Below are 81,772 nucleotides of genomic sequence, written 5' to 3'. Positions count from 1 at the left end.
CCAGGGCGACCTCCCCCCTCCCCCCGCCCACACCCCAAAAAAAGAACACAACCCCCCCCCCCCCCCCCCCCCCCCCCCCCCCCCCCTTTCCCCCCCCCCCCCCCCCCCCCCCCCCGCCGCCCGACCACCCAGGAGAGACGAGGGAGACATGCAGCAGTTCCGGACCCCGACACCCGCCACGCCCGGCGCCGGTGCCGGCCGCGGCCTCCTGATCACCGGCGCGCACGGCTTCATCGGCCACCGCGTGGCCGAGGCGGCCCTGTCCGTGCCCGGCCTGCGTGTACGGCTGCTCACGAGACGCCCGTCCGGTACCCGCGACGGGGCGGAGCACTGGCGCGCCGACCTCGCGGATCCGGCCACTCTGCGCGGGGCCTGCGAGGGCGTCGACACCGTCATTCACTGCGCCTCGCGGATCGGCGCCGGTGCGGCGGAGAGCCAACAGGTCAACGCCCGGGGCACGGAGGCGCTGGTGGGGGAGGCGGTCCGGGCGGGCGTGGGACGCATCGTCTGCCTGAGTACGGCCGCGGTGCACGGCCGCGGCCCGTTCTCACGAGCGGACACCACGCGGCTGCCCATCGCCCCGGCCTCGGCCACCAGCCGCAGCCGTGCCGACGCCGAACGCGCCGTCCTCGCCGCGGGCGGCACCGTACTCCGCCCGCACCTCGTGTACGGCGCGGGGGACCGCTGGGTCGTCCCCGCCCTGCTGAGCGTGTACACCGCGCTGCGCGCCCGGGTGGCGGGGGGCCGCGTACAGCAGTCCGCCATCCACGCCGACGCCCTGGCCGGTGCCATCCTCGCCACCGCCCTGGCCCCCCGCCCGATACCGGGCGCCTTCGCGGTCAACCACCCCGACCCGGTCTCCGGCGCGGAACTGACCGACGCCCTCGCCACACACCTGGGCCTGCCGGCCGCGCGTACGGACCTCGACTACGAGCAGGCGCGGGAACGCCTGGCCGACTCCCCGAAGGACCTCCACGCCCTGTCCCTCTTCGGCGTCGACCACTGGTTCGACAGCTCCCGCATCTGGCGGGAGCTCGGCCTCGCCCCGGGCCCGGGCTTCGCCGCGTCCTTCGCGTCCTCGTCCCCCTGGTACCGCGCCCACCTCGACCTGCCGGGAACCCCGCCGACCGCCCCGACCGCCCCGACCGGCCGAAGCCGGGCGACGACGGCGTAGGGCGGAGGCGGAGGAGCGGGATCGACGGCGGAATTCTCCGCCTCAACCAGTCACCAGGGGCACCACGACGGCCGCGATGGCAGACGCGAGCCCGCCTACCGTGATGAACGCGCCGAACTTCTCCTTGGCTGTGGGGAAGACCGCCCTGGAGAAATCCCCGGCCTTGCTGCGCAGGACGATCATCTTCATCTTCTGCCAACGGTGTTGACGAAGGCCGCACCCCATCAAGATCCCCATGGCGTTGCGCCGGCAGTACGTGCCGTTGCGATTCACCGCTCCGCACCACACAGGAAACTGGAAGCCGGCGTATGCCACGACCGCCAGAGACAGAAACACGATGACCGCGGGCGCGGCTCCGCTTCCCCAGGCCGCGATCAGGAAAGCCGCCGCCAAATAGCCCCAGTACGTCCAAATCCCCCTCATAGCAGGGACGCTACCGTTGGTCAGCTTTGATGTACAGAGCGTGAAGGGGGCGGGTGGGTGCGCGGTATCGGCTTATGGCGGCGCTTGCCCTGTATCTCTCGCGCTCCTATGCGGCACTGCCGGACGGGCGACGGGCGACGGGCGACGGGCGACGGGCGACGGGCCGAGGGGGCGAGGGGGCGTCAAGGCGCTGCGGAAGTGGCCCGCTCGCGCCGAGCCGTCGCTCGCGTTCGGACATCCGCGCGCCGGTGGCCGGGGCGAGGGGGCGCGGCGAGGGCTGCCGCCGAGGTCGTCCTCGGTGACGTGCCCCCTCGCGCCCCGCTCGCCCGGCCTGGCAGCGCCCGCGCGGATCGGTTCAGGTGATCAGCGGTAGTTCACGAACTGGATCGCGAAGTCCAGGTCCGTGCCCTTGAGCAGCTGCTGGACGGTCTGGAGGTCGTCCCGGCTCTTCGAGGTCACCCGCAGTTCGTCGCCCTGCACCTGCGCCTTGACGCCCTTGGGGCCCTCGTCGCGGATGATCTTGGCGACCTTCTTCGCGTTCTCCTGCGTGATCCCCTCCTCGACCGAGGCGGAGATCCGGTACTCCTTGCCGGACGCCTGCGGCTCGCCCGCGTCCAGCGTCTTCAGCGAAATGCCCCGCTTGACCAGCTTGGTCTCGAAGATATCGAGGACCGCCTTCACCCGCTCCTCGGAGTTGGCGCGCATCTCGATCTTCTCGCCGGACCAGTCGATCGAAGCGCCGACGCCCTTGAAGTCGTAGCGCTGCGAGATCTCCTTCGCCGCCTGGTTGAGGGCGTTGTCGACCTCCTGCCGCTCGACCTTCGAGACGATGTCGAAACTGGAGTCGGCCATATTGAGTTGGCTCCTCGTACGTAGATCCATCAGGGGTTACGGCCCACGGGCCGCTCTGCCAGCCTAGTCACCCGCACCCGATCCGGCGGCGTCGAATCGAGTGGCGGACCACCCCTGGTCATCGGGTATGGTTTACGTCGTTGCCACAGAGCGCCGCCAAGCGGCGGTCACGGGCAGCAATCCTTGGCGGTGTGCCCGAGTGGCCAAAGGGAGCAGACTGTAAATCTGCCGGCTCAGCCTACCCAGGTTCGAACCCTGGCGCCGCCACAGGCAAAGAAGCGGTCTCTGTTCTGCGTTTTCGCAGGGCAGGGGCCGTTTTTGCGTTGTGTTCCAGTGGCGCGACGAGCCTGGACGGCGTGGCGTGGCGTGGCGTGGCATGGCGTGACGCGGGCAACGGGCCTGTTTTCCATCGCCGCCGCCCCCTGCGAAATATTGCCGCGCGGATATCGACCGGCCCTGTTAACTTTTCTGCCATGAAGCGCGCTGCGATGAGCATGACGACGACGCCGGAGAGTGTCCCGGCGCGCTGATATCTGTCTTACGACCGAAGCCCCGGGGCGAGTGCCCCGGGGCTTCGCCGTGTGGTCACCCGCCTCGCGACCCGCACTGTCCGCGAGGAGACCGCCATGCACGACCACCGCAAGCTCGGCCGCGAGCTCGGGCTGTTCGATACCGACCCGCTGATCGGCTCGGGGCTGCCCTACTGGCTGCCGGACGGGGCGGCCGTACGGCACGCCCTGGAGGAGTACGTACGCGGCGCCGAGCGCCGGGCGGGGTACCGGCACGTGTACTCGCCCGTACTCGGCAAACGGGACCTCTACGAGATCTCCGGGCACTGGTCGCACTACAGCGAGGACATGTTCCCGCCCATGGACCTCGGCGGCGAGCAGGTCGTCCTGCGGCCCAGCCTCTGCCCGCACCACGCGCTGATCTTCCGCTCCCGGCCCCACAGCTACCGCGAGCTGCCCCTGCGGATGGCCGAGCTGGGCGGCATGTACCGCTCCGAGCCGTCCGGGGTGCTCGGCGGGCTGACCCGGGTACGGGCCATCCAGCTCAATGACGCGCACATCTTCTGCACCCTGGACCAGGCCGCCGACGAGGCGCGCGCCGCCCTGGAGCTGATTCGGCGCGCGTACGGGGCCCTCGGCATCCGCCCCGCCCGCTACCGGCTCTCCCTGCCGGGGCCGGGCGGGAAGTACGTCGCCGACCCCGCCATGTGGGAGCGCGCCACCGCCCTGCTGACCGAGGTCCTCGACGGTTCCGGTGCGGCGTACGAGGCGGAGGAAGGTGAGGCGGCGTTCTACGGGCCGAAGATCGACGTACAGGTCACCGACGCCGCCGGCCGCGAGGCCACCTTGTCCACCGTCCAGATCGACTTCCACCAGCCGGAGCGGTTCGATCTCCACTACATCGGCCCGGACGGTGCCAGGCACCGGCCCGTCATGGTCCACCGGAGCGTCATCGGCAGCGTGGAACGGGCCGTGGCCCAGCTCATCGAGGTGCACGGCGGCGCGTTCCCCGGCTGGCTCGCCCCCACCCAGCTCGTGGCCCTTCCCGTCGGCGAAGCCGAACTGCCGCACGCCGAACGGCTCGTACGGCGCTGCGTCGAGCAAGGGCTGCGGGCCGAGGTCTCCGGGCCGGAGCACGGAACCCTGGGCGCCCGTATCCGGGCCGCCCGCCTCGTGCCGTACCAGGCGGTGATCGGCGCGCGGGAAGCCGCCGACGACCGGGTCGCGCTGCGGCTGCGGGACGGCCGCCGGCTGGACCCGCTGCCCGCCACCGAAGCCCTGGCCCGTATCGGCGCGCTCCTCGGCTCGTACAGCACCGACCTGTGGGACGCGCCACCCCTCTCGTGAACCGCGCCGGGCGCTGGGAGCCGCCGCCGGGTGTCCGCCGTGGGTCCCGCCCACGGCGGACACCGCCCCCGACAGCTCACGCCCGCTGTTGACTTCGCCGTACCGCCGCCCCGGACCGCGGCGCGGCGAAGCCGCCCGGTGGAGAGGAGGGCGCGACCGGGCGGATCGAGCACCGCGCGGAGGGCAGGGCCGTGGCGGGGCGGCGTGCGGGCCGGGCGGAGAGGCCCGGTACGCCCCGGCCCCCGCCCGGTCAGCCCCCGGCCACCGCCTCGACCGCCTCCGCCACCGGGGTGTCGCCCCCGATCAGCTCCAGCGTGCGCCCCGCCGTGGCCGGGGCGTACAGCAGCGCGGCCAGGGTCGCCGCCACGTCGTCGCGGGTGACGTCGGAGCGGCCGGTGGATTCGGCGAGGGTCACCAGGCCGGTGCCCGCGTCGTCCGTCAGCCGGCCCGGCCGCAGGACGGTCCAGTCGAGGCCGAAGCGGGCCCGTACGTCGTCGTCCGCGGCGCCCTTGGCGCGGAGGTAGGAGGCGAAGACGGGGTCGGTGCCGGGCGGCGGGCTGTCGGAGGCGCCCATGGAGGAGACGATCAGGAAGCGGCGTACGCCCGCGCGCTCGGCGGCGTCGGCGAAGAGGGTGGCCGCGCCGCGGTCCACGGTGTCCTTGCGGTCCGCGCCGCTGCCCGGGCCCGCGCCCGCCGCGAAGACGGCGGCGTCCGCGCCCTCCAGATGCCGGGTGACGTCCTCGACGGACGCCGACTCCAGGTCGCAGACGACCGGCTCCGCGCCCGCGGCGAGCAGGTCCCCCGCCTGTTCGGGTCTGCGGATGATGCCCGCGACCTCGTCCCCTCGCTCGGCGAGCAGCCGCTCAAGCCGGAGTGCGATCTGACCATGTCCACCAGCGATGACAATGCGCATAATTCCGACCGTACGCCGTGCAACCTTCTCCGCCACTCAAGAGTCACCTCTGGTGATCATCAACGTGGGGTCGAAAACCGCCCCGCGGCAGATACGAGGGAGTTCGTCATCACCGGCATACGCAAGACCATGTCCGCCGTCGGCTGCGTCGCAGCCCTTACCGCCGGCGCCGTCGCCTGCGGTACGGAGCAGAACCTGTCCCCCGAGAAGCAGCTGTCGAACGCCTTCGACTCGCTGGGCAAGCAGCACTCGCTCTCGGTGGAGATGGGCCTCGACGCCGCCCCGGACCAGCTGGTCGCGATGTCCAAGGGCAGCGACGAACCGATTCCGCCGGCCATGGCCAAGGCGATGTCGAAACTGAAGGTCACCTTCTCCGCGGAGTCGAAGAAGGCCCTGGAGGACACGGAGCAGGAGGATGTCACCGGTTCCCTGATGAAGATCTCGGGCGCCGAGGGCGATCTGGTGGAAGGCCGCTTCATCGGCGACACGGTGTACTACCGCGTCGATGTGAAGGCCATGGCGAAGATGACGGGTTCGCCGGCGCCGACCAAGGAGGAGATGCACGCGACGCTCCCCAAAGGTCTCGAATTCGCCGACAAGATCCTCGACGGCGAGTGGGTCAAGGTCGACACCAAGGCGATGAAGAAGGCCGCCGAGAAGCAGTCGAAGGCCAAGGGCGGCAAGAAGCCCTCCGCCGAGCCCACGCTCAGCGAGAAGACGCAGAAGAAGATCCTTGACGAGATCAAGGGCGTCGTGAACCACGAGGTCGCGGTCAAGGACGGCGGCAAGCGCGACGGCGCCGACCACGTGATCGCCACCGCGCCGTTCCGTACGCTCATCAAGAGCGTCTTCGACAAGCTGCGGCCGTTCGCCGACGAGATCTCGCCCGGCACCGGAATGCCCAAGGAAGAGGACTTCAAGGAGATCCCGGACGCCAAGGTCTCCGTCGATTTCGCCCTCAAGAACGGCAAGCTCTCCGCCGCCTCCATGGACCTCGCGCCCCTCGCGGAGAAGACGAAGGTCAAGGGCGAGGTGCCGCTGAAGATGACGTTCGGCGACGGCGGTGAGAAGGTCACCGCTCCCGAGAACGCCACGGCGGTCGACGCCGAGAAGATGATCGCCGGAATCGCTTCCGCGGCAGCGGGAGCCCGCGGCGCCACGGGCCACGGCGGGGTCAACGGGGCCAACAGCTCCCTGTACGGGGGCTGACAGCCCTGAGCGAGGGGCCGGCTTCTCCGGGGAGGCCGGCCCCTTTTCGTAGCAGCGTTTCAGCTTTCGTAAAAGGGTCCGGCTTCCGCGGAAGAGCTCAGCTTTCGCGGAAGAGTTCAGCTTTCGTCCAAGGGCCCGGCCGCCCCGCCCTCCGTCACGACATCCGGCCTCCGCCCCCGCCCCCGCCTCCGCCCCCGCGCGCCGACTGACGCGGCAGGTCGAGGGCGATCACCGCGGCCGAGTCGCAGTACTCCCGCACCGCGCTCGTACGGGCCACCACCCGCCCCCGGTGCACCACTGTGCGGCTGTACGCGAGGGAGAGGACCTCCGCGACGCTCTCGCCGCGTACGGCCAGCAGCTCCGCAGGGAACCCCGCCTCCACCCGCACCTGCGGGAGCCCCAGCACGGCCCGCGCCGCCGTGCTGACCGCCTCGTACGCCTCCCGCGGCCGCAGCTCACCGCGCGACGCCAGCAGATAGGCGGCCTCCAGCGGATCGCCGCGCCCCACGGGGTTGGCCGCGTCCCGCAGCGCGCCGCTCCCGGCGGCCACCGCGACGCCGGCCGCGCGCAGCAGCCGCACCGGTGCGCACCGCGAGACGCGCGCCTCGCGCTGCTCCAGCGCGCAGCAGTCGCCCTGGGGCAGGCAGACGACGCTGACGCCCGCCGCCGCCAGCTGCTCGGCGGCCCGTACGGCCAGGTCGTGCGGCAGCCGGGCGAGGCCGCCGCACGGGCCCAGGGTGACGCCGGGCCGGAGCCGGCCGGCCATCGCCGCGAGCCGGGCCAGCCGCGCCGGGTCGTCACCGTCCGTGTGCAGATCCACGGCGCAGCCGTGCTCGGCGGCGATCTCCAGGACGGCCTCGGTGTAGCCGGTCGGGTCGGGGTCGAGGTCCGGGCAGCCGCCGATCACGGACGCGCCCATCTTCACGGCGTCCCGCAGTATGGCGAGGCCGTCCGCCCCGGCGGCGCCGGTCAGCAGCCGGGGGACGGCGACGGCGGTGAGGTCGGTGAGCCCGCGCAGCGCCCGGCGGGCCTGGAGCACGGCTTCGAGCGAACGCAGCCCCTGTACGTCGCCGATCCGCACATGGCTGCGGAGCGCCGTGGCACCGTGGCCGAGGTGCAGGAGGGCGGCCTCGGTGGTGCGGCGCTGGACGTCTTCGAGGGTGTGCGGGGCGGGGCCCTCGGCGTCCGCTTCGGCCGTGAGGGCGGTGTCGGTGTGCGCGTGCGGCTCGGCGGGGGCGGGCAGCAGCAGGTAGCCGTTGAGGTCGACGCGGGTGCCGGGGGCGAGGCTGCCGGGGGTGCCGACGGCCTCGATGGTCCCGCCGCTCAGCCGTACGTCCACGGTGCGGCCGTCGGCGAGCCGGGCGCCGCACAGGACGAGGGCCGTCCAGTCGGGGGCGGTGGGCCCGGCGGGGGCGTCGGCGCCTCCGGCAGCCTCGCCGTCGGGGTTCGTGGGGGGCTGCGACTGGCTGTCGGGCATCGCGCTCCTCGAAGGGCCGGGGCGTGCAAGATCACGCAGCGTGGTCCGAGCCTAGGGCGCGGCGGGGGCCGCTTCGAGCAGGCGACGAATAGTCGTACCGGTGTGGTTCGAGGGGTGGTTGGGGCAAGTGACGACAGGGGACAGATACGGATTTCACGTTCGGCGGCCGAGCGTGTAATGTCTTCATCGCTCGCCCCAATAGCTCAGTCGGCAGAGCGTCTCCATGGTAAGGAGAAGGTCTACGGTTCGATTCCGTATTGGGGCTCTGGTGTGAGAAGTACCTCGCCTTCGGGCGGGGATACCTCTCGCATCTCAGCGGTGTAGCTCAGTCGGTAGAGCAAGCGGCTCATAATCGCTGTGTCACCGGTTCAAGTCCGGTCACCGCTACACACAGTAGCCGATTGTGGGGTCGGTCCTCCGGTCGGCTACTCTTTTATGCGTTAACCCTTCCATCCGTCAAGGAGCACTCACGTGGCTGCCACCGACGTCCGCCCGAAGATCACGCTGGCCTGCGTGGAGTGCAAGGAGCGGAACTACATCACCAAGAAGAACCGGCGCAACAACCCGGACCGTCTTGAAATGAAGAAGCACTGCCCGCGTTGCAACGCGCACACCGCGCACCGCGAAACGCGGTAAAAAAGGCTCGTTTGCGAGGCCGTCCCCATTTTTTGGGGGCGGCCTCGCGGCGTTGGTATGTGCCCGGGACGCCTGCCCGAGCTATCCGTGCCTGTCCGAGATACCTGTACGCGCCTGTGGTACCTGTACCCATCCGCACGCAAACAACAGGAGGTACCGAGCCGATGGCGCTCGACCAGTCCTTCGTCGGACGGACCTACCCGCCCACCGCGCCGTACGAGGTCGGCCGGGAGAAGATCCGCGAGTTCGCCGAGGCGGTCGGCGACGCCAACCCGGCGTACGTCGACGCCGAGGCCGCGCGGGCCCTCGGCCACCCCGATGTGATCGCCCCGCCGACCTTTGTCTTCGCGATCACCTTCAAGGCCGCCGGGCAGGTCATCGAGGACCCTCAGCTGGGCCTGGACTACAGCCGGGTGGTGCACGGCGACCAGAAGTTCGCCTACACCCGGCCGGTACGGGCGGGCGACCTGCTCACCGTCGTCTCGACCATCGAGTCGGTCAAGTCGCTGGCCGGCAACGACGTCCTGTCCGTGCGCGGCGAGGTGCGCGACGCGGACGGCGAGCACGTGGTGACCGCGCACACGATGCTGGTGGCGCGCGCCGCCGAGGGGGAGTGACGCAGATGACAGCGAAGGTCTCGTACGACGCCGTCGAGGTCGGCGCCGAACTCCCGGCGCAGTCCTTCCCGGTGACCCGCGCCACACTCGTGCGGTACGCGGGCGCCTCCGGCGACTTCAACCCGATCCACTGGAACGAGAAGTTCGCCAAGGAGGTCGGGCTGCCGGACGTCATCGCGCACGGCATGTTCACCATGGCCGAGGCGGTCCGCGTGGTCACCGACTGGACCGGCGACCCGGCGGCGGTCGTCGAGTACGGCGTGCGGTTCACCAAGCCCGTCGTGGTCGCCGACGACGGCGAGGGGGCGGTCATCGAGGTCGCCGCCAAGGTCGCGGCCAAGCTCGACGACGAGGCCCGTACGGTCCGGGTCGACCTCACCGCGATGAGCGCGGGTCAGAAGGTGCTGGGCATGGCCCGCGCGGTGGTCCGGCTCGCCTGAGCGGTACGAGCGGCAGCGGAGGTAAGGGGCGCCCGCCCACTGCGGGCGCCCCTTACCTCTTGACCTGGTTAGTGATTGGACACTAACTTACTCGCATGGTCAGGATGAGTGCGGAGGAGCGGCGCGAGAGCGTCATCCGCGCGGCGATGACCGAATTCGCGCGCGGCGGCTACAAGGGCACCTCCACCGAGGTCATCGCCAAGCGCGTCGGCGTCTCGCAGCCGTATCTCTTCCGCCTCTTCCCGAACAAGCAGGCCATCTTCCTGGCCGCCGCCGACCGCTGCCTCCAGGAGAACATCGAGGTCTTCAGGGCGGCGTCCGAGGGGCTGGAGGGGGACGAGGCGCTGCGCTCCATGGGGGCGGCGTACCAGGACCTCATCGCCAGCGACCCGGACAAGCTGCTCCTGCAGATGCAGATGTACGTGGCGGTGGCGTCGGCCGAGGCCGCCGGCGACCGCGAGTTCGGCGACTCGCTGCGGGCCGGCTGGCAGGAGCTGTGGGACACGATCCATCTGGCCATCGGGGCGGATGCGAACGCGACGACGTCGTTCCTGGCGCAGGGGATGCTCATCAACGTCCTCGTGTCGCTGGGCTTCCCGCCCGGGCACCGCCTGTGGGCGGGCGTCAACGACACGTCCCCCTGCGGGCCATGACGCCGGCCGGCGTCATGGGATGGCGCGCTTTTCTGTGTCCACGAAAATTAGTAATCAATAACTAACCAACTGGGGGAGAAATGAACCGTCCACCGGACCCGACCCGGAGCAGCCGCTCCACCGTCGTCTGGGCCCTGATCATCACCAGCGCCGCCGGCTTCATGGCGGCCCTCGACAACCTCGTCGTCACCACCGCCCTGCCCTCCATCCGCGAGGACCTCGGCGGCGAGCTGGCCGACCTCGAATGGACCGTCAGCGCCTACACCCTCACCTTCGCCGTCCTGCTGATGTCCGGCGCCGCGCTCGGCGACCGCTTCGGCCGCCGCCGGCTCTTCATCGCCGGAACCGCCCTGTTCACCGCCGCCTCCGCCGCCGCGGCCCTCGCCCCCGGCATCGACGGCCTGATCGCCGCCCGCGCCGTGCAGGGCGTCGGCGCCGCGGTCATGATGCCGCTCACGCTGACCCTGCTCACCGCTGCCGTGCCCGCCGCCCGCCGCGGCATGGCGTACGGCATCTGGGGCGCGGTCAACGGGCTCGCCGTCGCCTCCGGCCCGCTCATCGGCGGCGCCCTGACCGAACACATCTCCTGGCAGTGGATCTTCTGGCTGAACGTCCCGATCGGCCTCGCCCTGCTCCCCCTCGCCCGGCTGCGCCTGAAGGAGAGCCACCGCCCGGACGCCCGGCTCGACCTCCCCGGCACCGCGCTCGCCAGCTTCGGCCTGTTCGGCGTCGTCTACGCCCTGGTCCGCGCCAACCCGGACGGCTGGACCAGCGGCCCCGTCCTCACCGGGCTGATAGCGGGCGCGGCGCTGCTCGTCGCCTTCGTCGCGTACGAACTGCGCGCCGCCCACCCCATGCTCCCCATGCGGCTCTTCCGCAGCCGGGGCTTCTCGGCGATCAACGCGGCCAGCCTGCTGATGTTCGTGGGGATGTTCGGCTCGATCTTCCTGCTCAGCCAGTTCCTCCAGAACGTCCTCGGCTACTCGCCCACCGAGGCCGGGCTGCGCATGCTCCCGTGGACCGGCATGCCGATGATCGTCGCGCCCATCGCCGGCTACCTCTCCGACCGCATCGGCGGACGCCCCGTCGTCGCGGTGGGCCTCGCGTTCCAGGCGCTGGGCCTCGCCCTGTTCGCCCTGGTGCTCAGCCCCGACATCTCGTACGCGCAGCAGCTCCCGAGCCTCATCGTCAGCGGCATCGGCATGGGGATGTACTTCGCCCCCGCCGCCAACCTGGCGATGTCCACCGTCCGTCCCAGCGAGCAGGGCATCGCCTCGGGGGCCAACAACGCGATGCGCGAGGTGGGAGGCGCGCTCGGCGTGGCCGTGCTCGCCACGGTCTTCTCCTCCCAGGGCGGCTACGAGAGCGCCACACGGTTCGTGGACGGGCTGGCCCCAGCCCTGTGGGTGGGCGCCGCGGCCGTCGCGCTGGCGGCCGGGGCGGCGGCCCTGATACCCGCCCGCCGCCGCATGGACCAGGAGCCGGACGGACCGGACGGACAGGCCCCGGCTGAGCGGAAGTCCCCGGTCGCCGTCTGAGCCCGCTCGTACCGCTCGTACGGCTCGTACCGCCGCGGGCCCGGCCGGCCACCACCGATCGGGGCCCGCGGCGGCGCCCCCGTACCCTTGGGCGCGTGCAGGAACTCCACGACGCCCCCCTCGCCCCACTGACCACCTTCCGGCTCGGCGGCCCCGCGACCCGCCTGATCACCGCCGTCACCGACGACGAGGTCGTCGCCGCCGTACGGGAGGCCGACGCCGCCGGCACCCCGCTGCTCGTCATCGGCGGCGGCAGCAACCTGGTCATCTCGGACAAGGGGTTCGAGGGCACCGCCCTGCGCGTCGCCACGGCCGGCCGCACGCTGGACGGCGCCCGCCTGGAGCTGGCCGCGGGCGAGAACTGGTCCGACGCCGTGGCCCACGCCGTCGAGGCCGGGCTGGCCGGCGTCGAGTGCCTGGCGGGCATCCCCGGCTCCGCCGGCGCGACCCCGATCCAGAACGTCGGCGCGTACGGCCAGGACGTCTCCGCCACCATCACCGAGGTCGTCGCCTACGACCGGCGTGCGGGTGAGGTCGTGACCGTCCCCAACGCCGAGTGCGGCTTCTCCTACCGCCACAGCCGCTTCAAGGAGGACCCCACGCGCTATGTGGTGCTGCGCGTGCGGTTCGAACTGGAGGACGCGGGCGGGCTGTCCGCGCCCATCAAGTACGCGGAGACGGCCCGGGCCCTCGGCGTCGAACCCGGCGACCGGGTACCCGCCGCCACCGCCCGTACGGCCGTGCTCGCCCTGCGCGCGGGCAAGGGCATGGTGCTGGACCCCGACGACCACGACACCTGGTCGGCCGGGTCCTTCTTCACCAACCCGGTCCTCACCGAGGCCGAGCACGCCGCCTTCCTCACCCGCGTCGCCGAGCGCCTCGGCCCGGACGTCGCCGCGCCGGCCTTCCCGGGGGAGGACGGACGGGTGAAGACGTCCGCCGCCTGGCTCATCGACCGGGCGGGCTTCACCAAGGGCTACGGGACGGGCCCGGCCCGCATCTCCACCAAGCACACGTTGGCGCTCACCAATCGGGGGGCGGCCCGTACGGAGGACCTGCTGGCGCTGGCCCGTGAGGTGCGGGACGGGGTGCGGGAGGCGTTCGGGGTGACGCTGGTCAATGAGCCGGTGACGGTAGGCGTTCGCCTCTGACCGGCCACCGGGCTCAGCTTTGTCTACAGGGCTCTGCCCCGGGCCCCGGTCCTCAAGCGCCGGACGGGCTGGTTGGGCTGGGGCTTGTGTTGTCCTCAAGCGCCGGACGGGCTGGTTGGGCTGGGGCTTGTGTTGTCCTCAAGCGCCGGACGGGCTGGTTGGGCTCGGGCCTCGTGTTGTCCTCAAGCGCCGGACGGGCTGATCGGCCCGGTCCCGTGTTGTTCTCAGGTGCCGGACGGGCTGGATGGGCTCGGCCCTGTGTCGTCCTCAAGCGCCGGACCGGCTTGATCGGCCCGGCCCCGCGTTGTTCTCAGGCGCTGGATGGGCTCGATGGGCTGGGCCCTGTGGTGTTCTCAGGCGCCGGACGGGCTTGATCGGCCCGGACCCGTGTTGTCCTCAGACGCCGGACGGGCTGGATGTCGTCAGGAGGCGGACAGGCCCGGTCTCACGTCGTCGTCAGCCACTCGTCGATTTCCTTCAAGAGGTCCGTCCGGAGGGGTTCCGGGGCGGCTGAGGCGCGTACCGACTGGCGGGCCAGTTCTGCCAGTTCGGGGTCGGTGAAGGCGTGGTACTCGCGGGCCAGTTCGTACTGGGCGGCCAGGCGGGCGCCGAAGAGGAGGGGGTCGTCGGCGCCCAGGGCCATCGGGACGCCGGCCTCGAACAGGGTCCGCAGGGGGACGTCCTCCTGCTTCTCGTAGACGCCCAGGGCCACGTTGGAGGCCGGGCACACCTCGCACGTCACCCCGCGGTCGGCGAGCCGGCGCAGCAGGCGGGGGTCCTCGGCCGCTCGTACGCCGTGGCCGACCCGGGCCGCGTGCAGGTCGTCCAGGCAGTCGCGGACGCTGCTCGGCCCCGACAGCTCGCCGCCGTGCGGCGCGGCGAGCAGGCCGCCGTCGCGGGCGATGGCGAAGGCGCGGTCGAAGTCGCGCGCGAGACCGCGGCGTTCGTCGTTGGAGAGGCCGAAGCCGACCACGCCCCGGTCGGCGTAGCGCACCGCGAGCCGGGCGAGGGTACGGGCGTCCAGCGGGTGCTTCATCCGGTTCGCGGCGACCAGGACGCGGATCCCGACGCCGGTCTCCCGCGACGCGGTCTCCGCCGCGTCGAGGATGATCTCCAGCGCGGGGATGAGGCCGCCCAGCCGGGGCGCGTACGAGGTGGGGTCGACCTGGATCTCCAGCCACCGGGAGCCGTCGCGCACGTCCTCCTCGGCGGCCTCGCGCACCAGCCGGCGGATGTCGTCGGGGGAGCGCAGGCAGGACCGCGCGATGTCGTACAGCCGCTGGAAGCGGAACCAGCCGCGCTCGTCCGTCGCCCGCAGGCTCGGGGGCTCGCCGCCGCGCAGCGCCTCGGGCAGGTGCACGCCGTACTTGTCGGCCAGTTCGAGCAGGGTCGACGGGCGCATCGACCCCGTGAAGTGCAGATGCAGATGGGCCTTCGGCAGCAGGCGCAGATCACGGCGGGCGGCTTCGCCACGGGCTCGAACACTCTCCATTTGAAGATCTTGCCGCACCTGCCCGCCCGCCGGTAGGGGCTTTGCGCGAATAAGACCCTGAACGAGCGGCGGCCCGAAAGCGAATACGGGTCCCCGGCCGGTGGCCGGGGACCCGTACGGAGGGGTGCGCGGGGCCGTCAGGCCACGGCCTCCGCCAGCAGCTTCTGGAGCCGCGAGACGCCCTCGACGAGGTCGTCGTCGCCGAGCGCGTACGACAGGCGCAGATAGCCGGGCGTGCCGAACGCCTCGCCCGGCACCACCGCGACCTCCGCCTCGTCCAGGATCAGCGCCGCCAGCTCCACCGAGGTGGCCGGGCGCTTGCCGCGGATCTCCTTGCCGAGCAGCGACTTCACCGAGGGGTACGCGTAGAACGCGCCCTCCGGCTCCGGGCACTCGACGCCGTCGATCTCGTTGAGCATCCGCACGATGGTGCGCCGGCGGCGGTCGAACGCCTCGCGCATCTTCGCGACGGCCTCCAGGTCACCGGAGACGGCGGCCAGCGCCGCGACCTGCGCCACGTTGGAGACGTTGGAGGTGGCGTGCGACTGGAGGTTGGTCGCGGCCTTCACCACGTCCTTCGGGCCGATGACCCAGCCCACCCGCCAGCCGGTCATCGCGTACGTCTTGGCGACACCGTTGACGACGATGCACTTGTCCGCCAGCTCCGGGACGACCACGGGCAGGGAGGAGAACTCCGCGTCGCCGTAGACCAGGTGCTCGTAGATCTCGTCGGTGAGCACCCACAGGCCGTGCTCGGCGGCCCAGCGGCCGACCTCCTCGACCTGCGCCCGGGTGTAGACCGCGCCGGTGGGGTTCGAGGGGGAGACGAAGAGCAGCACCTTGGTGCGCTCCGTACGGGCCGCCTCCAACTGCTCCACGGAGACGCGGTAACCGGTCGTCTCGTCGGCGACGACCGGCACCGGGACGCCGCCCGCGAGCCGGATCGACTCCGGGTAGGTGGTCCAGTACGGGGCCGGCACGACGACCTCGTCGCCCGGGTCGAGGATGGCGGCGAACGCCTGGTAGATGGCCTGCTTCCCGCCGTTGGTCACCAGTACCTGGTCCGCCCCGACCTCGTAGCCGGAGTCGCGCAGCGTCTTCGCGGCGATCGCGGCCTTGAGCTCGGGGAGGCCGCCGGCGGGGGTGTAGCGGTGGTACTTCGGGTTGCGGCAGGCTTCCACGGCGGCCTCGACGATGTAGTCGGGCGTGGGGAAGTCCGGCTCGCCGGCGCCGAAGCCGATCACCGGGCGCCCGGCGGCCTTGAGGGCCTTCGCCTTGGCGTCGACGGCGAGCGTCGCGGACTCGGAGATCGACCCGACGCGGGCCGACACCCGACGGTCGGTGGGGGACTGTGCGGGAGGAGTAGCAGCGGTCATGCATGCATCGTCCCAGACCCGCCATGGGCCGGGCACGTGAGTTCCGTAACGGCCGCGGGCCCCGCGATCACGCGCCGCGGGGCCGGTCCGGGTACGGAACCCGGGAGCGCTTCGGAGGGCGGACCGGACGTTCCTGTTCGACGTCAGTCCCTCCAGCACGTACACTCAGGCGTCGTTGGCCCCTCATCGGCGGCCCGTCTGCGCGCACTTAGTGCGTTCGGCCGGATGCGGTACGTTGGGGGAACCACAAAGGGTCGTAGCTCAATTGGTAGAGCACTGGTCTCCAAAACCAGCGGTTGGGGGTTCAAGTCCCTCCGGCCCTGCTACACGCATCTTCACCATGATGCGTGCATGCGTACGTAGTGAATTGCACCGCCGTGCGGCTCAACCGGGCGCGGCACGGACACGACCCGGATTCAGGTGAGGACGTAGTGACGGAAGCCCTTGGCTCCACCGCGACGCCTGAGAGCGGTCGTCCCGAGGACGAGGTGGCGGCCAAGAAGGCACGCCGCGGCGGCAAGCGCGGGAAGAAGGGCCCCTTCGGCCGCCTCGCGCTCTTCTACCGCCAGATCGTCGCTGAGCTCCGCAAGGTCGTCTGGCCCAGTCGGAACCAGCTCTCTACTTACACCTCTGTGGTGATCGTCTTCGTTGTCATCGTCATCGGCCTGGTGACCGTGATTGACTATGGGTTCAACAACGCCGTCAAGTACGTCTTCGGCTGAGCCCGCGTCGGGTGATGGCATATCGAAGCGTCACCCTTCGCATGTTCCACCCCTTGAAGCCAGGAAGAAGCAGCCACAGTGTCTGACCCGAACCTGAACGACGCCGCCGAGCCGGTCGAGGCGGCGGCGGCCGACGTGGACGCGCCGGCTGCCGCGGACGAGGTCGGCGACGACACCGAGCTGCAGATCGTCGAGAACGCCGACGGCGCCGACGAGCTGGACGCCGAGGAAGCCGCGGCCGGTGAGCCCGCCGAGGAGGCCGCCCTCCACATCGAGGGCGACGCCGAGGCCGTGGCCGAGGTCGCCGAGGACGAGGCCGCCGACGCCGAGGTCGCCGCGGAGCAGGAGGACGTCGACCCGATCGAGGCCCTGCGCCAGGAGCTGCGCACCCTGCCCGGCGAGTGGTACGTCATCCACACCTACGCGGGCTACGAGAACCGCGTGAAGACCAACCTCGAACAGCGCGCCGTCTCGCTGAACGTCGAGGACTACATCTTCCAGGCCGAGGTGCCGCAGGAAGAGGTCGTCCAGATCAAGAACGGCGACCGCCGCACCGTCCGCCAGAACAAGCTCCCCGGCTACGTGCTGGTGCGCATGGACCTGACGAACGAGTCCTGGGGCGTCGTCCGCAACACGCCGGGCGTCACCGGCTTCGTCGGCAACGCCTACGACCCGTACCCGCTGACCCTCGACGAGATCGTCAAGATGCTCGCCCCGGAGGCCGAGGAGAAGGCCGCCCGCGAGGCCGCCGAGGCCGAGGGCAAGCCCGCGCCGTCCCGCAAGGTCGAGGTCCAGGTGCTGGACTTCGAGGTGGGCGACTCGGTCACCGTCACCGACGGTCCGTTCGCGACGCTCCAGGCGACCATCAACGAGATCAACGCCGACTCGAAGAAGGTCAAGGGCCTCGTCGAGATCTTCGGCCGCGAGACCCCGGTCGAGCTCAGCTTCGACCAGATCCAGAAGAACTGACGCTCTTCCGGACCACCGGCTTCCGAACAGGTCAGATCAGCTCTCGCGGGGGGTTTCTCCCGCTGATGGGAGAGGGTCTGACCTGCTCGGTTTTTAGCCGCACGGCTATACCCGTTATCGTTGTGCGGTATGCCTCCATCCGGATGACCGGAATCGGAGGCGAAACACCTCTCACTAGGACCCGGAGAGAGCATGCCTCCCAAGAAGAAGAAGGTCACGGGGCTGATCAAGCTCCAGATCTCGGCCGGTGCGGCCAACCCGGCTCCGCCGGTCGGCCCCGCGCTGGGCCAGCACGGCGTCAACATCATGGAGTTCTGCAAGGCCTACAACGCCGCGACCGAGTCGCAGCGTGGCATGGTCGTGCCGGTGGAGATCACGGTCTACGAAGACCGCTCCTTCACCTTCATCACCAAGACTCCGCCGGCCGCCAAGCTGATCCTCAAGGCCGCGGGTGTGGACAAGGGCTCCGGCGAGCCGCACAAGACCAAGGTCGCCAAGATCTCCCGCGACCAGGTCCGCGACATCGCCACCGCCAAGATGCCCGACCTGAACGCCAACGACCTGGACGCCGCCGAGAAGATCATCGCCGGCACCGCCCGTTCCATGGGCATCACGGTCGAGGGCTGATCACCCCCGTAGCACCCCGTGGAAGGGCCACGCGCTGGTCCGTACCACGACTCCACACTCAGCACTGAGGAGAAGCAGTGAAGCGCAGCAAGACTCTCCGCGGCGCGGACGCCAAGGTCGACGCGGAGCGCCTGTACGCCCCGCTCGAAGCCGTCCGTCTCGCCAAGGACACCTCTGCGACCAAGTTCGACGCGACCGTCGAGGTCGCCATGCGTCTGGGCGTCGACCCGCGCAAGGCCGACCAGATGGTCCGCGGCACCGTGAACCTGCCGCACGGCACCGGTAAGACCGCCCGGGTCCTGGTCTTCGCGACCGGCGACCGTGCTGCGGCCGCGGAAGCCGCCGGAGCCGACATCGTCGGCTCCGACGAACTGATCGACGAGGTCGCGAAGGGCCGTCTGGACTTCGACGCCGTCGTCGCCACCCCGGACCTCATGGGCAAGGTCGGCCGCCTCGGCCGCGTGCTCGGTCCGCGTGGTCTGATGCCGAACCCGAAGACCGGCACGGTCACCCCGGACGTGGTGAAGGCTGTCACGGACATCAAGGGCGGCAAGATCGAGTTCCGCGTCGACAAGCACTCGAACCTGCACTTCATCATCGGCAAGGTGTCGTTCGACGAGACCAAGCTGGTCGAGAACTACGCCGCCGCGCTTGAGGAGATCAACCGCCTCAAGCCGTCCGCCGCGAAGGGCCGCTACATCAAGAAGGCGGTCCTGACCACCACGATGGGCCCCGGCATCCCGCTGGACGGCAACCGCACCCGCAACCTCCTCGTCGAGGAGGACCCGGCCGCGGTCTGAGCCCTGACGGTGCTCTGAGCAGCTGAAAAGGCCCTCCGTCTCCTCTTCGTGAGGAGGCGGAGGGCCTTTTCGCATATCCGCTCGATGCTCGCCCTGTACTCACAGTAAGGTCACGTGGACCACACAGAAATGACACAGGGATTCACGTACATGAGCGAGAGCAAGGCGAGCAAGGCTGTCCGGATGCGGGTCGGTGCCGCCGCGGTGGGCACCGTACTGCTCGTGGGGGGCCTCACGGCCTGCGGCGGGGACGACTCCAAGGACGCCAAGGGGGCGTCTTCGGGCAAGGGCGCGGAGAGCAAGCCGTCCCAGGCCCCGAGCCCGGCGGAGGTCCTCAAGGCCGCCTACCGCAAGACCGCGGGCGCGAAGTTCGCGAAGGTCGCGGTGAAGAGCACCGACGCGGACGGCAAGGCGAGCGGCATGACGGGCGTCCAGGGGTGGTACCCGGCCAGCCACGACGTGACGCTGAAGGGCGCCGACGGGCCGACGCACTCCGTGATGATCGGCCCCATCTACTACGCCGACGGGGGCGCGAAGGGGGTCGGCGTGGCCAAGAAGCGCTGGACGAAGATGGACGTCGGCGCGGGCAAACTCAACGAGGACCCCGCCGAGTCCCTCGCTACGCTGCTGGACGCGGAGAACATCAAACACGTGGGCGCGGAGCAGCTGGACGGCGCCGCCGCCGAGCACTACAAGGCCACCCTCACCAACGAGCAGGCGCTCAAGGCCGACCAGAAGAGCAAGGTCCTCACCGACGCGCAGCGCCAGGAGCTCGTCAAGATGCTGAAGAAGGTGGCCTTCAAGACCTCCGTCTTCGACGTGTGGATCGGCAAGGACGGCTATCCGGTCCGGATCGACGCGGTGCGGACGGGTAGCAAGGGCACGGAGAAGACCTCCGCCCGCTTCTCCGATTTCGGCACCGCCCCGGCCGTGAAGGCGCCGCCCGCCGACCAGGTCGCCGACCTCGACGATGTGCTGAACGGCAAGGGCTGAGCCGCCCACCGGGCCGATTTGCTTGCGGGCCGCCCGTTCGCGTACCTTTGCGAAGAAGCCAAAGACCGCTGGTCGTCGCTGTGCCTCCGTAGGGGGCGTGGTGGCCGAAGGATTCCGCTAGCTGCGGGCGACCTGCGCAGGTGTTGAGGTCGAACTCCCGCTGTGACCGCGAGGTCAGTGCGGTCGAGTCACGCCCCGCGCGCCTGCGCCGGGGCGTTTCGTTTTGCCCAGGTCCCTTCTCGCGTCTATGCGGTCCGAATCACCCGGAAGGAGGCCGAGGCTCATGGCGAGGCCCGACAAGGCTGCCGCGGTTGCAGAGCTGACGGACCAGTTCCGCAGCTCCAGCGCCGCAGTGCTGACCGAGTACCGCGGTCTCACCGTGGCACAGCTCAAGGAGCTGCGCCGTTCGCTCGGTGAGAACGCCCAGTACGCCGTGGTGAAGAACACGCTGACCAAGATCGCGGCCAACGAGGCCGGGATCACCTCGCTCGACGACCTGTTCACCGGTCCGACGGCGGTCGCCTTCGTCTCCGGTGACCCGGTGACGTCGGCGAAGGGTCTCCGTGACTTCGCCAAGGAGAACCCCAACCTCATCATCAAGGGCGGTGTCCTCGACGGTGAGGCACTGTCCGCCGATGAGTTCAAGAAGCTCGCGGACCTTGAGTCCCGCGAGGTGCTGCTCGCCAAGCTGGCCGGTGGCATGAAGGCGTCCATGGCCAAGGCCGCGGCGACCTTCCAGGCCCCGCTCACGAAGTTCGTCCGCACCACGGACGCCCTTCGCAGCAAGGTCGAGCAGGGCGGTGCCGGTACGCCGGCTCCCGCCGAGGCCGAGGCCGCCGAGTAGTCGAGCCCCGCGCTCGTACCACTCGCGTCCGTCACGGTCGCAGCGGGCCCGTACGCCCGCCGAAATGTACATCCGGCACCCGCCGATTAGTGGAAGGACGCCATCATGGCGAAGCTCACCCAGGAAGAGCTGCTGGCGCAGTTCGAAGACATGACTCTCCTTGAGCTCTCCGGCTTTGTGAAGCTCTTCGAGGAGAAGTTCGACGTCGAGGCCGCCGCCCCGGTCGCCGTCGCCGCCGCCGGCGGTGCCGCCGGCGCCGTCGAGGCCGTCGAGGAGCAGGACGAGTTCGACGTCGTCCTCACCGGCGCCGGCGAGAAGAAGATCCAGGTCATCAAGGTCGTGCGTGAGCTGACCTCGCTGGGTCTGAAGGAGGCCAAGGACCTCGTCGACGGCACTCCGAAGCCGGTCCTGGAGAAGGTCGCGAAGGACGTCGCCGAGAAGGCTGCCGACTCCCTCAAGGCCGCCGGCGCCTCCGTCGAGGTCAAGTGACCCGCGGAGTCTGCTGACTCCTGTCTGAATCTCAAGGGCGATCACCCATGTGGGTGGTCGCCCTTGGGCGTTCCCGCCCGGGCTGCGTTGCCTGCGCGGCCAGGGCGAGTATGGTGATCTTCGTGTTGACCCGCAGGGCGCCTCGTGACGATCGCAACGGGACGGGGGGCCTTGACGAACGGCACACAGCGCGCAATTCTCAGGACGCATCGCTACATCGGTCCGAGGTCCGAGGCATGGATCGAAGGCGAAGCGGGAAGCCTTGCGGCAGGCGTTGAAGAACGCACAGCAGAACAACGAGGGGGAGACCCCTCCCGGAGGGAGAGGGTGGCGCTGCCGGTCTCCGGAAACCTGGGCTGGACATCAGTGTGGCTAGTGGCTACACTGACCCTTTGCGCTGCCTGTTAGCTGCTCCCTGCCCGTCACCAGGGGCATACCCACTGTCGAGCACCGCTGATCGAACATCCCTGATCTGGGATTTCCCTCAGCATGCACAGAGTGGGACCGGTACGCGCGTAGTGAGTCCGAGCCCTCGGAAGGACCCCCTCTTGGCCGCCTCGCGCAACGCCTCGACTGCCAATACGAACAACGGCGCCAGCACCGCCCCGCTGCGCATCTCATTTGCAAAGATCAAAGAGCCCCTTGAGGTTCCGAACCTCCTTGCGCTGCAGACCGAGAGCTTCGATTGGCTGCTCGGCAACGCCGCATGGAAGGGTCGTGTCGAGGCTGCGCTGGACAGTGGTCAGGATGTCCCCACGAAGTCCGGTCTGGAGGAGATCTTCGAGGAGATCTCTCCGATCGAGGACTTCTCCGGGTCGATGTCGCTGACCTTCCGCGACCACCGCTTCGAGCCTCCCAAGAACTCCATCGACGAGTGCAAGGACCGCGACTTCACGTACGCGGCCCCGCTCTTCGTCACCGCCGAGTTCACCAACAACGAGACCGGCGAGATCAAGTCCCAGACGGTCTTCATGGGCGACTTCCCGCTCATGACCAACAAGGGCACCTTCTGCATCAACGGCACCGAGCGTGTCGTCGTGTCGCAGCTGGTCCGCTCGCCGGGCGTCTACTTCGACTCCTCCATCGACAAGACGTCCGACAAGGACATCTTCTCGGCCAAGGTCATTCCGTCCCGCGGTGCCTGGCTGGAGCTGGAGATCGACAAGCGCGACATGGTCGGTGTCCGCATCGACCGCAAGCGCAAGCAGTCCGTCACCGTTCTCCTGAAGGCTCTCGGTTGGACGACCGAGCAGATCCTGGAGGAGTTCGGCGAGTACGAGTCGATGCGCGCCACCCTGGAGAAGGACCACACCCAGGGCCAGGACGACGCGCTGCTCGACATCTACCGCAAGCTGCGTCCGGGCGAGCCGCCGACGCGCGAGGCCGCGCAGACGCTGCTGGAGAACCTCTACTTCAACCCGAAGCGCTACGACCTCGCGAAGGTCGGCCGCTACAAGGTGAACAAGAAGCTCGGCGCGGACCAGCCGCTGGACGCCGGCGTGCTCACCACCGACGACGTCATCGCGACCATCAAGTACCTGGTCAAGCTGCACGCCGGCGAGGTCGAGACGCTCGGTGAGAACGGCACCTCGATCGTCGTCGAGACCGACGACATCGACCACTTCGGCAACCGTCGTCTGCGCAACGTCGGCGAGCTCATCCAGAACCAGGTCCGCACGGGTCTGGCTCGTATGGAGCGCGTCGTCCGCGAGCGGATGACCACGCAGGACGTCGAGGCGATCACGCCGCAGACCCTGATCAACATCCGGCCGGTCGTCGCCTCCATCAAGGAGTTCTTCGGCACCAGCCAGCTGTCCCAGTTCATGGACCAGACCAACCCGCTGTCGGGTCTGACCCACAAGCGCCGCCTGTCGGCGCTGGGCCCGGGTGGTCTGAGCCGTGAGCGCGCGGGCTTCGAGGTTCGTGACGTGCACCCCTCGCACTACGGCCGCATGTGCCCGATCGAGACGCCCGAAGGCCCGAACATCGGTCTGATCGGCTCCCTCGCCTCGTACGGCCGGGTCAACGCGTTCGGCTTCGTCGAGACCCCGTACCGCAAGGTCACCGAGGGTGTCGTCACCGACCAGGTGGACTTCCTCACCGCCGACGAGGAGGACCGCTTCGTCATCGCGCAGGCGAACGCCCCGCTGACGGAGGAGAACACCTACGCCGAGGACCGCGTCCTCGTCCGCCGTCGTGGCGGCGAGATCGACTACGTCCCCGGCAACGACATCGACTACATGGACGTCTCGCCGCGCCAGATGGTGTCGGTCGCGACGGCCATGATCCCCTTCCTTGAGCACGACGACGCCAACCGCGCGCTCATGGGATCGAACATGATGCGCCAGGCCGTGCCGCTCATCAAGGCGGAGGCCCCGCTGGTCGGCACCGGCATGGAGTACCGCTGCGCGGTCGACGCCGGCGACGTCATCAAGGCCGAGAAGGACGGTGTGGTCCAGGAGGTCTCCGCGGACTACGTCACCGTCGCCAACGACGACGGCACGTACAACACGTACCGGGTCGCGAAGTTCTCCCGCTCGAACCAGGGCACGTCCTTCAACCAGAAGGTCGTCGTGGACGAGGGCGCCCGAGTGGTCACCGGTCAGGTGCTCGCCGACGGCCCGTCCACGGACGAGGGCGAGATGGCGCTCGGCAAGAACCTCCTCGTGGCGTTCATGCCCTGGGAGGGCCACAACTACGAGGACGCGATCATCCTGTCGCAGCGCCTCGTCCAGGACGACGTCCTCTCCTCGATCCACATCGAGGAGCACGAGGTCGACGCCCGTGACACCAAGCTCGGCCCGGAGGAGATCACCCGGGACATCCCGAACGTCTCCGAGGAGGTCCTGGCGGACCTCGACGAGCGCGGCATCATCCGCATCGGCGCCGAGGTCGTGGCGGGCGACATCCTGGTCGGCAAGGTCACGCCCAAGGGCGAGACGGAGCTGACCCCGGAGGAGCGCCTGCTCCGCGCGATCTTCGGCGAGAAGGCGCGCGAGGTGCGCGACACCTCGCTGAAGGTGCCGCACGGCGAGATCGGCAAGGTCATCGGCGTCCGCGTCTTCGACCGCGAGGAGGGCGACGAGCTGCCCCCCGGCGTGAACCAGCTGGTCCGCGTCTACGTCGCCCAGAAGCGCAAGATCACCGACGGTGACAAGCTCGCCGGCCGCCACGGCAACAAGGGCGTCATCTCCAAGATCCTGCCGGTCGAGGACATGCCGTTCCTGGAGGACGGCACCGCGGTCGACATCATCCTGAACCCCCTCGGCGTGCCGTCCCGAATGAACCCGGGACAGGTCCTCGAAATCCACCTGGGCTGGCTCGCCAGCCGGGGCTGGAAGGTCGAGGGCAGCGAGGAGTGGATGCAGCGCCTCCAGACCATCGGCGCCGACGAGGTCGCGCCCGGCACCAACGTCGCGACCCCGGTCTTCGACGGTGCCCGCGAGGACGAGATCGCCGGTCTCTTCGAGGCCACGATCCCCAACCGCGACGGCGAGCGCATGGTGCTCCCGTCCGGCAAGGCCCGGATGTTCGACGGCCGCTCCGGCGAGCCGTTCCCGGACCCGATCTCGGTCGGGTACATGTACATCCTCAAGCTGCACCACCTGGTCGACGACAAGCTGCACGCCCGGTCGACCGGCCCGTACTCGATGATCACCCAGCAGCCGCTGGGTGGTAAGGCCCAGTTCGGTGGCCAGCGCTTCGGTGAGATGGAGGTGTGGGCGCTGGAGGCATACGGCGCCGCGTACGCCCTCCAGGAACTGCTGACCATCAAGTCCGACGACGTGACCGGCCGCGTGAAGGTCTACGAGGCCATCGTCAAGGGCGAGAACATCCCTGAGCCCGGCATCCCCGAGTCCTTCAAGGTGCTCATCAAGGAGATGCAGTCCCTCTGCCTCAACGTGGAGGTGCTGTCCTCGGACGGCATGTCCATCGAGATGCGCGACACCGACGAGGACGTCTTCCGCGCGGCGGAGGAGCTCGGCATCGACCTGTCCCGGCGCGAGCCGAGCAGCGTCGAAGAGGTCTGACGGGTCTGGCCGGGGCTCCCCTCCAGGAGCCCCGGCCGTCCCAGGACCCCCAGACCACGATGAAGACACGACCCTGAAAGAGGGATTGACGACCAGTGCTCGACGTCAACTTCTTCGACGAGCTGCGGATCGGCCTGGCCACCGCGGACGACATTCGGACCTGGTCCCACGGCGAGGTCAAGAAGCCGGAGACCATCAACTACCGCACCCTCAAGCCCGAGAAGGACGGACTCTTCTGCGAGAAGATCTTCGGTCCGACCCGGGACTGGGAGTGCTACTGCGGCAAGTACAAGCGTGTCCGCTTCAAGGGCATCATCTGCGAGCGCTGCGGCGTCGAGGTCACTCGTGCCAAGGTGCGACGTGAGCGGATGGGCCACATTGAGCTGGCCGCCCCCGTCACCCACATCTGGTACTTCAAGGGCGTCCCGTCGCGGCTGGGCTACCTGCTCGACCTCGCCCCGAAGGACCTTGAGAAGGTCATCTACTTCGCCGCCTACATGATCACGTGGGTGGACGAGGAGCGCCGTACGCGCGACCTGCCCTCGCTGGAGGCGCACGTCTCCGTCGAGCGCCAGCAGATCGAGCAGCGCCGCGACGCCGACCTGGAGGCCCGTGCCAAGAAGCTCGAAGCCGACCTGGCCGAGCTGGAGGCCGAGGGCGCCAAGGCCGACGTGCGCCGCAAGGTGCGCGAGGGCGCCGAGCGCGAGATGAAGCAGCTGCGCGACCGTGCGCAGCGCGAGATCGACCGCCTCGACGAGGTGTGGAGCCGCTTCAAGGGTCTCAAGGTCCAGGACCTTGAGGGCGACGAGCTGCTCTACCGCGAGCTGCGTGACCGCTTCGGCACGTACTTCGACGGCTCGATGGGCGCCGCCGCGCTGCAGAGGCGGCTGGAGACCTTCGACCTCGACGAGGAGGCCGAGCGCCTCCGCGAGATCATCCGGACCGGCAAGGGCCAGAAGAAGACCCGTGCGCTCAAGCGCCTCAAGGTCGTCTCCGCCTTCCTGCAGACCAGCAACAGCCCCAAGGGCATGGTGCTGGACTGCATCCCGGTGATCCCGCCGGACCTGCGTCCGATGGTGCAGCTGGACGGTGGCCGCTTCGCGACCTCCGACCTGAACGACCTGTACCGCCGTGTGATCAACCGCAACAACCGCCTGAAGCGGCTTCTCGACCTCGGCGCCCCCGAGATCATCGTGAACAACGAGAAGCGCATGCTCCAGGAGGCCGTGGACGCCCTCTTCGACAACGGTCGTCGCGGTCGCCCGGTCACCGGTCCCGGCAACCGCCCGCTGAAGTCCCTGAGCGACATGCTCAAGGGCAAGCAGGGCCGTTTCCGTCAGAACCTGCTCGGCAAGCGAGTCGACTACTCGGCGCGTTCCGTCATCGTCGTCGGCCCGCAGCTCAAGCTGCACCAGTGCGGTCTGCCGAAGGCCATGGCGCTGGAGCTCTTCAAGCCGTTCGTGATGAAGCGCCTGGTGGACCTGAACCACGCGCAGAACATCAAGTCGGCGAAGCGCATGGTCGAGCGCGGCCGCACGGTCGTGTACGACGTGCTGGAAGAGGTCATCGCCGAGCACCCGGTGCTGCTGAACCGTGCGCCGACGCTGCACCGCCTCGGCATCCAGGCCTTCGAGCCGCAGCTGGTCGAGGGCAAGGCCATCCAGATCCACCCGCTCGTGTGCACCGCGTTCAACGCGGACTTCGACGGTGACCAGATGGCCGTGCACCTGCCGCTCTCCGCGGAGGCGCAGGCCGAGGCCCGCATCCTGATGCTGTCCTCGAACAACATCCTCAAGCCGGCCGACGGCCGTCCGGTCACCATGCCCACCCAGGACATGGTGCTGGGGCTCTTCTTCCTCACGACCGATGAGAAGGAGCGCAAGGTCATCGGCGAGGGCCGCGCGTTCGGCTCGTCCGCCGAGGCCACCATGGCCTTCGACGCCCGGGAGCTCTCGCTCCAGGCGAAGGTCGACATCCGCTTCCCGATCGGCACCGTCCCGCCGCGTGGCTGGACCCCGCCGACCCCGGAAGAGGCCGACGAGCACGGCGGCGAGTGGCAGCAGGGCGACAGCTTCCGGCTGCGTACGACCCTGGGCCGCGCGCTCTTCAACGAGCTGCTGCCCGAGGACTACCCGTTCGTCGACTACTCGGTGGGCAAGAAGCAGCTCTCCGAGATCGTCAACGACCTGGCCGAGCGCTACCCCAAGGTCATCGTGGCGGCGACGCTCGACAACCTGAAGGCGGCCGGCTTCCACTGGGCGACCCGTTCCGGCGTCACCGTCGCCGTCTCGGACATCGTCGTCCCGGAGGCCAAGAAGGCCATCGTCAAGGGCTACGAGGCCCAGGACGAGAAGGTCCAGAAGCAGTACGAGCGCGGTCTGATCACCAAGGACGAGCGCACGCAGGAGCTCATCGCGATCTGGACCAAGGCGACCAACGAGGTCGCCGAGGCGATGAACGCGAACTTCCCCAAGACGAACCCCATCTTCATGATGGTTGACTCGGGCGCCCGAGGAAACATGATGCAGATGCGTCAGATCGCCGGTATGCGTGGTCTGGTGTCCAACGCGAAGAACGAGACCATCCCGCGACCCATTAAGGCGTCGTTCCGTGAGGGTCTCACCGTGCTGGAGTACTTCATCTCCACGCACGGCGCCCGTAAGGGTCTCGCGGACACCGCCCTGCGTACCGCCGACTCGGGTTACCTGACCCGTCGTCTGGTGGACGTCTCGCAGGACGTGATCATCCGCGAGGAGGACTGCGGCACCGAGCGCGGCCTCAAGCTGGACATCGCGACCAAGGGCGCCGACGGCGTGCTCCGCAAGACGGAGGACGTCGAGACCAGCGTGTACGCACGCATGCTCGCCGAGGACGTGGTTGTCGACGGCAAGGTCATCGCGCCCGCCAACGTCGACCTCGGTGACGTGCTCATCGAGCAGCTCGTCGCGCACGGCGTCCAGATGGTCAAGACCCGCTCGGTCCTCACCTGCGAGTCCGCGGTCGGCACCTGTGCCTTCTGCTACGGCCGCTCGCTGGCGACCGGCAAGCTCGTGGACATCGGCGAGGCGGTCGGCATCATCGCCGCCCAGTCGATCGGTGAGCCCGGCACCCAGCTGACGATGCGTACCTTCCACACCGGTGGTGTGGCCGGTGACGACATCACCCAGGGTCTGCCGCGTGTCGTCGAGCTCTTCGAGGCCCGTACGCCCAAGGGCGTCGCCCCGATCTCGGAGGCGGCCGGCCGCGTCCGGATCGAGGAGACCGAGAAGACCAAGAAGCTCGTCGTCACGCCGGACGACGGCAGCGAAGAGACGCCCTTCCCGATCTCGAAGCGCGCTCGTCTGCTGGTGGGCGAGGGTGACCGCGTCGAGGTGGGCCAGAAGCTCACCGTGGGTGCCACCAACCCGCACGACGTGCTGCGCATCCTCGGCCAGCGCGCCGTCCAGGTGCACCTGGTCGGCGAGGTCCAGAAGGTCTACAACTCGCAGGGTGTGTCGATCCACGACAAGCACATCGAGATCATCATCCGGCAGATGCTGCGCCGTGTGACGATCATCGAGTCCGGCGACGCGGAGCTGCTGCCGGGCGAGCTCGTGGAGCGCACGCGCTTCGAGGGTGAGAACCGTCGGGTCGTGACGGAAGGCGGCCACCCGGCCTCCGGCCGTCCGCAGCTGATGGGTATCACCAAGGCTTCGCTGGCCACCGAGTCCTGGCTGTCGGCGGCGTCCTTCCAGGAGACGACCCGGGTGCTCACCGACGCGGCGATCAACGCCAAGTCGGACTCCCTGATCGGCCTCAAGGAGAACGTCATCATCGGTAAGCTCATCCCGGCCGGTACGGGCCTGTCCCGCTACCGCAACATCCGGGTGGAGCCCACCGAGGAGGCCAAGGCCGCGATGTACTCGGCCGTCGGTTACGACGACATCGACTACTCGCCCTTCGGCACCGGCTCCGGCCAGGCGGTCCCGCTGGAGGACTACGACTACGGTCCGTACAACCAGTAAATCGGTAGAACACGCTCGCAGGGCGGTCACCTCGAAAAGGGGTGGCCGCCCTGCGGCGTACCCGGCCGGTGGGGCCGGGGTATGACACAGGCTCTACCGGGCGGTCAGCCCCCACGCGGAGAGCACCAGGCCCGCGAGGGCCGTGAGCGCGGCGATGCTGGCCAACGGCCAGCGGGCCCGCTCCAGGGCGTAGAGCCGTGTCTCGTGGTCGGCGATCTGCTTGTCGGTCTGGTCACTGCGCTGGACGAGCAGCGCGAGCGCGCCGTCGACCCGGGCGAACCCGGCCTCCATCGTGCCGCGGAGCCGTTCCAGCTCCAGGGCGACGGTGGCGGTGGTGCCGGACGCTTCCGTGTCGGGGTCGTTCATACGCGGCCCCGGTCGTCCTCGGAGGCGAGGGCGCGAAGGGCGGCGTCGCCGTTCGCGGGTGTGCCCTCGGTGCGGAGCCAGACGGGGAGCAGGGCCTGCACGGCCGGCAGCGCCATGACGCGGGCGAGACCGCCCGCGGCGGCCAGCGCCCCCGCGGCCCAGGGGAGGGTGGCGGGGATGCCGGAGGCGTCGATGATCGTGGGCAGGACGACCGCGAGACCGACGGCGGTCTGGAGAACGGTGCGGAGAGCCCGTTTGGTGGCGTCGGACAAGGGACGGCCTTTCCGTGTGGGGCTGGTTGATCAGGAGGAGTGCGGGACCTTGAGCGCGTCCCAGGAGCTCTGGCCCGGCCAGCCGTCGGCGTCGGAGCCGCTGAAACCGAGCTTGCGCTGCCACTTCGTGTAGGAGTTCCGGTCGGCGTCGGTCCACCGGGAGCCCGGGCCCTCGGCGTACGCCGAGCAGCCCTCCGCGACGAGGCGGCGGCCCATGGCGGTGACGATGGAGGAGTTGGGCTCGCCCTTGAAGAAGGCGGCGCCGGGGAAGGGCTCGCAGGCCGGCTTGGGCGGCTTGCTCGGGGCGGAGCCGAGCCGGCTCGCGACCTTTCCGCGCATGCCGTCCATGGAGAAGCCGACCGGGTCGATCTTGGTGTTGGTCCACTCCTTGTGCCCGATGACGGACCCGGAACCCCAGCCGTGCGCGCGGCAGATGGCGGCGGAGACCCGCTCGATGGCCTCCAACTGTGCGGCGGGCCACGGGTCGTCGCCGTCTCCGAGGTTGATGCACTCGAAGCCGTAGAAGCGCACGTTGCCGTCGGTGTCGTTCTTGGTGGGGCGCGGCAGGCCGGACTCGCGGACGACGGCGTTCAGGACGCCGCTGTCACCGCTGCCGGCGTGGTTGGCGCGGCCGTTGCCGACCAGGTGGACGGTGCCCTCCTTGTCGATGACGCCGTGGCACAGCGGGCCGGGGAGCTCGTCGTACCCGTCGTAGCAGAGGTTGACGCTGCTCTGGGTGCCGCTGGTGACGGTGTGGTGGATGATCACACCGTTGACCGGGCCCCAGGCACCCTTGTGGTTGCGGTTGTGGTTGCGCCAGTTGCCGACCTCGACGACGTTGACGCCTTCGGCGCGCAGGGCGGCGACGAACTGGTCTGCGGACAGGGGAGTTGCCATCGTGATGTGCTCCTTGTACAGAAAGGGCGGACGAAAGCCCCGCGCCGGTGGCGAGGGCGGCGCGGGGCTTTCGCCTCGGGGAAGGGACGGCGGTTGCCTCAGGCGACGGCCGCCCACGTGGCGTTGGTGTCGGTGACGATGGTCTTCGGGGCGAAGGACGCCGGGAGGGAGCCCTGACCGGTCGTGGGGAGACGGCCGTAGCGGACGAAGGCGTTGCCCATACGGGCCGCGCCGGACGGCTTGTCGCCGGCGCCCGCGGCGAGGGCGAAGGCGGGGCCCTTGTTCGCATCACTGGGGCCGTTGATGAGCAGCGCGACCCAGTAGCTGCCGGGCTGCGCCTCGTACGCCTTGGTCAGTGGGCAGGCCACGGTCGAGCCGTCCTTGATGACGTCCTTGAGGGAGTCGGTCACGCCGACCCGGGTGCCCGCGGCGTCGTACAGGCCCGCGTAGGTGGCCGCGCTGAGCGTGCCGCCGACGTAGCCCGTGCAGTAGAAGACCACGTGGCTGATGGTCGTGGGGTTGTTGAGGCGGATGCCTATCAGATAGACGGACCCCGGGCCGCAGTACTGCGAGCGGTTGCCCGAGGTGGCGGCCGGGTCGAAGGTCCAGGCCTTGAAGCCGAGGTCGCCGGGGGACCAGGTGCCCGGGGTGGAGACCGCGTCGACGTACTCCTTGCGCGTGAGGTGGTGCGCGTTGGTCGGGGCGGCGGTCGAGAAGGGCGGGGAGGTGAAGATCTTCGCGTTGTCGATCGTCTGCGGACCGGTCAGCAGCACGGCCGTGCCTTCCGGCACCGCGCCGACGGCCGTGGCGTCCAGGACGACCTTGCCGGTCCTGTCGTTCACCGACTGGACCGGGACGTCGGCCGGCTTCACGTACCGCAGGTCGCCGGCCGCCTGGTCCAGGGCGTTCACGTCCATGGCGGTCAGCACGACCGCGCCCTTCTTGCCGTTGACGGACGACACTGGGGCGACCGCGCCCGGCGGCAGCTGCGCGGCCGGGACCTTGCCGGTCTCGTCGAGGCCCGCGACACCGCCCGCCGCCCCGACCGACGCGGCCGGGACCGCCCGGACGTCGGCGGCCGCGAGGGTGATCTCCGCGGTGTTCTTGCCGTTGACGGACTGGACGAGCCCCGGCGCGCCCGCCGGACCCGCGGGGCCGGGGGCGCCGGCCGGGCCGGGCGGGCCCGGGACGGCGACGTACTCGGGGGCCTCGGGGTTGACCGGGGCGATGTCGGCGAGGTCGACGGTCCGCTGGGAGGCCGGCAGCACGATGTTGTACGTGCGGTTCACCGACAGCCCGGACAGCTGCTCGGTGACGGTGTACTGCCACTTCACCGGGTTCATGCCCGGGGCGTCCGTGGCGGGCAGGACGGCCTTGATCCGGCCGTCCGCGTCGAGCTGGGCGACGATCGGGCCGCCGAGGATGAGGTCGCTGTCGGGATGCGTCAGCAGTGTCGGCGCCTGGAAGGTGACGTTCCCGGTGAGGGGGAGGCCGTCCGGGGTGAGGTAGTGGGCGGTGACGGTCACCGTGGGGATGTTGTCGGGCAGCATGTGAGCAACTCCAAGGGCATGGCGGACAAGGTCAGGACTGGACTCCGTACAGCGCGCGCGGCGTGCAGGAGACGGAACTGCCCGCAGCGGTCGCGCGGGCCTGGATCTGGAAGGTCACTCGGCTGTCGAACGCGGCCCCGATGGGTGCGGTGAACTCCAGCGGTCCCGGGCCGGCCGGTCCGACCGGTGCGTTGTTGACCAGCAGCCGGACCTCGCCGCCCGCCGTGGCGGCGATCAGGCAGTAGAGGTTCGGGTGCTGGGCGATGGCTTCGCCGGTGTAGAGCGTCGTCCACTCGGCGGAGTCGGTGGTCTCCCAGCGGGCGGAGTCCGTCGGCGTCGGCAGCGGATAGGGGAGGTACGGCCGGGCGAGGCCCTCGCCGGTGGCGTCGTCCGCGAGGAGGGCGTTGCCCTTGCGGTCGAAGACCCGCACCGCCTGGCTCGGCTGGAGGTCGGGGGCGTCGGCGTGCACGGTGAGCGCCTTCGAGCCGTCGTCGCGGCGGACGAAGAAGCCCTGCTGCTCCCCGTCGGGCCGGGCGGGGGAGACCTGGCCGATGTAGAGGAGCTCCGCGCCCTTCTGCTCGTCGCGGTTGCGGACGGCCAACTGCCCGCCGTCGCTGATGACGACGTTGCCGCCGCTGACCCGGTCCATGGCGGGGCGGGTGTTCGCGCTGCCCATGAGCGCCCGTACCTGTCGCTCCAGCGAGCGGATGCGGTCGAGGAGATCGGTGGGGATCGCGGCCATCTATGCCTCCTCCAGATAGAGCTTCGCGGTCTCGCTCCTGCCGCGCGCGGGCGGGGAGACGGTCAGGCCCACGACGCGGTAGCGCAGGTCCGGGCCGTCCATGTGCCAGCCGTCGCGGATGCGCAGCCGGACGGGCGCGCCGATGAGGGCGGGGGTGATGCGCCCGTCCACGCGGATGGTCACCTCGGGGATGATCTGCGGCCTGCGGGCGCGGGCCAGTTCGGCTCGCGCCGCGCTGTTCAGAACCGCCTGATCCGAGACACCGCTGTGGTCCGAGGAGTTCTCCAGGCGTGGCCAGCCCGCGTCGAGGTCCTCGGTCGAGACGGCGGGCCGGGACACCTCCGGGAGCGAGTCGGCGGCCTGGTTGCGGTTGGCGGACTCGCCCCGGGCGACCCATACGTTGGCCTGCACGGTCGAGTCGGCCGGCAGGCTGTAGGTGAGGACCTGGCCGGGCCGGTCGAGGACGATGTCCGCGTCACTGGTCGCGATCTTCGGATGGCCGAGCTGGAGCCTCTTGACCCGGGCGCCCGTCTCGGGGTCCCGGAAGCACTGGACGCGCCACTCGAAACCGTCCTGCATCGCGGCCAGTTGGTCGATCAACTCACGCACCCGCGCCAGGTCCGTATAGCCGTAGCCGCGGTTCCACACCACGCCGGAGAGGTCGTCCGCGTAGGTGATGCCGAGGTCGCCGCCCGGCTGTGACTGGACGTGCCGGACGAGGGCACGGACGATCTCGAACTGGTCGACGGCCGAGAACGCCTGGTCCTCGGCCAGGACGCGGTGGTCGAGGTAGGAGTCGAAGGTGCCCGCCTGGATCTGTACGGTCAGCCGGCCCCGCTCGTCGCCCGCCGGGGTGCACGTCCACAGGATGCCGCCCCACCAGATGTCGGAGCCGCGTTCCAGCCAGACCGCGGTGCGGCCGGGCAGGAGCGCGGTACGGGCCCGCTGCGCGAGGGCCGTGTCGGGGAGCGGCACCGTGGCGCGCAACTGCCCGGGCTTGCCGATGAAGTCGTCGAACTCGACCTCGGTGAGGGGCAGCGAGTCGATGACCCGGTCGGTGAGCAGATCGCAGAAGAGGGCGCGGTAGGTGACGTCCGCCATCGGCGTCATCCGCATCATGCGTTGACCTCGTAGGTGCCCCAGACCTCGTACCAGTTGTCGGGGGTCGGTGTGATCGGGTGGTCGGCGTCCGCCCACGCAGCGGACGGGCGGCCGTTCGAGTCGTTGCAGCACCAGCCGCGGACTATGCCCGTCCCGTCCGCGACGCCGTTGATCCGGTTGTTCGGGCCCGTCCGGTAGACCTGGCAGCCGCCGAAGTAGTAGGCGCCGTTGTTGGTGGGACCGATGCGGCCGCGGAAGTGCGCGCTGATGGCGACGGTCGGGGGGACGGGCAGGGTCACGTACCAGTTGCCGTTGCGGTTGGGCCCGCCCCAGTCGCTGGTGGTGCCGATGTGGAGCGAGGCGTAGAAGCGGACCTCGGTGCCGACCTTGATGTACCGGCCGGCCAGTGAGCCGTTGCCGATCTTGGGCTGCGGGCCGTTCTCCGCGCCCCACTTCGGCGTGTAGTTCTGCCATGTCGGGATCGGGTCCGGGTACGGCTTCCACACCGAGCCGTCCCAGCGCTCCAGGCCCGCCCCGGTGTCTCGGTACTGGCCGGGGTAGGCGCCGTTGAAGCCCAGGCCCCAGCCGCGTGGGATGATGCCGCCGACGGCGACGGTCACCCGGCGCCGGTCCTTGACGGCGGACTTCCAGTCGATGCCGCCGGCGCCCGTGGACGCGCCTGCCGGGATCGACACCTCGGCGAGGGCAAGCGAACCCGACGGCGTCGGCGGGGCGGCCGGGTCGGGCGACGGGGCGCCCTGGACGATCTCGATGACGGCGGACGTCTTGTCGGAGGCGTCCTGGTCGTTGTCGTAGATGCGCACGACGACGAGGTCCACGCGCGGGTTGCCGGGGTCGCCGTCGGCGAAGGTGATGCTCGTGAACTCCGGTACGTACACGGGGTAGGCGCCGGCGACCTCGGTGCTCTGGATGACCGCGCGGCCCGGGGAGACCGTCGCGCTCATGCCTGCGGCGGCACCGGAGACCTGGAGGCCGGAGACCGTCTGGTCTCCGTTCGGGGAGCCCGGGATCACGCCGTCGCGCGAGGTCAGCGCGCCGGAGGGGGTCATGGCGCCGAGGGGGGCGAGCCGGGTGTCGATGCGGGACTGGCCGCCGTCGCCGTCGGGGGTGCCGTTGAGCAGCCAAGCGCTGCGGATGTTCATACCGTTCTCCAGGGTGGTGTGCGGGTGTGGGTGGGGACGCGGCGGCCGGCGCCGTCATGCCGTCGTCGGGCGCGGCCTACCAGTGCGCGTCGCGCCAGGTGACGGACACCGAGGGCTGCGGCTTGCCGGCGTCGCCGGCGGAAGAGCCGGGCGCGCAGCGGAAAGCGAAGGACGAGGTTCCCGGGTCCAGCTGGAAGAGCAGCTCGGGCGTCGACCACGCGGTGGCGGTGTGGATGCGGGACGTGGTGCCGTTGAGGACGACCGTGCCCGTACCGGTGTCGACGGTCAGGACGTCCGAGGGAGCGAGCGCGATGTCGTACTCGATCCGCAGACCGTCACTCAGCCGGGTCAGCGACGGGCGGCGTACGGGTCCGCGGAACTCGATCACCGGGTTCGCCGGGGCGTCACCGGTGTTGACGGCGGTGACCAGGCCGGTCGCCCCGGGCGCGCCCCAGTCGAGCGGCCAGCTGAGACCGCCGGCCGTCCAGCTCAGGCCGTTCTCCGGGGTCGGCAGCCCTGTCGATACGGTCTGTTCGTCGATGGCGAAGCGGCGTGGGTCGGCGCAGACCCACTGCACGGTGGCCTTCGCCGCGCCGTGCGTCACGAACATCCGGTCCTGGGGAATGGATCGCTGGTTGACCCGGGCCCGGCAGGCGAGGGTCTCGCCGTGCAGTCGTACGGCCAGCCACTGCTCGCCGCTGTGCACGGCGGTGGCGGCCCGGAACTGCGCGGCGACGGCCGCCGCCTGGGCGGGCTGGTCGGGCAGCAGCCAGATGGGGGCGGTGACGGTACGGGCCTGGGACCACTGTGAGCCCGGCCAGGCGCCGTGCTGGTCGGGACGGAGGACGTCGCCGCTGTCGAGGCCGGGCAGATCGGCCCAGCCGGTGAGCCCGCTGTCGGCGATCTCGTAGTCGGTGCCGGGGCCGAACAGCAGTCCGGCCCACTGGATCTGCCCATCATGGGTGATCAGTGAGCCGGGGGGTGCGGTGGCCGTGTTCATTTGTGTCGGGGGCATGGGTGGGTGGCCCTCCCTTCTCGTTTACGTCGGGTGCGACGTCGTGGGCTACGCCGTGTGTGCCAGGAACAGCAGGTCCTCGGCGATGCCGTGGGAGCCTCGGTTCTCGGGCTCGTAGTAGTTCTCGATGCCCGGGGCCCGCCGGGACGTCTTCGTGGCCCGGGCTGCCTCGGCGGTGCGGGCGAGCAGCCGGTCGAGGGCGGAGAGCGGGAAAACGGCCTCGGCCTCGCCGGCTTCGGCGAGGATCACGGGCACGCCGCCGTGGCGGGGGGTGACCACGCCGCCCTGGGCGAGCATCGGGATCTTCGACAGGTGCACCCCGAACTTCTTGCCGAGGATGCTGAAGCTGAGGCTGTTGAGGCCGTCGATCACCCAGTTGGCGAAGGCGATGATCCCGTTGAGAGGCCCCTTGACGACGCCGACGATCATCTGGAACCCGCTCTGGAGGAAGTCGCCCATGCCGTGAAGGGCCTTCTCCATCGCGGAGTTGACCTTGTGGAACCCGCCGGGGAGGGACTTGGTGACCCACTTGACGACGGGTTCGACGACGCTGCGGACGGCGTTCCATTCGGCCTTGATCACCGTGAGGTAGGCGGTGACGACCGGGACGATCACGGTCAGCGCCGCGTTGATCAGTTCGCCGACGGTGGTGAAGACCGTCTCCATGAGCTGCTGACCCAGCTGGGAGTCCATCGCGAACTCGATGAGCTGGGTGGCGAACGGGGCGAGGAGCGTCGCGATGAGGACGAACGGGTTGGTCTTCATGACGAGGTTGACCGCCGTCATGATCTTGGAGGCGATGTTGAGATTGCCGCCGAGGACGCCCGTGATCCGCCCGATGATGCCCGCGCCCTTGCCCTGAAGGGCGATGGACTTGGCGGCCCCGTCGGACTGCCGCTTGATGCTCTTCAGCAGCCGCGTGGACTGCTGGGCGCCGGTCTTCGACTTGAGGAGGCCGGTGTTGGCGGTGCCGGCCTGCTTGCCGAGCGCGGTGGCGGCGCGTCCGGCGGCGGTGGCCCCGGTGCCGAACTGCTTGAGGTCCTTCCCGGTCTGACCGGTGGAGGACTTGATGCGGTCGGCGGCGCGGGAGGCGTTGGTGATGCCGGTCTGGGTGGTGCGGATCGCGCGGGTGGCCTGGCTGAGCGCGGTGCCGAAGTTACGGAAGGCTCCGGCGGAGTTGGCGAGCGGGTCGCGCGGGGCGCGGGCGATGGCCATCGCTGCCGCCATGGTGGGTTTCCCTCCCCTCTGGGGTGGGGGACATCAGGCGGCTCATCCGCGGGCCTTGGCGAGGAACATCAGCGCCATGGCGGTGTCCTTGGGATCGCTGGACGACGTGGCGTAGTAGTTCTCGATGTGGAACCCGTCCCCGCTGCCCCGGTTCCCGAGCGCTCCGGCGGAGGCGAGCCGGGACTGCACGGCGGTACGGGTCAGCAGCCGGTCGAGCTTCGACAGCGGCATGACGGCCTCGGACTCGCCGGCCTCGGCCACGATCGCGGGCACGCCGCCGCTGCGCGGCGCGACGATGCCGCCCTCGGCGAGCATCGGGATCCGGGGAATGCTGACGCCGAAGGTCTTGCCGCCGACGAGGGGCACCCAGCCGGGGATGGAGACCTTGATGCCGTTCAGCGCCCCGATGGCGAGGTTGATCAGGCTGATCACGCCGTTGAGCGGGGCCTTGACCGCCGACTTGATCCCGTCGAAGACGCTGCCCGCGAAGCGGGACAGGCCGCCCCAGGCGCTGGAGAGTGCGTTTTTGACGGTGTTGAACGCACCGGGGATGGCGGTGCCGATCCACACGGCGATGGGCAGGATCGCCTTCTGGATGCCGTTCCAGACAGTGGAGATGACCTTGCCGGCGGTCTTCATGATGGGCCCGATGGCCTTCATGACGGTCGAGACGACCTTGCCGATGACGTCGAACGCCACCTTCATGATCTTCTGCATCGCCTTCGACTTGGACGCCATGGCGACGACCTTCTCGATGAGCGGTGCGAAGAGTTCGAGCAACATCCCGATGACGTTGCCCTTCATGGACTTGTTGAGCCCCTTGAACCCACCGTCGGCCTTCTTGAGCCCGCCCTGGAACTTGCCCATGGACTTCCCGCCCTTGCCGGCCTCCTTGCCGACCTTGGCGACCGACTTGGTCACCTGGTCGGTGGCGGTCTTCATGCCCTTGAGCTCGCGGGTGGACTGCTTGGCGGAGTTCTTGATCTTGCCGACGTTGGTGTTGGCGGTGGCGGCTTGCTTGCCTAGGGCGCCGGCGGATTTGCCCGCACCGTCGAGGCCGGTTTTGAAACCTCGGAGTGAGCCGGAGGCTCTGCCGAGGGATTGCACTAGGGACATATGGAACCTTCCGAGTCAGCGCCCTATTGAGTTAGTGAGTGCATCGACAGTGCGCTGAAGTCCTCTGGCCGATCGGTTGGAAGAACCGATATTCCTTGAGATCGACCTCTGGGCCTTCTTCTTCGCTTTCTCGGCCTTTTCCGCATCGGCAGCCATCTTGGCGGCCATGTCACTCGCTTTTTTGAAAGCAGGCTTGGCCCTTCGCAGTGCGCTGCGGAATTTAGCGAGGTCCCGTTTGGCCGTCTTTATTGCTTTTAGGTCACCAGGGTTCTCCCGAGCGGATCGAACGCTTCGAGCTGTGGCACTCCGGGTAGCGTCGACTCTGTCGGATCGCTTTACAGCGGTATTTTCTGCAAGTTCCAGCTTGGCCTTGTCGTCTTTCGCCCAAGGCCATGTATAGAGCTGATTGCCAAAAAAAGATACGCCCTTCTCGTCCGCCTTGAGGCCGGTTACGTCCATCTTCATGGCCGTTATGCCGCCCGCGAATCCGCTGGCCGAAAGCTTCGCCCCTTCGAGGCTGGTGGCAAATCCCGTCAGGCTAAGGCTGATCTCGGTGATGGCGCGACTGTGCCCGGTTACTGTCCGGCTGATGTCATTTTGGGTCTCGCTTATTCGGTTTGTTGTCCGGCTGAGACCATTGATCGTCTCGGTCACGAGTGACGAATTGCGCTTGTGATCCTCGAACTTCCATGGTTCGCCTTGCGGTATGGATTCCTTGGCATCCTGTGGGAGGGAATCCAGGAGGGGGTCGGCCATGAGGCCTCCTCGCGCGCTAAAAAATATTTCCGATTCTGTCTTGTTCGGCTTGGCGAGTCAGCCGGATTGTGCTACTTTCGTTCCAATGTTAGGAATTTGGGGAAAAATGTCGAAAGGTGTTTACGTTGCACTGGTTTTCCGGTGGCGTTCTATCGGTTGTGAATGCGGCTATTTTGTTGCTTCTGGTCGGCGGATTCGTGGTGCCATTTGGCGCCTATCCTTTGCTGGTCAACCGGCGACTCAGGACGGTTGGTGTAACCGTTAAAGCCAGGTGTACCGGACTGAACTACAGCTCCGAAGGTAAATACTCCGTGCGCTTTACATTCAGGACGTTGGACGGTCGGCGTGCCACCTACTGCAGCCCCCTGGGCCGTCTCATCGCAAGCGAGGGGGAGGTCGTAGATATTGTTTACGACCCGCGATCCCCTCGGAGGGCGCGAACGGTCCGCGAGTTGAGCGGGAAATCTCCCGCTCACCTCGCCCTCTTTGGAGGTATAGCGGTGCTCATCGCGATGCAGCTCATGTTCTGGGGCATGGATGTATTGGCTGAACACTGGAAGCCCAGTTGGATGAAGTGACGGTTCCTGCAATATTCGAGCCTTCAGTGTAAATTCCCGTGGGGTGGGGATTGCGCACTGGTAATCAGGCGAAGAACCTTTCAAGCTCGCCAGGGCTGAGGGAGGCTTCGGTCGCAGACTCAAGCTCATCCGCCGCCTGTTCTGTGGCACGAGGCCGGGGCACTTGTTCCGGATAGTCCATGGGCTCGGAGTCCTCGCCGCCGTTGATGGTGGCTGTCATCCAATTAGCCACGGCCAAGTGGTCGACCGTTGCGGCGAGCAAATGTGTCGAGGCGTCCCACTCCACCGCTTCGCCGTGCAGTTCACGATTCACGGCGCTGTCGCGTGGCATGTGCTTGACCAGCACCGAGAGCCGTCGCGTCGACAGTGCCCCCCGGTGCCAGTCCAGCAAGTCCACGCCGTAATGCCGCAGCAGATCGGCTTCGAGAGCCTCGGCGTGTTCTTCTACGAACGCGTCGAGGCTCAGTCTTCCCCCAGGCCGAGCCCGGTCTCCTTGCCGTACGCCTCCAGGATCGCGGCGATGTCCTGCATCGTGACGTCGTGCTTCAGGAAGAGCTTGAACTGCTTCTCGCCCAGCAGCAGCCCCAGCAGCCCGTCGACGTCGTTGTCGTCGAGGTCGCGCAGGGCGCGGGCCGTGCGGTGGCCGATCTCGGTGGGGAGTTCGAAGGTGTCGTCGTCGAGCTGGAAGGACCACGACTTGCCGTGGGCCTCCATGCGCTGGGCGCGGGCCGCGTTGACGTCGAATCCGGACATGGTGCTGCTCCTTGAGAGAAGAGAAAGAAAGGGGCGGGCGCCGCCCCGCGTCGGGGAGGGGCGGGGGCGGGGGCGGGGCGGCGGCCCTGTTCAGGTGGTCCGCGGGAAAGGCAGGGGCTACGGCCCTACTTGGCCGCGAACGACTTGTCCTTCATCAGCCAGGTCGCCAGCGACGCGCCCGCCTTCGCGGCCATCGCCGTGAAGGTGACGCCCAGCTTGACCGCGCCCTTGCGGTTGAGGTCCATGTCATCGCTGACCGTGACCACACCGCGCGGTACGACGAACCGGTAGCGGACGTCGGCGCCATCGGTGAACTCCAGGCCCAGGGCGCGCTCGTCCTCGCCCTGGTCGCTCTGGATCTCGTACTTGTAGATGCCCGAGTTCGGGGCGGTCTCGGCGACGTCGCCGCCACCGAAGAAGAACGGCAGCGTGTCCTCGTTGAGCTGAAGCATGCCGAACTTCAGGGTCAGCTCGCGCTCGGTGTAGATCGTGCGGGCCGGGGTCAGCGACTGCCACGTGTCGATGTTGGCGGTCTTGCCCTTGCGGCCGAACTTCACACCGTCGGTGCTGGTGTAGCCCAGATCGTGCCAGGACGGGCTCCACTCGGCGGTGGTGTCGAGGGGGGCGTCGGTGCCGACCTTGGCGACGAGAATGCGGCCGGTGCCGGCAACGCGGATTTCGCTCGGGTTCATACCGGACATGAGGGTCTCCTTGATGAGAGTGATGAGTGAGGTGCTGCGGGGTACGACAAAGGCCCCGCCGGTAGGGGCGAGGCCAGGGAAGAGCGTGTGGGGTCCGTCCGGAATTACGTCGGGCGGAGTGAGAGACGCACCGTGGTGAGGTAACGATTGCCGGCGGGCCGGTTGTAGTCCGGCAGCCAGCGCACGGCCTCGGTTTCGACGACGTCGGTGACGACCGCGGTCCCGTAGACGGTGCCGCGGAGCTGGAGGAGCGCGGCGCGGACGGACAGCGACACGGTGTGTGCCGTCGTCTTGTCCGGTCCGTAGACCTCCAACTCGACGAGGGGCTGGTCGAGATGGAGATCGTCGACCCAGGCGCCGCCGGTCCGGGAGACCAGCACCACCTTCTGCGTACCGTCGAAGCCGCTGGGCGGACGGTTGTCGACAACCACCCCGGCCAGTTCCGGCCGGTACTTCAGGTTCTCGACGATGAGGCGTTCCACATCGGGGAACGAGAGCAGGGCCTCATTCACATGCGGTCTCCTTTCGAGAGGCGCTCCCGATGCCGCTCGCGGGTGGCGGGCGGCGGGTGTGCTGGGCGGCCGATGCGTGCGGCGTGGAGGCGAGCGGTGCGGTAGGGAGAGCGAGCTTGCCGTATGCGGCCCGTACGTACCGGCCGCCCAACACGAAGCGGCGGTAGCCGCCGCCCAGTTGTGGGCGCAGCTCCGCCGCTGCACTTATTGTGAACGAGATCGTGCGGACGCGCAACTAGAAGGTTCGGGCTCGCAATCACGGGTGTCGTGAGGCTGCCCGCGAGGGCGTTCGGCCGCACCTGATCGTGTTCGGCATCGCCGCCGAGCAGGCCGTGGCGCCTGCCGCCGTCACCGCCTCCCCGGCGGCGGCACCATGGGCGTCTCGTCCATCCCCTTCCTCAAGGGGCGGACGTAGTACTGGCCGGTCCTGCGGTGCCTACGACGTCGTCCGTGAGTTTGAGCCGGCGTCGTACCCCGGCTGCCACGCCCTTGCGGCAGTTCCCGGCCTGCCGGCCTCGTACCGGACGGCCCTGGTGTTCGCGGCCCGGCGACCGCGGCGGAGGGGCACGTGATCCCACCTATCGGCCGGCGGGTCCGTGCGATCGATGAGTTCGGACAGTCAGTGGACGACACGTGCGGCTGTTGGGCGGAGGGGCCCCATTCGGTCCGCGGTCACCCCGGCAGGAGCGGCTTCAGCACCAGAAACAGCGGCAGGGCCAGCGACAAGGTCATGAGTGTGCCGAAGAAGGCCAGGAGCACACCCCGCACCATGCCTCCGGCGCGTCCCGCGCCCCGGGCCCGTTGCGGCTCTTCCGGGTCGTACGTCACGTCCAGGTGCGGCGTCTTGAAGAACTGGCGTACCAGGACGGAAGACGAGGCAGTGATCTCGCGGCCGTCCACGGTCCGGAATTCGTAGATCGGGCGGTATTCCTCCTCCGAGCTGACCCATTCGTACTTGATGACGCGCCCGGGGACCGTGATGCCCCTGCGCCGGAGCATCGCGGCATCGCGAAATACGTCGCGCCATGACTTGGCGACCAGCGTGGCTCCGATGGGGCCGAGCCAGAGCACCAAGTGGACCGGCGGTACGACGTCGTCCTGGCCCGCCCGGTACAGCGCGGTGACGGCGAAGGCGAGGTAGACCGCTGCCCCAAGGCTGTATCTCAGGAAGCCGGGACGTTCCAGCCATCGAAGCCACAGGGGGCGCCGGACTTGGACGGTCACCAGGGACGGCCCGTCCGGCGCTCGCTCCACGCCGACCAGGGCCGATCGCAGGGACTGCACGAACGCGTGGGCGGCTGTGGCATTTCGGGTGTCCAAAGAGACCGCGTCGCCTGCGCTGCCGCCGGACAACCGGATTCGTACCGTGATGCCGTCATGCACGACTTCGGAGATCGCTTCCAGGGGCGCGGTCCATGTCGTACGGCCGCGTACGACGGTCACCGTGGCGTTTCCCAACATGGCGTTTCCCAGCCGGAATTCGACGCCCCGCCCCCGTAACACCACACCGCTCGATATCTGAGTCATGAGCGTGATCATAGGGTGTGGAAGCTTCTATTCCAGTGGGGTCATCGCGTTGTCAGAAGGCCGGCCGCGGGATCGAGTCGCGGATTTCCGCGATCTCCCTTTCCACGTCGCGATACTGGTCCGGTATCGAGCGAGGGAGGCCGGTTTCCACGCGTCCGGCATCGAGCTCCCGCAGGCGGTCGCCGACCGCATTGAGTCTCGCCTGCAGCGCGTAAGCGCTCTGGCCGGTCAGGCCGGCCCAAGCGGTCTCCGTGGTAGCCGCCTCCATGGCCGCGTGGGAGCGTTCACGGATCGGCGCGACCTGCTCCCGTATTACTGCCAGGGAGACTTGGAGGTCTCCGAGCTCGCCGATCAGCTCGTTCAGCCGCTCCATTAGGGGCACTCGGGAATGGATGTAATCCGCGAAGTACTCATGGTCCGGGGACAACGCGTCGAAGTCCGCGCTTTCGATGTCTTTTTCGTCTGCCCAGCGCCCGCGCCGTGCCTCGTACGCGGACATATCGGCGAGCAGGCCCTCCCACAGCCGCTCGTGCTCGGCGAACTGAGCCCGTGCCGTCGTCGTCGGCAGTCCATTGCCCCCGTCCAGCAGCTCTTCGGTCTCGCGCTGCATGTCGTCGAGCATGCCGAAGGTCCGCCCCGCGGTCTCGTGCGACTCGTCCGCCATGCGCAGCAGGTCGGCAAAGGCGGTTCGACCTTCGGCGAGCATCTCGTCGTACGTCTCTTCCGGGCGCTGCTCCGGGCGCTTCCGTCCCCACATACTCTTCTCCCCACCACGCTTCCGACCCCCGTCATGGGCCTCGAATCGAGCGCGAGCTGCTCTCGGCCCGGCTCGAAGCCGGCCACCCATCCGCGCTATCAGCTCCGCCCGCTCCCGTATTGTTCACAGCGGTAGCGGGATTCCGGTGTTCGGCGCCGGCGGATCACTCTCGCCGACACGCGCTCAGTAGGCCGGCCGCGGTACAGCGTCGCGGATCTCCGCGATCTCGGTCTCCACGTCGCGGTACCAGTCGCTGATCTTGCGGTCGGGATCGATCTCCACGTGGCCTGCGTCCAGGGCGCGCAGGCGGTCGCCGGCTGCGTTGAGCCTCGCCTCCAGAGCGAAGCGGCTCGGGGCGGCCGGTCCGGCCGAGGTGAGTTCGTCGGCGGCCGCTGCCATCGCCGCGTAGGCGCGTGTCCTGATCGGGGCCACTTTTTCGCGCAGTCCCAGGAGCTTGTCCCGTAGACCGGTGAAGGATTCGGTGACGCCCTCCAGCTGAGAGATCATAGAGGCGCAGTTCTGGCTGTACTCCGTGAAGAACTCGGCGGCGGACTTGATCGCCTCGAAGTCGGCGTCCATCTCGAAGTCGGCGTCGTGCCACGTGGTATGCATGTCCTCGAACGTGGACATCATGGAGTTCACGTTCTCCAACGTGGTCTGGCTCTGTGCCAGATGAGCGTGCACCGAATCCACCGGCAGCCCATCGCCGAAGCCGAGCATCGCCGAGATCTGGTCGAGGACGTTTTCGAACTGGGCGCGCCCGTCCTGCAGCACTCCGTGGGTCTCTTCCGCCACCCGCATCACATACGCCAGCGTGTCCCAGGCTTCCGTCAGCAGACGGGCCTCCGCGTTGCGTCGTCGTCCCCACATACCGTCCCCACCCCTCCGCCTGCGCCCTGCGCGCATGAAGGGATCTTACGTTCGACAGGGCTCGGGCGCGGATGCCGAAGGCGGCTGCCGCCCCGGCCATTCGAGGAAGCCGGCCTGCCCCGTGTACGCGGCTCGTTATTCGTGCGGGCACACCCGCGGCTGTCTTCGGCTCGCGGGAGCGGCTGCCATGTGTCGACTGCGACGGCGCTGAGACTCTCGGGTGGCAAGAGCCTTGGTCACCGAGCCACCCGAGTCCGCCGAGCGTGGGTGGGCCACCAACCGTCATCTGCTCGGCAAGTCGGCCACCTGACCGGCGAGTCACCTCGTCTGCTCGCCCCTCTGCATGCCCCCCGCACGTATGAAACGATCTCGCGTTCGGGAGAGGCTAGGCGGGGAAGTCGCAGACGCTGCCCCTGATGAGACGGAGTGTCAGACCGCCGGGTTAAATTAATGGGCGATCGTGCACAGTCCCGGGTATCTCACGACAGATGCGCTGGAGGCGTCACGGAGGGGGACATGAGTAGGTCAATAGCACCTGGGGGTGGCATGAGCGGGTCGGTCGTAGGGTGCGGAGGAAGTACACGGTGAGTGTCCACAGCGAGCGGCTCGCGGAGGTTGTGGCCGCCACCGTGGAGGTGGCCGCCGAATCCGGGTCCGCCGGAGTCTTCACCGATGAGGTCGCGCAGGCGCTGGCCGCCGTCGTCGGCAAGGTGGCGGACAGGGCCGTTGAGGCCGCTGAGCTCAGTGGGTTTGTCAGTGGGTGGCAGGAGGCCATCGAGGTTGTGGGAGAGGATGCCTCGGCGCTTGCTCAGGTGGTGCGGATGGCCTCGCGGGGCAGCGTGAGCGGCGGCGGTTCCTCTGGCGGGAACCCCAGCGGAAACGATTTTTCGCCACCCCGGGTCCGGTAGGCCGGCACCTCAAATAGCGCGAAGGAGCGCCCCGCAGCCTTCTCGGCTGCGGGGCGCTCCTTTATGCAGACGCCCTGCGTATATAGGGGACAGGGATCACGCCCGCGCGCGGCGTTCGTGCGCCCTGCGCGTCGCGCGCTCCGCCGCGAAGACGTCCTCCAGTCGGAACAGGTGCGACCGTCCCCGGCGGCCCGCCGGGGACAAGTGTTTGAGCTGGACCCACTTGCGGATGGTGCCCGGGACCACCGCCGCCTCTTCCGCCGCCATCGTCGTCGTCACCAGCGCGGAGGCCGGTACGTACGTAGGCGCTGTCGTCATCGGGAGCCCTCGGCGTTCGCGTCCGCGTCCGGTGTCTCGTCCTGAGCCGCCGTCAGCTCCGCCAGGTCGCCGTCCGTCGCCTCCGCGAGCTGCCGCCATTCCGCGCGGACCCAGGAGTGACGATGGCGGGCGTCCGTACGGCAGGTGCAGGCCGGGTCGGCGCAGCGGCAGCCGGGGTTGACGCACAGAACCGTCTCGCGGTGGGGGAAGACGCGCAGGGAGACGGAGTCGCAGTGCGGGCAGCGACCGCTGACGCGGACCGGGGTCTCGGCGTCGCCCAACGCCAGGGAGCAGCGGCGGGCCATGCGGCGGGCCTCGCCCCGCACGTGCTCGGCGAGCACCGGCTGCGCCGAGACGCGGTCCAGCAGGCCGAGCAGCCGGGTCAGCCGCTGCTCCACCGTGCCGTGCCGAGGCCGCGGGACGCGCAGCTTCTCGCAGACCGCCTCCTCCAACTCCACCACCCCGTCGGTGATGTCACGGATGGTGTCCGAGATGAACAGGCGGATGGGGGCGCCGGGGACCGTCGGCTTCCCGCCCCGGCCGCCACCGCCGGTGACGGAGGGGCGGGCGGTGCGGCTGGGGGCGAGTTCCTGGCTCAGCTCGGGGAACTGGCGGAGCAGGATGCCCAGCCATACCCCCGCCGGATCGGGGCGGCCGGGGTGGTTGGGCCGGTTGGTCCAGTCCGGCCGATCGGGTAGGGAAGCTCGGTCGGGCAGGGCAGCGCGATCAGGCAGGGCAGCGCGATCAGGCAGGGAAGCTCGGTCGGGCAAGGCCGCACGGCCGGGCAGGGCAGCGCGGGCGGAGCGGTCTGGGCTGTGGGTCATGGCTGCTCCTACGGGTGATCCGGGTAATCGACGGCGAGGTCCCGCTCCGGCTCCCGTTCCGGGTCCAGCTCCGCCGGGATCCTCACCTCCCCGCCGTTGCGCCACAGGCGCCCGCCGCTCACCCCGTCGAACCAGCTCTCCGCCGGGGCGACGGTCTCCAGGCAGCGGCGGCGTACGGGGCAGATGGCACAGGCGCGCAGGGCGGGAAGGGCGGCTTTGGGGCGGAGGGCGAAGACCGTCTCGTCCGGGAGGCCGGTGCAGGCGGCGTGGCTGCGCCAGTCGGCCGGGCGGGCGGCGGAGGGGTAGGCATCCCCGTGGAAGGTGGTGTGGACGAGCGCGGATGCGGTCATGGCAGGTGGCCCCTCTCAGGGCAGGGGAGGGGTTGCGGAGGCCCCAGTGACCCTTGTTGCGATTGCGCAATCAAAGTTACCAAGTTTGCGCGCGAGAGCGCAACAAGTGATCAGAGTGCGTTGCTCGCCACGGCCCCTGAGGGCAGTACTGGTCGAGTGGCGCGAATCATGGACTGCGGGGTAGCGGGTTGCGGACTCGCACCGCATCCTGGTTATTGCGCGCGCGATCGGACGGTAGGCTCTGTTGTTGCGGAGGGAGAGCGTGTTATGGGTGAAAAAGGCTCGGATATGGAGCGTTTCGCGAGCTGGGTCGAGGGTCTGATGCGGGAGCGCGGATACGACATCGACAGCCCGCGGGGCGGCGGCAGATCCCGGCTGGCGGAGGATGCCGGCGTGCATCGGGCCGCGGTGACGCGGCTCCTGCAGCGGCAGAGCCTGCCGGACCTGGAGACGATGCGCGCGCTGGCGCGCGTGCTCGGCGTGGGGCTGCGCGACATGCTGATCGAGTCCGGCAGGGTGACGGAGGATGACCTGCCGCTGCCCGGTGCCGGCCGGAGCGGCGCGGGGGCCTCGGGCCGCGGCATCGGGCGGGTGGCGCCCGCGGAGGCGGCCGACCTGCTCGGCATCCCCGACAGCCACCGGCGGCAGTTCGTCGAGATGACCGAATTGATCATCTCGGTGGCCGGGGTCCGCCCGGCCGATGCGCACGGTGGCGTCCAGCGGGGCGTCTGGGCCAGTCGCTGAGCGTGGCTCCGGCTGAACGGGTGAGCCATGCCTGGCCGCGTCGGCCATGTTGGCTAGTCCAGTCGGGTCGGCCATATCGGCCCTATTGGTGGCGGCGTCGGTCGGTTCAGCGTCAGTCGCGTCGGCCACGTCAGCCGTTGGGTGTAGTCGTTTGCCTGGTTGACTGATTCAGGGTGAATCACCCCGCTGCATGGTGCCGCCTTGCGTGACCATCCCCGCGCGTCACTCGTGGCGTCCTCTGTGGGCACCGGTGCCGCCCGGGCGCCGCGCGGCCCTGGAGTGGGCCCGGATCGGCCGGTATTGATCGGTCGGAACCCCTGGGGTGCCTGGGCGGCGGCGGTACGGTGGGGTGCTGTGTACCCGAGCCCCGCGGGCTCCCTGATCGGCGACATACGCCGCACGTCAGGGTGTCCTGCGCGTGTGCATTTGTTTTGACCGCAGCCCATGCGATAGGTACGCTCAGACCTTGTGCCTGGGGTGTGCCCGGGTCCTTGTGCGTGCATTCGTCCGTACGGGACATCGAGGACAAGCCGCCGATCCATGAAGCACTTTCCACCGTTCTCGCGGTGTGAGGCGCGGCATGGAGCGTGCGACACACCCGACCGCGTGGGTCGGAGAAGAGCCTCAGGTTAGTTTTATCGAGATCGGCACACAGAAACCGGAGAAACGGTGCCTACGATCCAGCAGCTGGTCCGGAAGGGCCGGCAGGACAAGGTCGAGAAGAACAAGACGCCCGCGCTTGAGGGCTCGTCCCAGCGCCGCGGCGTCTGCACGCGCGTCTTCACGACCACCCCGAAGAAGCCGAACTCGGCCCTGCGCAAGGTCGCCCGTGTGCGCCTGACCAGCGGTATCGAGGTTACGGCCTACATTCCGGGTGAGGGACACAACCTGCAGGAGCACTCCATCGTGCTCGTGCGTGGTGGCCGTGTGAAGGACCTGCCGGGTGTTCGTTACAAGATCATCCGCGGTTCGCTTGACACCCAGGGTGTCAAGAACCGCAAGCAGGCTCGCAGCAAGTACGGCGCCAAGAAGGAGAAGTAAGAATGCCTCGTAAGGGCCCCGCCCCGAAGCGCCCGGTCATCATTGACCCGGTCTACAGCTCTCCTCTGGTGACCTCCCTCATCAACAAGGTCCTGCTGAACGGCAAGCGCTCCACCGCTGAGCGCATTGTCTACGGCGCCATGGAGGGACTGCGCGAGAAGACCGGTAACGACCCGGTCATCACGCTCAAGCGCGCGCTGGAGAACATCAAGCCCGCCCTTGAGGTCAAGTCCCGCCGTGTCGGTGGCGCGACCTACCAGGTGCCGGTCGAGGTCCGTCCGGGCCGCGCCTCCACCCTCGCGCTGCGCTGGCTCGTGGGTTACTCCCGCGCCCGCCGCGAGAAGACCATGACCGAGCGCCTCATGAACGAGCTGCTGGACGCCTCCAACGGTCTCGGCGCCTCTGTGAAGAAGCGTGAGGACACCCACAAGATGGCCGAGTCCAACAAGGCCTTCGCGCACTACCGCTGGTAGTCGCTACCCACATCGAGACCGAGAGAAGACGAGCCATATGGCCACCACTTCGCTTGACCTGGCCAAGGTCCGCAATATTGGGATCATGGCCCACATCGACGCGGGCAAGACGACCACCACCGAGCGGATTCTGTTCTACACCGGTGTCTCCTACAAGATCGGTGAAGTCCACGACGGCGCTGCCACGATGGACTGGATGGAGCAGGAGCAGGAGCGCGGCATCACGATCACGTCTGCCGCGACGACCTGCCACTGGCCGCTGAACGACGTCGACCACACCATCAACATCATCGACACCCCGGGCCACGTCGACTTCACCGTCGAGGTGGAGCGTTCGCTGCGCGTGCTCGACGGTGCGGTGACGGTGTTCGACGGCGTCGCCGGTGTTGAGCCGCAGTCCGAGACGGTGTGGCGGCAGGCCGACCGCTACGGCGTGCCGCGCATCTGCTTCGTCAACAAGCTCGACCGCACCGGTGCCGAGTTCCACCGCTGCGTCGACATGATCGTCGACCGCCTCGGTGCGGTGCCGCTGGTCATGCAGCTGCCGATCGGTACCGAGGCCGACTTCAAGGGCGTCGTCGACCTCGTCTCCATGAAGGCGCTGGTCTGGTCCGCCGAGGCCGCCAAGGGCGAGATGTACGACACCGTCGACATCCCGGAGACCCACACCGAGGCTGCCGAGGAATGGCGCGGCAAGCTGCTTGAGGCCGTCGCCGAGAACGACGAGGCCATGATGGAGCTGTACCTGGAGGGCGAGGAGCCCTCCGTGGAGCAGCTGATGGAGGCTATCCGCCGCATCACCATCGCCTCGACGGGCGCCGAGGGCACCGTCACGGTCACCCCGGTGTTCTGCGGTACCGCGTTCAAGAACAAGGGCGTGCAGCCGCTGCTCGACGCCGTTGTGCGCTACCTGCCGTCGCCGCTGGACGTCGACGCCGTCGAGGGCCACTCCGTCAAGGACGAGGACGAGGTCATCAAGCGTCGTCCGTCCGAGGACGAGCCGTTCTCGGGCCTTGCCTTCAAGATCGCGAGCGACCCGCACCTCGGCAAGCTCACCTTCATCCGGGTGTACTCCGGCCGCATGGAGACCGGCGCTCAGGTGCTGAACTCCGTGAAGGGCAAGAAGGAGCGCATCGGCAAGATCTACCGGATGCACGCGAACAAGCGTGAGGAGATCGAGGGCGTGGGCGCCGGCGACATCGTCGCCGTCATGGGTCTCAAGCAGACCACCACGGGCGAGACCCTCTGCGACGCCGCTCAGCCGGTGATCCTGGAGTCCATGAACTTCCCCGCTCCGGTGATCGAGGTCGCCATCGAGCCGAAGTCCAAGGGCGACCAGGAGAAGCTGGGTGTCGCCATCCAGCGGCTGGCCGAGGAGGACCCGTCCTTCCAGGTCGTCACCGACGAGGAGACCGGCCAGACCATCATCAAGGGGATGGGCGAGCTCCACCTCGACGTGCTGGTCGACCGGATGCGCCGCGAGTTCCGGGTCGAGGCGAACGTCGGCAAGCCGCAGGTCGCGTACCGCGAGACGCTGCGCAAGGCCGTCGAGCGCATCGACTACACGCACAAGAAGCAGACTGGTGGTTCCGGCCAGTTCGCCAAGGTGCAGATGGCGATCGAGCCTCTTGAGGGCGACGGGTACGAGTTCGAGAACAAGGTCACCGGTGGCCGGATCCCGCGGGAGTACATCCCGTCCGTGGACCAGGGCTGCCAGGAGGCCATGCAGTTCGGTGTTCTCGCCGGCTACCCGCTGACCGGCGTCAAGGTGACGCTGCTCGACGGTGGCTACCACGACGTCGACTCCTCCGAGATGGCGTTCAAGATCGCCGGTTCCATGGCGTTCAAGGAAGGTGCCCGCAAGGCGTCGCCGGCTCTGCTTGAGCCGATGATGGCCGTCGAGGTCACCACCCCCGAGGACTACATGGGCGATGTCATCGGCGACATCAACTCCCGCCGCGGACAGATCCAGTCCATGGAGGACCGTAGCGGCGCCAAGCTCGTCAAGGGTCTGGTTCCGCTGTCGGAGATGTTCGGCTACGTCGGAGACCTCCGCAGCAAGACCTCGGGTCGCGCAAGCTACTCGATGCAGTTCGACTCCTACGCCGAGGTTCCGCGGAACGTCGCCGAGGAGATCATCGCCAAGGCCAAGGGCGAGTAGCTCCGTCCGCACGGACGAAGCGCACACCTTAGGCTAGAAACCGGATGCCGGGGCATTCCGCAGCAGACCGTATGGAATGCCACGGAGCCCCGGCGGACGGCACCCCAGCAAAGATCACCTGGCGCCGATGAAGTAAGGCGTACCAGAACCACTCCACAGGAGGACCCCAGTGGCGAAGGCGAAGTTCGAGCGGACTAAGCCGCACGTCAACATCGGCACCATCGGTCACATCGACCACGGTAAGACGACCCTCACGGCCGCGATTACCAAGGTGCTGCACGACGCGTACCCGAACCTGAACGAGGCCTCGGCCTTCGACCAGATCGACAAGGCTCCTGAGGAGCGCCAGCGCGGTATCACGATCTCGATCGCGCACGTCGAGTACCAGACGGAGAACCGTCACTACGCGCACGTTGACTGCCCCGGTCACGCGGACTACATCAAGAACATGATCACGGGTGCGGCGCAGATGGACGGCGCCATCCTCGTGGTCGCCGCGACCGACGGCCCGATGCCGCAGACCAAGGAGCACGTGCTCCTGGCCCGCCAGGTCGGCGTGCCGTACATCGTTGTCGCCCTGAACAAGGCCGACATGGTGGACGACGAGGAGATCCTGGAGCTCGTCGAGCTTGAGGTCCGTGAGCTCCTCTCCGAGTACGAGTTCCCGGGCGACGACCTGCCGGTCGTCAAGGTCTCGGCGCTCAAGGCGCTCGAAGGCGACAAGGACTGGGGTGACTCCGTCCTCAAGCTCATGGCCGCCGTCGACGAGGCGATCCCGCAGCCCGAGCGTGACGTCGACAAGCCGTTCCTGATGCCGATCGAGGACGTCTTCACGATCACCGGTCGCGGCACGGTCGTCACCGGCCGTATCGAGCGCGGTGTCCTGAAGGTCAACGAGACCGTCGACATCGTCGGCATCAAGCAGGACAAGACCACGACCACGGTCACGGGCATCGAGATGTTCCGGAAGCTGCTGGACGAGGGTCAGGCCGGTGAGAACGTCGGTCTGCTGCTCCGCGGCATCAAGCGCGAGGACGTCGAGCGCGGCCAGGTCATCATCAAGCCCGGCTCGGTCACCCCGCACACGGAGTTCGAGGCCCAGGCGTACATCCTGTCCAAGGACGAGGGTGGTCGTCACACGCCGTTCTTCAACAACTACCGCCCGCAGTTCTACTTCCGTACCACGGACGTGACGGGCGTTGTGACCCTCCCCGAGGGCACCGAGATGGTCATGCCGGGTGACAACACCCAGATGTCCGTCGCGCTGATCCAGCCGGTCGCCATGGAAGAGGGCCTGAAGTTCGCCATCCGTGAGGGTGGCCGGACCGTGGGCGCCGGCCAGGTCACCAAGATCGTCAAGTGACGATCCGGCTGATCTGACGCTCTTCGGAGCTTTAGGCCAGAGGCCCTGTCCACTTCGGTGGGCAGGGCCTCTGGTTTTTGGCGTGTTCGGGGGCGTACGTGCGGGGCGTCCGGGCGGCGCTTAGGTGCCCGTACGCCCGTACGCCCGTACGCCCGTACGTACGTACCGACCGTCGGCAAGCGGAAGGCCCGCACGCGCCGGAAGGGCGTACGGGCCTACGGGCCTACGGGCCTACGGGCCTACGGGCTGCGGCCTGGCCGGTCGGTCAGGTGTGCGAGGTCGGCTTCGGGCGCCAGATCCACGGCACGGCCTCCGGGCCCATGCCCACGACGCACAGCTTCTTGTCGGCGTCCGCGAGCAGCGACACGGTGCCCACCGGCACGAACTTGTCGGGGGAGCGCAGCGGCGTGGCACCGGGGGAGGTGCCGTCCTGGAGCTGCACCCCGCCGTTGGTGGCGCGGCCCAGCATCATGACGGAGTCCTTGCCGCCGCGCACGGCCAGCGTCTGGGCGCCGATCGGCCCGTAGCCGTCGAAGTGCTTGAGCATGGTGCTCGTCATCGACTTCGCGTCGACGTCGGCGGCCGTCTGCTGGGCGTCGCCACTGCCGTCCGGCGGCCTGAAGGTGTGCACGACGGGCTGTACGGCCGCGGGGGTGCGGTAGACGACGGTGATCGACCCGTCCGGGGCGAGCGTCGCGCCCGGCTGCCCGCCGGGCTGCGGCAGGCCGTCCAGCGGCTGGAAGTAGACGGCCTGGCCGGGCGCGTCCTGGGTCCAGTGGTGGACGGCGTCGCGGCCGGGGCCGAAGACGTGGACGCGCTTCTGCTTGTCCAGCATCACGGTGATGCCTTCTTGGATCTCGCTGCCGCCGAGGTCCTTCCAGCCGCTCCAGTGACCGTTCGCCTCCCGGACCCGGGTGGCGATGCCCTTGTCGGCCGTACGGGCGAAGAGATGCACCCGGCCGTCGGGGGTGGCGATCGCGGTGGGGCAGCCGACGCGTCTGCCGCGCCACGCCTTGCGCTCGGGGTTGCCGAGCCCCGTCCAGGCCCGGAACGGACCGTCGGGGGAGCGCTGCTCCAGCATGACGATCTCGCGGGTGTTCGCTCGGCCCTGGCCCTCCAGGGCCGAGAAGCGCAGCGCGAAGAGGAGCCTGCGGCCCTGGGAGTCCTTGACCGAGGAGAGCGTGGGGGCGAGCGGCCCGCCGCCGAGGTTCTGCGCGGTGGCCCAGCGGCCGCTGCCCGGGCTGGTCTCGCGCCAGCGGACGGCCTGGGTGCCCAGCACGCCGTACGCCTCCACACGGCCGGCCTTGTCGGTGTCCGTGGCGGGCAGGGCGCCGGGGTAGCGGTAGTGGGTGGAGCGGATCCACGCCTTGCGGTTGCGCATGGAGCGGTCGCCGCCCTGGCCGTAGTCGCCGCAGCCGCCGGGGTTCCCGCAGTCCCAGTGCGGGTCGCCGCCGTAGGCGTTGACGAGCTTGCGCTTCTTCTCGACGACGTCCAGCGGCAGATTGTGCGGCCAGCGCTGGTTGTAGTAGCCGCGGAAGGACGTCGTGGTGAACGGCGGGGCCTTGCGGTCGCGCTTGGTGGCGTCGGCCACCCACTGCGACATCGCCTTCCAGGTGAAGAGCGCCGTCGGGGTGTGGTCCCGGTGGTCGGAGCACGAGCCGTAGTCGTTGTCCTTGGGGTGCGTGGCGTCGTGCACCTGGAACTCGGGGTCCGGGTCCATGGTGTGGATCACGGTGGGCTTGAAGCGGTCCATGATGCCGGCCAGCACGTCGACGAGGGTGTCGTGGGTGTACTTGCTGACCGTCTGGCACGGCGAGCCGGCGGCCGCCATCGAGCGCATGACGGCGCCGGGCTTCTCCCACAGAGCCGGTATTCGCACCTCGCCGGGGGAGAGCATCGCGATGTTGAGGAAGATCAACTGAGCGTGGAGGCCACCGTGCGACAACACGTTGGCCTCGGCCTTGATGCCGCCCGGCAGGTCGATGACCGACTTCTCCCAGGGCGTGAACTTGTCCACGCCGAGCATGGTCGCGTACGCCTGGCGCAGCCCCTGGTGGCGCGAGGAGGAGTAGGCGGCCTTGTCCGGCTTGGACTTCGGCATCCCCTTGATCCAGTTCTTGCCGATCGCCTCGCCGGCCGTCACATACACCGAGACGACCGGGACGCCGGAGCGCACGATGTGCTCGGCGTCCGGGTTCATGAAGTACAGGTCGTCGTCCGGGTGGGCCATGATCTGCAACAGCAGCGACTTCTTGTCGCCGGTGAACGACTCGGTGGCGTTCGGGTTGACGGCGCGCACGGGCTTGGCGGAGGTCGACGACTCTCCGTCACTACCGCCGCTGCAGCCCGCTGCCGCCACAGCGGTGGCCGCCGCGATCCCGGCCAGCGCGGACCGACGCGATATGCCCGAGCGCTCTGAGATGTTCAACTCCGTGACTCCGTCCCTTTGTGCAGCACGCAAGCCCCGGCTGCCCCGTGCGTGATAAGGGACGGTGAGAGATTCGCGTAGGTTGCCCAAGACCGGGACAAAGCCGGTTACGAAATGGACAAGCACATATTCTCTCGCATCTCGGCGGGGTGGATTGACGTAGCCGCCGGTCGGAGTACCGACGGGGGCACGCGCGGGCGTCCGGAGCCTGCGTTCGCACGGCTAACGCCGTGGTCGGGCGGGGGGCTGCTCCCGGAACCGGTATGGCGCCGGCAGGTCCAATTCCGCCCAGACCTTCTTGCAGGGGGACGGGCCCGGTTCGGTCCCCCAGCGGTCGGCGTACGCCTCGACCAGGAGCAGACCGCGGCCCGCCTCCTCGTCGTCGGGGGCCGACGCGGGGGCCGCGGCGGGGGAGCGGTCGCCTCTGGCATCCGTCACCTCGATACGGAGAGTGCTCGCGTCCACCGTCATCCCGAGCCGGAAGTCTCGGCCCGGGACGCGGCCGTGCGACACGGCGTTCGCGGCCAGCTCCGCGACGACCTGCTCCCCCGCCTCGAACGGCAGCCCCCAGGAGCGGAGCTGCTCCGTCGCGAGCAATCGGGCCAACCGGGCACCCCGGGGGGTGGGGGACAACTGGACACGGAATCGACGGGTGGGGGAGGCCGGGTGGGCGGCGCTGCGCTGAGCGACAGATTCGTGATTCACATCACTTAGCGTGTCCGCGGATGCGCGTGCTGAAAAGTGATGGTGCCGGTACGTACCGCCACCGTGTACACCTCCGGCGCGAAACCTCTTGGGTCTCGCGCCGGAGAGGGGCGCTCGCCCATGCGGGCGGGCGTGGGGATTCAGCGCTCTACGAAGATCTCGTCGATCGATCCGGCGGTGAAGGCGCGGTCGAACCAGGTGTTGAGCGTTTCGGCGTTGTCGCAGGTGGTGATGCGTTGGCGCGCTTCGTCGGAGATCTCGAAGTCGCGCTTGGCGAGGAGCCGCAGGATCAACTCGGCCTTACCTTCGGCCTTACCTTCGGCCTTACCTTCGGCCTTACCTTCAGCCCGACCTTCGGCCTTGCCCTCGGCTTTGCCCTCAGCCTTGCCTTCGGCCCGGCCCTCGGCCCGTAGCCGCTGGGAGGTTTCTGAGCGGAAGAATGAGAGGTCGGCCGCCATGAGGTCCCTCCAGATCTGAGCTGCCGGGGCTTTGCCCAGGCCGAGTTCGGTGAGTTCGATGAAGATGTCGGCGGTGTTCTGGTCGACTGTCTTCAGGGCTGAGGCGAGGGCTCTCAGTATGGCATCGGCGTTGGGTTCGCGGCCGTGAGTGATGGCCGAGAGAGTCGCCAGGGGGACGTCGCGGGCCGCGACGGAGGCGTCGGTGATGACGGGGACGTTGTGCGGGCCCAGGACGAGCGGCCGGAGCGTCAGGGCGGGCCACTGCGCGGGGCCGATGGTGAAGGGGCCGGTGGCCCAGGTGGCGGTGGCCTTGTCCTGGCAGACGACGAGGAGTACGGGCGGCGTGCGGTACTTCGCGTACAAGTGGGCCAGGTAGTAGGCCCAGCTCGCCGGTTTGACCGAGTCCTTCTTGCCCTGGGCCTCCACGGCGAGGAGGAAGCCGTCGTCCTCGGCCGCGTCGAACCGCAGCAGGGTGTCCACACGGCGTTCCAGCGGGCTGGTCTCCGTGAGGTCCGTGGGCAGGAGCGACACCGCGACGGGGTCGCTGAAGGGGATGCCGAGCGCCCGGAAGGTACGGGCGAAAATCCCCGGATCCTCCTGGAAGATCCGGTGCATCGCCTCATGGGATGAGCTGACCATGAGCCGGACGTTATGGGCTGTACGGGTGGTCCAGGCGATGATCGGCCGGTTTTCACTCGAAGTGGTGAGGTAGGAGACGTTTGAGGTGACGGACGGCACGCCTGGGCGGCACGTCGGGGGAGTGAGCGCTTGGGTCGCGCCGGGGTGGGGTACGCTGCTCCGCTTCGATTGGCCAGCCTTGTGCCCCGTATGGCAGACTGTCGGGGTTGCTCGGTTGAGTGCCGATGCTGCGCGCCTCCCGCCGGGAGGACTGGAAGCGAGTCCCGCAGTACTCGTCACCCCGCTGCTCCGTATCCGGAGGAACAGGGTGGAAGTACGGGAATCTTCCGGGAAGCGTCAGCGCGGTCCCGGCCAGGCACTCGGTGGGTGCTTTCCCCCACAACCCCCTTCGCAGGGAATCCCTCTCTTGAGGGATTCAATCGGAAGGGGTGCGACACGCCCGACCGCGTGGGTCGGAGGGAAGGCGCGTACGAAACCGAGTCCCAGAGCGTTACGAGAGACAGGACTACGAAGTAGCCATGGCGGGACAGAAGATCCGCATCCGGCTCAAGGCCTACGACCACGAGGTCATCGACTCTTCGGCGAAGAAGATCGTCGAGACGGTGACCCGAACTGGTGCGTCGGTCGCAGGCCCGGTGCCGCTGCCCACAGAGAAGAACGTGTACTGCGTCATCAAGTCGCCGCACAAGTACAAGGACGCGCGCGAGCACTTCGAGATGCGTACGCACAAGCGCCTCATCGACATCCTCGACCCCACGCCGAAGACGGTTGACTCGCTCATGCGCCTCGACCTGCCGGCGGGCGTCGACATCGAGATCAAGCTCTGAGGTGACGCGCGAGATGGCTAAGCAGATTAAGGGCGTCCTGGGCGAGAAGCTCGGCATGACCCAGGTCTGGGACGAGAACAACCGGGTTGTCCCGGTGACCGTCGTCAAGGCCGGGCCCTGCGTCGTGACCCAGGTCCGTAAGAACGATGTCGATGGCTACGAGTCGGTCCAGATCGCCTTCGGCGAGATCGACCCGCGCAAGGTGAACAAGCCCCTCAAGGGCCACTTCGCCAAGGCCGATGTGACTCCGCGCCGCCACCTGGTGGAGCTGCGGACCTCCGACGCCGCCGAGTACACGCTCGGCCAGGAGGTCACCGCCGCCGTGTTCGAGTCGGGCGTCAAGGTTGACGTCACCGGCAAGAGCAAGGGCAAGGGCTTCGCCGGTGTCATGAAGCGTCACAACTTCAAGGGCTTGGGCGCCGGTCACGGCACCCAGCGCAAGCACCGCTCGCCCGGCTCCATCGGTGGCTGTGCCACCCCGGGCCGCGTGTTCAAGGGCCTGCGCATGGCGGGCCGCATGGGCAACGAGCGGGTCACCACCCAGAACCTGACCGTTCACGCCGTTGACGCGGAGAAGGGCCTGCTCCTGATCAAGGGAGCGGTTCCTGGTCCGAATGGCGGCCTCGTCCTGGTCCGTACCGCGGCCAAGGGGGCCTGAGGTAACCGATGAGCACCATTGACATCCTTTCGCCGGCAGGCGACAAGGCCGGGACCGTCGAACTCCCCGAGGGGATCTTCGGCGCGCAGGTCAGCATTCCGCTGATCCACCAGGTCGTCGTCGCCCAGCTGGCCGCTGCCCGACAGGGCACGCACAAGACCAAGACCCGTGGCGAGGTCCGCGGCGGCGGCAAGAAGCCGTACCGCCAGAAGGGCACCGGCCGCGCCCGTCAGGGTTCGACCCGCGCTCCGCAGTTCGCCGGCGGTGGCGTCGTGCACGGCCCCGTGCCGCGCGACTACTCGCAGCGGACCCCCAAGAAGATGAAGGCCGCCGCCCTGCGCGGTGCCCTCTCCGACCGGGCGCGCCACTCCCGTGTCCACGTCGTCACCGGCGTGGTCGAGGGCGAGGCTTCCACGAAGGCCGCGAAGACCCTGTTCGGCAAGATCAGCGAGCGCAAGAACCTGCTCCTGGTCGTCGACCGGTCCGACGAGGCCGCGTGGCTCTCCGCCCGCAACCTGCCCCAGGTGCACATCCTGGAGCCGGGCCAGCTGAACACGTACGACGTGCTCGTCTCCGACGACGTGGTCTTCACGCAGGCTGCCTTCGAGTCCTTCGTGGCCGGTCCGGCCGCGTCTGCCAAGGCTGTCGCTTCCGAGGCTGAGCTCGAAGGGAGCGAAGCCTGATGAGTGAGACCGCAGCGGTCATCACCAGCAAGACCTTCACGGACCCCCGTGACATCCTGGTCAAGCCGGTGGTCTCCGAGAAGAGCTACGCGCTGCTGGACGAGAACAAGTACACGTTCATCGTCGACCCGCGTGCCAACAAGACCCAGATCAAGCAGGCCGTCGAGGCGGTCTTCTCGGTCAAGGTCTCCGGGGTCAACACGATCAACCGGCAGGGTAAGCGCAAGCGCACCCGCACCGGTTTCGGCAAGCGCAAGGACACCAAGCGCGCCATCGTGACCCTCGTTGAGGGCGACCGAATCGACATCTTCGGCGGCCCGGTCTCCTAATAGGGAGTCCGAGTCGTCCGATATCGGACGAGGACTGAGAAATGGGTATCCGCAAGTACAAGCCGACGACCCCGGGCCGTCGTGGCTCCAGCGTCGCCGACTTTGTCGAGATCACGCGGTCCACGCCGGAGAAGTCGCTGGTCCGCCCCCTGCACAGCAAGGGCGGCCGTAACAACGCCGGTCGTGTGACCGTTCGCCACCAGGGCGGTGGCCACAAGCGCGCCTACCGAGTGATCGACTTCCGTCGTCACGACAAGGACGGCGTGCCGGCCAAGGTCGCGCACATCGAGTACGACCCGAACCGCACCGCGCGCATCGCGCTGCTCCACTACGTGGACGGCGAGAAGCGCTACATCCTCGCCCCGGCCAAGCTCACGCAGGGCGACCGGGTCGAGAACGGCCCCGGCGCCGACATCAAGCCGGGCAACAATCTCCCGCTGCGCAACATCCCGGTGGGTACGGTCATCCACGCCATCGAGATGCGCCCCGGCGGCGGCGCGAAGATCGCTCGCTCCGCGGGTTCTTCGGTCCAGCTGCTGGCGAAGGAGGGCACTTACGCCCACCTGCGCATGCCTTCCGGCGAGGTCCGTCTGGTCGACATCCGCTGCCGCGCCACTGTGGGCGAGGTCGGCAACGCCGAGCAGTCGAACATCAACTGGGGCAAGGCCGGCCGTATGCGCTGGAAGGGCGTTCGCCCGACCGTCCGCGGTGTCGCCATGAACCCCGTTGACCACCCGCACGGTGGTGGTGAGGGCAAGACCTCCGGTGGTCGCCACCCGGTCTCGCCGTGGGGTCAGAAGGAGGGTCGTACTCGCTCGCCGAAGAAGGCCAGCAACAAGTACATCGTCCGCCGCCGCAAGACGAACAAGAAGCGCTAGGAGCGGGTTTAGATGCCGCGTAGTCTCAAGAAGGGGCCCTTCGTCGACGACCACCTCATCAAGAAGGTGGACGTTCAGAACGAGGCCGGTACCCACAACGTCATCAAGACCTGGTCCCGTCGCTCCATGATCGTGCCGGCCATGCTCGGCCACACGCTCGCGGTGCACAACGGCAAGACCCATGTTCCGGTGTTCGTCACCGAGTCCATGGTCGGCCACAAGCTCGGCGAGTTTGCGCCGACCCGCACCTTCCGCGGCCACGTCAAGGACGACCGCAAGTCGAAGCGCCGTTAAGGCGGGGTGCGAAGACTATGACTGACACCGAAGGGACAACCATGGAAGCCAGGGCCCAGGCGCGGTACATCCGCGTCACGCCCATGAAGGCCCGCCGCGTGGTGGACCTTATCCGTGGCATGGATGCCACGGAGGCTCAGGCGGTCCTGCGTTTCGCCCCGCAGGCCGCGAGCGTGCCGGTGGGCAAGGTGCTGGACAGCGCCATTGCCAACGCCGCGCACAACTACGACCACACCGACGCCGACAGCCTCGTCATCTCCGAGGCGTACGTCGACGAGGGCCCGACCCTGAAGCGGTTCCGTCCGCGTGCCCAGGGCCGCGCCTACCGGATCCGCAAGCGGACCAGCCACATCACCGTGGTCGTCAGCAGCAAGGAAGGAACCCGGTAATGGGCCAGAAGGTTAACCCGCACGGGTTCCGGCTCGGCATTACCACCGACTTCAAGTCGCGTTGGTACGCCGACAAGCTGTACAAGGACTACGTCAAGGAAGACGTCGCCATTCGTCGCATGATGACGAAGGGCATGGAGCGCGCCGGCATCTCCAAGGTCGAGATCGAGCGCACCCGTGACCGCGTCCGCGTCGACATCCACACCGCCCGGCCGGGCATCGTCATCGGCCGTCGCGGCGCGGAGGCCGACCGTATCCGTGGCGAGCTGGAGAAGCTGACCGGCAAGCAGGTTCAGCTGAACATCCTTGAGGTCAAGAACCCCGAGGTGGACGCTCAGCTGGTGGCCCAGGCCGTCGCCGAGCAGCTCTCCTCGCGCGTCTCCTTCCGTCGTGCCATGCGTAAGAGCATGCAGTCGACGATGAAGGCCGGCGCCAAGGGCATCAAGATCCAGTGTGGCGGCCGTCTCGGCGGCGCCGAGATGTCCCGTTCGGAGTTCTACCGCGAGGGCCGCGTGCCCCTGCACACGCTCCGCGCCAACGTGGACTACGGCTTCTTCGAGGCCAAGACGACCTTCGGCCGCATCGGCGTGAAGGTCTGGATCTACAAGGGCGATGTCAAGAACATCGCCGAGGTCCGCGCCGAGAACGCGGCCGCGCGTGCGGGCAACCGCCCGTCCCGCGGTGGCGCCGGTGGCGGCAGCGACCGTCCGGCCCGTGGTGGGCGCGGCGGCGAGCGTGGCGGCCGCGGCCGCAAGCCGCAGCAGCAGTCGGCGCCGGCTGCCGAGGCCCCCAAGGCCGAGGCTCCCGCCGCTGCCGCTCCGGCCGCTGAGAGCACCGGAACGGAGGCCTGACCGACATGCTGATCCCTCGCAGGGTCAAGCACCGCAAGCAGCACCACCCGAAGCGTTCGGGCATGGCCAAGGGCGGCACCGAGATCGCGTTCGGTGAGTACGGCATCCAGGCGGTGACCCCGGCCTACGTGACGAACCGTCAGATCGAGGCCGCCCGTATCGCCATGACCCGCCACATCAAGCGTGGCGGCAAGGTCTGGATCAACATCTACCCGGACCGGCCGCTCACCAAGAAGCCTGCCGAGACCCGCATGGGTTCCGGTAAGGGTTCGCCGGAGTGGTGGATCGCGAACGTCAAGCCCGGTCGGGTGATGTTCGAGCTGTCCTACCCGAACGAGAAGGTCGCTAAGGAGGCGCTCACCCGCGCCGCCCACAAGCTTCCGATGAAGTGCCGCATCGTGCGGCGCGAGGCAGGTGAGTCGTGATGGCGGCCGGTACCAAGGCGACCGAGCTGCGTGAGCTGAACGACGAGGATCTCGTTGCGAAGCTGCGTGAGGCCAAGGAGGAGCTGTTCAACCTCCGCTTCCAGGCGGCGACCGGACAGCTCGAAAACCACGGCCGGCTGAAGGCCGTCCGCAAGGACATCGCCCGGATCTACACCCTGATGCGCGAGCGCGAGCTCGGCATCGAGACGGTGGAGAGCGCCTGATGAGCGAGATGAATGTGACTGAGACGAACGAGCGCGGCTTCCGCAAGACCCGTGAGGGTCTCGTGGTCAGCGACAAGATGGACAAGACCGTCGTCGTCGCTGTCGAGGACCGCGTCAAGCACGCGCTGTACGGCAAGGTCCTGCGCCGTACGAACAAGCTCAAGGCGCACGACGAGCAGAACGCCGCTGGTGTCGGCGACCGCGTCCTCATCATGGAGACCCGGCCGCTGTCCGCCACGAAGCGCTGGCGCATCGTCGAGATCCTCGAAAAGGCCAAGTAATTCTTGAGGGGCTTCCCTCAAGAGAGTTCCGCCAGGCTCGGTGAGGTCCGTGATTCGCTCACGGACCTCGCCGGGAACCGGCAGACGATCAGGAGATAGACGTGATCCAGCAGGAGTCGCGACTTCGGGTCGCCGACAACACTGGTGCCAAGGAAATCCTTTGCATCCGTGTTCTCGGTGGCTCGGGTCGCCGCTACGCGGGCATCGGTGACGTCATCGTCGCCACCGTCAAGGATGCGATCCCCGGTGGCAACGTGAAGAAGGGTGACGTCATCAAGGCGGTCATCGTGCGCACCGTCAAGGAGCGCCGCCGTCCCGATGGCTCGTACATCCGCTTCGACGAGAACGCCGCCGTCATTCTGAAGAACGACGGTGACCCTCGCGGCACCCGCATCTTCGGCCCGGTCGGCCGTGAGCTGCGCGAGAAGAAGTTCATGAAGATCATCTCGCTCGCGCCGGAGGTGCTGTAACCATGAAGGTCAAGAAGGGCGACCTGGTTCAGGTCATCACCGGTAAGGACAAGGGCAAGCAGGGCAAGGTCATCGTGGCCTACCCCGCCGACGACCGCGTCCTCGTCGAGGGTGTCAACCGGGTCAAGAAGCACACCAAGGCCGGCCAGACGGCTCGTGGTTCGAAGACCGGCGGCATTGTCACGACCGAGGCCCCCATCCACGTGAGCAATGTTCAGCTCGTCGTGGAGAAGGACGGCAGCAAGGTCGTCACCCGCGTCGGATACCGCTTCGACGACGAGGGCAACAAGATCCGCGTTGCCAAGCGGACGGGTGAGGACATCTGATGACTGCCACCACCAACGCGCCGCGTCTCAAGACGCGCTACCGCGAAGAGATCGTGGGCAAGCTGCGTGAGCAGTTCTCGTACGAGAACATCATGCAGGTCCCCGGTCTGACCAAGATCGTGGTCAACATGGGTGTGGGCGACGCCGCCCGCGACTCCAAGCTGATCGACGGCGCGATTCGCGACCTCACCACGATCACCGGTCAGAAGCCGGCCGTGACCAAGGCCCGCAAGTCGATCGCGCAGTTCAAGCTGCGCGAGGGGCAGCCCATCGGCTGCCACGTCACCCTCCGCGGTGACCGCATGTGGGAGTTCCTGGACCGTACGCTGTCGCTCGCGCTGCCGCGCATCCGCGACTTCCGTGGTCTGTCCCCGAAGCAGTTCGACGGCCGGGGCAACTACACCTTCGGTCTCACGGAGCAGGTCATGTTCCACGAGATCGACCAGGACAAGATCGACCGGGTCCGAGGCATGGACATCACCGTGGTCACCACGGCGACCAACGACGACGAGGGCCGGGCCCTGCTTCGTCACCTCGGCTTCCCGTTCAAGGAGAACTGACCGTGGCGAAGAAGGCTCTGATCGCTAAGGCCGCCCGCAAGCCGAAGTTCGCTGTGCGCGCGTACAACCGCTGCCAGCGCTGCGGCCGGCCCCACTCCGTCTACCGCAAGTTCGGCCTGTGCCGTGTGTGCCTTCGTGAGATGGCTCACCGCGGCGAGCTGCCGGGCGTGACCAAGAGCTCCTGGTAATTCCCTACTTGGGACACCAGGGCTCTCGGTAAGCATCCTGGACGGCGGGCCCCGCTCCGATACTCGCGTAGAGTTGAAGGGTTGGGCGCCCGCCGCCCATGACCGCACGCGGGCCCAGCCCGCTTAAAGTCGCTTACTACGCCGTAGGTCCCCGCACCGCACCCGTCCCGGCCTTGACCGGGGAGAGGGATGGCGCAGACAGGAAACCGCGGCGAGAGAGGCCGAAGGCCAATTCATGACCATGACTGATCCAATCGCAGACATGCTGACCCGTCTGCGTAACGCGAACTCGGCGTACCACGACGAGGTCGCCATGCCGCACAGCAAGATCAAGTCGCACATCGCGGAGATCCTCCAGCAGGAGGGCTACATCACCGGCTGGAAGGTCGAGGACGCCGAGGTCGGCAAGAGCCTCACCCTTGAGCTGAAGTTCGGCCCGAACCGCGAGCGCTCGATCGCCGGCATCAAGCGCATCTCCAAGCCGGGCCTGCGGGTCTACGCAAAGTCCACCAACCTGCCGAAGGTGCTCGGCGGCCTGGGCGTGGCGATCATCTCCACGTCCCACGGTCTCCTCACCGGTCAGCAGGCCAGCAAGAAGGGCGTGGGTGGGGAAGTCCTCGCCTACGTCTGGTAATCGGGAACGGAGGAATAGCCAATGTCGCGAATTGGACGGCTGCCCATCCAGGTTCCCGCTGGTGTGGACGTCACCATCGATGGCCGCACGGTTCAGGTGAAGGGCCCCAAGGGCGCCCTCTCCCACACCGTCGCCGCGCCCATCGAGGTCGCCAAGGGTGAGGACGGCGTGCTGAGCGTCTCCCGCCCGAACGACGAGCGTCAGAACAAGGCCCTGCACGGCCTGTCCCGCACGCTGGTGGCGAACATGATCACCGGCGTGACCACGGGCTACAGCAAGGCTCTTGAGATCAGCGGTGTCGGCTACCGCGTCCAGGCGAAGGGCTCCAACCTGGAGTTCTCGCTGGGCTACAGCCACCCCATCCTCGTTGAGGCCCCCGAGGGCATCTCCTTCAAGGTCGAGTCCCCGACCAAGCTCAGCGTCGAGGGCATCGACAAGCAGAAGGTCGGCGAGGTCGCCGCCAACATCCGCAAGCTTCGCAAGCCTGACCCTTACAAGGCCAAGGGCGTGAAGTACGCGGGTGAGGTCATCCGCCGCAAGGTCGGAAAGGCTGGTAAGTAAGCCATGGCATACGGTGTGAAGATCGCGAAGGGCCACGCCCGTAAGGGTGCCGCCCTCAAGCGGCGCCACATCCGCGTCCGTAAGCGGATTTCCGGCACGCCGGAGCGCCCGCGCCTCGTCGTGACGCGTTCCAACCGTCACATGGTGGCGCAGGTCATCGACGACATCGCGGGCCACACGCTCGCGTCCGCGTCGACCCTGGACGTCTCCATCCGTGGCGGCGAGGCGGACAAGAGCGCCCAGGCCCAGCAGGTCGGCGCGTTGGTCGCCGAGCGTGCCAAGGCCGCGGGCGTCGAGGCCGTCGTGTTCGACCGCGGTGGCAACCAGTACGCCGGGCGCATTGCCGCTCTGGCGGACGCCGCCCGCGAAGCCGGGCTGAAGTTCTAAGCCCCGGTTCCGGAGCTAGCGGACGTAACAGAGAGAGGTAAATCCAATGGCTGGACCCCAGCGCCGCGGGAGCGGTGCCGGTGGCGGCGAGCGGCGGGACCGGAAGGGTCGCGACGGTGGCGCTGCCGCCGAGAAGACCGCATACGTTGAGCGCGTTGTCGCGATCAACCGTGTCGCCAAGGTTGTCAAGGGTGGTCGCCGCTTCAGCTTCACCGCGCTGGTCGTGGTGGGCGACGGTGACGGCACCGTAGGTGTCGGATACGGCAAGGCCAAGGAAGTTCCCGCGGCCATCGCCAAGGGCGTCGAAGAGGCCAAGAAGAGCTTCTTCAAGGTTCCGCGTATCCAGGGCACCATTCCGCACCCCATCCAGGGAGAGAAGGCCGCGGGCGTTGTCCTGCTCAAGCCTGCTTCCCCCGGTACCGGTGTGATCGCCGGTGGCCCGGTGCGCGCCGTGCTGGAGTGCGCGGGCATTCACGACGTGCTGAGCAAGTCGCTCGGTTCGTCGAACCCGATCAACATCGTGCACGCCACGGTGACGGCACTCCGGGGACTTCAGCGTCCCGAGGAGATCGCCGCCCGTCGTGGCCTGCCGCTGGAGGATGTCGCTCCCGCCGCTCTGCTGCGGGCGCGTGCCGGGGTGGGTGCGTAATGGCTCGCCTCAAGGTCACGCAGACCAAGTCCTACATCGGCAGCAAGCAGAACCACCGCGACACTCTGCGTTCGCTCGGGCTCAAGCGCCTGAACGACGTGGTTGTCAAGGAGGACCGCCCCGAGTTCCGCGGCATGGTGCAGACCGTGCGGCACCTCGTGACGGTCGAGGAGGTCGACTGACATGGGTGAGCAGAACCCGCTGAAGGTCCACAACCTCCGTCCTGCCCCGGGCGCCAAGACCGCCAAGACCCGTGTGGGTCGTGGTGAGGCGTCCAAGGGTAAGACCGCGGGTCGTGGCACCAAGGGCACGAAGGCCCGTTACCAGGTTCCGGAGCGCTTCGAGGGCGGGCAGATGCCCCTCCACATGCGTCTTCCGAAGCTCAAGGGCTTCAAGAACCCCGCCCACAAGCAGTTCCAGGTCGTGAACCTGGAGAAGCTGGCCGCGCTCTACCCGCAGGGTGGCGAGGTCACGGTGGCCGATCTGGTCGCCAAGGGCGCGGTGCGCAAGAACGAGCTCGTCAAGGTGCTCGGCGCCGGTGAGCTCTCCGTGGCGCTGCAGGTGACGGTCGACGCCGTCTCCGGCTCCGCCAAGGAGAAGATCGCCGCCGCTGGTGGCACCGTCACCGAGCTCATCTGAGCTCGTTGATCCGGCCGACCGGGGATGTCCCAAAAGGGGCATCCCCGGTTGGTCGTTCCAAGGGGGGCATGGTCGCCGGTAAGGTGGCGTGCACTGTTGGCTTCCGTGCGGTCCGTTCGCATGGATTTTGACTGATACGTATCCCCGTCGATCCTCAAGACCGTCACCTCTCGCGCAGTCGCGTGAGGGGCGCAGGAGGCACCGTGCTCACCGCGTTCGCCCGGGCGTTCAAGACGCCCGACCTGCGCAAGAAGCTGCTGTTCACGCTGGGCATCATGGTGATCTTCCGGCTCGGGGCGCACATCCCGATTCCCGGGGTCAATTACCAGAACGTCCAGCTGTGCATGGACCAGTCCAAGAATGCGCAGGGCCTGTTCGGCCTCGTGAACATGTTCAGCGGTGGCGCGCTGCTGCAGATCACCATCTTCGCGCTCGGGATCATGCCGTACATCACGGCGAGCATCATCCTCCAACTGCTGACCGTAGTGATTCCGCGCCTCGAAGCCCTCAAGAAGGAAGGGCAGTCGGGGCAGGGCAAGATCACTCAATACACCCGCTATCTGACCGTGGCCCTCGCGGTGCTCCAGGGCGCCGGCCTGGTCACCACCGCCCGTACGGGCGCGCTCTTCGGCAACTGCACCGTCGGCAACCAGATCGTCCCGAACCACTCGATCTTCACCACGATCACGATGGTCGTCACGATGACCGCGGGCACCGCCTGCGTCATGTGGCTCGGTGAGCTGATCACCGACCGCGGCATCGGCAACGGCATGTCGATCCTGATGTTCACCTCCATCGCCGCCGGGTTCCCCAGCGGTCTGTGGGGCATCAAGATGCAGGGCAAGCTGCTCGGCGGCTGGCTGGAGTTCGGGCTCGTGATCCTCTGCGGCCTGGCGATGGTCGCGCTGGTGGTCTTCGTGGAGCAGGCGCAGCGCCGCATCCCTGTTCAGTACGCGAAGCGCATGATCGGCCGCCGTTCGTACGGCGGCACCTCGACGTACATCCCGCTCAAGGTGAACCAGGCCGGTGTCATCCCGGTCATCTTCGCCTCGTCGCTGCTCTACATTCCCGCACTGATCGTCCAGTTCACCGGCTCGAAGGCCGGCTGGGCCGTGTGGATCCAGCAGAACCTGGTCAAGGGCGACCACCCCGTCTACATCGTCACGTACTTCCTGCTGATCGTCTTCTTCGCCTTCTTCTACGTCGCAATCTCCTTCAACCCCGAAGAAGTCGCCGACAACATGAAGAAGTATGGTGGCTTCATCCCGGGTATCCGGGCTGGTCGTCCCACTGCGGAGTACCTGAGCTACGTGTTGAACCGCATCACGTGGCCTGGCTCTCTCTACCTTGGTCTGATCGCTCTGGTGCCCACCGTCGCTCTGGTGACGCTCAACGCGAACCAGAACTTCCCGTTCGGCGGGACCAGCATCCTGATCATCGTGGGTGTCGGCCTGGAGACCGTGAAGCAGATCGAGAGCCAGCTTCAGCAGCGCAACTACGAAGGGTTCCTCCGCTGATGCGAATCGTCCTCGTCGGGCCTCCTGGAGCCGGAAAGGGTACGCAGGCCGCGTACCTGGCCAAGAACCTCGCGATCCCGCACATCTCCACGGGCGACCTCTTCCGCGCCAACATGAGCCAGGGCACTCCGCTGGGCGAGCAGGCCAAGGAGTACATGAACGCCGGGCACCTGGTGCCGGACTCGGTCACCATCGGGATGGCCGAGGACCGGATGCGGCAGGAGGACGCCGCCGGCGGCTTCCTGCTGGACGGGTTCCCGCGCAACCTGGCTCAGGCCGAGGCGCTGGACGCGTTCCTGAAGGCCGACGGGCTGAGCCTGAACGCGGTCCTGGACCTGGAGGTCCCGGAGGACGAGGTCGTCAAGCGGATCGCCGGACGGCGCACCTGCCGTACGGACAGCAGCCACACCTTCCACGTGATCTACAGCCCCCCGAAGCAGGAGGGCGTGTGCGACAAGTGCGGCGGCGAGCTGTACCAGCGCGAGGACGACAGCGAGGACACGGTCCGCAAGCGCCTTGAGGTCTACCACAGCGAGACCGAGCCGATCATCGACCACTACAAGGCGCAGGGTCTGGTGGTGACGATCTCCGCGCTCGGGAAGGTGGCGGAGGTCACGGGTCGGGCCATGGAGGCCATCGCGGCGCAGGCCGCGTAGCCGACGCCCTGGGGTTTTCCGGGGCTCCGCCCCTGACCCCGGTCCTCGATCGGCGGGCGGGCCGGATTTCGGGTCCGTCCGCCGCCGAGTGCCGGACGGGCCGGATGACCGGGCTTGGTTCTGTCCGGTCGTGAGAGTCGGACCATGTACGGCCGCGGCGCCCCTCGGGGTGTCGCGGCCGTAATGTTGTGCTGGACGTACGGAATGCGACAGGAAGGCGTTAGCGGCGATGGTGGAGATCAAGACCCCCGAGCAGATCGCGAAAATGCGCGAGGCGGGGCTGGTCGTCGCCGCGGTGCACGCGGCCACGAGGGCGGCCGCCGTACCGGGGGCCACCACCAAGGACCTGGACGACGCCTCCCGCAAGGTGCTCGCCGAGCACGGTGCGAAGTCGAACTTCCTCGGGTACGGCGGCTTCCCCGCCACCATCTGCACGTCGGTGAACGACGTCGTGGTGCACGGCATCCCGGACACCGACACGGTGCTCAAGGACGGCGACATCATCTCCATCGACGCGGGCGCGATCGTGGACGGCTGGCACGGTGACGCCGCCTTCACCGCGTTCGTCGGCGAGGGCCACGCGCCGGAGCTGCGCGAGCTGAGCCGGGTCACGGAGGAGTCGATGTGGGCGGGGATCGCGGCGGTCCGCAAGGGCCACCGGCTGGTCGACGTCTCCCGGGCCATCGAGGGCTACATCCGCCGCCAGCCGCGGCCGGCCTCCGGCAAGTACGGGATCGTCGAGGACTACGGCGGGCACGGCATCGGCTCCGAGATGCACATGGACCCGCATCTGCTGAACTACGTCTCGCGCAAGCGGGGCAAGGGCCCGAAGCTGGTGCCGGGGTTCTGCCTGGCGATCGAGCCGATGGTCAACCTGGGCACGGCCCGTACGCACGTACTGGCCGATGACTGGACGGTCAAGACGGACGATGGCACCTGGTCCTCGCACTGGGAGCACTCGGTGGCGCTGACCGAGGAGGGCCCGCTGGTCCTCACGGCGGTCGACGGCGGCAAGGCCAAGCTGGCGGAGTACGGCGTCGAGACGGCCCCGGATCCGCTGGCTTAAGGATCTCCACGGCTGGGCAATAATCCAGGATTCGTCTTTCCGGGTGCCCTGACGTAGACTGACACGTCGGCTCTCGCCTGCCTTCGCGCATGCCGCGAGCCGATCAAGGTAGCCGATTCGAAAGGCGAAGCGTGGCCAAGAAGCAAGGTGCCATCGAGATCGAGGGCACCGTGATCGAGTCTCTGCCGAACGCGATGTTCAAGGTAGAGCTCCAGAACGGTCACAAGGTCCTCGCGCACATCAGCGGCAAGATGCGGATGCACTACATCCGGATCCTCCCGGATGACCGGGTCGTGGTGGAGCTGTCTCCGTACGACCTGACGCGTGGCCGGATCGTCTACCGATACAAGTAGATCTTGCTCGCGTCCCGTTTCACCGCGGGGCGCTGGCACTGACCCGGAGAACCTCACATCCCATGAAGGTCAAGCCGAGCGTCAAGAAGATCTGCGACAAGTGCAAGGTGATCCGCCGTCACGGCCGGGTCATGGTCATCTGCGACAACCTGCGCCACAAGCAGCGCCAGGGCTGACGCACGACCTGCACTCCGCAGTTACTTCGCGCGACGCATAGCGAAACGTACATACGCAGACACCCGACCCCTCGCGGTACGAACGCGAGGGGACGATACCCCCGGCGGAGGCCGGGGACCCGGCTCGTAACTCTTGCGGAGTCTTACGGGAACGGTGCTGCGGAAGACCTCCGAATCTCTCAGGAGCCACATCAATGGCACGCCTCGCAGGCGTTGACCTCCCGCGTGAAAAGCGCGTGGAGGTCGCCCTCACCTACGTCTTCGGCATTGGTCGCACCCGTGCCAAGGAGACCCTGGAAAGCACCGGTGTGAACCCCGACACCCGCGTTCGCGACCTGGCCGAAGAGGACCTGGTCAAGATCCGCGAGTACGTGGACGCCAACCTCAAGACCGAGGGTGACCTCCGTCGCGAGATCCAGGCCGACATCCGCCGCAAGGTCGAGATCGGCTGCTACCAGGGTCTGCGTCACCGCCGTGGCCTGCCCGTCCACGGTCAGCGCACCAGCACCAACGCCCGCACCCGCAAGGGCCCGCGTCGCGCGATCGCCGGCAAGAAGAAGCCGGGCAAGAAGTAGTCCTCAGCGGACGCTCATCAGCGGTCTTCGCTGTAGGACCGACCACCTCCACGGGAGTAATACATGCCTCCGAAGGGCCGACAGGGCGCAGCCAAGAAGGTGCGCCGCAAGGAAAAGAAGAACGTCGCTCACGGGCACGCCCACATCAAGAGCACGTTCAACAACACGATCGTCTCGATCACCGACCCCACGGGCAACGTGATCTCCTGGGCCTCCGCCGGCCACGTCGGCTTCAAGGGCTCGCGCAAGTCGACTCCGTTCGCCGCGCAGATGGCCGCCGAGTCGGCTGCCCGTCGCGCGCAGGAGCACGGCATGCGCAAGGTCGACGTGTTCGTCAAGGGTCCGGGCTCCGGCCGTGAGACCGCGATCCGCTCGCTGCAGGCCACCGGCCTTGAGGTGGGTTCGATCCAGGACGTCACGCCGACTCCGCACAACGGCTGCCGCCCGCCGAAGCGCCGCCGCGTCTGACCAGCTGAAGTAGGAGAAAATATAATATGGCGCGTTACACCGGGGCCGACTGCAAGCGTTGCCGTCGGGAGAAGCAGAAGCTCTTCCTCAAGGGGAGCAAGTGCGAGAGCGCGAAGTGCCCGATCGAGATCCGTCCTTACCCCCCGGGTGAGCACGGTCGCGGGCGCACCAAGGACAGCGAGTACCTGCTCCAGCTTCGTGAGAAGCAGAAGTGCAGCCGTATCTACGGTGTCCTTGAGAAGCAGTTCGTGAACTACTACAAGGAAGCGAACCAGAAGTCCGGCAAGACCGGTGAGAACCTTCTGCGCATCCTTGAGACCCGCCTCGACAACGTGGTCTACCGGGCCGGCTTCGCCAAGTCCCGCGACCACGCCCGTCAGCTGGTGCGTCACGGACACATCGTTGTGAACGGCCGCAAGACCGACATCCCGTCGGCCCGCGTCGCCGCGAACGACATCATCGAGGTCCGCGAGGCTTCGCGCGAGATGACCCCCTTCGTGGTCGCCCGCGCCGAGGCCGGCGACAAGACCGTGCCCGCGTGGCTGGAGTCGAACCCGTCGAACCTGCGGATTCTGGTGCACTCCCTGCCCGAGCGCCCGGTCATCGACACCCAGGTGCAGGAGCAGTTGATCGTCGAGCTCTACTCCAAGTAGGCACAGCTCGCGGTCGTGGGCGGTATGGCCCCGATTACTGGTAATCGGGGCCATACCGCCCGTACCCTTGTAGTACGGCGGGCGTCAAATAGCGGGCGTCCACGAATGAAGGAACACACACATGCTTATCGCTCAGCGTCCGTCGCTGACCGAAGAGGTCGTCGACGAATACCGCTCGCGGTTCGTGATCGAGCCGCTGGAGCCGGGCTTCGGTTACACCCTCGGCAACTCCCTGCGCCGTACGCTCCTCTCCTCGATCCCGGGTGCGGCGGTCACGTCCATCCGCATCGACGGCGTCCTGCACGAGTTCACCACCGTGCCGGGTGTCAAGGAGGACGTCACCGACCTCATCCTCAACATCAAGCAGCTGGTCGTCTCCTCGGAGCACGACGAGCCCGTCGTGATGTACCTGCGCAAGCAGGGCCCCGGCCTGGTCACCGCCGCCGACATCGCCCCGCCGGCCGGTGTCGAGGTGCACAACCCCGACCTAGTCCTCGCCACGCTCAACGGCAAGGGCAAGCTGGAGATGGAGCTGACCGTCGAGCGCGGTCGCGGCTACGTCTCCGCCGTGCAGAACAAGCAGGTGGGCCAGGAGATCGGCCGGATTCCGGTCGACTCCATCTACTCGCCGGTGCTCAAGGTCACGTACAAGGTCGAGGCGACCCGTGTCGAGCAGCGCACCGACTTCGACAAGCTGATCGTCGACGTCGAGACCAAGCAGGCCATGCGGCCGCGTGACGCCATGGCGTCGGCCGGCAAGACCCTGGTCGAGCTGTTCGGCCTGGCGCGCGAGCTCAACATCGACGCCGAGGGCATCGACATGGGCCCGTCCCCGACGGACGCCGCGCTCGCCGCCGATCTGGCGCTGCCGATCGAGGAGCTGGAGCTCACGGTCCGCTCGTACAACTGCCTCAAGCGCGAGGGCATCCACTCGGTGGGCGAGCTCGTGGCCCGCTCCGAGGCGGACCTGCTCGACATCCGCAACTTCGGCGCCAAGTCGATCGACGAGGTCAAGGCGAAGCTGGCCGGCATGGGCCTGGCGCTCAAGGACAGCCCGCCCGGATTCGACCCGACGGCCGCCGCCGACGCCTTCGGCGCCGACGACGACGCCGATGCCGGGTTCGTGGAGACCGAGCAGTACTGAGTCCTGACCGGCGGTTGTCCGCAACCGCCGGACGGGCTTGATTTCCATGCTTCCGGCGGGCGGCCGCTCGTCGGGAACTGACACCGGTACCTGATACGGCCGGTGCAGAAATGAAGGAGAAAGACCATGCCGAAGCCCGCCAAGGGTGCCCGTCTGGGCGGCAGCGCCGCGCACGAGCGTCTCCTGCTCGCGAACCTCGCGAGGTCGCTGTTCGAGCACGGCCGCATCACCACCACCGAGGCCAAGGCGCGCCGGCTCCGTCCGGTCGCCGAGCGTCTGGTGACCAAGGCGAAGAAGGGCGACATCCACAACCGTCGCCAGGTTCTTCAGACGATCACCGACAAGAGCGTCGTGCACACGCTCTTCACGGAGATCGCGCCGCGCTACGAGAACCGCCCCGGTGGTTACACGCGCATCACCAAGATCGGCAACCGTCGTGGCGACAACGCCCCGATGGCCGTCATCGAGCTCGTCGAGGCGCTGACCGTGCAGCAGTCCGCTGTCGGTGAGGCCGAGGCCGCCACGAAGCGCTCCGCCAAGGACGCCGCGGGCGACCAGGCCGTCGAGGACCTCAAGAAGTCCTCCGACGAGGCCGCCGAGGCCCCGGCCGAGGAGTCCAAGGACGCCTGACGCTCATCGAGCGTGGTACGGACGGGCCCGCATCCCCTTTCCAGGGGGTGCGGGCCCGTTCCGCTTTTGGCAGACCGGTGGAGAGGAACTTGTGGTGAGCGACGAGGTGGAGCCCGGCTCCGTACGGGTCCGGCTGGATCTTTCCTATGACGGGAAGGGGTTCTCGGGCTGGGCGCGCCAGCGCGAACAGCGCACGGTGCAGGGTGAGTTGGAGAGCGCGCTGCGGACCGTGCTGCGGCTCGCGGAGCCGGTGGAGCTGACGGTCGCGGGCCGTACGGACTCCGGGGTGCACGCGCGCGGACAGGTCGCGCACGTGGACCTGCCGGCGGCCGTCTGGGCGGAGCACGAGGAGAAGCTGCTGCGGCGGCTCGCCGGGCGGCTGCCGCACGATGTGCGGGTGTGGCGGGTCGCCGAGGCCCCGGCCGCCTTCAACGCGCGGTTCTCCGCGATCTGGCGGCGGTACGCGTACCGGGTCACCGACCATGTGGGCGGCGTCGATCCGCTGCTGCGCGGTCATGTCCTGTGGCACGACTGGCCGTTGGACGTCGAGGCGATGAACGAGGCGTCGGCCGCGCTGCTCGGCGAGCACGATTTCGCGGCGTACTGCAAGCGGCGCGAGGGCGCCACCACCATCCGTACGCTCCAGCGGCTGAGCTGGGAGCGCGGCGCGGACGGCGTCATCACCGCCACCGTGCGGGCCGACGCCTTCTGCCACAACATGGTGCGTTCGCTGGTGGGGGCGCTGCTGTTCGTCGGCGACGGGCACCGGCCGGCGGACTGGCCGGGCAAGGTGCTGGCGGCGGGGGTGCGCGATTCGGCGGTGCATGTCGTGCGGCCGCACGGCCTGACGCTGGAAGAGGTCGGCTATCCGGCCGACGGCGAGCTGGCGGCCCGGAACCTCGCGGCCCGCAACAAGCGCACCCTGCCGGGCGCGGGCTGCTGCTGAGCCGGTGCGTACGGACCGGGGCCGGGCCCCGGTCCGTACCGCTCAATCATCTTGGCGGATCGTCACTTCTTGGTGGGCGCCGGGGCGTTGACCGCCAGGTTGCTCGCCATCGTGATGTACGGGCGCACGCCCGCCGTGGTCGGGTAGATGTCGGTCTTGTTGCGGTCGACGATGTCGCCGATGATCCGGCCGATACGGACCAGGGGGCCGCCGGGCGCGAGCCGCAGCGAGAGGTCCCACACGGGGCTCTCGTCCGCCGCGCCGGCGCGCGCCTTGTGCACCTGCTCGTACGGGACGGTGAAGGAGAACCGGCTCTCGTCGACGACCGTGACCTCGGCGGTGAACGGCCGCGCCGCGCTCTCGCCGCGCGGGGCGGCGGCCAGGAGCGGCTTGCCGCCGGTGGCGAAGGCGGCGCCGTGCAGGGTGCCCTCGACGGTGAACGCGGCGGCCCCGGTGCGCAGCGTGCGGAGCTCCGCGTGGGCGGTGCGCCGCCAGGCCCGCAGGGCGAGGTAGCCGTCGACCGTCGGGTAGGGGACGAACCAGGAGAAGGGCGTGCCCGGGTGCGGCTCCTTGCCCAGCAGGCCGCGGCCTTCGGCGAATCGGGAGGTGACGCGGCGCCGGGCGCCGTCGTCGGCCCGTACCACATGCAGGTCCCAGCGGCCCTCGGCCAGGGACAGCTCGTGGGGGGTGAGGACGGCGGTGTACGGGGCGGTGGCGTCGGCCGGGGCGGTCAGCGCGACGGTGACCTTGTCGCCCTCGCCCCGGCGGGTGAGCGTGAGGGCGAGGTCGTCGCCGGTGAGGCCCTTGCGGTCGAGGAGGACGACGATGTTGCCGTCGGCGTCGACGCGGGTGGACGCGGAGGGCCGGAGCGGCTTGCGGACGATCTCCTTGATGGCGTTCTTGACGGGCAGCGCGTTACTCGTGGAGCTGCGGCGGAAGGGCCGCACGAGCTTGCCGGCGGTGCGGCGCAGCATCAGGGAGATCGGGACCGGGGCGGACTTGGGCTGCTCCTCGCCGCCGCGCAGCTCTTCTATCAGCCGCTCGTAGCGGGCGGCGATGTGCTCCGGTGAGTACCGCTCGGCGGAGATGCGGGCGGCGCGGCTCATGGAGTGCCGCAGCTCGTCGTCGTCGATCAGCTTGAGGAGGCCCTTGGCCACACCTTCGGGGTCGCCGACGGGTACCAGCAGGCCGTCCTTGCCGTCGTCGATGATCTCGCCCGGCCCGTGCGGGCAGTCGGTGGAGACGACCGGGACGCCGCAGTGCATCGCCTCGACGATGGTCATGCCGAAGGACTCTTCGCGCGAGGTGACGGCGGCGATGGAGCCCTTGGCCCATTCGGTCTCGATGGGGGACTGGGCGCCCATGAGGACGATGTGCTCGTTCATGCCGAGGCTGTCGATCCGGGCGCGCAGGGCGGCGTGCTCGGGGCCGCGGCCGTAGATGCGCAGCTTCCAGTCGGGGCGCTGGGCGGCGACCTTGGCGAAGGCGTCCACCAGGACGTGGTACTGCTTCACGGGGATCAGCCGGCCCGCGGCGACGACGAGCTTGGCGGTGCCGTCCGAGGGCTCGATGTCGGAGGCGGGCACGCCGTTGGGGAGCGCGATGAGCTTGGTCTTGATGCCGGGGAACCGCGCGCGGTGGGTGGCGGCGTCCGCCTCGGAGACGGTGGTGTGCGCGTCCAGGTGCGGGATGGCGGCGTCCTGGGCGGCGCGGATGTTGGCCTCGTGGGTGCCGTAGATCCGGTGTTCCTGGCCGATGCGCAGATAGCGGCTCTGGCCGTACTCGGCGAGGTAGATGACCAGGCCGGGGCGGGTGGCGACCACGACGTCGGCGTCGGTGCGGGCCAGGTGGTCGGCGAGGGTCCGGTCGGTGAGGGCGTTGAACTGGGCGCCCTTCGCCTCGACCGGCGGGATCAGCGCGGTGGGCTGGTCGAGCCGCGGGTCCTCGGCGATGTTGCCGTTCACGTCGGGGCGCTTGTCGAGCAGTGAGACCAGGCGGACCTTGGGGTGCAGGGTCAGCCGGGGCGCGGCCTGGGTGCGGTAGACGGAGACGATCTCCACGTCATGGTGCGCGGTCAGGGCCGCGGCGACGTTGAACGTCGAGCGGATCGTGCCGCCGATGCCGTAGGCGTTCTGGATGAGGAAAGAGATCTTCATAGCGGTGGACGCGCGGCGCGGTCTCTGCGCGAGCGCTTTCCCTCCCCCTGGCCTGGATTTCCGTATCGTCCCATGATGACCGGACCGGAGCGGTTACGCGCATTCCGGTCCGTTGTTAAAGACTGTTCATGAGGATTTCGGTTGCCTGTACGGCTCAACATGTGGTGTGCGTCACGTCTTCCACACTCAGCGTGAGATCGTTCGCGGGGTCGAAGACGGGCTTCACGGCGACCGTGCCGCGCAGCGGATGCCGCAGCTCACGGGCGGGGGCGACGTCGGTCCGCTTGCGGTCCACGTTGTCGCCCGCGAGCCGGCCGAGCGCGAGCCGCACGGCGCCGGTCCCTCCGGCGCCGGGCAGCCGCAGTCGCAGTTCCCAGGTGTCGCGTGAGGTGCCGCGCCGGGTGAGGAGCCGCTCGTAGGGCAGCGTGCACGAGAAGCGCCGCTCGTCCACGACGGTGACCGCCACGGCGACGTCGTACGCGTCGTCCTCCGGCGAGAGGGCGACGAGCGCCGCCGTGCCGTCGATGGGCAGCGGTCCGGTACGGCCGTGCAGGGTGCCGGTGAGGGTGACGGAGTCCGGGCCGGCGACGATGCGCTCCAGCTCGGCGTGGTGCGGGCGGCGCCAGGTGCGCAGGGTCAGGGAGCCGGCCGCGGTCGTGTACGGCACCCAGGCGGTGACGTGGCCGTCCGCGTCGGTGACCAGGGGCAGGGTGAGCAGGCGGGCCTGTTCGACGAGGGCGGCGGCGACCCGGGCGCGCTTGCCGTCGTCGGCGCGCTCCACATGGAAGTCCCAGCGGCCCTCGGCGAGCCGGGTGGCGGTGCGGTCGAGGGCCGCGGTCAGCGGGCCCTTCCCGGACGCGGGCGCCACCAGCGGCACGCTCACCCGCTCGCCCTCGGCCTTGCCCTCGGTGCCGCGCAGCCGGCCGACGAGGGCGAGGCGCTCGCCGGTCGCCCCGGCGCGCGGCAGCCGCACGCTGAGCCCGCCGTCGGGGGTCGCCCGGGCGGACGCCTTGGGGCGCAGCGGCCGGAGCGGGGCCGGGGGCGAGGCGCTCGCCTCGGTCTTCCCGGCCGGCTCGGGCTTGCGGCGCAGCGGCCGTACGAGCCGGGCGGCGGCGCGGCGCAGCCCCAGGTGCGGCAGCGCGGCGGCGGCCGGCGCGGCCGGGGCGGGCGGCTCCGGCACCAGTTCGGGGCGCAGCTCCCGCACCAGCTCCTCGAATCGCTCGGCGATGTGCTGCGGCGCGTACCGCTGGGCGGACGCGCGGGCGGCGGCGCCCAGGGAGCGGCGCAGCGATGGGGAGTCGATGAGCTTGCGGACGGCGGAGACGAGGGCTGCCACGTCGCCGACGGGGGTGAGGATGCCGTCGGCCCCGTCCTCGATGATCTCGCGGGGTCCGATCGGGCAGTCGGTGGAGATGACCGGGACGCCGCAGTGCATGGCCTCGACGATGGTCAGGCCGAACGACTCGGCGTCGGAGGCCGAGACGGCTATGGCGGCCTTCGCCCACTCCGTCTCGATGGGGGAGCGGGGGCCCATCAGGAACGCCCGGTCGCTGAGACCGAGTTCGTCGATGAGGGCGCGCAGCCGGGCTCGGTCGGGGCCCCGGCCGTAGAGGCGCAGGGACCAGTCCGGGTACTCGTCGGCCAGCTGGGAGAAGGCGCGCACCAGCAGGTCGAAGCGCTTCCCCTCGTCGAGCCGGCCGGCCGCGACGATCACCTTGGAGTCGCCGTCGGAGGGCTCGGTCTTCGGGGCGGGCACCGCGTTCGGCAGGCAGCGCAGGACGGTCGCGCCGGTCTTCGACTCCGGCAGGTGCTCGCGGTGGGTCGCCGCGTCCTGCTCGGTGACGGTCAGAAAGGCGTGCATCTTGGGGATGACCTCGTCGTGCGCGGCGCGTACGGCCGAGACGTGCGAGGAGTACGTCATGTGCTCCTGGCCGATCCGCAGGAAGGGGCGGTCGGCGTCGGCCTCGGCGAGGTAGACCAGCAGCCCGGGACGGGTGGCGATCACGACGTCGGCGTCGGTGGCCGCGAGGTACTGCGCGACGCGCAGGTCGGCCAGGCGCGTGAAGACCCGCAGGGACCCCTCCGGCTCGGGCATGCGCGAGCTGGGCCGGTGCTGGAGCTCGTCGTCGGCGTCGCAGCCCGGCGCGTCCTTGCGGAGGTCGATCAGCGGGGTGATGCGGACCTTGGGGCTGACGGGCAGGTGAGGGGTGTCCACGCCGCGGTAGACCGAGACGACCTCGACCTCGTGGCGGGCGACGAGGGCGCCGGCCAGGTTGAAGGTGGCGCGGATCGTGCCGCCGATGCCGTAGGCGTTGTGGATGAGGAAAGCGATCTTCATGGCGTACGGACGCGGCCGCCCGATGGACGGCGCGCGGGCCCCTCCCTGACCGGAAACGGAAAAACCGCTCGTGGCGGCGTGCGGTGGGGCGCTCGCTCCTTCGAGTGAGCAAACTCTAGGTGTACCAGTAAAGGACTTGTCAAGTGGAGTTGTAAGAAGTGGCGCGAATTGCCCTTATATCGGATGCGGTGGGCCGCGGCAACCCGTCGGAACGGGCCCCGGCGACCCCGCGATGGCGGTGGGAGCGCGAGCATTAGAGGGTAGAGGGGGAAAACCGAAGGTCCGTTCCCTTTTACCGTTCCCTTTTCCGGGGGGTTCGCGACAGGATGTCGGCGTACCGGATGACGAGGGGGCAATGGCGTTGAAGGCATACAAGCCGATGGCCGTCGTGGCGGCTTCCGCCGCGGCCGCGCTGATGACGGCTGGATGCAGCGGAGGCTCGGGCGGGGGCGACGAGCCCAAGCCGATGAGCGAGAAGCGCCTGTCCCAGGCGTCCCTCGGGGCGAAAGAGGTGCACGGCTACCAGATCGAGCGGGCCTCGGCGAAGAGCGCCGCAGGCGCGGGGAGCGCGAAGGCGGACCAGTCCCAGTGCCAGCCGCTGGCGGCGCTGCTGGGCTCCTCCCCGAAGCCCGAGCCGACCCGGTCGGTGGTCAACACCTTCGCCCGGACCGGGGACGGCAAGGACTACGAGGGCCTGATGGGCATGGTCCGAGTGGCCACGTACGGGAACGGTGGCGCGAAGTCGACGCTGGCGGACCTGCGCGAGGCCGCTACGGACTGCAAGAGCGGGTTCGGGATGAAGACGGGGGAGGGCGAGGAGCAGAAGTTCAGCGCGGTGCAGCAGCTCGCCTCGCCGAAACTGGGCGACGAGTCGGCCGCGTACCGGCTGGTCAACACCTCCGAGCGGGCGCCGAGTCTGGTCGCCGTGGTGCGCACCGGCTCCACCCTGTCGATGTTCTTCGTGACGAGCCTGACCGACCCGCAGCGCGTCGAGATGCCGCAGGACCTGCTGAAGGCGCAGGTCGAGAAGGTGCAGAAGGCGGAGAAGGGGCACGCCACGGCCCCCAGCAGCGGCGACGTCGAGCACGGCGACGCGGGGGAGGCCGGGGACTCCCAGGACAGCTGAGGCTCTGAACGGGGGCGCGCCGCCCGCGGGCGGCGCGCCCGCGGCTTCCGCGAGGCGGCCGCCGCGGGCAGTGCCCGGTCGGCGCCAAGGAGGAAGACGCGCTGGGAGACATAC

The 81,772-nt window shown here is 68.7% G+C and carries 89 protein-coding genes and 4 tRNA genes; 61 read left to right on the top strand and 32 right to left on the bottom strand.

The annotated features are described in order from the left end of the window. Nucleotides 1–148: 148 nt before the first annotated feature. Nucleotides 149–1,174, top strand: a complete 1,026-nt coding sequence (locus tag AC07AB_RS36040) for an NAD-dependent epimerase/dehydratase family protein (RefSeq protein WP_478576092.1) — start codon at nucleotides 149–151, stop codon at nucleotides 1,172–1,174. A 42-nt stretch (nucleotides 1,175–1,216) separates the two neighbouring features. Here AC07AB_RS36040 and AC07AB_RS36035 read toward each other — a convergent pair whose 3' ends face one another. Beyond that, a complete protein-coding gene (locus AC07AB_RS36035) occupies nucleotides 1,217–1,597 on the bottom strand; it encodes a hypothetical protein (protein ID WP_478576090.1) in 381 nt (126 codons plus the stop codon). Nucleotides 1,598–1,960: 363 nt separating this feature from the next. Next, nucleotides 1,961–2,449: a YajQ family cyclic di-GMP-binding protein gene (locus AC07AB_RS36030; protein WP_478576089.1), complete on the bottom strand. Its 489-nt coding sequence runs from the start codon at nucleotides 2,447–2,449 to the stop codon at nucleotides 1,961–1,963. Between the two features lie 185 nt (nucleotides 2,450–2,634). Here AC07AB_RS36030 and AC07AB_RS36025 point away from each other — a divergent pair. After that, nucleotides 2,635–2,716, top strand: a tRNA-Tyr gene (locus AC07AB_RS36025). A 314-nt stretch (nucleotides 2,717–3,030) separates the two neighbouring features. Continuing rightward, nucleotides 3,031–4,305, top strand: a complete 1,275-nt coding sequence (gene thrS, locus AC07AB_RS36020) for a threonine--tRNA ligase (protein ID WP_478576087.1) — start codon at nucleotides 3,031–3,033, stop codon at nucleotides 4,303–4,305. A 250-nt stretch (nucleotides 4,306–4,555) separates the two neighbouring features. Here thrS and AC07AB_RS36015 read toward each other — a convergent pair whose 3' ends face one another. Further along, on the bottom strand, nucleotides 4,556–5,218 hold the full coding sequence (locus AC07AB_RS36015) for an NAD(P)H-binding protein (RefSeq protein ID WP_478576085.1): 663 nt from the start codon (nucleotides 5,216–5,218) through the stop codon (nucleotides 4,556–4,558). Nucleotides 5,219–5,347: 129 nt separating this feature from the next. On the opposite strand from AC07AB_RS36015, the gene AC07AB_RS36010 reads away from it, so the two are divergent. Continuing rightward, nucleotides 5,348–6,427 carry a hypothetical protein gene (locus tag AC07AB_RS36010; RefSeq protein WP_478576083.1) on the top strand — a complete coding sequence of 360 codons (1,080 nt, stop codon included), beginning with the start codon at nucleotides 5,348–5,350 and terminating at the stop codon, nucleotides 6,425–6,427. Between the two features lie 154 nt (nucleotides 6,428–6,581). Here the strand turns inward: AC07AB_RS36010 and AC07AB_RS36005 are convergent, their stop codons facing one another. Continuing rightward, nucleotides 6,582–7,904: an amidohydrolase family protein gene (locus AC07AB_RS36005; protein ID WP_478576081.1), complete on the bottom strand. Its 1,323-nt coding sequence runs from the start codon at nucleotides 7,902–7,904 to the stop codon at nucleotides 6,582–6,584. Nucleotides 7,905–8,096: 192 nt separating this feature from the next. Here AC07AB_RS36005 and AC07AB_RS36000 point away from each other — a divergent pair. The 8 genes from AC07AB_RS36000 (at nucleotide 8,097) to AC07AB_RS35965 (ending at nucleotide 12,939) form a co-directional block, all read left to right on the top strand. Continuing rightward, nucleotides 8,097–8,169, top strand: a tRNA-Thr gene (locus AC07AB_RS36000). 49 nt (nucleotides 8,170–8,218) lie between these two features. Further along, nucleotides 8,219–8,291, top strand: a tRNA-Met gene (locus tag AC07AB_RS35995). An 84-nt stretch (nucleotides 8,292–8,375) separates the two neighbouring features. Next, nucleotides 8,376–8,540: a 50S ribosomal protein L33 gene (gene rpmG / locus AC07AB_RS35990; protein ID WP_003948671.1), complete on the top strand. Its 165-nt coding sequence runs from the start codon at nucleotides 8,376–8,378 to the stop codon at nucleotides 8,538–8,540. 164 nt (nucleotides 8,541–8,704) lie between these two features. Further along, nucleotides 8,705–9,157: an FAS1-like dehydratase domain-containing protein gene (locus AC07AB_RS35985; RefSeq protein ID WP_478576080.1), complete on the top strand. Its 453-nt coding sequence runs from the start codon at nucleotides 8,705–8,707 to the stop codon at nucleotides 9,155–9,157. Between the two features lie 5 nt (nucleotides 9,158–9,162). Then, on the top strand, nucleotides 9,163–9,597 hold the full coding sequence (locus tag AC07AB_RS35980) for a MaoC family dehydratase (protein ID WP_478576078.1): 435 nt from the start codon (nucleotides 9,163–9,165) through the stop codon (nucleotides 9,595–9,597). A gap of 95 nt (nucleotides 9,598–9,692) precedes the next feature. Further along, complete coding sequence (locus AC07AB_RS35975) at nucleotides 9,693–10,250, top strand: TetR/AcrR family transcriptional regulator (protein WP_478576076.1); 558 nt, start codon at nucleotides 9,693–9,695, stop codon at nucleotides 10,248–10,250. 80 nt (nucleotides 10,251–10,330) lie between these two features. Beyond that, nucleotides 10,331–11,788 carry an MFS transporter gene (locus tag AC07AB_RS35970; protein WP_478576074.1) on the top strand — a complete coding sequence of 486 codons (1,458 nt, stop codon included), beginning with the start codon at nucleotides 10,331–10,333 and terminating at the stop codon, nucleotides 11,786–11,788. A gap of 95 nt (nucleotides 11,789–11,883) precedes the next feature. After that, nucleotides 11,884–12,939, top strand: coding sequence for a UDP-N-acetylmuramate dehydrogenase (locus AC07AB_RS35965; RefSeq protein WP_478576073.1), 1,056 nt, complete (start codon nucleotides 11,884–11,886; stop codon nucleotides 12,937–12,939). 445 nt (nucleotides 12,940–13,384) lie between these two features. Here AC07AB_RS35965 and AC07AB_RS35960 read toward each other — a convergent pair whose 3' ends face one another. Then, a complete protein-coding gene (locus tag AC07AB_RS35960) occupies nucleotides 13,385–14,431 on the bottom strand; it encodes an adenosine deaminase (protein WP_478576071.1) in 1,047 nt (348 codons plus the stop codon). Nucleotides 14,432–14,568: 137 nt separating this feature from the next. After that, nucleotides 14,569–15,807: a pyridoxal phosphate-dependent aminotransferase gene (locus AC07AB_RS35955; protein WP_478576070.1), complete on the bottom strand. Its 1,239-nt coding sequence runs from the start codon at nucleotides 15,805–15,807 to the stop codon at nucleotides 14,569–14,571. Nucleotides 15,808–16,057: 250 nt separating this feature from the next. Between AC07AB_RS35955 and AC07AB_RS35950 the strand changes: the two genes are divergently transcribed. The 10 genes from AC07AB_RS35950 to AC07AB_RS35905 all read left to right on the top strand — a co-directional run bounded on the left by AC07AB_RS35950 (nucleotide 16,058) and on the right by AC07AB_RS35905 (nucleotide 29,286). Then, a tRNA-Trp gene (locus AC07AB_RS35950) sits at nucleotides 16,058–16,130 on the top strand. Between the two features lie 108 nt (nucleotides 16,131–16,238). After that, nucleotides 16,239–16,529, top strand: a complete 291-nt coding sequence (gene secE / locus AC07AB_RS35945; protein ID WP_363134873.1) for a preprotein translocase subunit SecE — start codon at nucleotides 16,239–16,241, stop codon at nucleotides 16,527–16,529. Nucleotides 16,530–16,607: 78 nt separating this feature from the next. Then, nucleotides 16,608–17,498, top strand: a complete 891-nt coding sequence (gene nusG / locus AC07AB_RS35940; RefSeq protein WP_478576068.1) for a transcription termination/antitermination protein NusG — start codon at nucleotides 16,608–16,610, stop codon at nucleotides 17,496–17,498. 192 nt (nucleotides 17,499–17,690) lie between these two features. Further along, complete coding sequence (gene rplK / locus AC07AB_RS35935; protein ID WP_478576066.1) at nucleotides 17,691–18,125, top strand: 50S ribosomal protein L11; 435 nt, start codon at nucleotides 17,691–17,693, stop codon at nucleotides 18,123–18,125. 77 nt (nucleotides 18,126–18,202) lie between these two features. Next, nucleotides 18,203–18,925 carry a 50S ribosomal protein L1 gene (rplA, locus tag AC07AB_RS35930; protein WP_478576065.1) on the top strand — a complete coding sequence of 241 codons (723 nt, stop codon included), beginning with the start codon at nucleotides 18,203–18,205 and terminating at the stop codon, nucleotides 18,923–18,925. Nucleotides 18,926–19,075: 150 nt separating this feature from the next. Next, nucleotides 19,076–19,918 carry an SCO4651 family lipoprotein gene (locus AC07AB_RS35925; protein WP_478576063.1) on the top strand — a complete coding sequence of 281 codons (843 nt, stop codon included), beginning with the start codon at nucleotides 19,076–19,078 and terminating at the stop codon, nucleotides 19,916–19,918. Between the two features lie 283 nt (nucleotides 19,919–20,201). Continuing rightward, on the top strand, nucleotides 20,202–20,762 hold the full coding sequence (gene rplJ / locus AC07AB_RS35920) for a 50S ribosomal protein L10 (RefSeq protein ID WP_478576061.1): 561 nt from the start codon (nucleotides 20,202–20,204) through the stop codon (nucleotides 20,760–20,762). Between the two features lie 105 nt (nucleotides 20,763–20,867). Further along, nucleotides 20,868–21,251, top strand: coding sequence for a 50S ribosomal protein L7/L12 (gene rplL / locus AC07AB_RS35915; RefSeq protein ID WP_478576059.1), 384 nt, complete (start codon nucleotides 20,868–20,870; stop codon nucleotides 21,249–21,251). 548 nt (nucleotides 21,252–21,799) lie between these two features. Continuing rightward, a complete protein-coding gene (gene rpoB, locus AC07AB_RS35910; RefSeq protein WP_478576058.1) occupies nucleotides 21,800–25,282 on the top strand; it encodes a DNA-directed RNA polymerase subunit beta in 3,483 nt (1,160 codons plus the stop codon). A 95-nt stretch (nucleotides 25,283–25,377) separates the two neighbouring features. Then, nucleotides 25,378–29,286 (top strand): DNA-directed RNA polymerase subunit beta', encoded by a 3,909-nt coding sequence (locus tag AC07AB_RS35905; RefSeq protein WP_478576056.1) that lies wholly within the window; start codon nucleotides 25,378–25,380, stop codon nucleotides 29,284–29,286. Nucleotides 29,287–29,379: 93 nt separating this feature from the next. Here the strand turns inward: AC07AB_RS35905 and AC07AB_RS35900 are convergent, their stop codons facing one another. The 18 genes from AC07AB_RS35900 to AC07AB_RS35815 all read right to left on the bottom strand — a co-directional run bounded on the left by AC07AB_RS35900 (nucleotide 29,380) and on the right by AC07AB_RS35815 (nucleotide 45,189). Then, a complete protein-coding gene (locus AC07AB_RS35900; RefSeq protein WP_478576054.1) occupies nucleotides 29,380–29,652 on the bottom strand; it encodes a hypothetical protein in 273 nt (90 codons plus the stop codon). Then, complete coding sequence (locus AC07AB_RS35895; RefSeq protein ID WP_478576052.1) at nucleotides 29,649–29,924, bottom strand: hypothetical protein; 276 nt, start codon at nucleotides 29,922–29,924, stop codon at nucleotides 29,649–29,651. Before AC07AB_RS35895 ends, AC07AB_RS35900 begins: the two co-directional genes overlap by 4 nt. A 30-nt stretch (nucleotides 29,925–29,954) precedes the next feature. Then, nucleotides 29,955–30,821: a peptidoglycan-binding protein gene (locus AC07AB_RS35890; protein WP_478576050.1), complete on the bottom strand. Its 867-nt coding sequence runs from the start codon at nucleotides 30,819–30,821 to the stop codon at nucleotides 29,955–29,957. 98 nt (nucleotides 30,822–30,919) lie between these two features. Then, nucleotides 30,920–32,371: a phage tail protein gene (locus AC07AB_RS35885; protein WP_478576048.1), complete on the bottom strand. Its 1,452-nt coding sequence runs from the start codon at nucleotides 32,369–32,371 to the stop codon at nucleotides 30,920–30,922. A 31-nt stretch (nucleotides 32,372–32,402) separates the two neighbouring features. Beyond that, nucleotides 32,403–33,113 (bottom strand): hypothetical protein, encoded by a 711-nt coding sequence (locus tag AC07AB_RS35880; protein WP_478576046.1) that lies wholly within the window; start codon nucleotides 33,111–33,113, stop codon nucleotides 32,403–32,405. After that, a complete protein-coding gene (locus AC07AB_RS35875; RefSeq protein WP_478576044.1) occupies nucleotides 33,114–34,232 on the bottom strand; it encodes a hypothetical protein in 1,119 nt (372 codons plus the stop codon). Next, nucleotides 34,229–35,377, bottom strand: a complete 1,149-nt coding sequence (locus AC07AB_RS35870) for a hypothetical protein (protein ID WP_478576042.1) — start codon at nucleotides 35,375–35,377, stop codon at nucleotides 34,229–34,231. The genes AC07AB_RS35875 and AC07AB_RS35870 overlap by 4 nt, the downstream gene beginning before the upstream one ends. Nucleotides 35,378–35,453: 76 nt before the next feature. Then, on the bottom strand, nucleotides 35,454–36,392 hold the full coding sequence (locus AC07AB_RS35865) for a phage distal tail protein (protein ID WP_478576040.1): 939 nt from the start codon (nucleotides 36,390–36,392) through the stop codon (nucleotides 35,454–35,456). Between the two features lie 48 nt (nucleotides 36,393–36,440). Then, entirely contained in the window at nucleotides 36,441–37,619 is a 1,179-nt protein-coding gene (locus tag AC07AB_RS35860; protein WP_478576038.1) for a hypothetical protein, read from the bottom strand. 42 nt (nucleotides 37,620–37,661) lie between these two features. After that, the gene (locus tag AC07AB_RS35855; protein ID WP_478576036.1) at nucleotides 37,662–38,735 is read right to left on the bottom strand and encodes a phage tail protein; all 1,074 of its coding nucleotides are present in this window, start codon (nucleotides 38,733–38,735) and stop codon (nucleotides 37,662–37,664) included. Nucleotides 38,736–38,750: 15 nt separating this feature from the next. Further along, nucleotides 38,751–39,491: a hypothetical protein gene (locus AC07AB_RS35850; RefSeq protein ID WP_478576034.1), complete on the bottom strand. Its 741-nt coding sequence runs from the start codon at nucleotides 39,489–39,491 to the stop codon at nucleotides 38,751–38,753. Nucleotides 39,492–40,133: 642 nt separating this feature from the next. Then, a complete protein-coding gene (locus AC07AB_RS35845) occupies nucleotides 40,134–40,466 on the bottom strand; it encodes a hypothetical protein (RefSeq protein WP_478576032.1) in 333 nt (110 codons plus the stop codon). 65 nt (nucleotides 40,467–40,531) lie between these two features. Then, nucleotides 40,532–40,822: a hypothetical protein gene (locus AC07AB_RS35840; protein ID WP_478576030.1), complete on the bottom strand. Its 291-nt coding sequence runs from the start codon at nucleotides 40,820–40,822 to the stop codon at nucleotides 40,532–40,534. 125 nt (nucleotides 40,823–40,947) lie between these two features. Then, a complete protein-coding gene (locus AC07AB_RS35835) occupies nucleotides 40,948–41,523 on the bottom strand; it encodes a phage tail tube protein (RefSeq protein WP_478576028.1) in 576 nt (191 codons plus the stop codon). Between the two features lie 104 nt (nucleotides 41,524–41,627). Beyond that, the gene (locus AC07AB_RS35830) at nucleotides 41,628–42,035 is read right to left on the bottom strand and encodes a hypothetical protein (RefSeq protein WP_478576026.1); all 408 of its coding nucleotides are present in this window, start codon (nucleotides 42,033–42,035) and stop codon (nucleotides 41,628–41,630) included. Between the two features lie 672 nt (nucleotides 42,036–42,707). Next, nucleotides 42,708–43,562 (bottom strand): DUF3592 domain-containing protein, encoded by an 855-nt coding sequence (locus AC07AB_RS35825; protein ID WP_478576024.1) that lies wholly within the window; start codon nucleotides 43,560–43,562, stop codon nucleotides 42,708–42,710. 52 nt (nucleotides 43,563–43,614) lie between these two features. Then, entirely contained in the window at nucleotides 43,615–44,319 is a 705-nt protein-coding gene (locus tag AC07AB_RS35820) for a hypothetical protein (RefSeq protein WP_478576022.1), read from the bottom strand. A 183-nt stretch (nucleotides 44,320–44,502) separates the two neighbouring features. Beyond that, nucleotides 44,503–45,189, bottom strand: coding sequence for a hypothetical protein (locus AC07AB_RS35815; RefSeq protein WP_478576020.1), 687 nt, complete (start codon nucleotides 45,187–45,189; stop codon nucleotides 44,503–44,505). Nucleotides 45,190–45,773: 584 nt separating this feature from the next. Between AC07AB_RS35815 and AC07AB_RS35810 the strand changes: the two genes are divergently transcribed. Next, nucleotides 45,774–46,097, top strand: coding sequence for a hypothetical protein (locus AC07AB_RS35810; protein ID WP_478576018.1), 324 nt, complete (start codon nucleotides 45,774–45,776; stop codon nucleotides 46,095–46,097). Between the two features lie 96 nt (nucleotides 46,098–46,193). Here AC07AB_RS35810 and AC07AB_RS35805 read toward each other — a convergent pair whose 3' ends face one another. Genes AC07AB_RS35805 through AC07AB_RS35795 form a run of 3 tightly spaced genes read right to left on the bottom strand, consistent with a single transcriptional unit; the run spans nucleotide 46,194 to nucleotide 47,589 of the window. Beyond that, complete coding sequence (locus tag AC07AB_RS35805) at nucleotides 46,194–46,415, bottom strand: MerR family transcriptional regulator (RefSeq protein ID WP_478576016.1); 222 nt, start codon at nucleotides 46,413–46,415, stop codon at nucleotides 46,194–46,196. Beyond that, nucleotides 46,412–47,239 (bottom strand): hypothetical protein, encoded by an 828-nt coding sequence (locus AC07AB_RS35800; RefSeq protein WP_478576014.1) that lies wholly within the window; start codon nucleotides 47,237–47,239, stop codon nucleotides 46,412–46,414. Before AC07AB_RS35800 ends, AC07AB_RS35805 begins: the two co-directional genes overlap by 4 nt. Nucleotides 47,240–47,247: 8 nt before the next feature. Further along, entirely contained in the window at nucleotides 47,248–47,589 is a 342-nt protein-coding gene (locus tag AC07AB_RS35795; protein ID WP_478576013.1) for a WhiB family transcriptional regulator, read from the bottom strand. A gap of 288 nt (nucleotides 47,590–47,877) precedes the next feature. Between AC07AB_RS35795 and AC07AB_RS35790 the strand changes: the two genes are divergently transcribed. The 5 genes from AC07AB_RS35790 to tuf all read left to right on the top strand — a co-directional run bounded on the left by AC07AB_RS35790 (nucleotide 47,878) and on the right by tuf (nucleotide 53,371). After that, the gene (locus tag AC07AB_RS35790) at nucleotides 47,878–48,333 is read left to right on the top strand and encodes a helix-turn-helix domain-containing protein (RefSeq protein ID WP_478576011.1); all 456 of its coding nucleotides are present in this window, start codon (nucleotides 47,878–47,880) and stop codon (nucleotides 48,331–48,333) included. A 669-nt stretch (nucleotides 48,334–49,002) separates the two neighbouring features. After that, nucleotides 49,003–49,374 (top strand): 30S ribosomal protein S12, encoded by a 372-nt coding sequence (rpsL, locus tag AC07AB_RS35785; RefSeq protein ID WP_030890788.1) that lies wholly within the window; start codon nucleotides 49,003–49,005, stop codon nucleotides 49,372–49,374. A 2-nt stretch (nucleotides 49,375–49,376) separates the two neighbouring features. Continuing rightward, the gene (gene rpsG / locus AC07AB_RS35780) at nucleotides 49,377–49,847 is read left to right on the top strand and encodes a 30S ribosomal protein S7 (protein ID WP_030890786.1); all 471 of its coding nucleotides are present in this window, start codon (nucleotides 49,377–49,379) and stop codon (nucleotides 49,845–49,847) included. Between the two features lie 37 nt (nucleotides 49,848–49,884). After that, complete coding sequence (fusA, locus tag AC07AB_RS35775) at nucleotides 49,885–52,008, top strand: elongation factor G (protein WP_478576010.1); 2,124 nt, start codon at nucleotides 49,885–49,887, stop codon at nucleotides 52,006–52,008. A gap of 169 nt (nucleotides 52,009–52,177) precedes the next feature. Further along, on the top strand, nucleotides 52,178–53,371 hold the full coding sequence (gene tuf / locus AC07AB_RS35770; RefSeq protein WP_478576008.1) for an elongation factor Tu: 1,194 nt from the start codon (nucleotides 52,178–52,180) through the stop codon (nucleotides 53,369–53,371). A 265-nt stretch (nucleotides 53,372–53,636) separates the two neighbouring features. Here the strand turns inward: tuf and AC07AB_RS35765 are convergent, their stop codons facing one another. The 3 genes from AC07AB_RS35765 to AC07AB_RS35755 all read right to left on the bottom strand — a co-directional run bounded on the left by AC07AB_RS35765 (nucleotide 53,637) and on the right by AC07AB_RS35755 (nucleotide 57,601). Continuing rightward, on the bottom strand, nucleotides 53,637–55,799 hold the full coding sequence (locus AC07AB_RS35765; RefSeq protein ID WP_478576006.1) for a PIG-L family deacetylase: 2,163 nt from the start codon (nucleotides 55,797–55,799) through the stop codon (nucleotides 53,637–53,639). A 222-nt stretch (nucleotides 55,800–56,021) separates the two neighbouring features. Beyond that, complete coding sequence (locus AC07AB_RS35760; protein ID WP_478576005.1) at nucleotides 56,022–56,504, bottom strand: ATP-binding protein; 483 nt, start codon at nucleotides 56,502–56,504, stop codon at nucleotides 56,022–56,024. Between the two features lie 140 nt (nucleotides 56,505–56,644). Continuing rightward, the gene (locus AC07AB_RS35755) at nucleotides 56,645–57,601 is read right to left on the bottom strand and encodes an RpnC/YadD family protein (protein WP_478576003.1); all 957 of its coding nucleotides are present in this window, start codon (nucleotides 57,599–57,601) and stop codon (nucleotides 56,645–56,647) included. A gap of 518 nt (nucleotides 57,602–58,119) precedes the next feature. Between AC07AB_RS35755 and rpsJ the strand changes: the two genes are divergently transcribed. The 32 genes from rpsJ to truA all read left to right on the top strand — a co-directional run bounded on the left by rpsJ (nucleotide 58,120) and on the right by truA (nucleotide 76,038). Beyond that, on the top strand, nucleotides 58,120–58,428 hold the full coding sequence (rpsJ, locus tag AC07AB_RS35750; RefSeq protein ID WP_014054162.1) for a 30S ribosomal protein S10: 309 nt from the start codon (nucleotides 58,120–58,122) through the stop codon (nucleotides 58,426–58,428). 13 nt (nucleotides 58,429–58,441) lie between these two features. Next, complete coding sequence (gene rplC, locus AC07AB_RS35745; protein WP_363225596.1) at nucleotides 58,442–59,086, top strand: 50S ribosomal protein L3; 645 nt, start codon at nucleotides 58,442–58,444, stop codon at nucleotides 59,084–59,086. Between the two features lie 8 nt (nucleotides 59,087–59,094). Continuing rightward, complete coding sequence (rplD, locus tag AC07AB_RS35740) at nucleotides 59,095–59,769, top strand: 50S ribosomal protein L4 (RefSeq protein WP_478576001.1); 675 nt, start codon at nucleotides 59,095–59,097, stop codon at nucleotides 59,767–59,769. After that, entirely contained in the window at nucleotides 59,769–60,098 is a 330-nt protein-coding gene (gene rplW, locus AC07AB_RS35735; RefSeq protein ID WP_363134913.1) for a 50S ribosomal protein L23, read from the top strand. The genes rplD and rplW overlap by 1 nt, the downstream gene beginning before the upstream one ends. Before the next feature lie 41 nt (nucleotides 60,099–60,139). Then, entirely contained in the window at nucleotides 60,140–60,976 is an 837-nt protein-coding gene (gene rplB, locus AC07AB_RS35730) for a 50S ribosomal protein L2 (protein ID WP_478575999.1), read from the top strand. A 12-nt stretch (nucleotides 60,977–60,988) separates the two neighbouring features. Beyond that, the gene (rpsS, locus tag AC07AB_RS35725) at nucleotides 60,989–61,270 is read left to right on the top strand and encodes a 30S ribosomal protein S19 (protein WP_363134915.1); all 282 of its coding nucleotides are present in this window, start codon (nucleotides 60,989–60,991) and stop codon (nucleotides 61,268–61,270) included. Nucleotides 61,271–61,311: 41 nt separating this feature from the next. Further along, the gene (rplV, locus tag AC07AB_RS35720) at nucleotides 61,312–61,659 is read left to right on the top strand and encodes a 50S ribosomal protein L22 (protein ID WP_030619142.1); all 348 of its coding nucleotides are present in this window, start codon (nucleotides 61,312–61,314) and stop codon (nucleotides 61,657–61,659) included. Next, on the top strand, nucleotides 61,659–62,510 hold the full coding sequence (gene rpsC, locus AC07AB_RS35715) for a 30S ribosomal protein S3 (RefSeq protein WP_478575997.1): 852 nt from the start codon (nucleotides 61,659–61,661) through the stop codon (nucleotides 62,508–62,510). Before rplV ends, rpsC begins: the two co-directional genes overlap by 1 nt. A 5-nt stretch (nucleotides 62,511–62,515) precedes the next feature. After that, nucleotides 62,516–62,935, top strand: a complete 420-nt coding sequence (gene rplP, locus AC07AB_RS35710; RefSeq protein WP_030890744.1) for a 50S ribosomal protein L16 — start codon at nucleotides 62,516–62,518, stop codon at nucleotides 62,933–62,935. Beyond that, nucleotides 62,935–63,159 carry a 50S ribosomal protein L29 gene (rpmC, locus tag AC07AB_RS35705; protein WP_030890741.1) on the top strand — a complete coding sequence of 75 codons (225 nt, stop codon included), beginning with the start codon at nucleotides 62,935–62,937 and terminating at the stop codon, nucleotides 63,157–63,159. Before rplP ends, rpmC begins: the two co-directional genes overlap by 1 nt. Next, nucleotides 63,159–63,440, top strand: coding sequence for a 30S ribosomal protein S17 (rpsQ, locus tag AC07AB_RS35700; protein WP_363134916.1), 282 nt, complete (start codon nucleotides 63,159–63,161; stop codon nucleotides 63,438–63,440). Before rpmC ends, rpsQ begins: the two co-directional genes overlap by 1 nt. A gap of 101 nt (nucleotides 63,441–63,541) precedes the next feature. Further along, entirely contained in the window at nucleotides 63,542–63,910 is a 369-nt protein-coding gene (gene rplN / locus AC07AB_RS35695; protein WP_003992364.1) for a 50S ribosomal protein L14, read from the top strand. Between the two features lie 2 nt (nucleotides 63,911–63,912). Next, nucleotides 63,913–64,236, top strand: a complete 324-nt coding sequence (gene rplX, locus AC07AB_RS35690; protein WP_478575995.1) for a 50S ribosomal protein L24 — start codon at nucleotides 63,913–63,915, stop codon at nucleotides 64,234–64,236. Beyond that, nucleotides 64,236–64,796, top strand: coding sequence for a 50S ribosomal protein L5 (rplE, locus tag AC07AB_RS35685; protein ID WP_478575993.1), 561 nt, complete (start codon nucleotides 64,236–64,238; stop codon nucleotides 64,794–64,796). Before rplX ends, rplE begins: the two co-directional genes overlap by 1 nt. A gap of 2 nt (nucleotides 64,797–64,798) precedes the next feature. Beyond that, on the top strand, nucleotides 64,799–64,984 hold the full coding sequence (locus AC07AB_RS35680; protein ID WP_030890724.1) for a type Z 30S ribosomal protein S14: 186 nt from the start codon (nucleotides 64,799–64,801) through the stop codon (nucleotides 64,982–64,984). A 235-nt stretch (nucleotides 64,985–65,219) separates the two neighbouring features. Further along, nucleotides 65,220–65,618 carry a 30S ribosomal protein S8 gene (gene rpsH / locus AC07AB_RS35675; protein ID WP_384384620.1) on the top strand — a complete coding sequence of 133 codons (399 nt, stop codon included), beginning with the start codon at nucleotides 65,220–65,222 and terminating at the stop codon, nucleotides 65,616–65,618. Between the two features lie 21 nt (nucleotides 65,619–65,639). Next, nucleotides 65,640–66,179, top strand: coding sequence for a 50S ribosomal protein L6 (gene rplF, locus AC07AB_RS35670; protein WP_478575991.1), 540 nt, complete (start codon nucleotides 65,640–65,642; stop codon nucleotides 66,177–66,179). Between the two features lie 3 nt (nucleotides 66,180–66,182). Continuing rightward, the gene (gene rplR, locus AC07AB_RS35665) at nucleotides 66,183–66,566 is read left to right on the top strand and encodes a 50S ribosomal protein L18 (protein WP_363134919.1); all 384 of its coding nucleotides are present in this window, start codon (nucleotides 66,183–66,185) and stop codon (nucleotides 66,564–66,566) included. A gap of 46 nt (nucleotides 66,567–66,612) precedes the next feature. Beyond that, a complete protein-coding gene (gene rpsE, locus AC07AB_RS35660; RefSeq protein WP_478575989.1) occupies nucleotides 66,613–67,215 on the top strand; it encodes a 30S ribosomal protein S5 in 603 nt (200 codons plus the stop codon). Beyond that, nucleotides 67,215–67,397, top strand: coding sequence for a 50S ribosomal protein L30 (rpmD, locus tag AC07AB_RS35655; protein ID WP_478575987.1), 183 nt, complete (start codon nucleotides 67,215–67,217; stop codon nucleotides 67,395–67,397). Before rpsE ends, rpmD begins: the two co-directional genes overlap by 1 nt. Before the next feature lies 1 nt (nucleotide 67,398). After that, complete coding sequence (rplO, locus tag AC07AB_RS35650; RefSeq protein WP_363134921.1) at nucleotides 67,399–67,854, top strand: 50S ribosomal protein L15; 456 nt, start codon at nucleotides 67,399–67,401, stop codon at nucleotides 67,852–67,854. A gap of 203 nt (nucleotides 67,855–68,057) precedes the next feature. Continuing rightward, nucleotides 68,058–69,371: a preprotein translocase subunit SecY gene (gene secY, locus AC07AB_RS35645; protein WP_384384610.1), complete on the top strand. Its 1,314-nt coding sequence runs from the start codon at nucleotides 68,058–68,060 to the stop codon at nucleotides 69,369–69,371. After that, entirely contained in the window at nucleotides 69,371–70,027 is a 657-nt protein-coding gene (locus AC07AB_RS35640) for an adenylate kinase (protein WP_478575985.1), read from the top strand. The genes secY and AC07AB_RS35640 overlap by 1 nt, the downstream gene beginning before the upstream one ends. A gap of 229 nt (nucleotides 70,028–70,256) precedes the next feature. Then, nucleotides 70,257–71,093, top strand: a complete 837-nt coding sequence (gene map / locus AC07AB_RS35635) for a type I methionyl aminopeptidase (RefSeq protein ID WP_478575983.1) — start codon at nucleotides 70,257–70,259, stop codon at nucleotides 71,091–71,093. Between the two features lie 131 nt (nucleotides 71,094–71,224). Then, nucleotides 71,225–71,446 (top strand): translation initiation factor IF-1, encoded by a 222-nt coding sequence (infA, locus tag AC07AB_RS35630; RefSeq protein WP_003956442.1) that lies wholly within the window; start codon nucleotides 71,225–71,227, stop codon nucleotides 71,444–71,446. A gap of 62 nt (nucleotides 71,447–71,508) precedes the next feature. Then, nucleotides 71,509–71,622 (top strand): 50S ribosomal protein L36, encoded by a 114-nt coding sequence (gene rpmJ / locus AC07AB_RS35625; RefSeq protein WP_003956441.1) that lies wholly within the window; start codon nucleotides 71,509–71,511, stop codon nucleotides 71,620–71,622. A gap of 194 nt (nucleotides 71,623–71,816) precedes the next feature. Continuing rightward, nucleotides 71,817–72,197 carry a 30S ribosomal protein S13 gene (gene rpsM / locus AC07AB_RS35620; protein ID WP_478575981.1) on the top strand — a complete coding sequence of 127 codons (381 nt, stop codon included), beginning with the start codon at nucleotides 71,817–71,819 and terminating at the stop codon, nucleotides 72,195–72,197. Between the two features lie 63 nt (nucleotides 72,198–72,260). Further along, nucleotides 72,261–72,665, top strand: coding sequence for a 30S ribosomal protein S11 (gene rpsK / locus AC07AB_RS35615; RefSeq protein WP_003948617.1), 405 nt, complete (start codon nucleotides 72,261–72,263; stop codon nucleotides 72,663–72,665). A 26-nt stretch (nucleotides 72,666–72,691) separates the two neighbouring features. Further along, the gene (gene rpsD / locus AC07AB_RS35610; RefSeq protein WP_478575979.1) at nucleotides 72,692–73,318 is read left to right on the top strand and encodes a 30S ribosomal protein S4; all 627 of its coding nucleotides are present in this window, start codon (nucleotides 72,692–72,694) and stop codon (nucleotides 73,316–73,318) included. 121 nt (nucleotides 73,319–73,439) lie between these two features. Then, nucleotides 73,440–74,462, top strand: a complete 1,023-nt coding sequence (locus AC07AB_RS35605) for a DNA-directed RNA polymerase subunit alpha (protein ID WP_003956430.1) — start codon at nucleotides 73,440–73,442, stop codon at nucleotides 74,460–74,462. 126 nt (nucleotides 74,463–74,588) lie between these two features. Further along, complete coding sequence (gene rplQ / locus AC07AB_RS35600) at nucleotides 74,589–75,092, top strand: 50S ribosomal protein L17 (RefSeq protein ID WP_478575977.1); 504 nt, start codon at nucleotides 74,589–74,591, stop codon at nucleotides 75,090–75,092. Nucleotides 75,093–75,186: 94 nt separating this feature from the next. Then, a complete protein-coding gene (gene truA / locus AC07AB_RS35595) occupies nucleotides 75,187–76,038 on the top strand; it encodes a tRNA pseudouridine(38-40) synthase TruA (protein WP_478575975.1) in 852 nt (283 codons plus the stop codon). Nucleotides 76,039–76,100: 62 nt separating this feature from the next. On the opposite strand, the gene AC07AB_RS35590 is transcribed toward truA, so the two are convergent. Both AC07AB_RS35590 and AC07AB_RS35585 read right to left on the bottom strand, forming a co-directional pair. Further along, nucleotides 76,101–78,194: a glycosyltransferase family 4 protein gene (locus tag AC07AB_RS35590; RefSeq protein WP_478575973.1), complete on the bottom strand. Its 2,094-nt coding sequence runs from the start codon at nucleotides 78,192–78,194 to the stop codon at nucleotides 76,101–76,103. 154 nt (nucleotides 78,195–78,348) lie between these two features. Beyond that, on the bottom strand, nucleotides 78,349–80,532 hold the full coding sequence (locus AC07AB_RS35585) for a glycosyltransferase family 4 protein (protein ID WP_478575971.1): 2,184 nt from the start codon (nucleotides 80,530–80,532) through the stop codon (nucleotides 78,349–78,351). A gap of 355 nt (nucleotides 80,533–80,887) precedes the next feature. On the opposite strand from AC07AB_RS35585, the gene AC07AB_RS35580 reads away from it, so the two are divergent. Continuing rightward, nucleotides 80,888–81,658 carry a hypothetical protein gene (locus AC07AB_RS35580; RefSeq protein ID WP_478575970.1) on the top strand — a complete coding sequence of 257 codons (771 nt, stop codon included), beginning with the start codon at nucleotides 80,888–80,890 and terminating at the stop codon, nucleotides 81,656–81,658. Nucleotides 81,659–81,772 lie beyond the last annotated feature (114 nt).

This window comes from Streptomyces sp. NPDC044033, from assembly GCF_056434425.1.
This window is presented reverse-complemented; position numbering and strand designations above follow the sequence as displayed.

What these genes read in the sequence shown, in the direction of transcription:
- AC07AB_RS35850 (WP_478576034.1), bottom strand. Translation starts at nt 39,491, where the DNA reads ATGGCCGACCCCCTCCTGGATTCCCTCCCACAGGATGCCAAGGAATCC.
- AC07AB_RS35820 (WP_478576022.1), bottom strand. Translation starts at nt 44,319, where the DNA reads ATGTGGGGACGGAAGCGCCCGGAGCAGCGCCCGGAAGAGACGTACGAC.
- rpsJ (WP_014054162.1), top strand. Translation starts at nt 58,120, where the DNA reads ATGGCGGGACAGAAGATCCGCATCCGGCTCAAGGCCTACGACCACGAG.
- rplV (WP_030619142.1), top strand. Translation starts at nt 61,312, where the DNA reads ATGGAAGCCAGGGCCCAGGCGCGGTACATCCGCGTCACGCCCATGAAG.
- rpmD (WP_478575987.1), top strand. Translation starts at nt 67,215, where the DNA reads ATGGCTCGCCTCAAGGTCACGCAGACCAAGTCCTACATCGGCAGCAAG.
- rplK (WP_478576066.1), top strand. Translation starts at nt 17,691, where the DNA reads ATGCCTCCCAAGAAGAAGAAGGTCACGGGGCTGATCAAGCTCCAGATC.
- AC07AB_RS35970 (WP_478576074.1), top strand. Translation starts at nt 10,331, where the DNA reads ATGAACCGTCCACCGGACCCGACCCGGAGCAGCCGCTCCACCGTCGTC.
- rplD (WP_478576001.1), top strand. Translation starts at nt 59,095, where the DNA reads ATGAGCACCATTGACATCCTTTCGCCGGCAGGCGACAAGGCCGGGACC.
- AC07AB_RS35580 (WP_478575970.1), top strand. Translation starts at nt 80,888, where the DNA reads ATGGCGTTGAAGGCATACAAGCCGATGGCCGTCGTGGCGGCTTCCGCC.
- AC07AB_RS35755 (WP_478576003.1), bottom strand. Translation starts at nt 57,601, where the DNA reads ATGGTCAGCTCATCCCATGAGGCGATGCACCGGATCTTCCAGGAGGAT.
- AC07AB_RS35885 (WP_478576048.1), bottom strand. Translation starts at nt 32,371, where the DNA reads ATGCTGCCCGACAACATCCCCACGGTGACCGTCACCGCCCACTACCTC.
- rpsS (WP_363134915.1), top strand. Translation starts at nt 60,989, where the DNA reads ATGCCGCGTAGTCTCAAGAAGGGGCCCTTCGTCGACGACCACCTCATC.
- AC07AB_RS35980 (WP_478576078.1), top strand. Translation starts at nt 9,163, where the DNA reads ATGACAGCGAAGGTCTCGTACGACGCCGTCGAGGTCGGCGCCGAACTC.
- AC07AB_RS35825 (WP_478576024.1), bottom strand. Translation starts at nt 43,562, where the DNA reads ATGACTCAGATATCGAGCGGTGTGGTGTTACGGGGGCGGGGCGTCGAA.
- AC07AB_RS36010 (WP_478576083.1), top strand. Translation starts at nt 5,348, where the DNA reads ATGTCCGCCGTCGGCTGCGTCGCAGCCCTTACCGCCGGCGCCGTCGCC.
- AC07AB_RS35870 (WP_478576042.1), bottom strand. Translation starts at nt 35,377, where the DNA reads ATGAACATCCGCAGCGCTTGGCTGCTCAACGGCACCCCCGACGGCGAC.
- rplJ (WP_478576061.1), top strand. Translation starts at nt 20,202, where the DNA reads ATGGCGAGGCCCGACAAGGCTGCCGCGGTTGCAGAGCTGACGGACCAG.
- AC07AB_RS35815 (WP_478576020.1), bottom strand. Translation starts at nt 45,189, where the DNA reads ATGTGGGGACGACGACGCAACGCGGAGGCCCGTCTGCTGACGGAAGCC.
- AC07AB_RS35585 (WP_478575971.1), bottom strand. Translation starts at nt 80,532, where the DNA reads ATGAAGATCGCTTTCCTCATCCACAACGCCTACGGCATCGGCGGCACG.
- AC07AB_RS36005 (WP_478576081.1), bottom strand. Translation starts at nt 7,904, where the DNA reads ATGCCCGACAGCCAGTCGCAGCCCCCCACGAACCCCGACGGCGAGGCT.
- rplR (WP_363134919.1), top strand. Translation starts at nt 66,183, where the DNA reads ATGGCATACGGTGTGAAGATCGCGAAGGGCCACGCCCGTAAGGGTGCC.
- AC07AB_RS35795 (WP_478576013.1), bottom strand. Translation starts at nt 47,589, where the DNA reads ATGACCGCATCCGCGCTCGTCCACACCACCTTCCACGGGGATGCCTAC.
- AC07AB_RS35855 (WP_478576036.1), bottom strand. Translation starts at nt 38,735, where the DNA reads ATGTCCCTAGTGCAATCCCTCGGCAGAGCCTCCGGCTCACTCCGAGGT.
- rpsG (WP_030890786.1), top strand. Translation starts at nt 49,377, where the DNA reads ATGCCTCGTAAGGGCCCCGCCCCGAAGCGCCCGGTCATCATTGACCCG.
- rplW (WP_363134913.1), top strand. Translation starts at nt 59,769, where the DNA reads ATGAGTGAGACCGCAGCGGTCATCACCAGCAAGACCTTCACGGACCCC.
- AC07AB_RS35800 (WP_478576014.1), bottom strand. Translation starts at nt 47,239, where the DNA reads ATGACCCACAGCCCAGACCGCTCCGCCCGCGCTGCCCTGCCCGGCCGT.
- AC07AB_RS36040 (WP_478576092.1), top strand. Translation starts at nt 149, where the DNA reads ATGCAGCAGTTCCGGACCCCGACACCCGCCACGCCCGGCGCCGGTGCC.
- AC07AB_RS35860 (WP_478576038.1), bottom strand. Translation starts at nt 37,619, where the DNA reads ATGGCGGCAGCGATGGCCATCGCCCGCGCCCCGCGCGACCCGCTCGCC.
- AC07AB_RS35805 (WP_478576016.1), bottom strand. Translation starts at nt 46,415, where the DNA reads ATGACGACAGCGCCTACGTACGTACCGGCCTCCGCGCTGGTGACGACG.
- rplX (WP_478575995.1), top strand. Translation starts at nt 63,913, where the DNA reads ATGAAGGTCAAGAAGGGCGACCTGGTTCAGGTCATCACCGGTAAGGAC.
- AC07AB_RS36035 (WP_478576090.1), bottom strand. Translation starts at nt 1,597, where the DNA reads ATGAGGGGGATTTGGACGTACTGGGGCTATTTGGCGGCGGCTTTCCTG.
- AC07AB_RS35890 (WP_478576050.1), bottom strand. Translation starts at nt 30,821, where the DNA reads ATGGCAACTCCCCTGTCCGCAGACCAGTTCGTCGCCGCCCTGCGCGCC.
- AC07AB_RS35875 (WP_478576044.1), bottom strand. Translation starts at nt 34,232, where the DNA reads ATGATGCGGATGACGCCGATGGCGGACGTCACCTACCGCGCCCTCTTC.
- AC07AB_RS35975 (WP_478576076.1), top strand. Translation starts at nt 9,693, where the DNA reads ATGGTCAGGATGAGTGCGGAGGAGCGGCGCGAGAGCGTCATCCGCGCG.
- AC07AB_RS35640 (WP_478575985.1), top strand. Translation starts at nt 69,371, where the DNA reads ATGCGAATCGTCCTCGTCGGGCCTCCTGGAGCCGGAAAGGGTACGCAG.
- rpmJ (WP_003956441.1), top strand. Translation starts at nt 71,509, where the DNA reads ATGAAGGTCAAGCCGAGCGTCAAGAAGATCTGCGACAAGTGCAAGGTG.
- AC07AB_RS36015 (WP_478576085.1), bottom strand. Translation starts at nt 5,218, where the DNA reads ATGCGCATTGTCATCGCTGGTGGACATGGTCAGATCGCACTCCGGCTT.
- AC07AB_RS35590 (WP_478575973.1), bottom strand. Translation starts at nt 78,194, where the DNA reads ATGAAGATCTCTTTCCTCATCCAGAACGCCTACGGCATCGGCGGCACG.
- rpsE (WP_478575989.1), top strand. Translation starts at nt 66,613, where the DNA reads ATGGCTGGACCCCAGCGCCGCGGGAGCGGTGCCGGTGGCGGCGAGCGG.
- fusA (WP_478576010.1), top strand. Translation starts at nt 49,885, where the DNA reads ATGGCCACCACTTCGCTTGACCTGGCCAAGGTCCGCAATATTGGGATC.
- AC07AB_RS35985 (WP_478576080.1), top strand. Translation starts at nt 8,705, where the DNA reads ATGGCGCTCGACCAGTCCTTCGTCGGACGGACCTACCCGCCCACCGCG.
- AC07AB_RS35960 (WP_478576071.1), bottom strand. Translation starts at nt 14,431, where the DNA reads ATGGAGAGTGTTCGAGCCCGTGGCGAAGCCGCCCGCCGTGATCTGCGC.
- rplE (WP_478575993.1), top strand. Translation starts at nt 64,236, where the DNA reads ATGACTGCCACCACCAACGCGCCGCGTCTCAAGACGCGCTACCGCGAA.
- rpmC (WP_030890741.1), top strand. Translation starts at nt 62,935, where the DNA reads ATGGCGGCCGGTACCAAGGCGACCGAGCTGCGTGAGCTGAACGACGAG.
- rpsK (WP_003948617.1), top strand. Translation starts at nt 72,261, where the DNA reads ATGCCTCCGAAGGGCCGACAGGGCGCAGCCAAGAAGGTGCGCCGCAAG.
- AC07AB_RS35790 (WP_478576011.1), top strand. Translation starts at nt 47,878, where the DNA reads ATGGAGCGTTTCGCGAGCTGGGTCGAGGGTCTGATGCGGGAGCGCGGA.
- rpsQ (WP_363134916.1), top strand. Translation starts at nt 63,159, where the DNA reads ATGAGCGAGATGAATGTGACTGAGACGAACGAGCGCGGCTTCCGCAAG.
- rplP (WP_030890744.1), top strand. Translation starts at nt 62,516, where the DNA reads ATGCTGATCCCTCGCAGGGTCAAGCACCGCAAGCAGCACCACCCGAAG.
- AC07AB_RS35865 (WP_478576040.1), bottom strand. Translation starts at nt 36,392, where the DNA reads ATGCCCCCGACACAAATGAACACGGCCACCGCACCCCCCGGCTCACTG.
- rplF (WP_478575991.1), top strand. Translation starts at nt 65,640, where the DNA reads ATGTCGCGAATTGGACGGCTGCCCATCCAGGTTCCCGCTGGTGTGGAC.
- AC07AB_RS35840 (WP_478576030.1), bottom strand. Translation starts at nt 40,822, where the DNA reads ATGTCCGGATTCGACGTCAACGCGGCCCGCGCCCAGCGCATGGAGGCC.
- rplC (WP_363225596.1), top strand. Translation starts at nt 58,442, where the DNA reads ATGGCTAAGCAGATTAAGGGCGTCCTGGGCGAGAAGCTCGGCATGACC.
- AC07AB_RS35925 (WP_478576063.1), top strand. Translation starts at nt 19,076, where the DNA reads ATGAGCGAGAGCAAGGCGAGCAAGGCTGTCCGGATGCGGGTCGGTGCC.
- rpsC (WP_478575997.1), top strand. Translation starts at nt 61,659, where the DNA reads ATGGGCCAGAAGGTTAACCCGCACGGGTTCCGGCTCGGCATTACCACC.
- rplB (WP_478575999.1), top strand. Translation starts at nt 60,140, where the DNA reads ATGGGTATCCGCAAGTACAAGCCGACGACCCCGGGCCGTCGTGGCTCC.
- rpsM (WP_478575981.1), top strand. Translation starts at nt 71,817, where the DNA reads ATGGCACGCCTCGCAGGCGTTGACCTCCCGCGTGAAAAGCGCGTGGAG.
- AC07AB_RS36030 (WP_478576089.1), bottom strand. Translation starts at nt 2,449, where the DNA reads ATGGCCGACTCCAGTTTCGACATCGTCTCGAAGGTCGAGCGGCAGGAG.
- AC07AB_RS35605 (WP_003956430.1), top strand. Translation starts at nt 73,440, where the DNA reads ATGCTTATCGCTCAGCGTCCGTCGCTGACCGAAGAGGTCGTCGACGAA.
- AC07AB_RS35955 (WP_478576070.1), bottom strand. Translation starts at nt 15,807, where the DNA reads ATGACCGCTGCTACTCCTCCCGCACAGTCCCCCACCGACCGTCGGGTG.
- rplO (WP_363134921.1), top strand. Translation starts at nt 67,399, where the DNA reads ATGGGTGAGCAGAACCCGCTGAAGGTCCACAACCTCCGTCCTGCCCCG.
- map (WP_478575983.1), top strand. Translation starts at nt 70,257, where the DNA reads ATGGTGGAGATCAAGACCCCCGAGCAGATCGCGAAAATGCGCGAGGCG.
- AC07AB_RS35835 (WP_478576028.1), bottom strand. Translation starts at nt 41,523, where the DNA reads ATGTCCGGTATGAACCCGAGCGAAATCCGCGTTGCCGGCACCGGCCGC.
- AC07AB_RS35900 (WP_478576054.1), bottom strand. Translation starts at nt 29,652, where the DNA reads ATGAACGACCCCGACACGGAAGCGTCCGGCACCACCGCCACCGTCGCC.
- rplQ (WP_478575977.1), top strand. Translation starts at nt 74,589, where the DNA reads ATGCCGAAGCCCGCCAAGGGTGCCCGTCTGGGCGGCAGCGCCGCGCAC.
- AC07AB_RS35880 (WP_478576046.1), bottom strand. Translation starts at nt 33,113, where the DNA reads ATGGCCGCGATCCCCACCGATCTCCTCGACCGCATCCGCTCGCTGGAG.
- rpsH (WP_384384620.1), top strand. Translation starts at nt 65,220, where the DNA reads ATGACCATGACTGATCCAATCGCAGACATGCTGACCCGTCTGCGTAAC.
- rpsD (WP_478575979.1), top strand. Translation starts at nt 72,692, where the DNA reads ATGGCGCGTTACACCGGGGCCGACTGCAAGCGTTGCCGTCGGGAGAAG.
- rplL (WP_478576059.1), top strand. Translation starts at nt 20,868, where the DNA reads ATGGCGAAGCTCACCCAGGAAGAGCTGCTGGCGCAGTTCGAAGACATG.